Source organism: Streptomyces cinerochromogenes (assembly GCF_014648635.1).
GTDB classification, from domain to species: Bacteria; Actinomycetota; Actinomycetes; order Streptomycetales; family Streptomycetaceae; genus Streptomyces; species Streptomyces cinerochromogenes.
Genome location: NZ_BMRM01000004.1, coordinates 167,729 through 281,845 on the forward strand (window position 1 = coordinate 167,729; position 114,117 = coordinate 281,845).

General features: G+C 70.3%; 101 protein-coding genes and 3 tRNA genes (1 of these 104 running past the window's edge). 46 read left to right on the plus strand and 58 right to left on the minus strand.

Going from position 1 to position 114,117, the window contains the following annotated elements; genetic code table 11:
* Positions 1–166: 166 nt before the first annotated feature.
* Positions 167–868 carry a DUF5324 family protein gene (locus tag IEZ20_RS09810; protein WP_189296554.1) on the minus strand — a complete coding sequence of 234 codons (702 nt, stop codon included), beginning with the start codon at positions 866–868 and terminating at the stop codon, positions 167–169.
* A gap of 275 nt (positions 869–1,143) precedes the next feature.
* Here IEZ20_RS09810 and IEZ20_RS09815 point away from each other — a divergent pair, with 275 nt between their 5' ends.
* Both IEZ20_RS09815 and IEZ20_RS09820 read left to right on the plus strand, forming a co-directional pair.
* Positions 1,144–1,701 carry a peptidylprolyl isomerase gene (locus IEZ20_RS09815; RefSeq protein ID WP_189296556.1) on the plus strand — a complete coding sequence of 186 codons (558 nt, stop codon included), beginning with the start codon at positions 1,144–1,146 and terminating at the stop codon, positions 1,699–1,701.
* Between the two features lie 82 nt (positions 1,702–1,783).
* Entirely contained in the window at positions 1,784–2,674 is an 891-nt protein-coding gene (locus tag IEZ20_RS09820) for a rhomboid family intramembrane serine protease (protein WP_189296557.1), read from the plus strand.
* Between the two features lie 293 nt (positions 2,675–2,967).
* Here the strand turns inward: IEZ20_RS09820 and crgA are convergent, their stop codons facing one another.
* Positions 2,968–3,222, minus strand: a complete 255-nt coding sequence (gene crgA, locus IEZ20_RS09825) for a cell division protein CrgA (RefSeq protein ID WP_189296559.1) — start codon at positions 3,220–3,222, stop codon at positions 2,968–2,970.
* A 152-nt stretch (positions 3,223–3,374) separates the two neighbouring features.
* Here crgA and IEZ20_RS09830 point away from each other — a divergent pair, with 152 nt between their 5' ends.
* The 6 genes from IEZ20_RS09830 to IEZ20_RS09855 all read left to right on the plus strand — a co-directional run bounded on the left by IEZ20_RS09830 (position 3,375) and on the right by IEZ20_RS09855 (position 7,633).
* On the plus strand, positions 3,375–4,163 hold the full coding sequence (locus tag IEZ20_RS09830; RefSeq protein WP_189296561.1) for a DUF881 domain-containing protein: 789 nt from the start codon (positions 3,375–3,377) through the stop codon (positions 4,161–4,163).
* Positions 4,164–4,188: 25 nt separating this feature from the next.
* Complete coding sequence (locus IEZ20_RS09835; RefSeq protein ID WP_189296563.1) at positions 4,189–4,881, plus strand: class E sortase; 693 nt, start codon at positions 4,189–4,191, stop codon at positions 4,879–4,881.
* Positions 4,882–4,944: 63 nt separating this feature from the next.
* Positions 4,945–5,106 carry a hypothetical protein gene (locus tag IEZ20_RS09840; protein WP_189296565.1) on the plus strand — a complete coding sequence of 54 codons (162 nt, stop codon included), beginning with the start codon at positions 4,945–4,947 and terminating at the stop codon, positions 5,104–5,106.
* Positions 5,103–5,741 carry an aminodeoxychorismate/anthranilate synthase component II gene (locus IEZ20_RS09845; protein WP_189296567.1) on the plus strand — a complete coding sequence of 213 codons (639 nt, stop codon included), beginning with the start codon at positions 5,103–5,105 and terminating at the stop codon, positions 5,739–5,741. The genes IEZ20_RS09840 and IEZ20_RS09845 overlap by 4 nt, the downstream gene beginning before the upstream one ends.
* Entirely contained in the window at positions 5,738–6,844 is a 1,107-nt protein-coding gene (locus IEZ20_RS09850) for a class E sortase (RefSeq protein WP_189296569.1), read from the plus strand. The genes IEZ20_RS09845 and IEZ20_RS09850 overlap by 4 nt, the downstream gene beginning before the upstream one ends.
* A gap of 27 nt (positions 6,845–6,871) precedes the next feature.
* Positions 6,872–7,633 carry a class E sortase gene (locus tag IEZ20_RS09855; protein ID WP_189296571.1) on the plus strand — a complete coding sequence of 254 codons (762 nt, stop codon included), beginning with the start codon at positions 6,872–6,874 and terminating at the stop codon, positions 7,631–7,633.
* 96 nt (positions 7,634–7,729) lie between these two features.
* Here IEZ20_RS09855 and pknB read toward each other — a convergent pair whose 3' ends face one another.
* The 6 genes from pknB to IEZ20_RS09885 all read right to left on the minus strand — a co-directional run bounded on the left by pknB (position 7,730) and on the right by IEZ20_RS09885 (position 16,071).
* Positions 7,730–9,736: a Stk1 family PASTA domain-containing Ser/Thr kinase gene (pknB, locus tag IEZ20_RS09860; protein ID WP_189296572.1), complete on the minus strand. Its 2,007-nt coding sequence runs from the start codon at positions 9,734–9,736 to the stop codon at positions 7,730–7,732.
* A 195-nt stretch (positions 9,737–9,931) separates the two neighbouring features.
* Positions 9,932–11,416, minus strand: a complete 1,485-nt coding sequence (locus IEZ20_RS09865; protein ID WP_189296574.1) for a peptidoglycan D,D-transpeptidase FtsI family protein — start codon at positions 11,414–11,416, stop codon at positions 9,932–9,934.
* Entirely contained in the window at positions 11,413–12,855 is a 1,443-nt protein-coding gene (locus IEZ20_RS09870; protein WP_189296576.1) for an FtsW/RodA/SpoVE family cell cycle protein, read from the minus strand. Before IEZ20_RS09870 ends, IEZ20_RS09865 begins: the two co-directional genes overlap by 4 nt.
* Positions 12,856–12,882: 27 nt before the next feature.
* Complete coding sequence (locus IEZ20_RS09875; RefSeq protein ID WP_189297021.1) at positions 12,883–14,526, minus strand: Stp1/IreP family PP2C-type Ser/Thr phosphatase; 1,644 nt, start codon at positions 14,524–14,526, stop codon at positions 12,883–12,885.
* Positions 14,527–14,666: 140 nt separating this feature from the next.
* Positions 14,667–15,197, minus strand: a complete 531-nt coding sequence (locus IEZ20_RS09880) for an FHA domain-containing protein FhaB/FipA (RefSeq protein ID WP_189296578.1) — start codon at positions 15,195–15,197, stop codon at positions 14,667–14,669.
* Between the two features lie 10 nt (positions 15,198–15,207).
* A complete protein-coding gene (locus tag IEZ20_RS09885) occupies positions 15,208–16,071 on the minus strand; it encodes an FHA domain-containing protein (RefSeq protein WP_189296580.1) in 864 nt (287 codons plus the stop codon).
* A 494-nt stretch (positions 16,072–16,565) separates the two neighbouring features.
* Between IEZ20_RS09885 and IEZ20_RS09890 the strand changes: the two genes are divergently transcribed.
* A tRNA-Leu gene (locus IEZ20_RS09890) sits at positions 16,566–16,649 on the plus strand.
* A 442-nt stretch (positions 16,650–17,091) separates the two neighbouring features.
* Here IEZ20_RS09890 and IEZ20_RS09895 read toward each other — a convergent pair.
* Positions 17,092–18,540, minus strand: a complete 1,449-nt coding sequence (locus IEZ20_RS09895) for an MFS transporter (protein WP_189296582.1) — start codon at positions 18,538–18,540, stop codon at positions 17,092–17,094.
* Positions 18,541–18,779: 239 nt separating this feature from the next.
* Here IEZ20_RS09895 and IEZ20_RS09900 point away from each other — a divergent pair, with 239 nt between their 5' ends.
* Positions 18,780–19,688 (plus strand): helix-turn-helix transcriptional regulator, encoded by a 909-nt coding sequence (locus tag IEZ20_RS09900; protein ID WP_189296584.1) that lies wholly within the window; start codon positions 18,780–18,782, stop codon positions 19,686–19,688.
* 108 nt (positions 19,689–19,796) lie between these two features.
* On the opposite strand, the gene IEZ20_RS09905 is transcribed toward IEZ20_RS09900, so the two are convergent.
* Positions 19,797–19,869 (minus strand) — tRNA-Ala (locus tag IEZ20_RS09905).
* A 182-nt stretch (positions 19,870–20,051) separates the two neighbouring features.
* On the opposite strand from IEZ20_RS09905, the gene IEZ20_RS09910 reads away from it, so the two are divergent.
* Together IEZ20_RS09910 and IEZ20_RS09915 are read left to right on the plus strand one after the other, a co-directional pair.
* On the plus strand, positions 20,052–20,600 hold the full coding sequence (locus IEZ20_RS09910) for a helix-turn-helix domain-containing protein (RefSeq protein ID WP_189296586.1): 549 nt from the start codon (positions 20,052–20,054) through the stop codon (positions 20,598–20,600).
* A gap of 73 nt (positions 20,601–20,673) precedes the next feature.
* Entirely contained in the window at positions 20,674–22,083 is a 1,410-nt protein-coding gene (locus IEZ20_RS09915) for a serine/threonine-protein kinase (RefSeq protein WP_189296588.1), read from the plus strand.
* On the opposite strand, the gene IEZ20_RS09920 is transcribed toward IEZ20_RS09915, so the two are convergent.
* Positions 22,047–23,510, minus strand: coding sequence for a hypothetical protein (locus IEZ20_RS09920; protein ID WP_229895995.1), 1,464 nt, complete (start codon positions 23,508–23,510; stop codon positions 22,047–22,049). The genes IEZ20_RS09915 and IEZ20_RS09920 overlap by 37 nt on opposite strands.
* Positions 23,511–23,737: 227 nt before the next feature.
* Complete coding sequence (locus IEZ20_RS39590; RefSeq protein WP_003999697.1) at positions 23,738–23,866, minus strand: DLW-39 family protein; 129 nt, start codon at positions 23,864–23,866, stop codon at positions 23,738–23,740.
* 255 nt (positions 23,867–24,121) lie between these two features.
* Between IEZ20_RS39590 and IEZ20_RS09930 the strand changes: the two genes are divergently transcribed.
* Both IEZ20_RS09930 and IEZ20_RS09935 read left to right on the plus strand, forming a co-directional pair.
* Positions 24,122–24,496, plus strand: coding sequence for a DUF6344 domain-containing protein (locus IEZ20_RS09930; RefSeq protein WP_189296590.1), 375 nt, complete (start codon positions 24,122–24,124; stop codon positions 24,494–24,496).
* A 205-nt stretch (positions 24,497–24,701) separates the two neighbouring features.
* A complete protein-coding gene (locus IEZ20_RS09935) occupies positions 24,702–25,490 on the plus strand; it encodes a glycosyltransferase family 2 protein (protein WP_229895996.1) in 789 nt (262 codons plus the stop codon).
* 1 nt (position 25,491) lies between these two features.
* Here IEZ20_RS09935 and IEZ20_RS09940 read toward each other — a convergent pair whose 3' ends face one another.
* Positions 25,492–25,692, minus strand: coding sequence for a ferredoxin (locus IEZ20_RS09940; RefSeq protein ID WP_189296592.1), 201 nt, complete (start codon positions 25,690–25,692; stop codon positions 25,492–25,494).
* 85 nt (positions 25,693–25,777) lie between these two features.
* Positions 25,778–26,284: a hypothetical protein gene (locus IEZ20_RS09945; RefSeq protein WP_189297077.1), complete on the minus strand. Its 507-nt coding sequence runs from the start codon at positions 26,282–26,284 to the stop codon at positions 25,778–25,780.
* Positions 26,285–26,807: 523 nt separating this feature from the next.
* On the opposite strand from IEZ20_RS09945, the gene IEZ20_RS09950 reads away from it, so the two are divergent.
* Positions 26,808–30,989, plus strand: a complete 4,182-nt coding sequence (locus tag IEZ20_RS09950; protein ID WP_189296594.1) for a WD40 repeat domain-containing protein — start codon at positions 26,808–26,810, stop codon at positions 30,987–30,989.
* A gap of 126 nt (positions 30,990–31,115) precedes the next feature.
* Here IEZ20_RS09950 and IEZ20_RS09955 read toward each other — a convergent pair whose 3' ends face one another.
* The 3 genes from IEZ20_RS09955 to IEZ20_RS09965 form a co-directional block, all read right to left on the minus strand.
* A complete protein-coding gene (locus IEZ20_RS09955; RefSeq protein WP_189296596.1) occupies positions 31,116–31,481 on the minus strand; it encodes a VOC family protein in 366 nt (121 codons plus the stop codon).
* Between the two features lie 183 nt (positions 31,482–31,664).
* Positions 31,665–31,886 (minus strand): hypothetical protein, encoded by a 222-nt coding sequence (locus IEZ20_RS09960; protein ID WP_189296598.1) that lies wholly within the window; start codon positions 31,884–31,886, stop codon positions 31,665–31,667.
* A gap of 166 nt (positions 31,887–32,052) precedes the next feature.
* On the minus strand, positions 32,053–32,433 hold the full coding sequence (locus IEZ20_RS09965; RefSeq protein ID WP_229895997.1) for an STAS domain-containing protein: 381 nt from the start codon (positions 32,431–32,433) through the stop codon (positions 32,053–32,055).
* Positions 32,434–32,556: 123 nt separating this feature from the next.
* Here IEZ20_RS09965 and IEZ20_RS09970 point away from each other — a divergent pair, with 123 nt between their 5' ends.
* Positions 32,557–32,913, plus strand: a complete 357-nt coding sequence (locus IEZ20_RS09970) for a helix-turn-helix transcriptional regulator (RefSeq protein ID WP_189296600.1) — start codon at positions 32,557–32,559, stop codon at positions 32,911–32,913.
* 143 nt (positions 32,914–33,056) lie between these two features.
* Here IEZ20_RS09970 and IEZ20_RS09975 read toward each other — a convergent pair.
* The 9 genes from IEZ20_RS09975 to dnaA form a co-directional block, all read right to left on the minus strand.
* Positions 33,057–33,133, minus strand: a tRNA-Ile gene (locus IEZ20_RS09975).
* Positions 33,134–33,245: 112 nt separating this feature from the next.
* Positions 33,246–33,986, minus strand: coding sequence for a DUF3566 domain-containing protein (locus IEZ20_RS09980; RefSeq protein ID WP_189296602.1), 741 nt, complete (start codon positions 33,984–33,986; stop codon positions 33,246–33,248).
* Between the two features lie 18 nt (positions 33,987–34,004).
* Positions 34,005–36,599, minus strand: a complete 2,595-nt coding sequence (gene gyrA, locus IEZ20_RS09985) for a DNA gyrase subunit A (RefSeq protein ID WP_189296604.1) — start codon at positions 36,597–36,599, stop codon at positions 34,005–34,007.
* 42 nt (positions 36,600–36,641) lie between these two features.
* Positions 36,642–38,723: a DNA topoisomerase (ATP-hydrolyzing) subunit B gene (gene gyrB / locus IEZ20_RS09990; protein ID WP_189296606.1), complete on the minus strand. Its 2,082-nt coding sequence runs from the start codon at positions 38,721–38,723 to the stop codon at positions 36,642–36,644.
* A 396-nt stretch (positions 38,724–39,119) separates the two neighbouring features.
* On the minus strand, positions 39,120–39,653 hold the full coding sequence (locus IEZ20_RS09995; protein ID WP_189296608.1) for a DciA family protein: 534 nt from the start codon (positions 39,651–39,653) through the stop codon (positions 39,120–39,122).
* The gene (recF, locus tag IEZ20_RS10000; protein ID WP_189296609.1) at positions 39,650–40,771 is read right to left on the minus strand and encodes a DNA replication/repair protein RecF; all 1,122 of its coding nucleotides are present in this window, start codon (positions 40,769–40,771) and stop codon (positions 39,650–39,652) included. The genes IEZ20_RS09995 and recF overlap by 4 nt, the downstream gene beginning before the upstream one ends.
* A gap of 53 nt (positions 40,772–40,824) precedes the next feature.
* The gene (gene gnd, locus IEZ20_RS10005; protein ID WP_189296611.1) at positions 40,825–41,700 is read right to left on the minus strand and encodes a phosphogluconate dehydrogenase (NAD(+)-dependent, decarboxylating); all 876 of its coding nucleotides are present in this window, start codon (positions 41,698–41,700) and stop codon (positions 40,825–40,827) included.
* A 229-nt stretch (positions 41,701–41,929) separates the two neighbouring features.
* Positions 41,930–43,060 (minus strand): DNA polymerase III subunit beta, encoded by a 1,131-nt coding sequence (gene dnaN / locus IEZ20_RS10010; RefSeq protein ID WP_189296613.1) that lies wholly within the window; start codon positions 43,058–43,060, stop codon positions 41,930–41,932.
* A gap of 1,173 nt (positions 43,061–44,233) precedes the next feature.
* On the minus strand, positions 44,234–46,162 hold the full coding sequence (dnaA, locus tag IEZ20_RS10015; protein WP_189296615.1) for a chromosomal replication initiator protein DnaA: 1,929 nt from the start codon (positions 46,160–46,162) through the stop codon (positions 44,234–44,236).
* Between the two features lie 398 nt (positions 46,163–46,560).
* On the opposite strand from dnaA, the gene rpmH reads away from it, so the two are divergent.
* The 9 genes from rpmH (at position 46,561) to IEZ20_RS10060 (ending at position 53,396) form a co-directional block, all read left to right on the plus strand.
* Entirely contained in the window at positions 46,561–46,698 is a 138-nt protein-coding gene (gene rpmH, locus IEZ20_RS10020) for a 50S ribosomal protein L34 (protein WP_003956500.1), read from the plus strand.
* A gap of 21 nt (positions 46,699–46,719) precedes the next feature.
* On the plus strand, positions 46,720–47,091 hold the full coding sequence (gene rnpA, locus IEZ20_RS10025) for a ribonuclease P protein component (protein WP_079080991.1): 372 nt from the start codon (positions 46,720–46,722) through the stop codon (positions 47,089–47,091).
* On the plus strand, positions 47,088–47,453 hold the full coding sequence (gene yidD / locus IEZ20_RS10030; protein ID WP_189296617.1) for a membrane protein insertion efficiency factor YidD: 366 nt from the start codon (positions 47,088–47,090) through the stop codon (positions 47,451–47,453). Before rnpA ends, yidD begins: the two co-directional genes overlap by 4 nt.
* A 3-nt stretch (positions 47,454–47,456) precedes the next feature.
* Positions 47,457–48,737, plus strand: a complete 1,281-nt coding sequence (yidC, locus tag IEZ20_RS10035; protein ID WP_189296619.1) for a membrane protein insertase YidC — start codon at positions 47,457–47,459, stop codon at positions 48,735–48,737.
* 15 nt (positions 48,738–48,752) lie between these two features.
* On the plus strand, positions 48,753–49,265 hold the full coding sequence (locus tag IEZ20_RS10040) for a Jag family protein (RefSeq protein ID WP_189296621.1): 513 nt from the start codon (positions 48,753–48,755) through the stop codon (positions 49,263–49,265).
* 115 nt (positions 49,266–49,380) lie between these two features.
* The gene (gene rsmG / locus IEZ20_RS10045) at positions 49,381–50,097 is read left to right on the plus strand and encodes a 16S rRNA (guanine(527)-N(7))-methyltransferase RsmG (RefSeq protein ID WP_189296623.1); all 717 of its coding nucleotides are present in this window, start codon (positions 49,381–49,383) and stop codon (positions 50,095–50,097) included.
* A 301-nt stretch (positions 50,098–50,398) separates the two neighbouring features.
* Positions 50,399–51,472 (plus strand): ParA family protein, encoded by a 1,074-nt coding sequence (locus tag IEZ20_RS10050; protein ID WP_189297029.1) that lies wholly within the window; start codon positions 50,399–50,401, stop codon positions 51,470–51,472.
* Positions 51,469–52,569 carry a ParB/RepB/Spo0J family partition protein gene (locus IEZ20_RS10055; RefSeq protein WP_189296625.1) on the plus strand — a complete coding sequence of 367 codons (1,101 nt, stop codon included), beginning with the start codon at positions 51,469–51,471 and terminating at the stop codon, positions 52,567–52,569. The genes IEZ20_RS10050 and IEZ20_RS10055 overlap by 4 nt, the downstream gene beginning before the upstream one ends.
* 209 nt (positions 52,570–52,778) lie before the next feature.
* On the plus strand, positions 52,779–53,396 hold the full coding sequence (locus tag IEZ20_RS10060; protein WP_189296627.1) for a GNAT family N-acetyltransferase: 618 nt from the start codon (positions 52,779–52,781) through the stop codon (positions 53,394–53,396).
* Between the two features lie 62 nt (positions 53,397–53,458).
* Here the strand turns inward: IEZ20_RS10060 and trxA are convergent, their stop codons facing one another.
* The 7 genes from trxA to IEZ20_RS10095 all read right to left on the minus strand — a co-directional run bounded on the left by trxA (position 53,459) and on the right by IEZ20_RS10095 (position 63,436).
* Positions 53,459–53,791, minus strand: coding sequence for a thioredoxin (gene trxA / locus IEZ20_RS10065; RefSeq protein ID WP_189296629.1), 333 nt, complete (start codon positions 53,789–53,791; stop codon positions 53,459–53,461).
* A 50-nt stretch (positions 53,792–53,841) separates the two neighbouring features.
* Positions 53,842–54,810, minus strand: a complete 969-nt coding sequence (gene trxB / locus IEZ20_RS10070; protein WP_189296631.1) for a thioredoxin-disulfide reductase — start codon at positions 54,808–54,810, stop codon at positions 53,842–53,844.
* A 157-nt stretch (positions 54,811–54,967) separates the two neighbouring features.
* Complete coding sequence (locus IEZ20_RS10075; protein ID WP_189296633.1) at positions 54,968–55,930, minus strand: RsmA family anti-sigma factor; 963 nt, start codon at positions 55,928–55,930, stop codon at positions 54,968–54,970.
* Positions 55,927–56,694, minus strand: coding sequence for an RNA polymerase sigma factor SigM (gene sigM / locus IEZ20_RS10080; RefSeq protein WP_373303918.1), 768 nt, complete (start codon positions 56,692–56,694; stop codon positions 55,927–55,929). The genes IEZ20_RS10075 and sigM overlap by 4 nt, the downstream gene beginning before the upstream one ends.
* Before the next feature lie 129 nt (positions 56,695–56,823).
* Entirely contained in the window at positions 56,824–58,521 is a 1,698-nt protein-coding gene (locus tag IEZ20_RS10085) for a protein kinase family protein (RefSeq protein WP_189296635.1), read from the minus strand.
* Between the two features lie 118 nt (positions 58,522–58,639).
* Positions 58,640–61,018 carry a murein biosynthesis integral membrane protein MurJ gene (murJ, locus tag IEZ20_RS10090; RefSeq protein ID WP_189296637.1) on the minus strand — a complete coding sequence of 793 codons (2,379 nt, stop codon included), beginning with the start codon at positions 61,016–61,018 and terminating at the stop codon, positions 58,640–58,642.
* Between the two features lie 45 nt (positions 61,019–61,063).
* Complete coding sequence (locus IEZ20_RS10095) at positions 61,064–63,436, minus strand: DUF6049 family protein (protein WP_189296639.1); 2,373 nt, start codon at positions 63,434–63,436, stop codon at positions 61,064–61,066.
* Between the two features lie 257 nt (positions 63,437–63,693).
* Between IEZ20_RS10095 and IEZ20_RS10100 the strand changes: the two genes are divergently transcribed.
* Complete coding sequence (locus tag IEZ20_RS10100) at positions 63,694–65,136, plus strand: CCA tRNA nucleotidyltransferase (RefSeq protein WP_189296641.1); 1,443 nt, start codon at positions 63,694–63,696, stop codon at positions 65,134–65,136.
* 96 nt (positions 65,137–65,232) lie between these two features.
* Here IEZ20_RS10100 and IEZ20_RS10105 read toward each other — a convergent pair whose 3' ends face one another.
* The 3 genes from IEZ20_RS10105 to IEZ20_RS10115 form a co-directional block, all read right to left on the minus strand.
* Positions 65,233–66,495: an MFS transporter gene (locus tag IEZ20_RS10105; protein WP_189296643.1), complete on the minus strand. Its 1,263-nt coding sequence runs from the start codon at positions 66,493–66,495 to the stop codon at positions 65,233–65,235.
* 102 nt (positions 66,496–66,597) lie between these two features.
* On the minus strand, positions 66,598–67,680 hold the full coding sequence (locus IEZ20_RS10110) for an inositol-3-phosphate synthase (RefSeq protein WP_181792762.1): 1,083 nt from the start codon (positions 67,678–67,680) through the stop codon (positions 66,598–66,600).
* Between the two features lie 43 nt (positions 67,681–67,723).
* Positions 67,724–68,407 (minus strand): PadR family transcriptional regulator, encoded by a 684-nt coding sequence (locus tag IEZ20_RS10115; protein WP_189296645.1) that lies wholly within the window; start codon positions 68,405–68,407, stop codon positions 67,724–67,726.
* 396 nt (positions 68,408–68,803) lie between these two features.
* Here IEZ20_RS10115 and IEZ20_RS10120 point away from each other — a divergent pair, with 396 nt between their 5' ends.
* Positions 68,804–71,485, plus strand: coding sequence for a transglycosylase domain-containing protein (locus IEZ20_RS10120; protein ID WP_189296647.1), 2,682 nt, complete (start codon positions 68,804–68,806; stop codon positions 71,483–71,485).
* Between the two features lie 129 nt (positions 71,486–71,614).
* Complete coding sequence (locus IEZ20_RS10125) at positions 71,615–73,168, plus strand: glycosyltransferase family 87 protein (protein WP_373303919.1); 1,554 nt, start codon at positions 71,615–71,617, stop codon at positions 73,166–73,168.
* A gap of 81 nt (positions 73,169–73,249) precedes the next feature.
* On the opposite strand, the gene IEZ20_RS10130 is transcribed toward IEZ20_RS10125, so the two are convergent.
* From IEZ20_RS10130 to IEZ20_RS10140, 3 genes are all read right to left on the minus strand, one after another.
* Positions 73,250–74,281: an alanine racemase gene (locus IEZ20_RS10130; protein ID WP_189296650.1), complete on the minus strand. Its 1,032-nt coding sequence runs from the start codon at positions 74,279–74,281 to the stop codon at positions 73,250–73,252.
* A gap of 85 nt (positions 74,282–74,366) precedes the next feature.
* Complete coding sequence (locus IEZ20_RS10135) at positions 74,367–75,485, minus strand: lipid II:glycine glycyltransferase FemX (protein ID WP_189296659.1); 1,119 nt, start codon at positions 75,483–75,485, stop codon at positions 74,367–74,369.
* A gap of 118 nt (positions 75,486–75,603) precedes the next feature.
* A complete protein-coding gene (locus tag IEZ20_RS10140) occupies positions 75,604–75,918 on the minus strand; it encodes a hypothetical protein (protein WP_189296661.1) in 315 nt (104 codons plus the stop codon).
* Between the two features lie 273 nt (positions 75,919–76,191).
* On the opposite strand from IEZ20_RS10140, the gene rpsF reads away from it, so the two are divergent.
* The 4 genes from rpsF to rplI all read left to right on the plus strand — a co-directional run bounded on the left by rpsF (position 76,192) and on the right by rplI (position 77,924).
* Entirely contained in the window at positions 76,192–76,482 is a 291-nt protein-coding gene (gene rpsF, locus IEZ20_RS10145) for a 30S ribosomal protein S6 (RefSeq protein WP_014673750.1), read from the plus strand.
* Between the two features lie 81 nt (positions 76,483–76,563).
* Positions 76,564–77,142 carry a single-stranded DNA-binding protein gene (locus IEZ20_RS10150; RefSeq protein WP_189296663.1) on the plus strand — a complete coding sequence of 193 codons (579 nt, stop codon included), beginning with the start codon at positions 76,564–76,566 and terminating at the stop codon, positions 77,140–77,142.
* Between the two features lie 80 nt (positions 77,143–77,222).
* A complete protein-coding gene (rpsR, locus tag IEZ20_RS10155) occupies positions 77,223–77,459 on the plus strand; it encodes a 30S ribosomal protein S18 (protein ID WP_003949403.1) in 237 nt (78 codons plus the stop codon).
* Between the two features lie 18 nt (positions 77,460–77,477).
* Complete coding sequence (gene rplI, locus IEZ20_RS10160; RefSeq protein WP_189296665.1) at positions 77,478–77,924, plus strand: 50S ribosomal protein L9; 447 nt, start codon at positions 77,478–77,480, stop codon at positions 77,922–77,924.
* Positions 77,925–78,073: 149 nt separating this feature from the next.
* Here the strand turns inward: rplI and IEZ20_RS10165 are convergent, their stop codons facing one another.
* Positions 78,074–79,417, minus strand: a complete 1,344-nt coding sequence (locus IEZ20_RS10165) for an MATE family efflux transporter (protein ID WP_189296667.1) — start codon at positions 79,415–79,417, stop codon at positions 78,074–78,076.
* Between the two features lie 476 nt (positions 79,418–79,893).
* Here IEZ20_RS10165 and dnaB point away from each other — a divergent pair, with 476 nt between their 5' ends.
* Both dnaB and IEZ20_RS10175 read left to right on the plus strand, forming a co-directional pair.
* Positions 79,894–81,372 carry a replicative DNA helicase gene (dnaB, locus tag IEZ20_RS10170; protein WP_189296669.1) on the plus strand — a complete coding sequence of 493 codons (1,479 nt, stop codon included), beginning with the start codon at positions 79,894–79,896 and terminating at the stop codon, positions 81,370–81,372.
* Positions 81,373–81,445: 73 nt separating this feature from the next.
* Complete coding sequence (locus IEZ20_RS10175) at positions 81,446–82,831, plus strand: serine hydrolase domain-containing protein (RefSeq protein WP_189296671.1); 1,386 nt, start codon at positions 81,446–81,448, stop codon at positions 82,829–82,831.
* 106 nt (positions 82,832–82,937) lie between these two features.
* On the opposite strand, the gene IEZ20_RS10180 is transcribed toward IEZ20_RS10175, so the two are convergent.
* Both IEZ20_RS10180 and IEZ20_RS10185 read right to left on the minus strand, forming a co-directional pair.
* Positions 82,938–83,390, minus strand: coding sequence for a GNAT family N-acetyltransferase (locus IEZ20_RS10180; protein WP_189296673.1), 453 nt, complete (start codon positions 83,388–83,390; stop codon positions 82,938–82,940).
* A gap of 9 nt (positions 83,391–83,399) precedes the next feature.
* Entirely contained in the window at positions 83,400–83,858 is a 459-nt protein-coding gene (locus tag IEZ20_RS10185; protein ID WP_189296675.1) for a MarR family winged helix-turn-helix transcriptional regulator, read from the minus strand.
* 145 nt (positions 83,859–84,003) lie between these two features.
* Here IEZ20_RS10185 and IEZ20_RS10190 point away from each other — a divergent pair, with 145 nt between their 5' ends.
* Together IEZ20_RS10190 and IEZ20_RS10195 are read left to right on the plus strand one after the other, a co-directional pair.
* The gene (locus IEZ20_RS10190; RefSeq protein ID WP_189296677.1) at positions 84,004–85,212 is read left to right on the plus strand and encodes an MFS transporter; all 1,209 of its coding nucleotides are present in this window, start codon (positions 84,004–84,006) and stop codon (positions 85,210–85,212) included.
* Between the two features lie 107 nt (positions 85,213–85,319).
* Complete coding sequence (locus IEZ20_RS10195; protein ID WP_189296679.1) at positions 85,320–85,739, plus strand: GlcG/HbpS family heme-binding protein; 420 nt, start codon at positions 85,320–85,322, stop codon at positions 85,737–85,739.
* Positions 85,740–85,827: 88 nt separating this feature from the next.
* Here IEZ20_RS10195 and IEZ20_RS10200 read toward each other — a convergent pair whose 3' ends face one another.
* Positions 85,828–86,694 (minus strand): GNAT family N-acetyltransferase, encoded by an 867-nt coding sequence (locus tag IEZ20_RS10200; protein ID WP_189296682.1) that lies wholly within the window; start codon positions 86,692–86,694, stop codon positions 85,828–85,830.
* 149 nt (positions 86,695–86,843) lie between these two features.
* Here IEZ20_RS10200 and IEZ20_RS10205 point away from each other — a divergent pair, with 149 nt between their 5' ends.
* Positions 86,844–87,467 (plus strand): HAD family hydrolase, encoded by a 624-nt coding sequence (locus IEZ20_RS10205; protein WP_189296684.1) that lies wholly within the window; start codon positions 86,844–86,846, stop codon positions 87,465–87,467.
* Positions 87,468–87,511: 44 nt separating this feature from the next.
* On the opposite strand, the gene IEZ20_RS10210 is transcribed toward IEZ20_RS10205, so the two are convergent.
* The 5 genes from IEZ20_RS10210 to IEZ20_RS10230 form a co-directional block, all read right to left on the minus strand.
* Positions 87,512–87,994: an NUDIX domain-containing protein gene (locus tag IEZ20_RS10210; protein WP_189296686.1), complete on the minus strand. Its 483-nt coding sequence runs from the start codon at positions 87,992–87,994 to the stop codon at positions 87,512–87,514.
* A gap of 87 nt (positions 87,995–88,081) precedes the next feature.
* Positions 88,082–88,987 carry a LysR family transcriptional regulator gene (locus IEZ20_RS10215; protein WP_189296688.1) on the minus strand — a complete coding sequence of 302 codons (906 nt, stop codon included), beginning with the start codon at positions 88,985–88,987 and terminating at the stop codon, positions 88,082–88,084.
* Positions 88,988–89,205: 218 nt separating this feature from the next.
* The gene (locus IEZ20_RS10220; protein ID WP_189296690.1) at positions 89,206–90,354 is read right to left on the minus strand and encodes a cystathionine gamma-lyase; all 1,149 of its coding nucleotides are present in this window, start codon (positions 90,352–90,354) and stop codon (positions 89,206–89,208) included.
* On the minus strand, positions 90,351–90,842 hold the full coding sequence (locus tag IEZ20_RS10225; protein WP_189296692.1) for a low molecular weight protein-tyrosine-phosphatase: 492 nt from the start codon (positions 90,840–90,842) through the stop codon (positions 90,351–90,353). The genes IEZ20_RS10220 and IEZ20_RS10225 overlap by 4 nt, the downstream gene beginning before the upstream one ends.
* A gap of 7 nt (positions 90,843–90,849) precedes the next feature.
* A complete protein-coding gene (locus IEZ20_RS10230; protein WP_189296693.1) occupies positions 90,850–91,227 on the minus strand; it encodes a phage holin family protein in 378 nt (125 codons plus the stop codon).
* Positions 91,228–91,331: 104 nt separating this feature from the next.
* On the opposite strand from IEZ20_RS10230, the gene IEZ20_RS10235 reads away from it, so the two are divergent.
* The 4 genes from IEZ20_RS10235 (at position 91,332) to IEZ20_RS10250 (ending at position 93,679) form a co-directional block, all read left to right on the plus strand.
* Complete coding sequence (locus IEZ20_RS10235) at positions 91,332–91,649, plus strand: cupin domain-containing protein (protein ID WP_189297033.1); 318 nt, start codon at positions 91,332–91,334, stop codon at positions 91,647–91,649.
* Between the two features lie 132 nt (positions 91,650–91,781).
* Positions 91,782–91,994: a DUF5326 family protein gene (locus IEZ20_RS10240; protein ID WP_189296695.1), complete on the plus strand. Its 213-nt coding sequence runs from the start codon at positions 91,782–91,784 to the stop codon at positions 91,992–91,994.
* A gap of 422 nt (positions 91,995–92,416) precedes the next feature.
* Positions 92,417–93,142 (plus strand): IclR family transcriptional regulator, encoded by a 726-nt coding sequence (locus IEZ20_RS10245; protein WP_373303920.1) that lies wholly within the window; start codon positions 92,417–92,419, stop codon positions 93,140–93,142.
* Between the two features lie 99 nt (positions 93,143–93,241).
* On the plus strand, positions 93,242–93,679 hold the full coding sequence (locus tag IEZ20_RS10250; protein ID WP_189296697.1) for an SsgA family sporulation/cell division regulator: 438 nt from the start codon (positions 93,242–93,244) through the stop codon (positions 93,677–93,679).
* A gap of 147 nt (positions 93,680–93,826) precedes the next feature.
* On the opposite strand, the gene IEZ20_RS10255 is transcribed toward IEZ20_RS10250, so the two are convergent.
* Positions 93,827–95,326, minus strand: a complete 1,500-nt coding sequence (locus tag IEZ20_RS10255) for a YibE/F family protein (protein WP_189297037.1) — start codon at positions 95,324–95,326, stop codon at positions 93,827–93,829.
* A 250-nt stretch (positions 95,327–95,576) separates the two neighbouring features.
* Between IEZ20_RS10255 and thiC the strand changes: the two genes are divergently transcribed.
* Complete coding sequence (thiC, locus tag IEZ20_RS10260; protein WP_229896001.1) at positions 95,577–97,361, plus strand: phosphomethylpyrimidine synthase ThiC; 1,785 nt, start codon at positions 95,577–95,579, stop codon at positions 97,359–97,361.
* 130 nt (positions 97,362–97,491) lie between these two features.
* Here the strand turns inward: thiC and IEZ20_RS10265 are convergent, their stop codons facing one another.
* The 3 genes from IEZ20_RS10265 to IEZ20_RS10275 form a co-directional block, all read right to left on the minus strand.
* Positions 97,492–98,355: a hypothetical protein gene (locus IEZ20_RS10265; RefSeq protein WP_189296699.1), complete on the minus strand. Its 864-nt coding sequence runs from the start codon at positions 98,353–98,355 to the stop codon at positions 97,492–97,494.
* A gap of 181 nt (positions 98,356–98,536) precedes the next feature.
* Positions 98,537–99,616 carry a metallophosphoesterase gene (locus IEZ20_RS10270; RefSeq protein WP_189296701.1) on the minus strand — a complete coding sequence of 360 codons (1,080 nt, stop codon included), beginning with the start codon at positions 99,614–99,616 and terminating at the stop codon, positions 98,537–98,539.
* Between the two features lie 343 nt (positions 99,617–99,959).
* The gene (locus IEZ20_RS10275; protein ID WP_189296703.1) at positions 99,960–101,072 is read right to left on the minus strand and encodes a LacI family DNA-binding transcriptional regulator; all 1,113 of its coding nucleotides are present in this window, start codon (positions 101,070–101,072) and stop codon (positions 99,960–99,962) included.
* 453 nt (positions 101,073–101,525) lie between these two features.
* On the opposite strand from IEZ20_RS10275, the gene hisC reads away from it, so the two are divergent.
* A complete protein-coding gene (gene hisC, locus IEZ20_RS10280) occupies positions 101,526–102,605 on the plus strand; it encodes a histidinol-phosphate transaminase (RefSeq protein ID WP_189296705.1) in 1,080 nt (359 codons plus the stop codon).
* A 13-nt stretch (positions 102,606–102,618) separates the two neighbouring features.
* On the opposite strand, the gene IEZ20_RS10285 is transcribed toward hisC, so the two are convergent.
* The gene (locus IEZ20_RS10285) at positions 102,619–103,023 is read right to left on the minus strand and encodes a cyclophilin-like fold protein (RefSeq protein WP_189296707.1); all 405 of its coding nucleotides are present in this window, start codon (positions 103,021–103,023) and stop codon (positions 102,619–102,621) included.
* A 209-nt stretch (positions 103,024–103,232) separates the two neighbouring features.
* On the opposite strand from IEZ20_RS10285, the gene IEZ20_RS10290 reads away from it, so the two are divergent.
* From IEZ20_RS10290 to cydD, 3 genes are all read left to right on the plus strand, one after another.
* On the plus strand, positions 103,233–104,741 hold the full coding sequence (locus IEZ20_RS10290) for a cytochrome ubiquinol oxidase subunit I (RefSeq protein WP_189296709.1): 1,509 nt from the start codon (positions 103,233–103,235) through the stop codon (positions 104,739–104,741).
* 15 nt (positions 104,742–104,756) lie between these two features.
* Positions 104,757–105,776, plus strand: coding sequence for a cytochrome d ubiquinol oxidase subunit II (cydB, locus tag IEZ20_RS10295; RefSeq protein ID WP_189296711.1), 1,020 nt, complete (start codon positions 104,757–104,759; stop codon positions 105,774–105,776).
* 76 nt (positions 105,777–105,852) lie between these two features.
* Positions 105,853–109,470 (plus strand): thiol reductant ABC exporter subunit CydD, encoded by a 3,618-nt coding sequence (gene cydD, locus IEZ20_RS10300; RefSeq protein ID WP_189296713.1) that lies wholly within the window; start codon positions 105,853–105,855, stop codon positions 109,468–109,470.
* 143 nt (positions 109,471–109,613) lie between these two features.
* Here the strand turns inward: cydD and IEZ20_RS10305 are convergent, their stop codons facing one another.
* The 5 genes from IEZ20_RS10305 to IEZ20_RS10325 all read right to left on the minus strand — a co-directional run.
* The gene (locus IEZ20_RS10305) at positions 109,614–110,504 is read right to left on the minus strand and encodes a Cof-type HAD-IIB family hydrolase (protein ID WP_189296715.1); all 891 of its coding nucleotides are present in this window, start codon (positions 110,502–110,504) and stop codon (positions 109,614–109,616) included.
* Positions 110,505–110,619: 115 nt separating this feature from the next.
* Entirely contained in the window at positions 110,620–111,522 is a 903-nt protein-coding gene (locus tag IEZ20_RS10310; RefSeq protein ID WP_189296717.1) for an LLM class flavin-dependent oxidoreductase, read from the minus strand.
* A 111-nt stretch (positions 111,523–111,633) separates the two neighbouring features.
* On the minus strand, positions 111,634–112,182 hold the full coding sequence (locus IEZ20_RS10315; protein WP_189296719.1) for an RNA 2'-phosphotransferase: 549 nt from the start codon (positions 112,180–112,182) through the stop codon (positions 111,634–111,636).
* A 110-nt stretch (positions 112,183–112,292) separates the two neighbouring features.
* Positions 112,293–114,047: an SDR family oxidoreductase gene (locus IEZ20_RS10320; protein ID WP_189296721.1), complete on the minus strand. Its 1,755-nt coding sequence runs from the start codon at positions 114,045–114,047 to the stop codon at positions 112,293–112,295.
* On the minus strand, positions 114,044–114,117 hold the final stretch of the coding sequence (locus tag IEZ20_RS10325; RefSeq protein WP_189296723.1) for a M24 family metallopeptidase. It continues 769 nt past the right edge of the window; the window shows 74 of its 843 coding nt (coding positions 770–843); its start codon lies beyond the right edge, outside the window; the stop codon is at positions 114,044–114,046. The genes IEZ20_RS10320 and IEZ20_RS10325 overlap by 4 nt, the downstream gene beginning before the upstream one ends.

Here is a 114,117-nt window from a genome sequence, read left to right on the forward strand (position 1 = left end):
AGCTCCTCCCACTATGGGGTCGTTCCCCGCGGACGGATGCGAAGTTCACTCGTGTGAGTGCTCCGGGCAGGAAACAGGCGTGGCCGTGGGCACCAGGAGCCCCCTCCGCCCCGGACACACCGGCGGGAGGGGGCTCGTGGGCAGCGGCCGGAACAGCCGGGCGGGCCTACGGCTGGTCGTCGCGGCCGGCCTCGTCCTCCTCGGCCTGCTTCGCCTCCACCTCCGGGTCCAGCCCCGTGGCGCCGGTGCCGTCCACCGAGGTGAGGTGGCCCCCGCCGGGGACCTCCGTCGCGGCCGGCGGCTCGACCAGCCAGTCGGGGTTGGCCTGCTTGTCCCACCACTTCCAGGCCGCGAAGGCGCCGCCCGCCAGCACGGACAGCACCGCCAGCGTCTTCACGGCGCGGCCGGCCCGGCACCGGCGGGCCTTGCGCCGGGCCAGCTTCTGGATGTCCTGGGCCGAGACCTGGCCGCGCAGCGCGGCGAGGGCCGCGGCGCCGCGGGCGGCGGCCTCGTCACGGACGGGCGCGGTCGCGGCCACGGCCTGTTCGAGTTTGGGGCGCGAGTACTCGGCGGCCTGCCGGGCGGCCTTGCGGGTACGGGCGGCGGCCTCCTGCGCGGCCAGGTCCATCTTCGGCGGCACATGGGTGCGGGCCTGCTCCAGGCGCGGGGCGAGCCGGGCGTCGTACTGCACGCGGGCCTGTTCGGCGGCCTGCGACACCACGGGCGCCAGCCGTACGCGTGCCTCTTGCGCGTAGTACGCGGCACGCTCCTTGGCCGTGTCGGCGTAGGGCGCCACCACTTCCGCGGCGTGCAGCACGCTGTCCTTCGCCGAGCCGGTCGCGGCGCGCACGCTGTCGATGCGGGTCACGGGTTCCTCCTCCTCGGTGGCGTACGGTATTTCGACTTTCCACCCTTTTACGGATCATGCCTGTCCGAGGCCGGTGCGGCATGCGCGGACGGGCATATGGGTTCCGGTGTCCTTCTGCCCACATGATCAAGGGCAACAGGGGGTCTTCTGTCGACACTGCCACGAATCGCCGGGGCGCGCCGCCCGCCCGGCGGAAGTCGCGGGCGCCCGGCGACGCGCGGACCGGACCGTGGAAGGATCGAAGGGTCGCGGCGGACGACGACGGAAGGCGGACCGTGGCCGAGCAGCTCTATGCCACCCTCAGGACCACCCTCGGCGACATCGAGGTGCGGCTCTTCTCGCTCCACGCTCCCGTCACGGTCAGAAACTTCGTCGAGCTGGCCCGCGGTGAACGCGAGTGGGTCCACCCGGGCACCGGGGAGCGGAGCAGAAGACCGCTCTACGACGGCACGGTCTTCCACTCCGTCATCAGCGGCTTCATGATCCAGGGCGGCGACCCGCTGGGGAACGGCCTGGGCGGCCCCGGCTACGGGTTCGAGGACGAGTGCCATCCGGACCTCGCCTTCGACACCCCGTACCTGCTGGCCATGGCCAACGCCGGCCCGGGCACCAACGGCTCGCAGTTCTTCATCACGGTCACACCGAGCACCTGGCTGAACGGCAAGCGGACCATCTTCGGCGAGGTCAGCGACCCGGCCGGCCGGAAGGTGGTCGACGCCATCGCGAACGTGCCGACCGGCCGCAACGACCGGCCGCTCGTGGACGTCGTCCTCGAGACGGTGGTCGTGGAGACGCGTGAGAGCCGGGGAACCAATCACCCCGCTCGTCCGTAAGGATGAGCGGGGCAGGACAGTGCCGTCAGGGCCGGCGCGCGCCGGCCACGGGGCACACGGACACGACGACCAAGGGGATCTGATGGACCAGGCCGCAGGGAGCGCACAGGACGCCGCCCGCAGCGTGCCCGTGTGCTACCGGCACCCGGACCGCGAGACCGGCGTGCGCTGCACCCGCTGTGACCGGCCGATCTGCCCCGAGTGCATGGTCAGCGCCTCGGTCGGCTTCCAGTGCCCGGACTGCGTCCGCGGCGGCTCCGGCACGGGCCCCGCTCCCGCGGCGTCCCGGCCGCGCACGATCGCCGGCGGCACGGTCACGGCGGACCCCCGCCTGCTCACCAAGATCCTGATCGGGCTCAACCTCGCGCTGTTCGTCGCCATCAAGGCCGACAGCTCCCTGGTGGAGCACGTCGTGCTCTACGGCGCCTGGCCGCCGAAGCCGTACGCACCGACCTCCGGCGTCGCCGGCGGCGAGTGGTACCGGTTCGTGACGTCGATGTTCGCGCACCAGGAGTACTGGCACATCGGCTTCAACATGCTGAGCCTGTGGTGGATCGGCGGCCCGCTCGAAGCGGCCCTCGGCCGCGCCCGCTATCTGGCGGTCTACCTCGTCTCCGGGCTGGCCGGCGGCGCGCTGACCTACCTGCTCACCTCCCCGACGACCGCCTCGCTCGGCGCCTCGGGGGCGATCTTCGGTCTCTTCGGCGCCACCGCCGTGCTGATGCGCCGGCTCAACTACGACATGCGGCCGGTCATCGCCCTGCTGGTGATCAACCTGATCATCACCTTCAACCCGGCCATGAGCATCTCGTGGCAGGCGCACATCGGCGGCCTGGTCGCCGGCGTGGTGACCGGGTACGCGATGGTCCACGCCCCGCGCGAGAAGCGCTCCCTGGTGCAGTACGGCACCTGTGCCGTCGTGCTCGCCCTGTCGGTCGCCCTGGTGCTGGTCAGGACCGCCCAGCTCACCTGAGCGGGTGGGTCCGTCGGATGGGGAGCCCGGGGGAACACCCTGTCACCGAACCGTTGTCCACAGCGTGTGCCGGATCTTGTGCACACGGTGCGGACACAGCTGTGCCCCCTGTCGCTCGGATGTGTTTCCGCAGGTCGGACAGGGGGCGAACGGGTGTCCGGGGAACGCCTGGCCAGTCACACCGGCGTCAACACCCGATGGGTTATCCACAGATCGTCGTTCTTTTTCCCCACTGTGGAAAACAGCTGTGGATAACTCAGTGGATAGCCGTGGGCAGAGCTACGCCGGCCGCGCTACTTCCACTGCGTGGAGACACCGAACCCGGCGGCGATGAAGCCGAAACCGACCACGATGTTCCAGTTGTCCAGGCTGTCGATCGGCAGCGTGCCGTCGGTCACGTAGAAGACGACGATCCAGGCCAGGCCGATCAGGAACATGGCCAGCATGACCGGCGCGACCCAGGCGCGGTTGGTGAGCTTGATGGCCTGCGCCTGCTTCGCCGGCGGCGGCGTGTAGTCGGCCTTCTTGCGGATACGTGACTTCGGCACGAGGGTCTCTCCTGTCGATGCGCTGCGTGGCCGCGCAGGTAACTGGGTCGGGCTCGGGGCAGCGTACAAGGGGCCAACATGACGACTCTGTGTGCTCCCCCGGGCGTCCGTTAGCGTAGTGCTTCCGCGGCGCCGAAGGAGATAAGGGTACGTTGAGCAATTCTGCCGACTCCCCCGGGACGGGATCAACGGGTCCCGGCCCCCTGCGCAGGCTGCGTCTCCGCCCCGTGCGGATGCTCACGGCGGCCGTCTTCGCCCTCGCCGGGCTGATCTTCTTCACCAGCTTCGACACGGCCAAGGGCACCGACATCCGCCAGGACGGCTCCCTGCTGAAGCTGTCCGACCTGATCCAGCAGCGCAGCCGCAAGAACAAGGAGCTGGACGAGTCCAACGCCGCCCTGCGCGACGGGGTGGAGTCGCTCGCCGAGAGCGACGACGGCAGCACCCGGGCCGAGGACGAGAGGCTGGGCGGGCTGGAGAAGAGCGCGGGCACGCGGAAGCTGACGGGCAAGGCGATCACCGTCACGCTGAACGACGCCCCGCCGGGCGCCACCGCCAAGCTCCCCGGCTATCCGGAGCCGCAGCCCGACTACCTGGTCATCCACCAGCAGGACCTCCAGGCCGTGGTGAACGCGCTGTGGCAGGGCGGCGCCAAGGGCATCAAGGTCATGGACCAGCGGCTGATCTCCACCAGCGCGGTGCGCTGCGTCGGCAACACCCTGATCCTCCAGGGCCGCGTCTACTCACCGCCGTACAAGATCACGGCGGTGGGGGACCCGGACCGGCTGAAGCAGGCCCTCGCGGACAGCAAGGCGATCCAGACCTACATGGTCTACGTCAACGTCTACGGCCTCGGCTGGAAAGTCGCCGACGACGGGACGGTGACTCTTCCCGGCTACTCCGGCACAGTGGATCTGCACTACGCGAAGCCCGTGCAGTAGCCAGCCGTCCGTCCCGGAGGCGCCGGTGCGCGTGATCGTCCGGACCGTCAGCGAGCTGTGCATCACCGTCGGCGCCCTGATCGTGCTCTTCGTCGCCTATGTGCTGTTCTGGACAGGGGTGCGGGCCGACGGCGCGATGAACGACCAGATCGACCGGCTGCACCGGCAGTGGTCGCGGGGGCGTGCGCAGCCGACGGCCGCGGCGCCGGGCGAGCGGACCGTCACGGCGAGGCGGCCGGAGCCCTACCGACGCGGCGAGGCCTTCGCCATCATGTACATCCCCCGCCTCGGTGCCGGCTGGCACAAGCCGGTCCTGGAGGGCACCGGCACCGGTGTCCTGAAGAAGGGCCTGGGGCACTACGCGCGCACCGCCCGGCTCGGCGGGAGGGGCAACTTCTCGGTCGCCGGCCACCGGCGTACCTACGGCGACCCCTTCAAGGACTTCCCGAGGCTGCGTCCGGGCGACGCCGTGGTGCTGACCGACGGGAGCACCTGGTACACGTATCGGATCGACAAAGGGCCGTACAAAACCGTGCCGACGGACGTCGGGGTGATCGATCCTGTGCCCGGGAAGTCGGGGTACGCACGACCCGGCCGCTATCTGACCCTGACGACGTGCGATCCGGAGTGGGGCCACAGCCACCGGCTGATCGTGTGGGCGCACCTCGACGCCACCCAGCCTGTGGACACAGGCGAACCGGGGGCGCTGCGCCGTTAATCTGGTGACGTACGGCGTGGGTCTGGTGCCGTAGGGGACACGGAAGGGACGGCAAGGGACGGCATGTACGGCTGGATCTGGCGGCATCTGCCGGGGAACGCGTGGGTGAAGGCGCTCCTCTCGCTCGTACTGGTCCTGGCCGTGGTCTACGTCCTCTTCCAGTACGTCTTCCCCTGGGCCGAACCGCTGCTGCCCTTCAACGATGTGACGGTGGACAACCAGTGAGTGCGCGGATTCTCGTCGTCGACAACTACGACAGCTTCGTCTTCAACCTCGTCCAGTACCTGTACCAGCTGGGCGCCGAGTGCGAGGTGCTGCGCAACGACGAGGTGTCGACCGCGCACGCCCAGGACGGCTTCGACGGCGTGCTGCTCTCACCGGGGCCGGGGACGCCGGAGGAGGCGGGGGTGTGCGTGGACATGGTCCGGCACTGCGCCTCGACCGGGGTGCCGGTGTTCGGGGTGTGCCTCGGCATGCAGTCGATGCAGGTGGCGTACGGCGGTGTGGTCGACCGGGCGCCCGAGCTGCTGCACGGCAAGACCTCGCCGGTCGAGCACGAGGGCAAGGGCGTCTTCGCCGGCCTGCCCTCGCCCTTCACGGCGACCCGCTACCACTCCCTGGCCGCCGAGCCGGCGACGGTCCCGGCCGAGCTGGAAGTGACCGCCCGCACGCACGACGGCATCATCATGGGCCTGCGCCACCGGGAACTCCCCGTCGAGGGCGTGCAGTTCCACCCCGAGTCGGTGCTGACCGAGCACGGGCACCGGATGCTGGCCAACTGGCTGGCGGAGTGCGGCGACCACGGTGCCGTGGCGAGATCGGCGGGGCTCGCCCCGGTGGTGGGCAGGGCCACGGCGTGACCGCGCTGCGCCCCGAGCGCGAGGACTTGTACGGCGGCGAGAGCCCGTACGAGTCCTCCGCCGGTGCGCGGCCGTACGCGGACCGCCGGCCGGACCCGCCGACGGCCCCGATGCCCCCGGTGACCGCCGGGCCGGCCGAGGAGGCGCCGACGGCCCCGATGCCCCGGGTGGCTCCCCTCGACGACGAGACGATGGCGCTGCGGATCCCGGCCGGGGGCGGCCCCACAGAGGCCTCTGCGGCCTCATCCGCCTCTCCGGCCACCCCAGCCGCACCCGGAGGCCGTGCGGCCCGCAGAAAGGCCGCCAGACGGCGCGGCGGGCGGCGGCGCGGCGGCGGCACCCGGCAGACGGCACCGGCCTCCCCGGCGGAGCGGGACCCGCAGCGGCCCCTGACGCGGGTCGAGGCCCGGCGGCAGGCCCGGCGGCGCAGGCCCAGCCCGGCGACCCTGGTGAGCCGGGCGGTCGGCGAGGTGTTCATCACCACCGGCGTGCTGATGCTGCTGTTCGTCACCTACCAGCTGTGGTGGACCAACGTCCGCGCGCACGCGCAGGCCGGCAGCGAGGCGCACCAGCTCCAGGACGACTGGGCCCGGGGCAAGCGCAACCCGGGCGTCTTCGAGCCGGGCCAGGGCTTCGCCATCCTGCACATCCCGAAGCTGGACGTCGTGGCGCCCATCGCGGAGGGCGTCAGCAACAAGAGGGTGCTCGACAAGGGCATGGTCGGGCACTACGGCGAGGCCCCGCTGAAGACGGCGATGCCCGACGCGAAGACCGGCAACTTCGGTCTCGCGGCGCACCGCAACACCCACGGGGAGCCGTTCCGGTACATCAACCGGCTCACCCCCGGGGACGCGGTCGTGGTGGAAACGCAGGACACGTACTTCGTGTACAAGGTGACCTCGATGCTGCCGGTGACCCCGCCGAGCAACACCAGCGTGCTCGACCCGGTCCCGCCGGGTTCCGGCTTCACCGGGCCCGGGCGCTACATCACCCTCACCACCTGCACGCCGGAGTTCACCAGCAAGTACCGGCTGATCGTCTGGGGCAAGATGGTCCAGGAACGCCCGCGCAGCAAGGGCAAGCCGGACGCGCTCATCGAGTAGGGCTCAGCGAGTAAGGGCAGAGGAACTGTGGCAGCGACCGCCGACGAGACCGAAGAGACCACGGACGGGTCCGAGCCGGCTGCGGATCCCGCCCCGCGCCGCCGGCGTCCCGGCCGGATCGCGCTGGCGGTCAGCGTCTTCGGGGAACTCCTCATCACGGCGGGCGTGCTGCTCGGCCTGTTCGTCGTCTACTCGCTGTGGTGGACGAACGTGATAGCGGACCGCAAGGCGGACCGGCAGGCCGACAAGGTCCGCGAGCACTGGGCCGAGCAGAAGGAGTCCGGTCCCGGCGCGCTCGACACCAAGGACGGCATCGGCTTCCTGCACGTGCCGGCGATGCGCAACGGCGAGGTGCTGGTCGAGAAGGGCACGGGCACGGACGTCCTCGACGACGGCGTGGCCGGCTACTACACCGACCCGGTCAAGGCCACGCTCCCCACCACCGGCAAGGACGGCAACTTCTCCGTCGCCGCCCACCGGGACGGGCACGGCGCCAAGTTCCACAACATCGACAAGCTGGAGAAGGGCGACCCGATCGTCTTCGAGACCCGGGACGACTGGTACGTCTACAAGGTCTACTCGGTCCTCCCCGAGACCTCGAAGTACAACGTCGACGTCCTCTCCCCGGTCCCCAAGGAGTCCGGCCGGAAGAAGCCGGGCCACTACATCACCCTGACGACCTGCACCCCCGTCTACACCTCCCGCCACCGGTACGTGGTCTGGGGGGAACTGGTCCGGGTGGAGAAGGTGGACGCGGCCCGGACGCCGCCGAAGGAGCTGCGGGGCTGACCGTGGCCGAGTGAGACGGCGGACGCGCGTGGGCCCCGGCCGGGATGTTCCGGCCGGGGCCCACGCGTATCCGCCCTCGGTGCGTTCCTTCAGGCGTCAGCCGCCGACGCCGCCGAAGAGGCCGCCGCCGTTGCCGTTGCCGCCGCCGTTGTTGTTGTTCCCGCCCCCGAAGCCCACGGTCGTCAGCGTGATCGTGGTGCCCGCCGGGTCGTCGACCTTCTGGTTCTCCTTCGGGTCCTGGGAGGCGACGAACGCGGTGTCGCTGCCGTCGCTGCCCGGGGCGAACTGGATGTTCGTGAAGCCGGCGGCGTTCAGGATCTGCCGGGCCACCGCGACCGTGCGGCCCCGGACGTCCGGGACCTGGGTCTGCTGCTTCTGCGCCTTGCCGACGTTGATCACCACGTTGGTGTTCTTGACGACCTGCTGACCCGCGGCCGGGTTGGTGCTCTGCACCTTGCCGTCCTGGGCCGGGTCGGTGACCGGGGTGTCGTTGCAGCTGGGCGCCAGACCCTTGGCCTGGAGTTCGGCCTTCGCCTCGTCACAGGTCTTGCCGGTGACGTCGGGCACGGCCACCTTCTCCTCGGCCTTGGCGACCGTGAGGGTGATCGTGGTGCCCTTCTCCTTGCTGAGGCCGCCCCGCGGGTCCTGGGTGATGACGACGCCGGGTGTCTGGGTCGACACCTGGGTCTCCTTGTCGACCTGGAAGCCCTTCTCCTTGAGCTGGGCCTCCGCCTGGTCGAACTGGATGCCGCGGACGTCCGGCACGGTGACCTTCGGCGCGCCCGTGGAGACCACCAGGGTGACGGTGCTGTTCTTGTCGACCTTCTCCCCCTTGTCGGGGTTCTGGGTGCACACGTTGCCCGTGGCCTGGTCCTCGCAGGCCTTCTTGGTGACCGTCACCTTCAGGTCGACGTTGGCGGCCATCTTGCGGGCCGTCTTCTCCGGCTGGCCCACGAACGACGGCACGGGCACCTTGCCGTCGCCCCCGCCGTCGCCGGGGAACGCCCACTTGCCGATCAGGATCGCGCCGACCAGGACCAGCAGACCCGCGACGACCAGCAGGATCGTCGAGGTGTTGGACTTCTTCTTCTGCTGGCGGCGGCGGTCCGGGCGGTCGTCGTAGCCGTAACCGTCGTCGGCGTTCATCGGCGGGAGCATGGTGGTCGCTCCGGCGCCGGCCTCCGAACGCAGGGCGGTCGTCGGCTGCTCGTCGGGGTAGCCGCCGTAGCCCACCGCGCCCATCGCGGCCGTGGCCGCGACCGGCTGGCCGTCCAGGCACGCCTCGATGTCGGCGCGCATCTCGTCGGCCGACTGGTAGCGGTAGTTCGGGTCCTTGACCAGCGCCTTCAGGACGATCGCGTCCATCTCCGGAGTGATCTCCGGGTCGAAGACGCTCGGCGGCTGGGGCTCCTCGCGGACGTGCTGGTAGGCCACGGCCACCGGGGAGTCGCCCACGAAGGGGGGCCGTACCGTCAGCAGCTCGTAGAGGAGGCAGCCGGTCGAGTACAGGTCCGAGCGGGCGTCGACCTGCTCGCCCTTGGCCTGCTCCGGGGAGAGGTACTGGGCGGTGCCGATGACGGCCGCGGTCTGGGTCATGGTCATGCCGGCGTCGCCCATGGCACGGGCGATGCCGAAGTCCATCACCTTGACCTGGCCGTTGCGGGTCAGCATGACGTTGGCCGGCTTGATGTCCCGGTGGACGATGCCGTTGCGGTGCGCGTACTCCAGGCCCTGGAGGATGCCGATGGTCATCTCCATCGCGCGCTCGGGCAGCAGCTTGCGGCCGGAGTGCAGCAGCTCACGCAGCGTGGAACCGTCGACGTACTCCATCACGATGTACGGGATGGAGACCCCGTCGATGTAGTCCTCGCCCGTGTCGTAGACCGCGACGATCGCGGGATGGTTGAGCGAGGCGGCCGACTGGGCCTCCCGGCGGAACCGGGCCTGGAAGGACGGGTCGCGCGCGAGGTCCGCACGCAGCGTCTTCACCGCCACGGTGCGGCCGAGGCGGGTGTCATGCGCGAGATAGACCTCCGCCATGCCACCGCGGCCGAGCACCTGGCCCAGCTCGTACCGGCCGCCGAGGCGACGCGGCTCTTCCATAGCTACCTACCAGCCCTCTCCGTCGGTCTCGGCCGTGCACCCGTGTGCACGGCCGGAGGCTGCCGTCCGGGCCTACCGTACCCGGCTCGCTCTGTGTGACCTGGCCAAGCCCGTAACCCGATACAGGACCGGTATCGCAACGTGCGGCGATGTGAAGGTGATGTGAGCGGCGTCACTTCCGGTGATCGGCTGCGGTCACTTCTTGGAGTTGATGACCGCCTCCATGACGTTCTTCGCGATCGGCGCGGCCAGGCCGCCGCCGGAGATGTCGTCGCGGTTGGCGCTCTCGTCCTCGACCACCACGGCCACGGCGACCGGCGAGCTGCCGTCGGGCAGCTTGGCGTAGGAGATGAACCAGGCGTACGGGTTCTCGCTGTTCTCGACGCCGTGCTGGGCGGTACCGGTCTTGCCGCCGACGGTGACACCGCTGATCCGCGCGTTGGTGCCGGTGCCCTTCTCGACCACCGTCTTCATCATGTCCTGCAGGATCTGCGCGTTCTTCGGCGACAGCGGCCGGCTCAGCTCCTCCGGCTTGGTCGTGGCGACGGGGTCCAGGGTGGAGGACTCCAGCGAGTCGACCATGTACGGCTTCATCAGCTTGCCGTCGTTGGCGACCGCCGAGGCGACCATCGCCATCTGCAGCGGGGTGGCCGCGGTGTTGTACTGGCCGATGGAGGACAGCGCGGTCTGCGACTGGTTCATGTCGTCGGAGAACACCGAGGCGCTGGAGCGGATCGGGACGAACTGCTCGGAGTCGAAGCCGAACTTCTTCGCCTCGGCGAGCATCTTGTCGTTGCCGAGGTCGGAGCCGATCTTGCCGAAGACGGTGTTGCAGGACCAGCGCAGCGCCTCACGCATGGTGGCGTTCTCGCAGGGGATGTTGCCCTCGTTCTTCAGCTGGGTCGTGGTGCCCGGCATGGTCCACGGCAGCGGCGAGTCGGTCTTCTCGTCGGCCGAGGTGTACTTGCCGTTCTCCAGCGCCGCGGCGGCCGTGACCACCTTGAAGGTGGAGCCCGGCGGGTAGGTCTCGCGCAGCGCCCGGTTCAGCATCGGGTCGTTGGGGTTGTATTTCTTCTGGAGCTTCTTCCAGGCCGCGGCGTCGTCGTTGGTGTTGCCCGCGAAGGACGAGGGGTCGTACGACGGGTAGGAGGCCAGCGCCAGGATCTTGCCGGTGGAGGGCTCCAGGGCCACGACCGCGCCCTTGCCGCCCCGCTTCTTCAGACCCTCGAAGGCCGCCTTCTGCGCGTCGGCGTTGAGCGTGGTGACGACGTTGCCGCCCTGCTGCTCCTTGCCGGTGATCATGTCCAGCGTCTTGCGGAAGAACAGCCGGTCGTCGTTGCCGGTGAGGATGCCGTCCTCGATGGACTCCAGCTGGGTGGCGCCGAAGGCCTGCGAGGCGTAACCCGTGACCGGGGCCCACATGGGGCCGTTCTTGTAGGTGCGCTTGTACTTCAGGTCGTTCAGACCGGTCTTGCCGTTCTCGGCGGACCCGGTGATGGGGTCGCCGCCCACGATGATGTCGCCGCGCGGGGTGGAGTAGCGGGCGATGGTGACGCGGCGGTTGTTCGGGTCGTCCTTGAGCTGGTCGGCCTTGACGTACTGGAGCCAGTTGTCCCGCAGCAGCAGGGTCAGTACGAGGAGGCCGCAGAAGATCGCGATCCGGCGCAGGGGCTTGTTCATGACGGGCGGACCACCTGGGTCATCTCGGCGTCGGGGTTGCCGGCGGGGGTGGGTGCCGGGCGGCGGGCGGTGTCGCTGATGCGGATGAGGATGCCGATCAGGGCCCAGTTGGCCAGCACGGAGGAACCGCCGTACGCCACGAACGGCATGGTCATACCGGTCAGCGGGATGAGGCCCATGACACCGCCGGCCACCACGAAGACCTGGAGGGCGAAGGCGCCCGACAGGCCGACGGCGAGCAGCTTGCCGAAGGGGTCGCGGGCGGCGAGGGCGGTGCGCACGCCGCGTTCCACGATCAGGCCGTAGATCAGCAGGATCGCCATGATGCCGGCCAGGCCCAGCTCCTCGCCGAAGGTGGCGAGGATGAAGTCGGAGTTGGCGGCGAACCGGATCAGGTCCGAGTGGCCCTGGCCCCAGCCGCTGCCGAGGGTGCCGCCGGAGCCGAAGGCCCACAGCGCCTGCTGGAGCTGCTCGGAGTGGCCGAGCTGGCCCTGGCGGCTGAGGGTGTACTCGCGCATCGGGTCGAGCCAGGACTGGACACGGCTCTTCACGTGCGGCTCGATGCTGGCCACGCCGACCGCGCCGGCCGCGGACATCAGCAGACCGAACACGATCCAGCTGGTCCGCTCGGTGGCGACGTACAGCATGATCACGAACATGCCGAAGAACAGCAGCGAGGTGCCGAGGTCGGTCTCGAAGACGAGGATGAGGATCGAGATCGCCCAGACGACCAGGATCGGGCCGAGGTCACGGCCGCGCGGCAGGTAGAGGCCCATGAAGCGGCGGCTGGCGAGGGCCAGGGCGTCGCGCTTCACCATCAGGTAGCCGGCGAAGAAGACGGCCAGGACGATCTTCGCGAACTCGCCGGGCTGGAGGGAGCCGAGGCCGGGGATGTTGATCCAGATCTTCGCGCCGTAGATGTTGGCGCCCAGGCCCGGCACCAGCGGCAGGATCAGCAGGACCAGCGCGCTGAACATGGAGATGTACGTGTAGCGCTGGAGGACGCGGTGGTCCTTCAGGAAGATCAGGACCACGACGAACAGGGCGATGCCCAGCGCGGTGTACAGCAGCTGGCGCGGCGCGGCCGTGACGAAGTTCGGCAGCGACTGCAGCAGCTTGGACTGGTCCAGCCGCCAGATGCACACCAGGCCCAGCCCGTTGAGCAGGGTGGCCAGCGGCAGCAGCAGCGGGTCCGCGTACGGCGCGAACTTGCGCACGGCGAGGTGGGCGACGCCGGCCAGCAGGCCGAGGCCGAGGCCGTAGCTCAGCAGGCCCGCGGGGACCTGGTCGTCGAGGGCCAGGCCCACGTTGGCATAGGCGAACACCGGGATGACCACGGCGAAGACCAGCAGGGCCAGCTCGGTGTTGCGACGGCTCGGCGCGCCGATGGCGCCGATCGTGGACGTGTGATGCGTCGGCGAGTTCGTAGTACTGCTCATCGTGTGACAGGGCCTCTCACGGCTTGCCTACTGCTTACCGCACAGCGAGACGACCTTCTGCTCGTCCTCCGAGAGAGTCGGGCCGGGGCTGGGGGTCGCGGACGGGGTCGTGGACGGAGACTTCGAAGGGGACGCCGGGGAGGTCGGCGACGTCTTCGAGGCCGACGGGTTCGGGGTCGGGGAGGCCTTGACGAAGGCGGTCTGGGTGGTGGTGCCGGAGGTGCTGTTCGCGCCGGCGGTACCGGTGGTACCCCCGGTTCCGGTGGTACCGGCGGTGGTGCCACCGGTCTTCCCCTGACCGGTCTTGCCGGTCTTGTCCTGGTTCTTCCGGGCGTTGTTCAGCGCGTCCTCGGCGGCCTTGCGCTCGGCCTGCTTGCGGCAGGCGGAGGCCTGCACGGCCAGTTCCTCGACCTTGGTACGGGCCGCCTGCAGGCCGCCCTCCGGGATCGTGGCCTTCACCTGCTTCTGCTGGTACGGCGGCAGGTACTTGAGTTCGATCTCGGGGTGGTCGTTCTCCACCTTCGACAACGACACCCAGGCCAGGTCCTGGCTGATCCCGCGGTACAGCGCGATGTGCTCGTCCTTGGCGCCGACGTAGTACTGCGTCTGCGTCCAGCGGTAGCCGCCGTAGAGGCCGCCGCCGACGACGGCGAGCGCGAGGGCGCCGTAGAGCGAGGTCTTCAGCCATCTGCGCTGCTTGCGCGGCTTGGTGAGGTCGTTGTCGGCGTACTCGCCGAAGCCGCCGGCCGGGGCGTACCCGGCGGTGTCCCCGGAGCCGGGCGGGCCGAACTCGCCGCCGCCGTGCCCCTGGCCCTGGCGGCCCAGGTGGGAGGCGCGGCCGGCCGGGGTCTGCATGATCCCGTTGTCGTGCAGGTGGTGCTGGTTCTCGGCGACGGCGCCGACCACCACCGGCTGGTCGGAGAGCTGCCCGGCGAGGGTGTCCCCGGTGTCCAGGTCGAGCACGTCGGCGACGATGACCGTGATGTTGTCGGGGCCGCCGCCGCGCAGGGCGAGCTGGATCAGCTCCTGCACGGTCTCCTGCGGGCCCTGGTAGCTGGCGAGGGTCTCCTCCATCGTCTGGTGGGAGACCACGCCGGACAGGCCGTCGGAGCAGATCAGATAGCGGTCGCCGGCCCGGACCTCGCGGATCGACAGGTCGGGCTCGACGTGGTCGCCGCTGCCCAGGGCGCGCATCAGCAGCGAGCGCTGCGGGTGGGTGGTGGCTTCCTCTTCGGTGATCCGGCCCTCGTCCACGAGCCGCTGCACCCAGGTGTGGTCCTGGGTGATCTGGGTGAGCACACCGTCGCGGAGCAGGTACGCGCGCGAGTCGCCGACGTGGACGAGACCGAGCCGCTGGCCCGTCCACAGCAGGGCGGTGAGCGTCGTGCCCATGCCCTCCAGCTGGGGGTCCTCCTCGACCATGGAGCGCAGCTGGTCGTTGGCACGCTGCACGGCGGTGCCGAGCGAGGTGAGGATGTCGGAGCCGGGCACGTCGTCGTCGAGCGTGACCAGGGTGGAGATGACCTCGGAGGAGGCGACCTCGCCCGCGGCCTGGCCGCCCATGCCGTCGGCGATGGCGAGCAGGCGCGGACCGGCGTAACCGGAGTCCTCGTTGCCCTCCCGGATCATGCCCTTGTGCGATCCGGCGGCGAAGCGCAGTGACAGACTCATGCGCACCTCGCCCGTCGGCTCCGGGTACAGCCGGTCGTGTCGAGCCACACTGCCCACCCTCCGGTCGGGAGCGCGCCGGAGACCGGGTGGCGGCCTGCCGCTGCGTGCTCGCTCCGCTCGCGCTTATCCATGACGTAGCACTACTTCCGCAGCTCGATTGCGGTCTTGCCGATGCGGATCGGCGCGCCCAGCGGGATCGGTGTGGGGGCCGTCAGCCGGGACCGGTCCAGGTAGGTGCCGTTGGTGGAGCCGAGGTCCTCGACGATCCACTGGCCGCCCTGGTCCGGGTAGATCCGGGCGTGACGGCTGGAGGCGTAGTCGTCGTCCAGCACGATCGTGGAGTCGTGCGCCCGGCCCAGGGTGATGGTCTGGCCCTGGAGCGCGACCGTGGTGCCGGTCAGTGTGCCCTCGGTCACGACCAACTTGGTGGGGGCGTTGCGGCCGCGTCGGCCGCTACCGCCCTGCTGGCCGCGCTGCTGCGGCGGCGCGGCCTGCTGCCGGGCCTGCGGCCGGGCCGCCTGCTGCGGCCGGGCCGCCTCCCTACGCGATCCGCGCTGGGTGACGCGCGTACCGAACAGGTCGCTCCGGATGACCTGCACGGCCACGATCACGAACAGCCACAGTACGGCCAGGAAACCCAGCCGCATGACCGTGAGGGTCAGCTCTGACATTGCCCCCGCTTCACCCTTCGGCTTGCCTATAGATAACGGTGGTGCTGCCCACGACGATCCGCGAGCCGTCGCGGAGCGTAGCGCGGGTGGTGTGCTGCCCGTCCACCACGATGCCGTTGGTGGAGCCGAGATCCTGGATCGTCGAGGGCGTTCCGGTCCGGATCTCGCAGTGCCGGCGCGAGACACCGGGGTCGTCGATCCGCACGTCGGCGTCGGTGCTGCGACCCAGCACCAGCGTCGGGCGGGAGATCTGGTGGCGGGTGCCGTTGATCTCGATCCAGTAGCGGGTGCGCGCGCCGCTCATCGGGGCGGCGGCGGGCCGCTGGGTGGCCGGCTGCGGATAACCGTACCCGCCGGGGCGGGCGCCGGGCGGTGGTGCGGCGGGCATCGGGGGCGCGCCCGCGGGGGCGGCCGGCGGGTAGCCGTAGCCGCCCGGGGCGCCCTGTCCGGGGCGTCCGGCCGGTGCGGCGGGAGCCTGCGGTGCCGCCTGCTGGCTGCTGGAGGAGGCGAGGGTGCGCGAGCGCACCCGGTACAGGCCGGTGTCCAGGTCGTCGGCCTTCTCCAGATTGACCTTGATCGGGCCCATGAAGGTGTAGCGCTGCTGCTTGGCGTAGTCGCGCACCATGCCGGCCAGCTCGTCGCCGAGCTGCCCGGAGTAGGGGCTGAGCCGCTCGTAGTCCGGCGCGCTCAGCTCCACGATGAAGTCGTTGGGTACGACGGTGCGGTCCCGGTTCCAGATGGTGGCGTTGTTGTCGCACTCCCGCTGGAGCGCTCCGGCGATCTCCACGGGCTGGACCTCGGACTTGAAGACCTTGGCGAAGGTGCCGTTCACCAGACCTTCGAGACGCTGCTCGAACTTCTTCAGGACTCCCATGGGGCACCTCCTCCGTCCCTGCCGTCGTCTTGCCTGCTCTGTGCCGCTGCCTCGGCCGCCGTGTTGGGCGGCTGTCCTGCCGGGGTACTGCTGGTACTGCTCACTGATCGTATCTACGCGCCCGCCAATCAGCCGGTTCCCCCAGCGGCTCCCCTTCGAACTCCCGGGTGCGTGTCCTGCTGCCATGGATCGTAGAGGGGGGCGAAGACCAGTGTCCCGCACCCGGCTGTGGACCCGGGCCGCCTCCCGGTGAGATGTCCCGGACCGGTACGAGGTTGATACGAGACGAGCGCCTCCCTGATACGCGCCCCACGGCGGGCCCGTACGCGTCCCGCAGGGGGGCGGCGCGGGCCGTCGCCTCCCCGGCGGGGGCCGGGAGGGGGCGCCGGGGGGCGGGCGGGAAGGGATGTGAATCCACCCCGAACGACGTGCTAATGTTCTCGATGTCGGAAGGGGCCAGCCTGAAAGGGCCGGAAACGGAAGACACACCCAATGCGCGGGTGGCGGAATAGGCAGACGCGCTGGATTCAGGTTCCAGTGCCCGCAAGGGCGTGGGGGTTCAACTCCCCCCTCGCGCACAGAAGGCCGAGGGCCCATCGTGAAAACGATGGGCCCTCGGTCGTTTTCGGTACCGTCCGCGGCCGCTGCCGGATCGGGGTGTGAGCAAGCTCTCAGGCCGGAGTGATCCCGGCCGCCTTGAGGGTGCGGTGCCGCGACCGAGAAGGAGCCGCCCGCCGTCACGTACGGCGATGCCGCCCGCCCGGAGAACGCCGCCGCCCCCGATCGCGCCGACTCCACTCGCGCACCCTCCACTCGCGCACCCTCCATTCGCACCCCCTCCACTCGCGCACCTCTCCACTCGTGCCCCACTCCGCGGGCCGCCTGCCGGCTGTCGCCGTGGGCCCGGGCCATCGGGCCGTACGGGCCCGGGACAGCCGGTGGCCCCGTACCAGGGCGCTGAGCGTCTCGGTACGGGGCCACCGGGTGCTTCGGGGCGCGCAGGCTCGCAGCCGCCCGCCGTTACTGCGCGGGCGCCTTGTCGCTGCGCAGGAACACGGCGCTGGTGAGGACGCCGAGGAGGACGATGGCCGCGTTGACGGCGATCGCGACCTTGATGCCGCCGAGGATGGCGGTGGCTCCGGTGCCCGCCATGGCGGCGGTGACGACGGCGCTCATGATCGGCGTACCCATGGTGATACCGACCTGCTGGGTCATGGTGGCGAGGCCGGTGGCCAGACCCTGCTCGTGGTTGGGGAGACCCGTGGTGGCGGTGACCATGAAGCCCACGATGACCAGCATGTTGCCGACACCGCCGAGGAAGCTGGCGACCAGCATCAGCCACATCCACGAGCGGTCGTCGCCGAGGCCGACCAGCGCCGCGGTGAAGACGGTCTGCAGGATGCCGCCCACGATCAGGGTCTGCTTGCTGCCGAGCTTGCCGATGAACTTCGGGGCCGTGACACCACCGGTGACCGTGCCCAGGCCGAGGATGCCGAAGGACAGGCCGGCCGCGAGCGCGGAGAAGCCGAGGACGTCCTGCAGGTAGATGGTCAGCGGGAAGACCAGGGAGCACTCGGTGAGGAACGCGATCAGACCGGCGACGTTACCCCAGGCCACCGACCGCTTGCCGAGCACGCTGAGCGGGACCAGCGGGGCGGACACCTTGCGCTCGACGGCGTAGAACACCACCAGCAGCACCACGCCCGCCGCCAGCGACAGCAGGGCCTCCGCCGAGCCCCAGCCCTTCTCGCCCGCCTGGGTGAGCCCGAAGATGATGGCCAGCAGGCCGAGGGTCACGCTGATGGCACCGGGCAGGTCCAGCTTGGGACGGTCGTCGGGACGGGACTCCTTGATGACCGTCGGGGCGACGAACAGCACGACGAACGCGACGGGCACGTTGATGAAGAACGACCACCGCCACGACAGCAGGTCGGTCAGCACACCACCGAGGATGGCGCCGGTGGTGAAGCCGCTGGACATCAGCGCGCCGTTGAGGCCGAGCGCCTTCTGGCGCAGCGGGCCCTCCGGGAACGAGGTGGTCATCAGCGACAGCGCGGCAGGAGTCACGGCGGCGGTGGCCAGACCCTGGAAGACGCGGGCAATGATCAGCATCTCCGGGTTCTGCGCCAGCCCGCCCACGAGCGAGGCCGCACCCAGGACCACGAGGCCGCCGAGGAACAGCCGGCGACGGCCGAACAGGTCGGCGACCCGGCCGAAGAGCAGCGTGAAGCCCGCCGCGCACAGTGCGAACGAGGTACCGATCCACTGCAGGTGCGACAGCGAGAAGCCGAGGTCCTTGCCGATCACCGGCAGCGCCACGTTCAGGATGGCAAAGTCCACGGCCAGCATGAACTGCGTGGCGAGCAGCAGCACCAGCACCAGCTTGAGCCGGGGGGTGAGCACGGCGGGTGCCGCGTCGACGGCAGTGCCGGGCGCGGTACCGGCCGCCTCGGTATCAGTGACAGACATGACGTCGAGTCCTTTTCCTCGTGGTTCCTGACACGCGCCGCACTCGGTCGCGTCACGCGGTTACGGGGAAAAGGCTCGTGGGCGGCCGGATTCCAAGCCAGCACCCTGCATTGCACAGCCAGCACGAGGGTAGTCATTTCATGACCACCCTCACGGCTTTCAGCCTTCGGAACCGGCGGGCATCATGAGAGGTCAACAGTGGGCAGACCCTGCCGCACTCCGCCGACCTGGAGGCATGAATGGACGCCTCGTCCGAGCTGGGAGACTTCCTCAAGTCGCGCCGCGCCGCGCTGCGTCCCGAGGAGGTCGGCATCAACCCGCACCCGAGCCGCCGCCGCGTCACCGGGCTGCGCCGTGAGGAGCTGGCGATGCTCGCGGGCGTCAGCATCACCCACTACACCCGCATCGAACAGGGCCGCGCCACCAGTGTCTCCGACGGCGTGCTGGAGGCGATCGCACGCACCCTGCGCCTCACCGACGACGAGACGGCCCATCTGAAGGACCTCGCGCGCCCCGCGGCCTCCTCGTCCCGTCCCGCCCCGCCCCGCGTGGCGCACGCCAGCGCCTCGGCCCGGCAGTTGCTGGCGGCCATGACCGACGTACCGGCCGTCATCATGGACCGGCACAACGACGTCCTCGCGTGGAACCAGCTGGGCCACGCGCTGCTCGCCGGCCACCTGGCGCCCGACAGCCCCGACACACCCGCCACCCGCCCCAACCTGACCCGGATGCTGTTCCTGGACGAGCAGTACCGGGAGTTGTACGCGAACTGGAACGAGCAGGCCCAACTCGCCGTGGCGCACCTGCGCCTGGTCGCCGGCCGCCACCCCGACGACCGCGCCCTCGCCGAGCTCGTCGGGCAACTGACGATGAACAGCGACGAGTTCGCCGCCCTCTGGGCCCGGCACCCGGTGCGCACCTGCACCTCCGGGCTGAAGCACCTGCGCCACCCCCTGGTCGGTGCGCTGGAACTCAGCTTCGAGAACCTCATCCTCCCCGGCACCTCGGGCCAGCGCCTGATCGCCTACACCGCCGAGCCCGGCTCTCCCTCGGAGGCGGCACTGCGGCTCCTGGGCAGCGCGACGGCCCCGGTGGTGCAGGACACGACGGCGGCACGGCACTCGGTCACCACACCGGCGGCGCGGTGACCCCGGCGGGCACCGCCGCCGGTCGCCTGATCGGGCAGACCTAGCGGGACGACATCGCAAAGAGCCCCCCTGACCCGCGTTTTTGCAGGTCAGGGGGGCTCTTGGGTGTGGAGCCTAGGGGAGTCGAACCCCTGACATCCGCCATGCAAAGACGGCGCTCTACCAACTGAGCTAAGGCCCCGGGAAGGAGCGACCGGCCGGACGGATCACTCTCCGGCGGGTGCCGCAGACCAGAGTACCGGGTCACCCCCCATATCCCGCAAAAAGATTGGGGGTCCCCGTGGATGACCACTCTCCGTAAGATGCTCGACGTGGTTCGCTACAGCGAACCGCGGTTTTCAGGGGAAGCGATGGGGAGACGCAATGGACGCCGCACAGCAGGAAGCCACCGCCAGAGCGCGGGAGCTGCAGCGGAACTGGTACGGGGAGCCGCTGGGGGCGCTCTTCCGTAAGCTCATCGACGATCTCGGGCTGAACCAGGCCCGGCTCGCGGCGGTCCTGGGCCTGTCCGCTCCGATGCTCTCGCAGCTGATGAGCGGCCAGCGCGCGAAGATCGGCAATCCCGCGGTGGTCCAGCGGGTGCAGCTGCTGCAGGAGCTGGCGTCCCAGGTGGCCGACGGAAGCGTGAGCGCCGCCGAGGCCACCGAGCGCATGGACGAGATCAAGAAGTCGCAGGGGGGCTCCGTGCTCAGCAACACGACGCACACGACGAACAGTTCCGGTGCGCCGACCGTCAAGCGCGTGGTCCGCGAGATCCAGTCGCTGCTCCGCTCCGTGGCCGCCGCGGGCGACATCATCGAGGCCGCGGACGCCCTCACCCCCAGCCACCCCGAGCTGGCGGAGTTCCTCCGCGTCTACGGCGCCGGCCGCACCTCCGACGCCGTGGCGCACTACCAGTCCCACCAGAACTGATCCTGGGCGGTCGGTAGCGAGCGGCGCGGGGGACGCCGGGGTTCGTCGGACCAGGGGAGGAGCGGCGGCTGCCATGGGTGAGGTCTTCGCCGGCCGGTACGAGCTGGCCGACCCGATCGGACGGGGAGGTGTGGGTGCCGTCTGGCGTGCCTGGGACCACCGCCGACGACGCTATGTGGCCGCCAAGGTCCTCCAGCAGCGCGACGCCCACTCCCTGCTCCGCTTCGTCCGCGAGCAGGCCCTGCGCATCGACCACCCGCACGTCCTGGCCCCGGCCAGCTGGGCCGCCGACGACGACCAGGTGCTGTTCACCATGGACCTGGTCGCCGGCGGCTCCCTGGTCCACCTGGTCGGCGACTACGGCCCCCTGCCGCCGGCGTACGTGTGCACCCTGCTCGACCAGCTGCTGTCCGGGCTCGCCGCCGTCCACGCGGAGGACGTGGTCCACCGGGACATCAAGCCCGCCAACCTGCTCCTCGAAGCCACCGGCACCGGCCGGCCGCGGCTGAGGCTGTCCGACTTCGGCATCGCCATGCGGCTCGGCGAACCCCGGCTGACGGAGACCAACCTCGTGGTGGGCACGCCCGGTTACCTCGCCCCCGAGCAGGTCATGGGCGCCGACCCCGACTTCCCGGCCGACCTGTTCGCCGTCGGCCTGGTCGCCCTGTACCTCCTGGAGGGAGCCAAGCCCGACGCCAAGGCGATCGTGCGGTACTTCCTGGAACACGGGACGCCCGGCCCGCCCCAGGGCATCCCGGAACCCCTCTGGCAGGTCATCGCCTCGCTGCTCCAGCCGGACCCCGCGGACCGGTTCCGCACCGCCACCGGGGCGCGCAAGGCGCTGGCCGCCGCCGCGGAGCTGCTGCCCGAACCCGGCCCCGACGACGAACTCATCGAGATCTTCGACCAACTCGGCCCGCTTCCGCCCGGGTTCGGCCCCGGCGGCCCCCTCCGCCAGGCCTCCGGCGTGGCCCTGGAGCCGGTCCCGGACGGTACGCCGACCCCGGCCGCGGGCGGTACGCGTCCCCCGGCCGCCGAGGCGACCGGCACCGGCTCCCTCTCCGACACGGGCAGCTTCCGTCTGCTCCCTCCGCAGCAGACCCGGCAGAGCGAGCGGCTCCAGGAGGCGCCGCAGACCCGACAGCCCCACCAGCCCCTCCAGGCCCAGCAGACCGACCAGACCGAGCAGACCGAGCGACTCCGGCAGCCCCTGCCCTCGCCCTCGGCGCCGTACCCCCCTGCCGACCCCCGCGTCGACACCGGCACCGCCGCCTACACCGCCCGCGATCCCCAGGTGCCGCCGCCCCACACCCCTCCGCCGCCCCCGACCCCGACCGCATCACGCGCCGGCGCCCACGGCCGCGGCCGTCGGGCGCGGCGCGCGGCCCGCCGGCCAGGCCCCCCGGCCAGGGTCGCGATCCCGATCCTGCTGCTGGCGCTGGCCTGCTACGCGGTGGGCTTCTGGGCGCTGGCCCGGGTCTGAGCCCGCCGGGCCGCCACCGTCCACCCGCCGAGGAGCAGGAGCAGCGCGGTGCCCGTGCCGAGCCCGCCGACGGCGACCAGCAGCATCACCCGGTGACCGGCGCCGGCCCCGGTGTCCCCGGTGAGCGCGGCCTCCCGGTCCTCCTCGGTGACCGAGAAGACGCCGTCCGGTACGGGCCGCCCTGCGTACCCCGGCGCCGCCTGGGCCCGGCCGTCCACCCGGACCCGCAGGGTGACCTCGAACGGCCCCTGCCCGAACGCGCCGGTCAGCTGGGTGCCGAGGCTCACGGCCAGGTAGTAGTCGCCGGCGAAGCGGACGGAGGTGACCCCGGCCGCCACGGCGTACCGGTTGCCGTACTCCACCGGTGGCAGCGGTGCGAGGGCGGCGGACTTCGGGGTCCCGGTGTAGCCGAGGGAGGCGCCCTCGACGTAGCCGCGCACGGGGTTGTAGAGGGAGAGGTCGAGGGCGCCGCCGGCATAGCCGTGGCCCGGGGAGCCGGCCAGCTCGGCGGAGGCGTGCAGCCGTCGGCCCCAGTCCAGCGGCACCTTGTAGAACCGGGTCTCGCCCGGGGCCAGCGTGGTCCGCCAGACGCCCTGGCCCAGCGGGCGGGCGGTGGCGAACCCGGTGCCGCCGGAGCGGTCGCGGGGGGTGCCGGTGAGGGGTTCCGGCGTGGCGGAGTCCCAGGTCCGCGGCGCAGTGGTGGGGCCGGCCGCGGCGAGGCCCGGTTCCGTGGCGGGCGCGATCTCCAGGTCCCACCGCCCCGACGAGGCCGCCGTACCGGAGCCCTCGGCGTCGAGGCGTTCGACCAGCACGTAGTACGTGCCCCCGCCCTGGCAGAGGGCCTTGCCGGCCTCGCGCTGCCCCAGCGCCGTGACCGGGCGCGGACTGAGCCCGGCGCCGAAGCGGGCGGAGGAGTAGGAGCAGGAGGTGCCGTTCGCGTCACGGACCGAGACCCGGATGCCGTCGGTGGCGGAGACCGTGGCGTCCGCGGGCGGGACGGCGGTGACGGGGACGTACGCGGTGTCCGCGGCGGAGAGCCGGAGGCGGTAGAAGAGCCTGCCGCGCGGGGGCAGCGAGCTGCGGTAGGTGTGGCCGGGGTCCAGCGGGGCGGCGTCCGCGGTGCGCTCCGCACCCGCGGCGGTCCGGGCACCGGGCGCGAAGGCGTACGGCCCCGGACGCGCGCCGGCGCCGGCGTCGGCTGCCGCCGCGGCGGCCGGGGCACCGGCGGGGACACCGGTCGGCAGGACGAGCGTGGCGGTCAGCACCAGCAGCGCGACCACGGCACGTCGGCCGGTCAGGACGTACCGGGTGACCAGGGCGTACCGGGCGGTCGGGGCGTACCGGGCGGTCGGGCCGCAGGAGGCGGTGTCCGCGGCCCGCGCGGCTCGCCGTCCCGCCCACGTCGCCGTACCCCCTCGCGCCCGCACGCGCCACCACCCCCAGTCGTCGGACGGCCGCCCCGGACCGCAGGCCCCATCCTGCCCCGGGTGCCGCTCGGCCATCCGGGCAACGCGTACGCCCGTCCGAAACGCCCCGCACGACCCGGCACTCCGCACCGCCGCCTAACCCGGCCGCCGGGATCCCGCAACACGGGAGAACGCAAAACCCCGACCGCTCAGGCGGCCGGGGTCGGTTCAGCTCGGGTACAGGGGACTCACGAACCCGTGGGCACGGAGTCAGTCGCCTCCGTCCACAGGTCCTGCTCGGCGCGATCCGCCTGGATCTGGCGGTACACGAGGAGCCCGCCGATGGCGGCCAGTGCGACCAGGAGCAGCTTCTTCACCGCGCGACCTCGTCTTTCCTTGACGTAGGGGACCTCTGGCGCCCGACTATACACACCGACCGATATCGATCGGTGACCTGCGTCGGGCCCCAACTCCCGCCCCGGCGCGGCGCGGAACTTCTCCCGCCCTGTGCGTCCATACGAGTGGTGTTGATCTGAACATCGACGCGCCAGGGGCGTCGGTCCACCACTTCGCGGCGCTCATACACATCATGAGGAAAGTACGCAAATCGCCCGACCCGAAAGTGAGGGGCCATGGCCCGGAACAAGGTCATGAAGCTGTGGACCGCCATCGTCACCGCCTTCCTCGCGCTGTGCACGGCGCTCGGACTCGTCACCGCCGCCACGGCGCCCGCCGCCGCGGCCGGTCCCCGCACCGAGAGCCCCCACACCGGCACCGCGCAGCGCACGGCCCCCACGATCCCGGCGGCACGCCACTGGGCCTGGTCCCACGGCAAGGCCCTGCCCCCCACGATGAAGCAGCGGATCCGGGCCGAGGCCCACGGGAAGACGCCGGCCTGCCGCCACCGCCCGGTCGCCGAGAACCAGACCCCGTCCGAGACCACGGCCCACGAGGACGCCTCCGACCCCTCGGACCCGGCTGACCCCGCTCGCCGCCTCGACTGCTGAGCCTCCCCGTACCGCAGTACCGCAACGTCTCGACCCACGGCGACTTGCGTACGCACCAGTCGACACGAACAGACCCCCGGCCGGGCAGGCCGGGGGTCTCGCGCTGTTCCGGCTCCCGGTACGACATGCTCGTACCGCCTCCCTCGCTCCGCGCACGGAGCCTCGCGGACCATCGCTGAACAGAGACGTACGACCCGGAAAGGTGGTGAGCGCTGCCGTGAACCGGCGCGTCACCGTAGTCACCGCTGTCCACGGCCCCTCCGCCCGGTTCCTGCCGGACGCGTACGCGTCCCTGTGCGCGCAGCGGCTGCCCGCCGGCTGGGAGTGGGAGTGGGTCGTGCAGGAGGACGGCACGACGGACGCGATCCGGCCCTACGTCCCGGACGACGCCCGGGTGTCCTTCCGCCAGGGCCGGCCGGGCGGTCCCGGGGTCGCCCGGACCATCGCGCTGGCACGCGCCGAGGGCACGTACGTCAAGGTGCTGGACGCCGACGACCAGCTCACGCCGGGCGCGCTCGCCCGGGACCTCGCCGTGCTGGAGGCGGAGCCCACCGTCGGCTGGACCACGTCCCGCGTGCTCGACCTGCTGCCCGACGGCTCCACGGCCGGCTTCCCCGGGGACCCCGACGAGGGCCCGATCGAGCGCGGCACCGTCCTCGAACAGTGGAAGCGGAACGACTTCCTCGCCCCCGTGCACCCGGCGAGCCTGTGCGTACGGCGGGACCTGCTCACCGCCCTGGGCGGCTGGATGGCGCTGCCGGCCTCCGAGGACACCGGTCTGCTGCTGGCCCTGGACGCGGTGAGCCGCGGCTGGTTCTCGGCGGAGGCCGGGCTGCTGTACCGCAAGTGGGAAGGGCAGGTCACGGGTCAGGCCGCGCACGTCGACCCCGCCGAGCGCGCGGCCCGCACGGCGGTCGCCGAGACCCGGGCCCGCGCGCTCGCCGCCTTCGGCTGGAGCTACCCGCCGGCGGCTTCCCCCACCGGGACCGTGTGAGTCACTCGCCGAGGGCGATCGCCTGCGAGGGGCACTTCTCGACCGCCTCCCGGATCTCCTCCCGCACCCGCGGGTCCTCGGCCGACCGCGCCGCGCCGGGCCGGACGACGCCGTACCCGTCCTCGAACGCGAACACGGCCGGCACCCGGTGCGCGCACTCGGCGGAGCCGTAGCACAGGGAGCGGTCGACGGAGACCTTCATACGTCCTCCAGTCGTGCAGTCGCGGGCGGTGACCTCCAGGACGTCCCTGCCCGGCCGCACGCCCGCCGAACCGGCCCGCCGGTGACTAGGATCTCCGGCTTCCGGCCGCCGCGAGCCAGTGGGCCACCCGGCGGACCGTCGGTTCGTCGAGCCGGTCGGCCAGGACGCGGACCGCCTCGTCGTCCTCGGGGCCCAGGTCGTACAGGCCCGCCTTGCCCAGTCCGGCCATGAGCACCTGGTGCCGGCGGTCCGTCATGCGTTCCGCGAGCCGGGCCGGCTCCGGGGAACCGGACGCGGGTGACTGGGACGCGGGGGCCGCGGGTGTCACGGTGGCTACGGCGGGTGTCGTCGGTGTCGCGGGCGGAGTGTCGAAGAGGCGCCAGGCTCCGTCCTCGGGTCCCCAGAGGGCGACCGTCACCTCACCCCCGCGCGCCCGCACGGTCCGGGTCATGTCACCGACGGCGTACCGCACCGGCCCCGGGTACGGGGACTCCGCGCCCACCGTCCAGGTGTCCCGGGCGGGCTCGTGGAACATCGCGACCCAGCGCGGTTCACCGGGGGGCCGCGGGCACCGGGGACGCTGCTTCTCCATGTCACTCACCCCTTCGGGACACCCCTTCGGGAAGACCGGGGAGGCGACCGTAGCTGACGGTACGTCAGATTGCCAGCGTTGTCGGGGTGTGCGGGTTGCAGGAGGCGGGTTCCCGGCCCGTCCGGCACCGGTCCCTCCCCTCGTGGGGACCGGTGCCGGACGGTGCGGGGCGATCGACCCGCGCCATGTCGGCGCGGCACGGGTCGAGGACGAGGGCCGCCGAAGGGCGGAGGCCCGGTTCCCGGGACGTCCGGCGTACCCGCCGGCTCATCCGCCGGGCGCGGCGCGTGGTGACCGACGATGACCGAAAACGTACGGCGCCATGGGCTGTCTCTCCGAGCGCTGTGCCGGTGGCCTGTCCGGACGGTATGTGACGGGTCCGCTACTGGGTTCGGATCCTGCCATCTGTCGCCGCCGCCGAGGAGGTTCCGGTCTCCGGACCGGCCCTTCACCGCAGGTCAGCCGTATAAGGTGAGTTTTCCGGTCCGGACGTCCACACGCGCGGGAAGTAAGGGGTGGGACCTTGAGTTCCGACTCAGGGGCGCGCACAGCCTTCGCCGAACGCCTCGCGCTGCTGTACAAGGAGGCCGGAAATCCTCCCCTGAAGAGCGTCGCCGAGGCGGTCGTACGACTGCAGAGGGTGGACGAGCGCGGCCGGCCCGTGCGGGTGTCGGCACAGCGGATCAGCGACTGGCGGCGGGCCAGGAACGTACCGGCCCAGTTCGCCGCCCTCGCGGCCGTCCTGCAGATCCTGATCCCGGAGGCGCGGCGGCTGCGGCCCGCTCCGGTCTCCGCCGGCCTGTACGACCTCGCCCACTGGCAGCGGCTGTGGGAGCTGGCGCTGGCCGGCCCGGCCGCCGACCGGCCCGCGCCGCCCTCGGAGGAGAACCGGCGGCCACCGGCCCAGGCCCCGCCGGTCGCCGGCGGCGTGTGTCCCTACCGGGGCCTGGCCCCGTACCGGCGGGAGGACGCCCGCTGGTTCTTCGGCCGCGAACGCAGTACGAACGCCCTCGTCGCCCAGCTCCGCGCGGCCGAGCGGTCCGGCGGGCTGGTGATGCTGGTCGGTGCCTCCGGAGCGGGAAAGTCCTCCCTGCTGAACGCCGGCCTCGTGCCCGCGGTCCGCAGCGGTGCCCTCTCCTCCCCCTCTCCCCAGGGCCCCCAGGGCTCCTCTACCTCCCGGGCTTCCGTCTTTTCCCAGGCTTCCCCCTCACCCGATTCCCCGGACTCCCCGGACTCCCCGGACTCCCCGGACTCCCCGGACTCCCCGGGACCAGCGCCCGTCCCCGCGCCCGCCGCCGACCCGCCCGACCCCGTCCTTCAGCTCGTCCCGGGTGCCGATCCGCTCGGCGAGCTGGTGCGCCGGGTCCCGGAGCTGGCCGCCGTCGCCGCCGAGGCGCGCAGGGCCGAGCGGGAGGCCTCGCGGAACCCGGCGCTGCCGGGCGGCGACGCCCCTCACCTGGCCCGCGCCGTGCGCGAGGCGATCGCGGACTGGGCGGCCCGTACCGCCTGCCCCGACGTCCGGCCGGTCGTCATCGTGGACCAGTTCGAGGAGGCGTTCACCCTCTGCGCCGACGAGGCGGACCGCCGTGCCTTCATCCAGCTCCTGCACGCGGCCTGCACCCCGCCCGCCGGCTCCGCCGGAGCCGCCCCCGTGCAGGTCGTCCTCGGCATCCGCGCCGACTTCTACGAGCAGTGCCTCGGCTATCCGGAACTGGCCGACGCGCTCCAGCACCGGCACATGGTGCTCGGCCCGCTCACCGGCACCGAGCTGCGCGAGGCGGTGACCGGTCCGGCCAAGGCGGTGGGCCTGGAACTGGAGCCGGGGCTCGCCGAGTTGATCGTGCGGGAGGTCAGCGCCGACGGCCCGCGCGGCGCGCACGACGCGGGCGCGCTCCCGCTGCTGTCGCACGCGCTGCTGGCCACCTGGCAGCGCCGGAAGGCCGGGCGGCTGACGCTGGCCGGCTACCGCGCGGCCGGCGGGATCCAGGGCGCGGTCGCCGCGACCGCCGAGCGCGCCTGGTCCGGCCTGGACCCGGCGGCCCGTACCGCCGCGCGGCTGCTCCTGCTGCGACTGGTCCGGCTCGGCGAGGACACCCAGGCCACCCGCCGGCGCGGCACCCGGCGGCAGCTGGCGGAGGAGTCGGCCGACCCCGGCAAGACGGAGGAGTCGCTGGAGGCCCTGGTCCGGGCCCGGCTGGTGACGCTGGACGCGGACACCGTGGAGATCACCCACGAGGCACTGCTGCACGCCTGGCCCCGGTTGCGGCACTGGATCGACGAGGGCCGCGGCGACCATCTGCTGCGCCAGCGCCTCGAGGAGGACGGCCGGGCCTGGGAGGACTCCGGCCGGGACAGCTCGCTGCTGTACCGGGGGTCCCGGCTGGAACAGGCCCGCGGCTGGGCCCGGTCGGCCGGGGACACCTATCTGACCCGCAGCGCGGTGGAGTTCCTGGCCGCCTCGGTACGGCTGCGCAAGCGCACGGTGTGGCTGAGCCGGGCCGCGGTGGCCGCGCTGGTGGCGCTGGCCGTGCTCGCCGCCGGTTCCGCGGTGATCGCCTGGAAGCAGCGCGACGACGCCGTGTTCGAGCAGGTCCTCGCCGAGGCCGACCGGGTCCAGCACACGGATCCGTCGCTGGCCGCCCAGCTCGATCTGGTCGCGCACCGGCTGCGTCCCGGGGACGAGGGCACGTACAGCCGCCTGATCTCGATCGTGAACGCGCCGCTGGCCACCCCGCTGTCCGCCCACACCGGTGCCGTCTACCTCACGTCGTTCAGCCCGGACGGGCACACCCTGGCCACGGCCAGTTACGACCGCACGGTCCGGCTGTGGGACGTCACCGACCCGCACCGCCCGGCCCCGCTCGGCAAGCCGCTCACCGCCCACACCAGCTGGGTGAGCAGTGCGGTCTTCAGCCCGGACGGGCACACCCTGGCCAGCGCCGGGGACGACGGCACGATCCGGCTGTGGGACGTCACCGACCCGGCGCACCCGGTTCCGCTCGGCCGTCCCCTCACCGGTCACAAGGGCACGATCTACCTGGTCGCGTTCAGTCCGGACGGCCGCACCCTGGCCTCCGCCGGCGAGGACCACACCGTACGCCTGTGGGACGTGGCCGACCCGCGCCGGCCGAAGGCGGGCGGGACGCTGCGCGGACACGACGCCGCGGTGCGCTGCGTGGCGTTCAGCCCCGACGGGCGCACCCTCGCGGCGGGCGGTGACGACGAGAGGATCCTGCTGTGGGACACCTCCGATCCGGGCCGGCCCCGGCGGATCCCCACGGCCCTGACCGGCCACACGGACCTCGTGCACTCGGTGGCCTTCAGTCCCGACGGACGCACCCTCGCCAGCGGCAGCGCGGACGACACCATCCGGCTGTGGAACCTGCGGGACCCGGCGCACCCGTCCCCGCTCGGCTCACCGCTGACGGGGCACACCGGCCCCATCTGGTCCGTCGCCTTCAGCCCCGACGGCGGAAGACTCGCCGCCGCCAGCGCGGACAGCACGGCCAGCCTGTGGAACGTCAGCGACCCCGGCTCCCCCTCCCAGGTCGGCGAGCCGCTGGCGGGCAGCAGCGGCGAGATGTACGCGCTGGGTTTCAGCCCGGACGGCCGTACCCTCGCCACCGGCAGCGGTGACGGCAAGGCGCGGCTGTGGTCGATACCGACCTCGGACATGATCGGGCGCAGCGGGGCGTTCCGCCCGGACGGGAAGGTGCTCGCCACGGCCTCGCGCGACGGCAGGGTCCGGCTGTGGAACGTGGCCGCCCCCGGCCGGCCCGTGGCGCTGGGCGCGCCGTTCATGCGTGCCGACGGCGGCCACCGTTCCATGATGTTCTCCCCCGACGGCCGCACCCTCGCCGTACTGAACGGCATGAGCACGCTGTACCTGTGGAACGTCACCGACCCGTCCCACCCGGTCCGCGCCGCCTCGCTGGCCCTGCGGACCCGCTTCGCGGGCCCCCGCACGCTGGCGTACAGCCCGGACGGGAAGGTGCTCGCCACGGCCTACGACGACCGCACCATCCAGCTGTGGAACGTCACCGACCCCGCCCGTGCCACCGCGCTCGGGGAGCCGCTCACCGGCCACCGCGGCTACGTCAACGCCCTCGTCTTCAGCCCGGACGGGCACACCCTGGCCAGCGGCGGCGCGGACCGCACCATCCGCCTGTGGAACGTCACCGCGCCCGCCCGCGCCGTACCGCTCGGCCGGCCGCTCCCGGCCCACTCCGGCCCGGTCAACGCGCTCGCCTACAGCCCCGACGGGCACACCCTGGCCAGCGGCGGCGACGACGACACGGTCCGCCTGTGGGACGTCACCGACCCCGCCGCGGCGAGTGCCCTGGGCGACCCGCTCACCGGCCACACCGAGGCGGTCACCTCCCTGACGTTCAGCCCCGGGGGCCACACCCTGGCCAGCGGCGGCAACGACAACACGGTCCGCCTGTGGAACGTCACCGACCCCGCCGCGGCGTCCCCGATCGGCCAGTCGATGACCCCGAACGCGACGACGGGCACCTTCCTCGCCTTCAGCCCCACCCGCCATGTCCTCGGCGTCTCCAGCGGCACCGACACGGTCCGCCTGTGGAGCCTCGACGACGAAGCGGCGATCCGGCACATCTGCTCGGTGACCCGGGGCGTCCTGACCCCGCACCGCTGGCACGAGTACCTGTCCCGCCTCTCCTACGACCCCCCGTGCGGTCGATGATCGGCCAACATCCCTGATTCCCGCCGGACTTGGCCCCATACAACCGACAACCTTGTTACCCTTGGCCATAGCCCGATCGCTGGTGCATCCCCCGTCGCCAGCGGTCGGGCCTTTTTTCCGGCTTTCTCAGCCGTCACCGGCCTGGGCACGCCGGCCGAGGACACAGAACTCGTTGCCCTCGGGGTCCGCCATGACGACCCACGACTGCTCGCCCTGGCCGATGTCGACACGCTTCGCGCCCAGCGCCTCCAGGCGGGCCACCTCGGCGGCCTGGTCGTCCGGCCTGAAGTCGAGGTGCAGCCGGCTCTTGGCCTTCTTGGCCTCGTCGAGCCGGACGAAGTCCAGCCCCGGCAGGCGGTCGGGGGCCGGACGGATCTCGAACTCCTCGTCGGAGGAGTGGACGACGACCCAGCCAAGAGCCTCGGCCCACCACCGGCCCAGGGCGACCGGATCCGCCGAGTGAACGATTACCTGCTCCCATTCCAAGGTCATCCGCCGATCCTAGGCCGACCGCGGAGAAGCACAACCGGATTCCGCGGCACTCCACCGGCCCCGGCGCGCGGCCCGCACGGTTCCGCGTCAAAGGCCCCCACCATGACCGGTCGGGGGCCTTCGTGCCGGTGGCCGGGGCCGACAGGACGGGAACCTGCGGGCCCCTCCTTGTCAGCGGGGGGTCTAGTCGACCTTCTCCCCGTTGTGCGTGCCGCCCTTGCAGTAGTTGCCCTCCTCGTTGATCGCGGGCGTTCCGCCGCCCTGCCTGCACTCGGAAGGGGTGACGTAGGAGTGGCTGCCCTGTGCGGTGGCGGCGGTGGCGGTGGCGGTGGCGGCGCCTGTGAGGCCGAGCCCGGCGAGGGCTGCCGTGGCGATGACGGCGGCGAGGGTTCGTCGAGTGCGCATGTGGTTCCCCTTTCACGGATTGCCTCGGTCGGGGCACTAGCCAGCTTGATCTTCACCCATGTGGGTGGCACGTCGTAGTGCGCCGTTCGGGTGAAATGCCGTCGATGCCCGACTCACCCGGCGAACGGACGGGAACCCGTTGCGGCCGGGGGTTTTCGTGCGGGGCTCAGGAAGCGGCGGCGTCATGCACGGTCTCACGGACCTCCAGCACGGTGTCGGTTCCGGTGATCTCGAACAGTCGCCGAAGTTGCGCCGGCGGCGCGGCCACGCGCAGCGTTCCCGTGTGGTGGGCAACGATCAACAGGTTGAGGAACGACGAGTCCGCGAAGTCGATGCCGGAGGCGTCCAGGATCACCTTCGGATGCTTCCTGACAGCGGAGTCCAGCGCGTCCGCCAGAGGCGGGGTCGTGTGCATGTCGTAGGAGCCGTGAGCGGCGATGACCCAGGCGCCGCGCCATTCGCGCTGCTGCACCGCGGTCACCGGTCCGGAATCGCCGGCTTGGCCCGCCCGCTGGTTCCCACCGTCGCCACTCATGAGCATGGGCATGACGGCCTCACTCCAGGACACCTTCGCAGCTCCTTCCGCGACTCAGCACCGAGCCCGCCATAAGTTACCGGAAAAATATGTCATGCATTTTAGTTCGGCAATGGTGGCCCTAAAATGCGGGGCATGGTTGGAGTACCCGAACCTCACAGCGGATGGACGTTCATCACCAGCCACGCACGCGTACTGGCAGCCATCGCCGACAACCCGAACGTCCGGATCCGCGACATCGCTGCCCACTGCCGGCTCACGGAGCGCGCCGTCCAGCGCATCATCTCCGACCTTGAGCGGGACGGTTACCTCTCCCACACCCGGGACGGGCGCACGAACAGGTACCGCATCGAGCCGGACAAGGTGCTGCGCCATCCGGCGGAAGCCGGCCTCTCCGTCGCCGCCCTGCTGTCGCTGCTCGTGCAGGACGAGAGCGATCGGGGCAGCACATCCGAACCGGTCATGGCGCGCACCTCGCCGACGCAGCGCTGACCCCGGCTCCCATCCCCCCCGTGCCCGCAGTGGGCGACGGTGCCTCGTCACCTGCCCGCTGCGCCTGCGCAGGCACCGGCCGTGGGTGTCGATCGTGGGTGTCAAAAAGACCCCCGGCCCTAGTGGACCGGGGGTCTTCTCGCTGGTGGGGCTAACAGGATTTGAACCTGTGGCCTCATCCTTATCAGGGATGCGCTCTAACCAACTGAGCTATAGCCCCGCCGCGCTCTGCGGTGTGTGTCCCGCGCGCTGACTCCTGAAGATTAGCGCACGACCGGCTCAGTCCCAAAATCGGTTGTCGGGGGGCCGTCGGAACGCCGCTGGTCCGGGGGTCACTCGTCCTCGGCCAGGGTCAGTTCGATGCCGCCCACGAAGCCGGCGGAGAGGTTGTAGATGAACGCGCCGAGCGTCGCGAGCGCGGTGGCCAGCACCACGTCGATGACCGCGATGATCGTCGTGAACGTCAGGACGTGGGGGAGCGAGAGGAACGCCTGCAAGTCGAAGCCGTTCGCCTCGTTCGAGCCGGTCGCCTCCGAGATCGTGCCGCCGACCGTCGAGAACACGCCCATCGCGTCCAGGACCATCCACAGCACCGCCGAGGCGACGATCGTGCAGATGCCGAACGCGATCGACAGCAGGAAGCTGACCTTCATCACCGACCACGGGTCGGCCTTGGCCACCCGCAGCCGCGCCTTGCGGGTCCGCGGCGCCGTCGGCCGCACCCCCGTACGCGGCTTGCGCACCGCGCCGGCGGGCGCCTGCGCCGGATAGGCCTGCGGCGGGTGGTAGGGCTCGGCGGGCTCCTGCGGGCTCCGCTCGCCGGGAAGCGGCGACGACGGCCGCGTCTCACCGGCCGCGGCCGGGCCTCGGGTGTCCGTCACGGTTCCCCCCTGGGAGTCCTGCTGGGATTCCTTCGTGCCGGAGGACTCCGCCACGGAAGCCTTCACCGGCTTCAGGTTGGTCGTGTGCGGGTCGCTCGCGCTCCCCGCACGCGCGGCGGAGCCACGGCCGCCGCCGTCCGTTTCCGTACCCGTCGAGGTACCGGCCGATCCGGCGCCCGTGGCTCCGCTCACGATGACTCACTCCTCGTGCTACTCGGCCGAGGGTGCCTCACCCTCGTCCGTGCCGGTGGTCGCGGCGTCCTCGGCGGTCTCGTCCACGGCCACATCGCCGTCGACCTCCTCCGCCTCGCGCCCCGCCTCGGCGTTACGTGCGATACCGACCACGGCATCGCGCTTGCCCAGGTTGATCAGTTGGACGCCCATGGTGTCACGGCCCGTCTCCCTGACCTCGTTGACTCGCGTACGAATCACACCGCCGGAGAGGGTGATCGCGAGGATCTCGTCGTTCTCCTCGACAATCAGCGCGCCGACGAGCGAACCACGGTCCTCCACGATCTTGGCGGCCTTGATGCCGAGGCCGCCGCGGCCCTGGACGCGGTACTCGTCGACGGCGGTCCGCTTCGCGTACCCACCGTCGGTGGCAGTGAACACGAACGTACCGGGTCGCACCACATTCATCGAGAGAAGCTCGTCGCCCTCCCGGAAACTCATCCCCTTGACGCCGGAGGTGGCCCGGCCCATCGGGCGGAGCGAGTCGTCCGAGGCGGTGAACCGGATCGACTGTGCCTTCTTGCTGACCAGAAGGAGATCGTCCTCGGCCGACACCAGCTCGGCACCGATCAGTTCGTCGTCCGTGCCGTCCTCGCGCTCGCGCAGGTTGATGGCGATGACACCGCCGGAGCGGGGCGAGTCGTAATCCTTCAGAGGCGTCTTCTTGACCAGCCCGGACTTGGTGGCCAGCACCAGGTAGGGCGCCGCCTCGTAGTCACGGATCGCCAGGATCTCCGCGATCGCCTCGTCCGGCTGGAAGGCGAGGAGGTTCGCCACGTGCTGCCCGCGCGCGTCCCGGCCGGCCTCCGGCAGCTCGTACGCCTTCGCCCGGTACACCCGGCCCTTGTTGGTGAAGAACAGCAGCCAGTGGTGCGTGGTGGAGACGAAGAAGTGGTCGACGATGTCGTCTTCCTTCAGCTTCGTACCGCGCACGCCCTTGCCGCCGCGCTTCTGCGCCCGGTAGTCGTCCGTCTTCGTCCGCTTGACGTAACCGCCGCGCGTGACGGTGACGACGATGTCCTCCTCGGCGATCAGGTCCTCGATGGACATGTCGCCCTCGTACGGGATCAGCTTGGTCTGGCGGTCGTCGCCGTACTTCTCGACGATCGCCGCCAGCTCCTCGCTGACGATCCCGCGCTGGCGGACCGGCGAGGCAAGGATCTCGTTGTACTCGTTGATCTTCGCCTGGAGTTCGTCGTGCTCCTGGACGATCTTCTGCCGCTCCAGGGCCGCCAGGCGCCGCAGCTGCATCTCCAGGATGGCGTTGGCCTGGATCTCGTCGATCTCCAGCAGGTCCATCAGGCCGGTGCGCGCGACGTCGACGGTGTCACTGCGCCGGATCAGCGCGATGACCTCGTCGATGGCGTCCAGGGCCTTCAGCAGGCCGCGCAGGATGTGCGCCCGCTCCTCGGCCTTGCGCAGCCGGAACTTCGTCCGGCGGACGATGACCTCGATCTGGTGCGTCACCCAGTGGCGGATGAACGCGTCCAGGGAGAGCGTGCGCGGGACGCCGTCGACCAGCGCCAGCATGTTCGCGCCGAAGTTCGTCTGCAGGTCCGTGTGCTTGTACAGGTTGTTCAGCACGACCTTGGCGACCGCGTCCCGCTTCAGGACGATCACCAGGCGCTGGCCCGTGCGCGACGACGTCTCGTCGCGGACGTCCGCGATGCCGCCGATCTTGCCGTCCTTCACCAGGTCGGCGATCTTCTGCGCCAGGTTGTCCGGGTTCACCTGGTACGGCAGCTCCGTCACCACCAGGCACTGGCGGTTCTGGATCTCCTCGACCTCGACCACCGCACGCATCGTGATGGAGCCGCGGCCGGTGCGGTACGCCTCCTCGATGCCCTTGCGGCCCACCACCAGGGCGCCGGTCGGGAAGTCCGGTCCCTTGATGCGCTCCATGAGCGCGTCCAGCAGCTCCTCGTGGCTGACGTCCGGGTTCTCCAGGTACCACTGGGCGCCGGCCGCGACCTCGCGCAGGTTGTGCGGCGGGATGTTGGTCGCCATGCCGACCGCGATGCCGGCCGAGCCGTTGATCAGCAGGTTCGGGAAGCGGGCCGGCAGGACGGTCGGCTCCTGGGAGCGGCCGTCGTAGTTGTCCGTGAAGTCGACGGTCTCCTCGTCGATGTCGCGGACCATCTCCATCGACAGCGGCGCCATCTTGCACTCGGTGTAGCGCATCGCCGCCGCCGGGTCGTTGCCCGGGGAGCCGAAGTTGCCGTTGGAGTCCACCAGCGGCATCCGCATCGACCACGGCTGGGCGAGGCGCACCAGCGCGTCGTAGATCGAGGAGTCGCCGTGCGGGTGGTAGTTGCCCATGACGTCGCCGACGACGCGGGCGCACTTGTAGAAGCCGCGCTCGGGGCGGTAGCCGCCGTCGTACATCGCGTACAGCACGCGGCGGTGGACGGGCTTGAGACCGTCCCGGACATCGGGCAGCGCGCGGGACACGATGACGGACATCGCGTAGTCGAGGTACGAGCGCTGCATCTCCGTCTCGAGCCCGACGGGCTCGACACGCATCACGAGTTCGCCGCCCTCTTCAGGGGTGACGGGAGTGTTCTCGTCGGCCATTGCTGGTGAAGATCCTTCCTGGTGCGGTCAGCTGAGACCGACTCAGATGTCGAGGAAGCGGACGTCCTTGGCGTTGCGCTGGATGAACTGGCGCCGGGCCTCGACGTCCTCGCCCATCAGGACCGAGAACAGGTCGTCGGCCTGTGCGGCGTCGTCCAGGGTGACCTGGCCGAGAACGCGGTGCTCCTGGTCCATGGTGGTCACGCGCAGCTCCTCGGCGTTCATCTCGCCGAGGCCCTTGAAGCGCTGGATCGAGTCCTCGCGGACCCGCTTGCCGCGCTGGCGGCCCATCTCGATCAGCGCGTCGCGCTCGCGGTCCGAGTAGGCGTACTCCACGTCGTCCCGGCCCCACTTGATCTTGTACAGCGGGGGGCGGGACAGGTACACGTGCCCGGCCTCGACCAGCGGCCGCATGAAGCGGAACAGGAAGGTCAGCAGCAGGGTGCTGATGTGCTGGCCGTCGACGTCGGCGTCCGCCATCAGGATGATCTTGTGATAGCGGAGCTTCTCGATGTCGAAGTCCTCGTGCACACCCGTGCCGAAGGCCGAGATCAGCGCCTGGATCTCCTGGTTCTGCAGGATCTTGTCGATCCGCGCCTTCTCCACGTTCAGGATCTTGCCGCGGATCGGGAGGATCGCCTGGTACTGCGGGTTCCGGCCGGACTTGGCCGAGCCGCCGGCGGAGTCACCCTCGACGATGAAGATCTCGCACTTGGTGGGGTCGTTGGACTGGCAGTCCGACAGCTTGCCGGGCAGGGACGCCGACTCCAGCAGGCCCTTGCGGCGGGTGAGGTCGCGGGCCTTGCGGGCCGCCACGCGCGCGGTGGCCGCCTGGATGCCCTTGCGGACGATGTCCGCGGCCTCGACCGGGTTGCGGTCCAGCCAGTCGTTGAGGTGCTCGTAGACCGCCTTCTGCACGAAGGTCTTGGCCTCCGTGTTGCCCAGCTTGGTCTTCGTCTGGCCCTCGAACTGCGGCTCGCTCAGCTTGACCGAGATGATCGCCGTCAGACCCTCACGGATGTCGTCACCGGTGAGGTTGTCGTCCTTCTCGCGCAGCAGCTTCTTGTCGCGCGCGTACTTGTTGATCAGCGAGGTCAGCGCGGCCCGGAAGCCCTCCTCGTGCGTACCGCCCTCGTGGGTGTGGATGATGTTGGCGAAGGAGTACACACCCTCGCTGTAACCGCTGTTCCACTGCATGGCGACCTCGAGGGACAGGCTCTTGTCCCTGTCCTCGGCCTCCAGCGCGACGACCGTCGGGTGGACCGCCTCACCCTTGCGGGAGTTGAGGTACTTCACGAAGTCGACGATGCCGCCCTCGTAGTGGTACGTGACGGTCTTGACCTCGGCCTTCTCGTCCGCACCCGCCTCGTCCGCGCCGGCGACCGCCTTCGCCGACTCCCGCTCGTCGGTGAGCCGGATCGTCAGGCCCTTGTTGAGGAACGCCATCTCCTGGAAACGCCTCGACAGCGTCTCGAAGGAGTACTCGGTGGTCTCGAAGATCTCCGGGTCGGCCCAGAAGGTGACCGACGTACCGGTCTCCTCGATCGCCTCGTGCTTGGCGAGGGGCGCCGTCGGCACGCCCATCTTGTAGTCCTGCGTCCAGCGGTGCCCGTCGGTCTTCACCTCGACGGCGACCTTGGTCGACAGCGCGTTCACGACGGACACACCGACACCGTGCAGACCACCGGAGACGGCGTACCCGCCGCCGCCGAACTTGCCGCCCGCGTGCAGGACGGTCAGCACGACCTCGAGGGCCGGCTTTCCTTCGGAGGGCACGATGCCCACCGGGATGCCACGGCCGTTGTCGACGACGCGCACGCCGCCGTCGGCGAGGATCGTCACGTCGATGGTGTCGGCGTAACCGGCCAGCGCCTCGTCGACCGAGTTGTCGACGACCTCGTACACCAGGTGGTGCAGACCGCGCTCGCCCGTGGAGCCGATGTACATGCCGGGCCGCTTGCGGACCGCGTCCAGCCCTTCGAGCACGGTGATGGCGCTGGCGTCGTAGGACGCGGAGGCCGCGGCGGGCTCCGGGGCCTCGGCGTTCACGCCGGCGTCGGTGGACGGGATGTTCTCGTTGGGGTTGCCGGAATCGGCCACGAAGCGCCCTTTCTGGCACAGCACGAGCCGGGCTCGGCGGCAGGTTGCCGGAGCGGCTGCGGCATGTTGCGTTGGTAAGCCTTGATCAGCGTTGCTCAGCTTTTCCCGGGCGGTCCCCACGTTGGGGCGGGATTGTCTTCCAGTCTACCGGTAGCACTGACATCGATGGGGGTTTGCCGGTACCTGAGCCCGCATGTGCCGCCCTCAACCGGTCTCGGCCGGGTCCCGATATACGGAAGGGGGCTCCGAGGGGCTCACAGCGGCACTCAGCGCTTCGAGCCGTCAACCCTTTGCTACTCCCCGGTCAGATGGCGATCCGCGCCGGGATCCGGGCATGCCGGGACGCCCGTACGACGCCCGTACGAAGGCGCGAAAGGAGCTGCGGCGGCACCGCCCGCCGACGTCAGGACGTGAGGTACGTCACCCGTACGTATCGCCGGGACCCGTGCTGCCCGGAGCCCGGAGCGGGCCGTAGCGGCGGGCCGGGCCACCGGGGTTGAGCACCTTGATCATCCGAACGGTGCCGTGCCCCAGGTCCTCGTTGAGGCGGGCGACCAACGCGGGCGCCAGGTGGCGCAGCTGGGTGGCCCAGGCCGTCGAGTCGCACTGCACGACCAGCACGCGCTCGTCCTCGTCGTACCGCTGCGGCACACAGTGCTTGGCCAGGTCCTCGCCGACGATCTGCGGCCAGCGGCCCATCACCCCGCCCACCGCGGCCGGCGCCTCCCAGCCGCGCTCGGTGATCAGCCGGTTGATCGCCGCCCCGAGCGCCATCGGGTCCCGGCCGTCGGCCCCCGCGCCGGAGCGCAGCCCGCCGCCCCTGCGCGCCTGCTTCTTCTGCCGCGCCGCGTCCCCCCGCGCGCGTGCCTGCTCCCGCGCCGCGCGCAACGCCACGCGCGCGAGGTCGACACCGGAGGGGTCCTTCCTGTCCGGGCCGGGCTTGTCGGTGCTCATACGCGCTCCACCGCCCCGTCCGCCACCGAGTACCGGGCACCGGCCAGCACGTGCGGCACGTCGTCGTCCACAGCCGCCGTGACCAGCACCTGCTCGCCGGGCGCGACCAGCTCCGCCAGCCGCTCGCGGCGGCGGGCGTCCAGCTCGGCGAAGACGTCGTCCAGGATCAGCACCGGCTCGTTGCCCTCGGCACGCAGCAGGTCGTACGAGGCCAGCCGCAGCGCGAGCGCGTAGGACCAGGACTCGCCGTGCGAGGCGTACCCCTTCGCGGGCAGCTGACCGAGCTTGAGCACCAGGTCGTCCCGGTGCGGACCGACGAGGGTGACACCCCGCTCGATCTCCTGCTTCCGCGCCTCTGCCAGGGCCGCCGTCAACTGGGCGTACAGCTCCTCGCGCGTGTGCGCCTCGCCCGGCGCCGACGGCTTGTACTCCAGCGCCACCGGACCGCCCCCGGGAGCCAGCTGCTCGTACGCCTTGTCGGCCAGCGGCTGCAGCGCGGCGATCAGGTCCATCCGCTGCGCGAGCAGCTCCGCACCCGCGCGCGCGAGGTGCTGGTCCCAGACGTCGAGCGTGGACAGATCCATGGAGCGCCCGCCGTGCCGCCGCGCGAGAGCGGCCGTCTTCAGCAGGGTGTTGCGCTGCTTGAGCACCCGCTCGTAGTCGGAGCGGACCCCCGCCATCCGCGGCGACCGCGCGGTGATCAGCTCGTCCAGGAACCGCCGCCGCTCACCCGGGTCCCCCTTCACGAGGGCCAGGTCCTCGGGCGCGAACAGCACGGTCCGTACGATCCCCAGCACGTCCCGCGGTCTGACCTGCGAGGACCGGTTGATGCGGGCGCGGTTGGCCTTCCCCGGGTTCAGCTCCAGCTCGATCAGCTGCTGCCGCTCGCCCTGCCGGACCTGCGCCCGGATCACCGCCCGCTCGGCGCCCATGCGCACCAGGGGCGCGTCGGAGGCGACCCGGTGGCTGCCGAGCGTCGCCAGATACCCGACCGCCTCCACCAGGTTGGTCTTCCCCTGCCCGTTGGGGCCGACGAAAGCGGTGACGCCCGGGTCGAGCGGAACCTCGGCCCGGGCGTACGAGCGGAAGTCGGCCAGCGAGAGATGCGTGACGTGCATGGTCGTGCGCCGACCTCCCCCAGGGTTGTGGATCGCGGGGGCGACCCTGTGGATTACTTCTTCTCTACGGCGTGACCACCGAACTGGTTGCGCAGCGCGGCGATCATCTTCATCTGCGGCGAGTCCTCCTGGCGGGAGGCGAACCGCGCGAACAGCGACGCGGTGATCGCCGGCAGCGGCACCGCGTTGTCGATGGCGGCCTCCACAGTCCAGCGTCCCTCACCGGAGTCCTGTGCATAACCGCGCAGGCCGTCCAGGTGCTCGTCCTCGTCGAGGGCGTTGACCGCCAGGTCCAGCAGCCAGGACCGGATGACGGTGCCCTCCTGCCACGACCGGAACACCTCGCGGACGTCCGTGACGGAGTCGACCTTCTCCAGCAGCTCCCAGCCCTCGGCGTAGGCCTGCATCATGGCGTACTCGATGCCGTTGTGGACCATCTTCGCGAAGTGGCCCGCGCCGACCTTGCCCGCGTGCACCGAGCCGAAGTCGCCCTCCGGCTTCAGCGCGTCGAAGACCGGCTGCGCCTTGGCGACGTGCTCGGCGTCGCCGCCGTACATCAGCGCGTACCCGTTCTCCAGGCCCCAGACGCCGCCGGAGACGCCGCAGTCCACGAAGCCTATGCCCTTGGCGGCCAGCTGCTCGGCGTGCTTCTCGTCGTCCGTCCAGCGGGAGTTGCCGCCGTCCACGACCACGTCGCCGGGCTGCAGCAGCTCGGCGAGCTGGTCGATGGTCGACTGGGTGGGCTCGCCGGCCGGGACCATCACCCAGACCACGCGCGGGCCGCTGAGCTTGCCCACAAGCTCTTCCAGGCTGTGGACATCCGCGAGGTCCGCGTTGCGGTCGTATCCGATGACGGTGTGGCCCGCGCGGCGGATCCGCTCGCGCATGTTGCCGCCCATCTTGCCGAGGCCGACGAGACCGAGCTCCATCAGTTGTGTCCTTAGGTCGCTGTGTGGCGTGACAGGCACCGCAGTGCCGAGCCGAGCCTAAACCCGACCATGCCTGCACAGCTGTGGGCATACGCGCTCATGCGAGACCCGCTGACCTGCGAAGACGTAGCTGTGGCGCGCCGCGCCGACGGGCGTCCGCGCCACCGGCCGGCCACAGTGCCGGGTATCCACACCGGACGTCCGGCACTGTGCACAGCTGTGGAGAACGTCAGCCGCTGAGCCGCACCGGCATGATCAGGTACTTGTACGCGTCGTCGGCCTCCGCGTCCACCGCCGGCTTGCCGCTGAGGAGCGCCGGCTTGGTGGACGTGGTGAACGACAGCTGCGCCACCGGCGAGTCGATCGCGCTCAGACCGTCCAGCAGGAACGTGGGGTTGAAGGCGATCGAGATGTCGTCGCCCTCCAGCTGCGCGTCGACCCTTTCCACAGCCTGTGCGTCGTCGCTCGACCCGGCCTCCAGGATCAGCACGCCCTGCTCGAAGCTCAGGCGCACCGGCGTGTTCCGCTCGGCCACCAGCGCCACGCGCTTCACGGCCTCCACGAACGGCGCGGTCTCGATCACGGCGACGGAGTTGAACTCGGTCGGGAACAGCGTCCGGTACTTCGGCAGGTCACCCTCGAGCAGGCGCGTCGTCGTACGCCGCCCGGCGCCCTCGAAGCCGATCAGGCCCTCACCGGCGCCGGAGCCGGACAGCGCCAGCGTGACGCTGTCCCCGGCGCCCAGCGACTTCGCGGTGTCCAGCAGCGTCTTGGCCGGGACCAGGGCGACGGCGGAGGCGTCCGGGTTCTCCGGCTTCCACAGGAACTCGCGGACCGCGAAGCGGTAGCGGTCGGTGGAGGCCAGGGTGACCGTGTCGCCCTCGATCTCGATGCGCACACCGGTGAGCACCGGCAGCGTGTCGTCACGGCCGGCCGCGATGGCCACCTGGGAGACGGCGGCGGCGAAGACCTCGCCGGGCACCGTGCCGGTCGCGTTCGGCATCTGCGGCAGCGACGGGTACTCCTCCACGGGCAGGGTGTGGAGGGTGAACCGCGAGGATCCGCACACCACGGTCGCCCGTACACCGTCTGTGGAAATCTCCACCGGGCGGTTGGGGAGGGCGCGGGAGATGTCGGCGAGCAGCCGGCCGGAGACGAGGACGGTGCCCTCCTCCTCGACCTCCGCCTCGACGTTCACACGCGCGGAGACCTCGTAGTCGAAGCTCGACAGGCTCAGCTGGCCGTCCTCCGCCTTCAGCAGCAGGCCGGCGAGGACAGGCGCCGGCGGACGGGCCGGGAGGCTGCGTGCCGCCCAGGCCACTGCCTCCGCGAGTACGTCGCGTTCCACCCGGATCTTCACCGTAAGCCGCCTCCTGCTGTTGCTACTGAGTCCTCCGACTCGGTGTCACCGCCCACTGCGACGGGAAGGACACCGGGGACCAGTCTGACGCACGGCACTGACAGTAGGTGCCCGTCGGGGTCAAGTCGGTCCGAGGGGCAGTCGGCCGCGAAGCAGCGAGTTGTGCACAGGCCCCGCTTCAAAGCGATTGCCGAGCTCTCTCTAGTCGGGAGTAGTAGTAGGGCCTGTGGATACCGTGGATAACCACGTTTGCCCAGCTCAGCGCGGGTTTTTTATCCACCGGCCCTGTGGGTGGAGCCAGTGGACAACCGGGGCCTTCTGTGGAGAACGGAAAGTTCTGCACACAGCGCCCACAGGCTGAGGGCAGTTCTCCCCAGCTGTGTCCCCAGGAATACCCCGGTTTCCCACACCCCAACCCGGCAACTTCCTGTGACGCCTTTCACTCGAAGCCGTGAGCAGGGGCGCCGGGTTGCCGAACAGTGGACAGCGCTGTGGAGAAGGGGCCGATCGCTGGGGACAACCGCCCCGAACCTGTGGGGTGTCGGTGGACAACCGCCCGGCCCCGTTGTTGATCTTGGCGTTGTCCACAGCCTGTGGAGACCGCTCGTCCACGATTCCACAGGCCCCTGAGCTGGGCAGAAGCCGCGGAGCCAGCTTCCCTGTGGACACAGCTCGGGACAACTCCGCAGTCCCCAGGATGTGGACGGAAGAAAGTCACCGAATCTGTGGAGAGCGGCCGTAACCCGGCAAGTAATCGAACACCGGATGACGACGGAGGAACACCGCACAGCCCGCCCGGGGTGTCCTTCGGGGGTGCTGGAGGTCCCGCGGGGCCGCTGCGGGGGCGCTGGGAGTGACTGTGAGGGCCGCTGCGGGGCGGCTGGAGGTGGTTCCGAGGCCGTCGCAGGCGGCTGGGCGTGGCTGCGGGGCCCGTTGAGTGGTGGCCTGGGCGTGGCTCTGGGGCCGTTGCGGAGCGGCCTGGGCGTGGTCCGGGGGCCGTTGAGGGCGGCTGAGGGCGGCTGAGGGCGGCTGAGCGTGATCTGGGATCGGCCGGGGACGGCTGAGCGTGGCCCTGGCGGCCGTTGCGGGTCCGCTCGGAGGGGTCCAGGGGATACGGAAGGGCGCCCTGGGAGCATGTCCCCGGGCGCCCTCGGCGTCGCCGTACGGCCGGCCTCAGCCGTTCTTGATGCGGTTGGTCAGCTCGGTGACCTGGTTGTAGATCGAGCGCCGCTCGGCCATCAGCGCCCGGATCTTCCGGTCGGCGTGCATGACCGTCGTGTGGTCCCGCCCGCCGAACTGCGCCCCGATCTTCGGCAGCGACAGGTCCGTCAGCTCCCGGCACAGGTACATGGCGATCTGCCGGGCCGTGACCAGCTGCCGGCCCCGCGAGCTGCCGCACAGGTCCTCGACCGTGAGCCCGAAGTAGTCCGCGGTCGCCGCCATGATGGCCGTCGCGGTGATCTCCGGCGTCGAGTCCTCGCCCCCGGGGATCAGGTCCTTCAGGACGATCTCGGTCAGGCCCAGGTCCACCGGCTGCCGGTTGAGCGAGGCGAACGCCGTCACCCGGATCAGCGCGCCCTCCAGCTCACGGATGTTGCGCGAGATGCGGGAGGCGATGAACTCCAGCACCTCCGGCGGGGCGTTGAGCTGCTCCTGCACCGCCTTCTTGCGCAGGATCGCGATACGCGTCTCCAGCTCCGGCGGCTGGACGTCGGTGATCAGGCCCCACTCGAAACGGTTCCGCAGCCGGTCCTCCAGCGTGACCAGCTGCTTGGGCGGCCGGTCGCTGGAGAGCACGATCTGCTTGTTGGCGTTGTGGAGGGTGTTGAAGGTGTGGAAGAACTCCTCCTGCGTCGACTCCTTGTCCGCGAGGAACTGGATGTCGTCGACGAGCAGGATGTCCATCTCGCGGTAGCGCTTGCGGAAGCTGTCGCCCTTGCCGTCGCGGATGGAGTTGATGAACTCGTTGGTGAACTCCTCCGAGCTGACGTACCGCACGCGCGTGCCCGGGTAGAGGCTGCGCGCGTAGTGCCCGATCGCGTGCAGCAGGTGCGTCTTGCCGAGCCCGGACTCCCCGTAGATGAACAGGGGGTTGTACGCCTTCGCCGGTGCCTCGGCGACCGCGACCGCCGCCGCGTGCGCGAAGCGGTTGGAGGCACCGATGACGAACGTGTCGAACAGGTACTTCGGGTTCAGACGCGCGGTCGGCTCACCGGGGCCGCTCGACGACGCCGGCTGCGCGGCCGGCGAGCCGGGGGCGCCGGCCGAGGGCATGTCCGGACGGCCGGGGCCGCCCCGGTGCGACGGCGGCTCGGACAACTCACGGCGCACCGGGTCACGCTGGTCGTACTCGGTGCGGGCAGGCTCGTAGTCGGAGCGCGCGGAGTCGTAGTCCGGGCGGGAGGGTTCGTACTCGCCGCGCTGCTGCTCGTACGGCGGCCGCTCCATGCCCTGCGGGCGGTAGTCCTGCCGCGAGCCGCCGTAGGCGTCCGCACCGGAGCCGTAGGGGTCCTGGGAGGACGGCGAGGCGTACGGGTCCCGCTCGGGAAAGCCGAGCCGGGGCTGCTGCCAGCCGTACTCGTCCTGGCCGGGGCGCGGCCAGGCGCCGGGCTCCGGACGGTGGTACTCGGAGGGGTAGGCCGGGCGGACGGTGGGGAGCTGGTCCGGCCGGCCGGACGGGTGCTCCGTGCGCGGCTCGGCGCCCGGGAGCTGGTCGCCGCGGTGGCGGCCGTAGCCCTCGTACGGTCCGGAGGGCAGCTCCGGCTCCTCGTAGCGCGGCTTCGGGGGCTGCTGGGCGGGCGGCGTCGCGGGGGCCGGCGGTTCACCCGCCGAGTCGTCCACGGTGATCGCGATCCGGATGGGGCGGCCGCACTCACGGCTCAGGGTCTCGCTGACGATGGGCGCGAGACGGCCCTCCAGTACGCCCTTCGCGAATTCGTTCGGCACGGCGAGCAGAGCGGTGTCCGCGACCAGCGCGAGCGGCTGGCAGCGCCGGATCCAGTGCTCGTCCTTCGCCTCCACACCCTGTCCGCGGCCCTCACCCAGGAGCTGCTCCAGTACGCGTGGCCACACTGCGGCAAGATCGGCAGGTACGTCAGCCACAGGGCACGCTCTCTCACAGGTCCCACGAACGTGTGGTTCGCGGACGGGTCGGGACGGAATCCGGGGTGGATGGGCGGGGGGCAATCCCGCTCGGGTGGGGACAAGGGAACGAATCGGAGTCCAGCCACGGTAGTCAGCGCGGCGGGTAGGGTTCAAGTTGTTGTCCCCAGCCTGTGGACAGTGTCTCCCGGCGCCCCCCGGTTTGACCGGATGGCGTAGCCCCGCGTACCGTAACCAGGTCGAGTTGTCGATGGCTGCTGCCGCCTGCCTCCGATGGGCACAGGTCACGTCAGGTGATCGGGAAGCGGTGCACTCGGGCGTGACGCGAGCTACTCGTGGGCGCACGGTGACAGCCAGGACGGCACCCCGCCACTACTGATTCTTTCTGGAGCCCCCGAGTGAGCAAGCGCACCTTCCAGCCGAACAACCGTCGTCGCGCGAAGACCCACGGCTTCCGGCTGCGTATGCGCACCCGTGCCGGCCGCGCGATTCTCGCGTCCCGCCGTAGCAAGGGTCGCGCCCGTCTGTCCGCCTGATCCCGGTCAGGTCATGACATCGTGCTGCCCACCGAGAACCGGCTGAGGCGGCGCGAGGACTTCGCGACCGCGGTACGACGGGGTCGTCGGGCCGGACGCCCGACTCTCGTCGTCCACCTTCGTAGCGGTGCCACGGACCCGCACGCGCCTGGGGAGAGCGCTCCCCCGACGCGTGCGGGTTTCGTCGTGAGCAAGGCCGTGGGTGGCGCGGTCGTGCGCAACACAGTGAAGCGCAGACTGCGCCACCTGATGCGTGACCGAGTCGCCCTGTTTCCCCCCGGTAGCCTGGTAGTCGTACGAGCGCTGCCCGGAGCGGGCGACGCAGACCACGCACAGCTGGCCCGAGACCTGGACGCCGCTCTTGAGCGGCTGCTGGGAGGGGGCGCGCGATGAAGTACCCACTACTGGCTCTGATCAAGCTGTACCAGTGGACGATCAGTCCGCTGCTGGGGCCGGTGTGCAAGTACTACCCGTCGTGCTCCCACTACGGCTACACGGCCATCGACCGGCACGGTGCGATCAAGGGCACGGCACTCACCGCCTGGCGCATCCTCCGGTGCAATCCGTGGTCGCTCGGCGGTGTGGACCATGTTCCACCGCGTAAGCGCCCGCGGTGGCACGAAATACTGCGCAACGCGTGGCGCGCACGCAGGGGCGGGCCCTCCGCCGCCGAACCGGCCACCGAAGCGAATCTTGCTTCCGAGTCTCCTTCGAGCCCGGCCGCAGAGACCTCGTCCCATGCCCAAGGAGCATGATTAGTGGACACGATTGCCAGCCTTTTCAGTTTCATCACCTGGCCCGTCTCCTGGGTCATCGTCCAGTTCCACAAGGTGTACGGGGCGATCTTCGGCCCTGACACCGGATGGGCCTGGGGCCTGTCCATCGTGTCCCTGGTGATCCTGATCCGCATCTGCCTGATCCCGCTCTTCGTGAAGCAGATCAAGTCGACTCGCGCGATGCAGACGCTCCAGCCGGAGATGAAGAAGATCCAGGAGCGCTACAAGAACGACCGGCAGCGCCAGTCCGAAGAGATGATGAAGCTGTACAAGGAGACGGGCACCAACCCGCTCTCCTCGTGCCTTCCCATCCTGGCGCAGTCCCCGTTCTTCTTCGCCCTGTACCACGTGCTCAACGGCATCGCGACGGGCAAGACGATCGGCGTCATCAACGAGCCGCTGCTCGCCAGCGCCCGTCACGCCCACATCTTCGGTGCCCCGCTGGCCGCCAAGTTCTTCAGCAGCGAGAGCCAGATCACCGCTCTCGGCGCCTCGCTGACCGACGTCCGTGTCGTCACCGCGATCATGATCGTGCTGATGTCGGCGTCGCAGTTCTACACGCAGCGCCAGCTGATGACGAAGAACGTCGACACCACGGTGAAGACGCCGTTCATGCAGCAGCAGAAGATGCTGATGTACGTCTTCCCGGTCATGTTCGCCGTCTTCGGTGTGAACTTCCCGGTCGGTGTCCTCGTCTACTGGCTGACCACCAACGTGTGGACCATGGGCCAGCAGATGTACGTCATCCACAACAACCCGACCCCGGGTTCCAAGGCCCAGGCCGCCTACCTGGAGCGCCTGACCAAGCACGTCACGCAGCACGGCAAGATCCGCCGGCGCAGCGAGAAGGTCATCATCAAGGCGATCGTCGCCAAGGGCCGCGACCGCAACGAGTTCGAGCGCAAGTTCATCAACGCGCTGAACAAGGCCGGCCTCGTCGCCCAGACCGACGGCACCGTGACGAAGAGCGCGGTCCAGGCCGCGGCGCAGACCGAGGAAGGCGCGGTCACCGACACCGCCACGGCCACGGCCACGGCCGCCCGGCGTCAGCAGCCCAAGCGCCAGAGCAAGTCCCAGCGTCAGTCCGGCGGTCCCAAGCAGGCGGGCGACACCCCGTCGCTGGAGAAGTCCGACGAGCCGCAGGACGCCCGGCCCGCCGCTGCCAAGCAGCCTCAGAAGCCCGGCTCCGGCACCCGCAGCAAGGCCCAGTCCGGCCAGCGCAAGGGTGGCCCGCAGCGGCCCAAGTCCCCGTCCAAGAAGTAAGAAGGAGCCCATCCCGTGACGGAAGGCACCACCCCCGCCGCTGCCGAGGGTGCAGACACCCTCACCCGCCTGGAGCAGGAGGGTGAGATCGCGGCGGACTACCTGGAGGGTCTGCTGGACATCGCCGACCTCGACGGCGACATCGACATGGACGTCGAGGCCGACCGCGCCTCCGTGTCGATCATCAGCGACACCGGCAGCCGCGACCTGCAGAAGCTGGTCGGCCGGGACGGCGAGGTGCTGGAGGCGCTGCAGGAGCTGACGCGCCTGGCGGTGCACCGGGAGACCGGCGACCGCAGCCGGCTGATGCTGGACATCGCGGGGTACCGGGCCAAGAAGCGGTCCGAGCTGTCCGAGCTGGGCGCCAAGGCCGCCGCCGAGGCGAAGAGCACCGGCGAGCCCGTGAAGCTCAAGCCGATGACGCCGTTCGAGCGCAAGGTCGTGCACGACGCGGTCAAGGCTGCGGGACTGAGCAGCGAGTCCGAGGGCGAGGAGCCGCAGCGCTTCGTCGTCGTACTGCCCGCCTGATCGGCCCCTCGTTTCACCGGCCCCGTCTGCCCGCAGGCGGGGCCGAACTTTGTCAGCCTGGTAGTTCTGGTGGCCGGTGCGCGAAGCGCCGGCGCTGTACGGAAGGACGGTCCCCGTGACGGAGGCAGCGGAGCTTCCCCCCGCGCCCGAGCAGGCGCGGGAAGTTTTTGGCGATCGCTTCGCCGATGCGGTGCGCTATGCGGAGCTGCTCGCCGAGGCGGGCGTGCAGCGGGGCCTGATCGGCCCGCGGGAAGTGCCCCGCCTGTGGGAGCGGCACCTGTTGAACTGTGCTGTGCTCTCCGAGGCCGTTCCGGAGGGGGTGACGGTCTGCGACGTCGGCTCCGGTGCCGGGCTGCCGGGCATCCCGCTGGCCCTGGTCCGCGACGACCTGAACATCACCCTGCTGGAGCCCCTGCTGCGGCGTACCAACTTCCTCAACGAGGTCGTGGAGCTGTTGGGCCTGGACCATGTGACCGTCGTGCGCGGCCGCGCCGAGGAGGTCATGGGCAAGCTGCCGCCGGTCCATGTGGTGACCGCCCGGGCCGTGGCCCCCCTGGACCGCCTGGCCACCTGGGGCATCCCGCTGCTGCGTCCGTACGGCGAGATGCTCGCGCTCAAGGGCGACACCGCCGAGGAGGAGCTGAAGGCCGCGGCCACCGCCCTCACCAAGCTGGGTGCCGTGGAGACGTCCATCCTGCATGTGGGTGAAGGCGTGGTGGACCCGCCGTCCACGGTCGTACGAGTCGAGGTCGGGGAGAGCCCGGGTGGTGTGCGCTTCGCCGCGAAGCGTGCCAAGGCCGCGCGGACAGGACGGGCACGTCGGCGTCGCTGATCCGTCCTGACGACGAGACGTACTCCACACAAGCTGCCAAACCTGTGCGAGCCGGAGTGTCGCGAAGGCCCGGCCACAGCCGCTGTGCATCGTGTTTCACGTGAAACGTCGCTCACTGCTGCACGGCATCATCAGTCGTGGCCGCGCTGCGGCCGAACCTCGCGACCGGAAGCCTCTCGGATCACTCCGAGAGGACTCCGTCTCCCCGGAGACCCCGTCCCTCTCAAGGGGCACGGAGTTGTCCACAGAGGTGGATTTCTCCACAGAAGACCAGGCCTCACTGGTTCACGACCCCGAAGACATGGGAGGCTCTGTTCATTGCGAGCCTGAAGTCGAGGAGAGTGAATCCTTGCGGTCCGACGCCAACATCGCGGGACCGATGACCGATCCGGTCCCCGGTCCCCGTACCGAGTCGATGGGGGCGGATGTTTCACGTGAAACACCGCCTCCGATGGACGACACTCCCATCGGTCGTGCGGCCCAACTGGCGGTAGAGGCTCTCGGCCGCGCCGGCGAAGGCCTGCCACGTCCGGAGCAGACCCGAATCATCGTGGTCGCCAACCAGAAGGGCGGCGTGGGCAAGACGACGACGACCGTCAACCTTGCCGCTTCGCTCGCTCTGCACGGTGGCCGGGTCCTGGTGATCGACCTCGACCCCCAGGGCAACGCATCCACGGCCCTCGGGATCGACCACCACGCGGAAGTGCCTTCCATCTATGACGTGTTGGTCGAGAGCAGGCCGCTCGCCGAGGTCGTCCAGCCGGTTCCTGATGTGGAAGGCCTCTTCTGCGCCCCTGCGACCATCGATCTCGCCGGTGCGGAGATCGAGCTGGTGTCCCTGGTGGCCCGGGAGAGCCGGCTGCAGCGCGCCATCCAGGCGTACGAGCAGCCGTTGGACTACATCCTCATCGACTGCCCGCCCTCGCTCGGCCTGCTGACGGTCAACGCGCTCGTCGCGGGCGCCGAAGTCCTCATCCCGATCCAGTGCGAGTACTACGCACTGGAGGGCTTGGGGCAGCTCCTGCGTAACGTCGACTTGGTACGGGGGCACCTCAACCCCACCCTGCATGTGTCGACCATCCTGCTCACCATGTACGACGGCCGGACGCGTCTTGCTTCCCAGGTCGCGGAAGAGGTGCGCACCCACTTCGGTGACGAGGTGCTGCGGACGAGCATTCCCCGCTCCGTCCGTATCTCCGAGGCGCCGAGTTACGGGCAGACGGTGCTGACTTACGATCCAGGATCGAGCGGCGCCCTCTCGTATCTTGAGGCGGCCCGAGAAATCGCGCTGAAGGGCATCGGCATCAGCTACGACGCGAGCCAGGCCCACATCGGCGCCCAGAAAGACCCGAGCATGGTGGAGGGGATCCAGTGAGCGATCGACGGAGGGGGCTGGGTCGTGGTCTCGGCGCACTGATCCCTGCTGCCCCGACCGAGAAGACCCCGGCTCCGGCGGCGATGGGGGGCGGAGCGTCCGCCTCCCCCGCGGCCGTGCCAGTGCTGACGACCGACCGTGGAGTGGCCGCGGCGAAGGTGGCCACCCTGCCGCCGGTGGCACAGGAGACCGAGGCGATCCAGGCAAGCCCGGCCGCCGAGGTGCCCGCGCCTCCCGTGGGGGCCCACTTCGCCGAGATCCCCCTCGACGCCATCACGCCGAACCCTCGCCAGCCGCGCGAGATCTTCGACGAGGACGCGCTGCAGGAACTGGTCACCTCCATCAAGGAGGTCGGTCTCCTGCAGCCCGTCGTGGTGCGGCAGCTGGGACCCGGCCGCTATGAGCTGATCATGGGCGAGCGCCGCTGGCGCGCCTGCCGCGAGGCCGGGCTGGAGGCCATCCCGGCCATCGTCCGGGCCACGGACGACGAGAAGCTCCTCCTGGACGCGTTGCTGGAGAACCTGCACCGCGCGCAGCTGAACCCGATCGAAGAGGCCGCTGCCTACGATCAGCTGCTGAAGGACTTCAACTGCACCCATGACCAGCTGGCCGACCGGATCGGGCGTTCCCGTCCGCAGGTCTCCAACACCCTGCGGCTGCTGAAGCTCTCGCCGACCGTCCAGAAGCGGGTGGCCGCCGGGGTGCTCTCGGCCGGCCATGCCCGGGCGCTGCTGGCCGTCGAGGACTCCGAGGAGCAGGACCGGCTGGCGCACCGGATCGTGGCCGAGGGGCTGTCGGTGCGGTCCGTGGAAGAGATCGTGACGCTGATGGGGTCGCGCCCCCAGAAGGCCTCGCGTTCCCGGGGTCCCCGGGCCGGTTCCGTGCCCTCTCCCGCGCTGAGCGAGCTGGCCACACGGCTCTCGGACCGCTTCGAGACGCGGGTGAAGGTCGAGCTGGGTCAGAAGAAGGGCAAGATCACCGTCGAGTTCGCCTCCGCGGACGATCTCGAGAGGATCCTCAGCACGCTCGCCCCGGGCGAGAAGCTGGCCCTCCAGAAGAGCCTCCAGGAGAGCGCCGGCGAGGAGCCGCAGGACTGACCCTCGGCCGGTGCCGCCCAGCCAGTCGGCGAGAGCGGACCGTGTCCGGTGTGTACCGGAACACGGTCCGCTCTTTGCTTTGAGGCGGTATCGAGTGAATCGCATCGTGGATACGATGCGATCAGATAGGGCACATCCATCGGACACCGTCTGCCCACTCGGACAGCCGTTCGCGATACGACGGGCGAAGGAAGCGAGGATCAGCCTTCATGGGGCGTCGGCTCGTGCCGCTCACGCTGGACAACCTTCAGGACCTTCCCCATCGCTGCCGCTCATGTGTCTTCTGGGAACTGGACCCGGTCAGCGGCGAAGCAGCGGTGAAGGCGGGCACCTCCGCGCTGGAGAAGGAAGGCTGGATCTCCGCCGTCCTTCTGGACTGGGGATCGTGCGGCCGCGTGGTGTACGTCGATGACGTACCGGTGGGCTTCGTCCTCTACGCTCCGCCGGCCTACGTCCCTCGCTCCACGGCGTTTCCCACGAGCCCGGTGTCGCCGGACGCCGTCCAGCTGATCACGGCCTTCATCATGCCGGGGTATCAGGGGCAGGGGCTGGGCCGGGTGCTGGTGCAGACGGTGGCCAAGGATCTGCTGCGCCGGGGCTTCAAGGCGATCGAGGCGTTCGGAGACGCCCGCTGGAAGGAGCCCGCCTGCGTGTTGCCCGCCGATCATCTGCTGGCCGTGGGCTTCAAGACGGTCCGCCAGCATCCGGCGCATCCCCGGATGCGGCTGGAGCTGCGATCCACGCTCTCCTGGAAGGAAGACGTGGAGATGGCGCTCGACCGGCTCCTGGGGGCGGTCCAGAAGGAGCCGGCGCTGAGACCGCTGTAGTCCGTTCTATGCGAATGGGCCAACCCCGTCGGGGTTGGCCCATTCGTGTTTCACGTGAAACGTCACTGCGTGATGAACTCTTCAAGGTCACGGAGAAGCGCGGCCTTCGGCTTGGCGCCGACGATGGTCTTGGTGACCTCGCCACCCTGGTAGACGTTCAGGGTCGGGATGGACATGACGCCGTACTTCGCGGCCGTGCCCGGGTTCTCGTCGATGTTCAGCTTGACGATCTCGATCTTGTCGCCGTGCTCGGCAGCGATCGCCTCCAGGGACGGAGCGATCTGGCGGCACGGGCCGCACCACTCCGCCCAGAAGTCCACGAGGACGGGCTTGTCGTTCTTGAGGACTTCCTGATCGAAGGAGTCGTCGGTCACAATCTTCAGGTTGCCGGCCACGGGTGGCTCCTTACCTTGGTCGTGCGGTGGGGCGGAGGGGAAGTGGAAGGTCAGACGGCGGTCTTCTCGGGTTCCGCCTGGTCCTCGTCGGCGAGGGCGGCGAGGAAGCGCTCGGCGTCCAGAGCGGCGGAACAGCCGGTACCGGCCGCCGTGATCGCCTGACGGTAGGTGTGGTCGACCACGTCACCGGCGGCGAAGACACCGGCCACGTTGGTGCGGGTGGACGGGGAGTCGACCTTCAGGTAGCCCTCCTCGTCCAGGTCCAGCTGGCCCTTGAACAGCTCGGTGCGCGGGTCGTGGCCGATCGCGATGAACAGACCCGTCACAGGCAGTTCGGACAGCTCGCCGGTCTTGACGTTGCGCAGCTTCAGGCCGGAGAGCTTCTGGTCGCCCTGGACCTCGGCGACCTCGCTGTCCCAGATGAACTTGATCTTCGGGTCGGCGAAGGCCCGCTCCTGCATCGCCTTGGAGGCGCGCAGGGTGTCCCGGCGGTGGACGATCGTCACGGACTTGGCGAACCGCGAGAGGAAGGTGGCCTCCTCCATCGCGGTGTCACCGCCGCCGATCACGGCGATGTCGTGCTCCTTGAAGAAGAACCCGTCACAGGTGGCGCACCAGGAGACGCCACGGCCGGAGAGCGCGTCCTCGTTGGGCAGGCCCAGCTTGCGGTGCTGGGAGCCGGTGGTGACGATGACCGCCTTCGCCCGGTGGACCGTGCCGGCGGTGTCGGTGACGGTCTTGATCTCACCGGTCAGGTCGACGGAGACGATGTCGTCCGGAACCAGCTCGGCACCGAAGCGTTCGGCCTGGGCACGCATGTTGTCCATGAGCTCGGGGCCCATGATGCCGTCGCGGAAGCCCGGGAAGTTCTCGACCTCGGTGGTGTTCATCAGCGCACCACCCGCGGTGACGGCGCCTTCGAACACCAGGGGCTTCAGCGACGCACGGGCGGTGTAGAGCGCCGCCGTGTAGCCTGCGGGCCCGGAGCCGATGATGATCACGTTACGGACGTCGCTCACGGCTTGATTCCTCGTCTCTGGTCTGCGTCAGTCGACCGGTGGGAGCCCCTTTCGGGACTCTCACCCCACCCAACGGATCCTACGGGGCGCGCATTCCCGGTGTGTCCGGGCACACGCGTGCCTGGGGGCGACCGACCGAAGAAGTGTTCCAGCGGCCTCAGGGACGTGCGACGGACTGCTTCAGAAGAACCTTGCCGGCGGAGGCGTTCTCCTGGCGTACGCAGGCCGCGTCGACCACATAGGCGGTGACCCGCTTGCTGTCCTGGGTGTCGGCCACGACGACGAGGTAGGCGGCCTTGCCCCCGTACGTTCCCGTCTTGGCGCCCAGGACGTCAGCGCTCTGGTGGAGCGCTTGCCGGACGCAGTCGGGGACAGGGACCGCGGTCTGGATCAACGTGTTCGGACCCTCGGTCGAGGGCGTCTCCGATGCGCCGCCGGCGTTGAGGCGGGGCTTCTCGCTGCCCTGCGGCAATTCCTTCTTGGTGGCGAGGAGTACCTGCGCCTGGTGCTGCACGCTGTCGCCGGAGAAGGTCTCGGCGGAAGGGGTCGGGGTCCCGTGGGCCGTCGTGTGGTCGCCGTTGCCGCCCAGGGAGGTCAGAACCAGGCTTCCGGTGCCGAGCACTGCCGCGGTGAGGACCGCACCCAGGACGAACCGGCCGCGGCGCCGTCCTCGCTTGGCTTCTTTGCGTCCGGGCCCGGTCGCCGCGCGTGGACGGCCTGCCGGGCGGTCAGCGGCGGGCTCGATGGTGTGCTCGACCGCGTGTTCAGTGGCGCGTCCAGCGGCGGGTTCAGTGGCGCGCCCAGCGGTGGGCTCAGTGTGGGGCGATGTTTCACGTGAAACACGGTCTGAGGCGTCCTCGTCGGCGAACGCCGGCAGCGCTTCAGCGGCGAGCGCGGCGTCGATGCGCGCGGCCACATCGGCCGGCATGGTTTCCAGCTGCGGCACGGAGCCCAGCAGGTCCCGGATCTCCTCCAGCGAGGCATACACGTCCGCGCACGGCTCGCACGCGTGCAGATGTCGCTGTATGTCCGTGCTGCGGTCCGGCGCCAGCAGGCCCTCGGTGAGGTCGGAGATCTCCGCGACGTCCGGGTGCCCGGCCGTGTCTGTCGTGGAAGTCACGCTCGCCCACCTCCGCCCTTCACTACCGCTGAATCGCTCGGTCCCGCTTCTTCGGGGCGCCCGCTGGGTGACCCCGTTGCCGGTGGGACGGGTGACCCCCGTCTGCGGTTCCGTCCCGGCCCGGTTTCTTTCCCGGCCCCGTTCCCGTCCGATCGCGGGCTCGCGGCGCCTTCGGGCCGTAGATGCGTGAGCAGGGGAAGCAGCTTGGCCCGGCCCCGGGCGCACCGGCTCTTCACGGTCCCCGTCGGCACGTCCAGGATCCGCGCGGCCTCCGCCACGGGATAGCCCTGCATGTCGACCAGGATCAGAGCGGCTCGCTGCTCCGGCGGGAGCGTGCCGAGTGCTTCCAGGAGCTGGCGGTGCACGTCGTTCCGTTCGGCCGGCTCCGAGGCGGACTCGTACGGCTCCAGGAGTTGCTCCAGCCGCTCGGTGTCGTCGACCGGAGCCGTCTTGCGGGAGGCTGCCTTCCGTGCCCGGTCCAGGCAGGCGTTCACCGTGATCCGGTGCAGCCAGGTCGTGACAGCCGACTGGCCTCGGAAGGTGTGGGCGGCTCGGTAGGCCGAGACCAGGGCGTCCTGGACGGCGTCAGCGGCCTCCTCCCGGTCTCCCAGCGTCCGCAGGGCGACCGCCCAGAGCCGGTCCCGGTGCCGCCTGACGATCTCGCCGAAGGCTTCGGGGTCACCTTTCACGTGGCGGGCGAGCAGGTCCGCGTCCGTCACCTCGGTGTCGATGTGATCACCTCTCGCGCCCGGCCCTTCCCGCAACGGCAACAGTTTTTGCCGTCTCGTGAGGGCAGTCAAGGGCCTCTGATTCAACCGCTGGTCATATGACCCCTGATGAAAAGGGTGGGTTCCCTCTCCGTCCTGGAGAGGGAACCCACCCTTTTCGGCGTCTCAGCTGGTCACCTTGATGTCCGCCACTCGGCCCCGCCACTGGCCTGCGCTGTCCGCCGGCAGCTTGGTCAGCCAGACGAGGAGGTACTGGCTCTTGAGGGCCTTGCCGGGCTGGAGCGTCACGGTCGTGCCCGTACCGTCGGCAACTTTGCTGTAGGCGTCGAACGACGTCGGCTCCGCCCCCGCGTCGGCGGACGCGGCTCGCAGCTCGACCGAGGTCTGGCCCACGAAAGTGACCGTGACCTTGCCGACCCGCTGCACCTTGCCGAGGTCGAGGATGATGCCGACGCCCGACTTCAGGTTGCCGAACTCCGGACTCCGGTAGAAGTCCGTCTGCCAGTACGTAGCCGTGCTGTTGTCGTACGTCTTGCCTATGTCGCCCGGCTTTTCGGAACCGTCCTGGCCGAACGGGTCGAAGTCGCGGGCGCTCTGGATGGCGATCGGCTTGCCGGACACCGGCTTCTTGTGGTTCTTGTCGCCGCTGTCCGTCGTCTGGCTCTTGTGGGTGTCGTCCGACTTGTCGCTCTGGCCCATCAGAGCGTCCGCCAGTTGCCAGCTGCCCAGTCCGAGAGCGGCGATGAGCAGGGCCGACACCGCCCATTTCAGGGCTTTGCCGGTGCGGCTCTGGAGCGGGGGCGGCGGGGCCGCGATCGGCTGGGTGGCACCGGCGTGCGGCGCGGAGCGGCCGTAGGTGCCCTGCTGGTAGGTGGTGCGCTGGTACTCCGGCGGAGCCGTGAACGCCGGCTCCGGCGGACGGATGCGCGGCATCTCGCCGATCGCCTTCACCAGCTCCTCCGGAGTGGTGCACGGCGCCTCGTGCCGGGACGCCGTGGCCCCGTCGTTGACCAGGGCCCGCATGGTGAGTTCGGACAGGCCGCGGTGCACACCGGCCCGCACCTGGTCCGGGGCGATGAGCCCGATGTCCTTGGGCAGGCCGGACAGGCCGTAGGCGTCGTTCTCGTACGGCCAGCGCTGGGTCAGCGCCGCGTACAGCAGGGCACCGATCGCCTCCGTGTCGGTGCGCTGCGGGGTGTCGGAGCTGACGCCCCGCAGGGCCGCGTTCACGGCGAGGCCGCGGATGCGCCACTGACCGGTGGAGGCGCGCAGCACGGCGTTCGGGTTCAGCCGCAGGTGGGCGAGGCCCTCCCGGTGCGCGGCCGCCATGGCCGAGGCGACCTGGCTGACCATCTGGTACGCGTCGTGCGGCTCCAGCGGGCCGCCGGCGAGGAGCGTGGACAGCTCGGTGGCGTCGGGCAGCCACTCGTGGACGACGTAGACCAGGTCGTTCTCCTCGACGGCGTCGAGGACCTGGACGAAGCGCGGATCGCCGAGCAGGGCGGAGGACCGGGCGGCGGCGAGGACGGACCGGGCCCGGGCGTGGTCCGCGGGCAGTACGTGGACGCCGACGGCACGACGGAGTTTCTCGTCGACCGCACGCCAACTGCTGAATCCGTCCAGACGGGTGACGCACTCCTCCAGCCGGTAGCGTCTGGCGAGCTTGTGACCGCTGTGCAGCTCCGGAGGAGAGGCCTTCCGGCCGGGACCCTCGGCTCCACCGCCCTGTGCCTCGTCGCTGTCCGTGTCCCGCTCCGGGTTCTTGGCCACCCCGTCGGCCGTGGACTGGTCCGCCTTGGCGGTCAGCGGTTGCTCACCGCTGTTGTCTGCCACGTCGACGGCAGCTGTGCTCCGTTCCGCCACCGTCGTCCCTGCCTCCCCATCCGTTGCACGCTGTCCGACGCCGAAACCAATTGTGCCCACAGTCCGCCGCTATGCACGACACACGGCGGCGGACGATGGTTGTGCGCCTACCCCCGCCTCACCGCCCCAGACGCCCGCGCACCATTCCGACGAGCGAGTTGAGCTCCTCGATCCGCATCCGCCGGGCGGCGACGAAGAAGACGCCGAACAACACGGCACCGCCGGCGATCAGCGCCGCGAAGGAGCCGACGACGCCCAGGCCGAGGGTGTGCCCGACGCCGTAGCAGGCGGCGCCGCTGAGCAGCGCCGCCGGCACCGAGGCGATGCCCAGCCGCGCGTACGTGCGGAGCACCCTGGAGCCGTCCAGGTCCCCGCCCAGCCGCTTGCGCAGCCGGCGCCAGGCCACGCCGACACCGATGGCGTAGGCGAGGCCGTAGGCGGCGGCCATACCGGCGACCGCCCAGCGTGGCGGCAGCAGGAAGTAACAGAGCAACGCGGCGCCGGCATTGACCGCGGCCACGATGACCGTGTTGTAGAAGGGGGTGCGGGTGTCTTCGTACGCGTAGAAGGCGCGGAGGACGACGTACTGCACGGAGTAGGGGATCAGGCCGAGGCCGAAGGCCATCAGCATGTAGCCCATGTTGGTGGCCGCGCCGGTGCCGGCGGAGCCGAAGATCAGCGTGCACATCGGGATGCCCAGCGAGAGGAACCCGAAGGCGATCGGCACGATCGCGACCGCCGTGGTGCGCAGGCCCTGGGAGATGTCGTCGCGGACGGCGCCCGCGTCGCCCTCGGCGGCCGAGCGCGAGATGCGCGGCAGCAGGGCGGCCATCAGGGACACCGTGATGATGGCCTGCGGCAGGCCCCAGATCAGCTGGGCGTTGGCGTAGGCGGCGAAGCCGGTGCCCTTGACCCCCGAGTCGTCGCCGGCGGCGGTGGACAGCTGGGTGACGACCATGGCGCCCACCTGGTTGGCGAGGACGAACAGGACCGTCCACTTGGCGAGCATCGCGGCCTTGCCCAGGCCGTGGCCCCTCCAGTCGAACCGTGGCCGGATCCGGAAGCCGGTCTCGCGCAGGTAGGGGATCATCGCCAGTGCCTGGACGACCAGGCCGAGCAGCACACCGACACCGAGCAGCCGCTGGCCCTCCGGCGGGATGCTGTCGACGGTCAGGTGGGAGTTGGCGGCGCTGCCGTACACCCAGATGAACGCACCGAGCGAGACGATGATGACGATGTTGTTCAGGACCGGCGTCCACATCATCGCGCCGAATTTGCCGCGCGCGTTGAGGATCTGGCCCATCACCACATGGACGCCCATGAAGAAGATCGAGGGCAGGAAGTAGCGGGTGAAGGTCACCGCGACGTCGTTGGCGGCCGGGTTGTCGGCGATGGTGGGCGACAGCGCCCGCACCAGCAGCGGCGCCGCGAACATCGCGAGTCCGGTCAGCACGGCCAGGGCCACCATCACCAGGGTCAGCAGCCGGTTGGCGAAGGCCTCACCGCCGTCCTCGTCCTCCTTCATGGAGCGCACCAGCTGCGGCACGAACACGGAGTTCAGGCCGCCGCCGACGGTGAGGATGTAGATCATCGTCGGCAGCTGGTAGGCCACCTGGAAGGAGTCGGCGAGGAAGCCGAGGCCCAGCGCGGCGGCGATCAGCGCGGAGCGGATGAAACCGGTGAGACGGGAGACCATCGTGCCCGCCGCCATGACCGCGCTGGACTTCAGCAGCCCGGCGGCCCGCCCGCCCTTCTTGGCGGGCGCTGCGGAAGCGGCCTCGGCCGCGACGGCCTCCGGCTCGACGGCCACGGAGGGACCGCCGGGATCCGGAGCGGCGGCCGGGGCGGGCACCGGGGACTGCGACGGGTACGCGGCGGCGGTGGGACCGGCCGGGTAGCCGGCGCCGGTGTACGGGTGGCCCTGCTGCGGGCTCCGGCCGTGCGGCGCCTGGTACTGGCCGGCGGGGCCGGTCCCGTCGGCCGACGCCGCGGCCGGGCCCGGGACGCCCGGGGAGTCCACGGGTGCGTGCCCGCCGCCCTGCTGCTGGTCCTTGAAGAGGTGCGCGAAGGCGTCCGGCTCGTGGTACTCCTCGCCGGAGTGCGTGACGAGGTCGTCCACGCCGACGAACTGGGTCGTGCGCGGGTCCTCGCCGTACGGCAGGTACTGGGTCGCGGCCCCCGGCTCCGGCGCCGGGGTCTGCGCCCACACGTTCGGGTCGGGGGCGTAGGGCGACTGGGCGGGCGGGGCGTACAGCGGCTGCTGCTGGTCGTACGGGCCCGGCGGTGGCGGGGGGTGCGCGGCGCGGTCGTACAGCGCCTCGGCGACCGGGTCCTGGGCGGCCAGGTCGTGCGCCCGGTAGGGGTCCTGCTCGTAGGCGTCCTGGAGATACATGTCCGCCGCGTGCTGCGGCGGCACCTGGCCGGACTCGGGCGGTGGCTCGGGGTAGCCCGAGCCGGCCGCGCCCTGGCCGCGGTCACCGTCGTACGGCGCGTTCATGCTTACCCCACCTCATCGTCCCGGGCCCACCGGCCACGACATCGCTCAACGGTCCACTCTCTCACCCGTCCCGGACGGGTCGGCGCTTTCCGGTGCGGTGTCCGGCGCAGGGTCACTCGGCTGCTCCGGGCCGTCTGCCCCGGGGGCGGAGTCGGTTTCCTTCGTGAGACGGTCCCCGGGCCCTGCGGGGTTCCCCGGGTCGTCCGGGTTCTCCCCCGCCGCGTCGGGGCCGTCGTCCTCGGCCTGCCGGGCGGCGGCACGCTTGCGCTGGGTGTACATCCTGAAGCCGGCGAGCACAAGGAGCAGCACGCCGCCGCCGATGACCAGCATCACGGTGGGCGTGACCTCGGTGACCTTCACGTCGAAGCTGACGGGGTCGCCGTACTCCAGGCCGTCCTCGGTGTACAGCTGGGCGATCACCGTGACCCGGCCGTTGGCGTTGGCGGAGGTGGTGAACTTCACCGACTGGCTGTGCCCGCCGGAGACCTCGACGCGCTGCTCCGAGTAGGCCTTGCCGCCGATCTTCAGACGGGTTGGCATGGTCGAGGTCAGGCGCAGTACCAGGTGGCCGACGGGCTGGACCAGGTTGTTCTGGACGGTCACCGGGATGGTGGCGCTCCGGCCCGAGAGCTTGGTCTCGGACTTGTCGATCAGCTTGACCTGGTCGGCCAGCTCGTCGAGCCATGCCTCGACGCCGCCGCGGTAGCCGTCCGCCGCGTCGCTCCGGCCGCGCCAGGACGTGGACATCTCGCGGTTCACGGCCCGCCCGAACGGGGTGACCACGCGGGACTGGTCGGAGAGGATCACCTGGAACTTGTCGAGCTTGTCCTGGGTCCGGGCGATCTGCTCGAAGGCCGTCCTCGGCAGTTCCTGCCGGCGCAGCGATTTCGGATAGGCGGACCTCGACGGGATGCGCGTGGTGGCGCCCGGGTCGGGCCTGTCCTTGGCCGCCGCGGTGAGGTCCTGGGACTGGGACCAGGTGCCGCCCTGGAGCGCCTTCAGTGCCGCGGCCATCGCCTGCGCCTGGCTCGCCGTGGGCATGCGCTGCGGGGCGACGACGATGCTGCGCTGCTTGTCCGTCTGCGCGTTCAGCTCCAGGCTCTGGGCCAGGAACCGCTGGACGGCGAGGGTGGCCGAGCCGGCCTTCGACAGGTCGTCCTCGAAGGCCGTGGACAGCCGGGCGTCGGCGACCACCGCCGTGGTGCCCCCGCCGACCGGGCGGGGAGCGGACGGCGTGTACGACAGCCCGGCGGTCTCCTGGAGGCTGTCGCTGCGGGCGATCACCCGGTCGGCTCCGGCGGAGGTCGCGACCTTCATGATCGACGGGTCCACCGCGCCGTTCACCGGCCAGGCGAAGTCGGTGCTCGGGGTGACGTGCAGCACCGTCTTGACGGTGGTCGCGGCGACGTCGGTGGCGTCCTTGAGGTGGCTGAGCGAGCCGGTGACGCTGGTGCCGTTGTGCGCCAGGGAGGCGAGATCCGGGTCGGCGAACGGCAGCGCGACGACCTCCTTGCCGGCCACCGCCTTCTGCAGACCGGCCAGCCACTGCTTGGCGACCGTCTGGTGCTCCCGTGAGCCGGCTGTGCTGGTGCCGTCGGCGCCCTGGATCCGGTAGTTGCCCGCGGCCATCGCATCGACCGAGGCCAGCAGGTCCGGGTCGATCACCCAGGTGACGTCGAGGTCCTTGCCCAGGTCCACCATCTGGGCCAGCCGGCCACCGGGGGCCAGCTCCTTGGCGAGATCGTCGTCGAGGAACTCCGGCGTCTGCAGTTCACCCGCGCCCGTCTTGGCCGTCATGCGGACCGTGGAGATCAGCGGCCACAGGAACGTGGTCTTCGTCTTGGTGTCGGCCTCCGAGGACTGCCACGGCAGGAACGTCCGCTGAACCCCGAGCACCTGGTCCCAGCTCTGCGAGGAGGTCTCGCCGGAAAGGGTGACCCCCAGCTCGTAGACCCCGTCCTCACCGAGGTCGAGCTTGTCCACGGGGACGGAGACGCTGAAGTGCTGGGCGACGCCCGGGGCCAGCGTGTCGAACTTGTCCTCGTACTTGTCGTCGACCTCGGATCCCGTGCTGCCCTGCAGTTCGTCCGAGTGCCGGGCGACGGAGTCGATCTCCGACCGGGTGGTCAGCTGGGAGCCCACCCGGAGGCCCACATGGGCGTCGGTGACGGCCTGCTTGCCGTTGTTGGTCACTGTGCCCGACACGGTCAGCGTGTCGCCGTCCGTGGGGGCGCTGGGGCTGAGGGAGTCCAGGGAGACCGACACCGTGTCGGAGGAGGCGGCCTGCGCGGGCCCGGCGGCGGGCAGCTGGAGCAGGCCGGCCAGCAGTGGCGCCCCGGTGAGCAGTGCTCCGGCGCGCCGCAGCCACCGGCGGGCAGGTGAGGCACTGGTCCCCTGGAAGTCAGCCGCCTCGGCCACGCGCTCGCCCGTCCCTCGTCGTCGTCAGTGGTCGTCGGAATGTGCGTCCACGCATGGTAACGATGCGCGCTGAACGGAAGTGCCGCGGTGTCCTCCGCAAGATCGAAAAACAGCCGCGGCCCGTCCTCTATATCCAGTATCAAGGGGAGAGCGGCCGTACGCCGCAAGCGCAGTGCTTACGGAGGGTATGCCGGGAGGTGTCCGGCCCCCTTAATGGGGGCGCCCCTGGTCGCGCGGGGCACGTACCCTCTTCTGTTGTGCCGAACCCCAACGAAGACACTCCCTCTGCCCTGAGCCAGGCGCAGCAGCGCGCGGTCGCCGAGCTGCTGCGGGTGGCCCCTGTCGCCGACGACCTCGCCCGCCGATTCCAGGAGGCCGGGTTCTCGCTCGCCCTCGTCGGCGGATCGGTCCGCGATGCGCTGCTCGGCCGGCTCGGCAACGACCTGGACTTCACCACCGACGCCCGCCCCGAGGACGTACTGAAGATCGTCCGGCCGTGGGCGGACGCCGTCTGGGAGGTGGGAATCGCCTTCGGCACGGTCGGCGCGCACAAGGGCGGCTACCAGATCGAGATCACCACCTACCGCTCGGAGGCCTACGACCGCTCCTCGCGCAAGCCGGAGGTGTCGTACGGCGACTCCATCGAGGAGGACCTGGTCCGCCGCGACTTCACGGTCAACGCCATGGCCGTGGCGCTGCCGGAGAAGGAGTTCATCGACCCCCACGGCGGCCTGGAGGATCTCGCGGCGCGCGTGCTGCGGACGCCGGGCACCCCTGAAGATTCGTTCTCGGACGATCCCCTGCGCATGATGCGGGCCGCTCGGTTCGCGGCCCAGCTGGACTTCGCGGTCGCCCCCGAGGTCGTCACCGCGATGACGGACATGGCCGGGCGCATCGAGATCGTGTCGGCGGAACGGGTTCGGGACGAGCTGAACAAGCTCATCCTCTCCACGCACCCCCGCAAGGGGCTGACGCTGCTCGTCGACACCGGGATCGCCGGGCATGTGCTGCCCGAGCTGCCGGCGCTGCGCCTGGAGCGGGACGAGCACCACCGGCACAAGGACGTCTACGAGCACACGCTGATCGTCCTCGAGCAGGCGATCGCGCTGGAGCAGGACGGCCCGGACCTCACGCTCCGCCTGGCCGCGCTGCTGCACGACATCGGCAAGCCGCGCACCCGCCGCTTCGAGCAGGACGGCCGGGTCTCCTTCCACCACCACGAGGTGGTCGGCGCCAAGATGACCAAGAAGCGCATGACCGCCCTGAAGTACTCCAACGAACTGGTGAAGGACGTCTCACGCCTGGTCGAGCTTCATCTGCGCTTCCATGGCTACGGCACCGGGGAGTGGACGGACTCGGCGGTCCGCCGGTACGTCCGTGACGCGGGCCCGCTGCTGGACCGCCTGCACAAGCTGACCCGCTCCGACTGCACCACGCGCAACAAGCGGAAGGCGGTGGCGCTGTCCCGGGCCTATGACGGCCTGGAGGAGCGCATCGCCCAGTTGCAGGAGCAGGAGGAGCTGGACGCGATCCGGCCCGACCTGGACGGCAACCAGATCATGGAGATCCTGGGGATCGGTCCCGGCCCGGCCGTCGGCAAGGCGTACAAGCACATGCTGGAGCTGCGCCTGGAGAACGGCCCGATGGAGCACGATGCTGCGGTGGCGGCGCTCAAGGAGTGGTGGGCCGCGCAGGACTGAGGGAGGCCCGGACGATGTTTCACGTGAAACATCCGTCCGGGACCGTCAGCATCGAGGGGCGATGTTTCACGTGAAACATCGCCCCTCGATGCTGTCCTACCGTCGCTCGAAGCGGGCCAGCGTGGCGGCGACCACTCCGTAGAGCGCGGCGACCAGAATCACCAGCGTCGCTGAGCGGCCGTCCGGCGGCAGCATCAGAGCCGCTGCCCCCGCCGCGCCGACGAAGGCGATGTTGAAGAGCACGTCGTACACGGAGAAGACGCGACCGCGGAAACCGTCCTCGACGCAGGCCTGCACGATCGTGTCCGTGGCGATCTTGGCGCCCTGGGTGGTCAGGCCCAGAACGAAGGCCGCGACCATGAGCGGCCCGGTGGCGAACGGGAGACCCAGGGCGGGTTCCAGTACCGCGGCCGCCCCGGAGCACACCACGATCCAGCGGCCGGGACCGAGCCGTCCCGCCGTCCAGGGCGTCACCACCGCCGCTGCGAAGAATCCCGCGCCGGACAGCGCCAGTGCCAGCCCGAGCAGTCGCAGTCCCTCTTCGGGGCTGTCGGCGAGGGCGTAGCGGCAGAGCATGAGCAGCAGGACGAGGAGTGCGCCGTAGCAGAAGCGCATCACGGTCATCGCGGTCAGGGCCCAGGCCGCTTCCCTGCGCCGGGGTGCTGTCAGGTGCCGGACGGCCGCCAGCAGCTCCTGTGCCGTCTCGGCGAGTGCCGCGGCCAGGCGGGGGCGTGCCGGATGCCGGTCGGGGCCGAGGAGGCCGGGCGCCAGTCGCAGGGCAGCGAGGCTCGCGCACAGATAGAGGAAGGAGCCGAACAGGACCACGGCCGCGTCCGAGCCCGAGGACAGGATCCGTACGGCGAAGGCGAGGCCTCCGCCCGTGGCCGCCGCGAGGGTGCCGGCGGTCGGGGAGAGCGAGTTGGCCAGCACCAGACGCTGGGCGTCGACGACCCGGGGCAGAGCGGCGGACAGCCCGGCGAGGACGAAGCGGTTCACGGCGGTCACGCACAGCGCCGAGGCGTAGAAGAGCCAGTCGGGGGCGTGGCCGAGCATCAGTACCGCGGTGGCTGCGGCCAGCAGGGCGCGTAGCAGGTTGCCGTACACGAACACCTGCCGGCGGCGCCATCGGTCCAGCAGGACACCGGCGAAGGGGCCGACCAGCGAGTAGGGGAGCAGCAGGACCGCCATCGCCGAGGCGATCGCGGTGGCCGAGGTCTGCTTCTCCGGGGAGAACACGACGTACGCGGCGAGTGCGACCTGGTAGACGCCGTCGGCGCCCTGGGACAGGAGGCGGACGTGGAGCAGGCGCCGGAAGTTCCGCAGGCACAGCAGGACGCGCAGGTCACGGACGACGGGCATGGATCACACCCTCACACATGCGGAAGGTCCCCGGGTCGCGGAACCCGGGGACCTTCACAGCCCTGGCAGGAGCGTTCTCGTGCGAGCGGGGCGCTGGGCGCCTTAGCGCTCGACCTCGCCGCGGATGAACTTCTCGACGTTCTCGCGGGCCTCGTCGTCGAAGTACTGGACCGGCGGGGACTTCATGAAGTACGAGGACGCCGACAGGATCGGGCCGCCGATGCCGCGGTCCTTGGCGATCTTCGCGGCGCGCAGGGCGTCGATGATGACACCCGCGGAGTTCGGGGAGTCCCAGACCTCCAGCTTGTACTCCAGGTTCAGCGGAACGTCACCGAAGGCGCGGCCCTCCAGGCGGACGTACGCCCACTTGCGGTCGTCCAGCCAGGCGACGTAGTCGGACGGGCCGATGTGGACGTTCTTCTCGCCGAGGTCCCGGTCGGGGATCTGGGAGGTGACGGCCTGCGTCTTGGAGATCTTCTTGGACTCCAGGCGCTCGCGCTCGAGCATGTTCTTGAAGTCCATGTTGCCGCCGACGTTCAGCTGCATGGTGCGGTCGAGGATGACACCGCGGTCCTCGAACAGCTTCGCCATGACGCGGTGCGTGATGGTGGCGCCGACCTGGGACTTGATGTCGTCACCGACGATCGGGACACCGGCCTCGGTGAACTTGTCCGCCCACTCCTTGGTGCCGGCGATGAAGACCGGGAGGGCGTTGACGAAGGCGACCTTGGCGTCGATGGCGCACTGGGCGTAGAACTTCGCCGCGTCCTCGGAGCCGACGGGCAGGTAGCAGACCAGGACGTCGACCTGCTTGTCCTTGAGGACCTGGACGACGTCGACCGGCTCCTCGGCGGACTCCTCGATGGTGGCGCGGTAGTACTTGCCGAGGCCGTCGAGGGTGTGGCCGCGCTGGACGGTGACACCGGTGCTGGGCACGTCGCAGATCTTGATGGTGTTGTTCTCGGAGGCGCCGATGGCGTCCGCCAGGTCGAGACCGACCTTCTTGGCGTCGACGTCGAACGCCGCGACGAACTCGACGTCGCGGACGTGGTAGTCACCGAACTGCACGTGCATCAGGCCGGGGACCTTGGACGCCGGGTCGGCGTCCTTGTAGTACTCGACTCCCTGCACCAGCGACGCGGCGCAGTTGCCCACGCCGACGATGGCTACGCGAACCGAACCCATTCCGGTTGCTCCCTGTGTGTACGAGTGAGGCCCTGAGTGGGACTCACGTGGCGGTGTCGTCGGGCGTATCCGTCCGGGAGGTGTCCCCGGGACGGGGCAGGCCGCCCGTCGATCCATTGGTGGTGTCCTGCTGAGCGGACCCCCCGGTCGCGGAACCCCTCAGGTCCCGCCCGGCCCGCTCGCTCTCGATGAGCTCGTTCAGCCAGCGCACTTCGCGCTCCACGGACTCCATCCCGTGGCGCTGGAGCTCAAGCGTGTAGTCGTCGAGGCGCTCCCGGGTGCGCGCGAGGGAGGCGCGCATCTTCTCCAGGCGCTCCTCCAGTCGGCTGCGCCGGCCCTCCAGGACGCGCATGCGCACATCGCGCGAGGTCTGCCCGAAGAAGGCGAACCGCGCGGCGAAGTGTTCGTCCTCGTACGCGTCGGGGCCGGTCTGCGAGAGCAGCTCCTCGAAGTGCTCCTTGCCTTCCGCGGTCAGCCGGTAAACGATCTTGGCGCGACGTCCGGTGAGGGGAGCGGCGAGTGCGTCGTCGTGGGTGTTTCCGGGTTCCTCGATCAGCCAGCCGTTGGCGACCAGGGCCTTGAGACAGGGGTAGAGCGTCCCGTAGCTGAACGCGCGGAACACACCCAGTGACGTGTTGAGTCGTTTACGCAGCTCGTAACCGTGCATAGGGGACTCGCGGAGCAGGCCGAGTACGGCGAACTCAAGGATGCCGGAGCGCCGGCTCATCGTCGCCTCCTCTCGGTCCCGCAGGTCTTTCCCGCAGGTCTCGCGGTGCCTCTCAGCGTCTTTATCTCACACTGATGTATCGACTCGATACATCACGACGATAGAACGGCCTCTCGCGGGCGACAAGAGGGGCGGTGGTGAACGGGATCACATCACCGATTCGTAGGAGGCAACTTGCCTGTTTTGGGGTGAACTTCGGGGCTCGGGGGGTTTTGGTGGTGCGTAGTCTGTGCGGCATGCACACCACCGGGAACCGCGAGATGCCTGGGGAGCGTCGTTGTCCCTGGTGCAGTACGGGTGAATGCAGTACCGACCACATCCGTACTTCGGGGGGACCGGAAACCAGCCGCCGTTCCAGGCGCGCACGGGTGCGCCTGCCCGAGGAGTAATCGTTCGATGAGCGAGCACCGTCGCAAACCGCCGCAGCCGCAGGAAGGCGGACGTGCCGCGGCCCGACGCGGCCAGTCCGGCTCGTCCTCCGGCCGCCGTGCGGCACCGCGAGGCGCCACCGGGTCCCCTGCCGACTCCTATGGGTCCCGTTCCTATGGGCCGGAGTCCGCTGGCTCGGAAGGTGAGGAGCGTCCCTACAGCGGCAGGGCCGAGGCCCGCCGTGCCGCCCAGAAGGGCGGCCGACGCAGAGCCGCCGACAACACCTCTCCCGGCGGCCGGCGCGGCGGCCCGGGCGGGCCGACCGGTCCCGGCCGCGGCAAGGGCCGCGCGACGACGGCGCCCGGCAAGAAGCGGTTCATCGACTATCCCCGGGCCGACAAGTTCGGCTGGCGGCGCTGGGTACCGTCCTGGAAGCTGGTCAGCGGGCTGTTCATCGGCTTCGTCGGCAGCCTGGTGGTGATGGTCGGCGTCGGCTACGCGATGGTCTCGATCCCCAACGAGAACGATGCCGCCAAGTCCCAGAACAACGTCTACTACTGGGCTGACGGCAGCCAGATGGTGGCCACCGGCACAGGCGTGAACCGGCAGAACGTCACCATCGACAAGATCCCCGAGGCCATGCAGTGGGCCGTGATCTCGGCGGAGAACAAGAGCTTCTACCAGGACTCGGGTGTCGACCCCATGGGTATCGCCCGGGCCCTGGCCAACATGGCGCGGGGCGGCCAGACGCAGGGTGGTTCGACGATCACCCAGCAGTTCGTCAAGAACACGTACCTGAGCCAGGAGCAGACGGTCACCCGTAAGTTCAAGGAGATGTTCATCTCCATAAAGGTGGGGACGAAGCTCGACAAGAAGCAGATTCTGCAGGGCTATCTGAACACCTCGTACTACGGCCGTGGTGCCTACGGCATCCAGGCGGCCGCCCAGACCTACTACGGCGTGGACGCGGTCGACCTCAAGCCGAGCCAGTGCGCCTTCCTCGCGGCGCTGCTGAAGGGCCCGACGTACTACGACCCGGCCGGCAACGCCGATCTCGACAAGTCGGCGACCGCCAAGGCGAACGAGAAGCGGTCCAGGGAGCGCTGGTCCTGGATCCTCAACGAGATGCACAAGGACAAGCACCTCAGCGACACCCAGTACCAGGACGCGATCAAGGCGTACCCCAAGCCCCAGGGCCGCAAGGCGACGAAGGGCATGACCGGCCAGATCAGCTACCTGGTCGACACGGCCAAGAAGTACGTCCTGAACCACTCCGACATCACCGAGGCGCAGTTCGACCAGGGCGGCTACCAGATCTACACGACCTTCGACAAGAAGAGCGTCAACGCCCTGAGCGCCGCCGTGAAGAAGGTCCAGAAGGAAAATCTCGACCCGAAGCACCGCGAGAAGGACAAGTACGTCCAGTTCGGTGCGGCGTCGGTGCAGCCCGCGGACGGGAAGATCGTCGCGCTCTACGGCGGTGACGGATACGAGAACGGTCACTTCACCAACAACGCCGACACCTCCGGTGTGCCCGTCGGCTCGACGTGGAAGCCCTTCGTGCTGGCCGCGGCCATGCAGTACGGCACCTACCGGTCCGACGGCGAGGGCATCTCCCCGCTGAGCAAGTACAACGGCAACGACAAGCTCAAGGTCCTCAACCAGGACGGCACCCCCGTCCTGAAGAAGGACGGCTCCGTCTTCTACCAGCGCAACGAGGGCCCCAAGCCCTGGGGCTACATCACCCTGCGCAAGGCCATGGAGCAGTCCGTCAACACGCCGTTCGTGCAGCTCGGCATGGACGTGGGGATGTCGAAGGTCCGGGACGTCGCGAAGGCGTCCGGCATCCTCGACGCCAGTTTCGCCTCGCTCAACCCGTCCTTCGCCATCGGCACCTCGACGCCGAGCGCGATCCGCATGGCCGACGCCTACGCGACCTTCGCAGCCTCCGGCAAGCACGCGGATCCGTACTCCGTGCTGAGCGTCAAGAAGGACGGCGAGGAACTGCCGGGCTTCACCAAGCCCAAGGTGACGCAGGCGATGCCGGAGAACGTGGCCAACAACGTGACGGACACGCTGGAGAACGTGATCCAGAACGGTACGGGTCAGAACGCCAAGGCCCTGGGCCGTACCGCCGCCGGCAAGACCGGTACGACCGACAGCAACAAGTCGGCATGGTTCGTCGGCTACACCCAGCAGCTGTCGACCTCGGTCGCGATGTTCCGTGAGAACCCCAAGGACCACGAGCTGCTGTCCATGAACGGTACGGCGGGTGTGGACTCCATCCACGGTGGTGACATCCCGACGCAGGTGTGGACCGAGTACATGAAGGACGCGCTCAAGGGCAAGAACGACCTCGGCTTCCCGGACGCCACCGAGATCGGCACGGTCCAGAACGAGGCGGGGGCCCCCACCCCGACCCCGAGCGCCACCATCACGCCGAGCCCGACGCCCAGCGACACGCCGAGCCCGACGCCCAGCCAGACGACCACCACGCCGTCCCCGTCGCCGAGCGAGTCCTGCCAGTTCGGCGCCTGGGACCCGAACTGCAACGGGAACGGCAACGGCAACGGCAACGGAGGCGTGGACACCGGCGGCACCGATGGAGGCGGAGGGACGACACCGACGCCCACCGCCACGGACACCACTGGAACCGGCAACACCCGTGGAAACGGCAACGGAGGCATCTTCGGTGGTCAGACGGGTTAACCCGGTGATCCGGCCGATGGGCGACCATATCGCCCACCAGGGGTGTTTCACGTGAAACATGGGCCGCCGCACCTGATCGGTGCGGCGGCCCTCGGTGTTTTCCCAGACAGGTACGGCAGGATGTGCCCCATGCCCAGTGCAGAGATGACGCCCGCGAGCAGGCACGAGCCCGAGCCCGTGGGGCCCGCCGTGGCAGAGACGGTGCAGCCGACCAGGGAGGACGAGGTCGCCGCCGCCGGCAGTGAGCTGATCGGCGGCCCCCTGGGGCGGCACGCCCTGCTCGGGAACTCCTGGTGGACCCCGGTACGGGTCGTGGCGCTCGTGGCGATCGGCATGTTCGCCCTCGGCCTGGTCCAGAAGGCACCCTGCTACAACAGCGCCTGGTTCTTCGGCGCGAGCAGCCAGTACACACACGCCTGCTATTCGGACATTCCGCACCTTTACCAGGGACGCGGGTTCGCCGACCATCTCGTGCCGTACTTCGACAAGCTCCCGGGCGACATGGACTACCTCGAATACCCGGTGTTGACCGGCGTGTTCATGGAGGTGGCGTCCTGGCTGACACCGCACAGCGGCAGCATCCAGCACCAGGAGCAGTGGTACTGGTTCGTCAACGCCGGGATGCTGATGGCGTGCGCCGCCGTCATCGCCGTATGCGTGGCCCGCACCCACCGCCGACGCCCCTGGGACGGCCTGCTGGTCGCCCTCGCCCCCGCCTTCGCGCTCACCGCGACCATCAACTGGGACCTGCTGGCGGTGGCGCTGACGGCCGCCGCGATGCTGATGTGGGCGCGGGGCCGGGCCGTCGCCTTCGGCGTCCTCCTGGGGCTCGCCACGGCCGCCAAGCTGTATCCCGTCGTACTGCTCGGGCCCCTGCTGGTCCTGTGCTGGCGGGCCGGCAAGTGGCGCGAGTTCTTCCAGGCCCTGGCCGGCGCGGTGGTCGCCTGGCTCCTGGTGAACCTGCCCGTGATGCTCACGCACGACGCGACGGGCTTCCACATCCGCGAGGGGTGGGCCAAGTTCTACACCTTCAGCAAGGAGCGCGGAGTCGACTTCGGCTCCTTCTGGCTGATCTGGGCGCAGAACACCAGCACCCCGCCCACCACCGACTTCGTCAACAACGCGGCCATGGTGCTGGTCGTGCTGTGCTTCCTCGGCATCGCGGCGCTGGCTTTCGCCGCTCCGCGCCGCCCGCGCTTCGCCCAGCTGGCCTTCCTGATGGTGGCCGCCTTCGTGCTCACCAACAAGGTGTACTCCCCGCAGTACGTCCTGTGGCTGGTGCCGCTCGCGGTCCTCGCCCGGCCCAAGTGGCGGGACTTCCTGATCTGGCAGGCCTGCGAGGTGGCGTACTTCCTCGGTATCTGGCTGTACCTCGCCTACACGACCAGCGGAGACGCCCACAAGGGCCTGCCGACGCAGGGCTACCACTGGGTGATCGTGGTGCACCTGGCGGGCACGCTGTACCTGTGCGCCGTCGTCGTACGGGACATCCTCATGCCGGAGCGGGACGTGGTGCGCCGGTCCGGTGACGACGATCCCTCGGGCGGAGTGCTCGACGGAGCGGAGGACGCGTTCGTGCTCGGCGCGGCGACCCATCCGCCGCAGCACGCCGCCCACTTCGAGGCGTCCCAGGTCGACTGGGGGCGGCCCGAGACCCTGTCGCACCAGGACAGTTCACCCTGAGCGAACACCTCATCGGTGAGGTCATGCAGAAGGCCGTATCCGGGCGTTCCGGATACGGCCTTCACGTTGTCCCGGACGGACTCAGCGGTCCACGAGACGGTCGAACTGGGTCGTGGTGTGCCGCAGATGGGCCACCAGCTCGTCACCCACCTGGGGCTCGGGGGCGTCCGCGGGCACGAACAGGATCGAGACCTGCATGTGCGGCGGCTCGGCGAACCAGCGCTGCTTGCCGCCCCAGACGAACGGAGAAAGGTTCCGGTTCACTGTGGCGAGCCCGGCGCGTGCGACGCCCTTGGCGCGCGGCATGACGCCGTGCAGGGCCTTCGGAGCCTCCAGGCCCACCCCGTGCGACGTACCGCCCGCCACGACCACCAGGAAGCCGTCCGAGGCCGCCTTCTGCTGCCGGTAGCCGAACCGGTCGCCCTTCGCCACGCGCGTGACGTCCAGGACGGCACCGCGGTACTCGGTGGCCTCGTGGTCCCCCAGCCACAGCCGCGTGCCGATGCGCGCGCGGAACCGGGTCTGCGGGAACTGCTGCTGGAGCCGGGCCAGCTCGTCCGCCTTGAGGTGGCTGACGAACATCGTGTGCAGCGGCAGCCGTGCCGCGCGCAGCCGGTCCATCCAGCCGATGACCTCCTCGACGGCGTCCGAGCCGTCGGTGCGGTCCAGCGGCAGATGGATGGCGAAGCCCTCCAGGCGGACGTTCTCTATGGCCTGGTGCAGCTGGGGCAGATCCTGCTCACTGATGCCGTGCCGCTTCATCGAGGACATCACCTCGATGACCACACGGGCACCCACGAGGCCGTACACACCGTCGATCGACGACACCGAGCGGACCACCCGGTCGGGCAGCGGCACCGGCTCCTCGCCGCGCCGGTACGGGGTGAGCACGAGCAGGTCACCGCCGAACCAGTCCTTGATGCGCGCGGCCTCGTAGGTGGTGCCGACAGCGAGCATGTCCGCACCGAGCCGTGTGGCCTCCTCCGACAGCCGCTCGTGCCCGAAGCCGTAACCGTTGCCCTTGCAGACCGGGACGAGCCCGGGGAACTGCTCCTGCACGTGCTTGTGGTGCGCCCGCCAGCGCGCGGTGTCGACGTAGAGCGTGAGCGCCATGGCCGGACCCGGAACCTTTCTCGTGGCTGGGGTGGATCGAAGGTGTGTGAGCTGTGAAGGCTATGGAATCAAACGCCCGCGCGGCTCAGCGGCGCGACATGTAGATGTCGAGCGCCTTGTGGAGCAGCTTGTTCAGCGGGAAGTCCCACTCGCCGAGGTACTCCGCGGCCTGGCCGCCCGTGCCGACCTTGAACTGGATCAGGCCGAAGAGGTGGTCGGTCTCGTCCAGCGAGTCGGAGATACCGCGCAGGTCGTAGACGGTCGCGCCCATCGCGTAGGCGTCGCGCAGCATCCGCCACTGCATGGCGTTCGACGGCCGGACCTCACGCCCGATGTTGTCGGAGGCGCCGTAGGAGTACCAGACGTGCCCGCCGACGATCAGCATCGTCGCCGCGGACAGGTTCACGCCGTTGTGGCGGGCGAAGTACAGCCGCATGCGGTTGGGGTCCTCGGTGTTGAGGGCCGTCCACATGCGCTGGAAGTACGACAGCGGCCGGGGCCGGAAGTGGTCACGGACGGCCGTGATCTCGTACAGCCGCTGCCACTCGGCCAGGTCCTGGTAGCCGCCCTGGACGACCTCGACGCCGGCCTTCTCGGCCTTCTTGATGTTGCGGCGCCACAGCTGGTTGAAGTTCTTGTGGACCTCTTCCAGGGAGCGGTTCGCCAGCGGCACCTGGTAGACGTAACGGGGCTGCACGTCGCCGAAGCCGGCGCCGCCGTCCTCGCCCTGCTGCCAGCCCATGCGGCGCAGCTTGTCGGCCACCTCGAAGGCGCGCGGCTCGATGAAGTCGGCCTCCAGGTCGCGCAACCGCTTGACGTCCGGGTCCTGGATGCCCCTCTTGATGGTGTCCGCGTTCCAGCGGCGGATGATCACCGGCGGGCCCATCTTCACGGAGAAGGCACCCTGCTGCTTCAGGTGCGCCAACATCGGCTGGATCCAGTCGTCCAGGTTCGGCGCGTACCAGTTGATGACCGGGCCCTCGGGCAGGTAGGCGAGGTAGCGCTTGATCTTGGGCAGCTGGCGGTAGAGGACCAGGCCCGCGCCGACCAGCTGGCCGCTCCGGTCGAACCAGCCGAGGTTCTCCGAGCGCCACTCCGCCTTCACATCTGCCCAGGCCGGGACCTGCATGTGGCTCGCCGCCGGCAGGCTCTGGATGAATGCCAGATGCTGCTCGCGACTGATGGTCCTCAGGGTCAGGCTCATTCGGGGCGCTCCTCGGGCTGGTGTGTCCCCATGGGTACAGGGGCTCCGGCTCTCGCGCCGAAGCCTACTGCGCCGTGCGAGCGCCCCGACTGGGCGTACGGCCCTTTGTCCCGGCGGGTCAGCCGATCAGCCCGCCGAACAGGCCGCCGTGCGCCATGCCGATCAGGAAGCCGACTCCCGCGGCACCGAGACCCAGGATCAGGAAGAACCGCTCCCTCGTGGTCTCCGAGACCCACTGCCCGTACACGCCGGTGGCCAGTGCCACCAGGCCCGCCCAGGAGCTCAGCAGGTGGAGGCTGTGGAAGAAGGATGTGATGAAGGACAGCAGGCCCAGGGCGAATGTGATCGCCATCAGGGCGTCCTGCAGCGGATGGGGCTTGCCGTCCGTGGCGAAGAGGGAACCGGCGGTGTTGGGTCGCAATGCCTGTGCCATGGGCACCTCCTGCGGAAGCGGCGCATCGTAGCGCCGTACACACCCGATGTGTACAGATTGTGGGCCTCGACGGCCGGATTTCAACCGGAAGCGGGTGTGCGGGTAGTCTGTACCGTCTGCACTGGTGTCTGCCCAGACCTGTCCAGGTCACACTGCCCGGCTCCCCTGAGGGGACCCCGATTGTCAGTGGCGGCCGATACCGTTGCGTACGCATCACAACCCTCCTGCCACGGAACGACCGTGGCCGCTGAGTCCAAAGGAGGTGGGTTCCACATGCGTCACTACGAGGTGATGGTCATCCTCGACCCCGATCTCGAGGAGCGCGCTGTCTCCCCGCTGATCGAGAACTTCCTGTCCGTCGTCCGTGACGGCGGCGGCAAGGTTGAGAAGGTCGACACCTGGGGCCGTCGTCGTCTCGCCTACGAGATCAAGAAGAAGCCCGAGGGCATCTACTCGGTCATCGACCTGCAGGCCGAGCCTGCGGTCGTCAAGGAGCTCGACCGCCAGATGAACCTGAACGAGTCGGTCCTCCGGACCAAGGTCCTCCGCCCCGAGACCCACTGAGCGCCCGCGCTCAGCTGATCTCGGGATTCGAGTAGCAGCAACCAAGCAGCCAGAGCAGCAAACCCGCCGAGAGGTTCCCCCATGGCAGGCGAGACCGTCATCACGGTCATCGGCAATCTTGTCGACGACCCCGAGCTGCGCTTCACCCCGTCCGGTGCGGCGGTCGCGAAGTTCCGCGTCGCGTCCACCCCCCGCACCTTCGACCGCCAGACGAACGAGTGGAAGGACGGCGAGAGCCTCTTCCTGACCTGCTCGGTCTGGCGCCAGGCGGCGGAGAACGTCGCCGAGTCGCTCCAGCGAGGCATGCGCGTCATCGTGCAGGGCCGGCTGAAGCAGCGGTCCTACGAGGACCGCGAGGGCGTCAAGCGCACGGTCTACGAGCTGGACGTCGAGGAAGTCGGCCCCAGCCTGCGCAACGCCACGGCCAAGGTCACCAAGACCGCCGGTGGCGCTCGCGGTGGCCAGGGTGGTTACGGCGGCGGTGGCGGCCAGGGTGGCGGCGGCTGGGGCGGAGGCTCCGGTGGCGGCCAGCAGGGCGGCGGCGCTCCGGCCGACGACCCGTGGGCGACCGGCGCTCCCGCCGGTGGCAACCAGGGTGGCGGCGGCTGGGGCGGAGGCTCCGGCGGCGGTGGCGGCTACTCGGACGAACCCCCCTTCTAAGCCTTCGGGCCAGGCCTTCGGGCCGGTCCGGGTCGAGGGCGGGTCGTACCCCAACTTCTTGATCACACAGGAGAAACACCATGGCGAAGCCGCCTGTGCGCAAGCCTAAGAAGAAGGTCTGCGCTTTCTGCAAGGACAAGGTCACGTACGTGGACTACAAGGACACGAACATGCTGCGGAAGTTCATTTCCGACCGCGGCAAGATCCGTGCCCGCCGCGTGACCGGCAACTGCACGCAGCACCAGCGTGACGTCGCCACGGCCGTCAAGAACAGCCGTGAGATGGCGCTGCTGCCCTACACGTCCACCGCGCGCTAAGGGAAGGGTGACCGACTCATGAAGATCATCCTCACCCACGAGGTCTCCGGCCTCGGTGCCGCCGGCGACGTCGTCGACGTCAAGGACGGCTACGCTCGCAACTACCTGATCCCGCGGAAGTTCGCTATCCGCTGGACCAAGGGTGGCGAGAAGGACGTCGAGCAGATCCGTCGTGCTCGCAAGATCCACGAGATCCAGACCATCGAGCAGGCCAACCAGGTGAAGGCCCAGCTCGAGGGCGTCAAGGTCCGCCTGGCCGTCCGCTCCGGCGACTCCGGCCGTCTCTTCGGTTCCGTCACCCCGGCCGACATCGCTTCCGCGATCAAGGCTTCCGGTGGCCCCGAGGTGGACAAGCGCCGCATCGAGCTGTCCGCTCCGATCAAGACCCTGGGCGCCCACGAGACGTCCGTGCGTCTGCACCCCGAGGTTGCCGCCAAGGTCAACATCGAGGTCGTCGCGGCCTGATCGCCGCGTGATCGCTGCGCTCGCTTGAGCCAGTGAAAGGGGCCGCACCCTTCAGGGTGCGGCCCCTTTTCCATGCGCGTTTCCTGTTGAAGCAGCCGCTCCCCTGAAGACGTGTTTCACGTGAAACGGTCAGCGAACTCGTGAAACGGTCAGCGGGTCGCGCCTGTCACGATCCAACGGCCCGAGCGGGCCCGCAGCCACAGGGTCAGCAGCCGGACCGTCATCATCAGCGTCATCGCCGCCCAGAGCGCGGTGAGTCCGCCGCCGAGCGTGGGGACGAGCAGGGCCACCGGAGCGAACACGGCCAGGGTGAGGACCATGGCCCAGGCCAGGTAGGGGCCGTCGCCGGCGCCCATCAGGACCCCGTCCAGGACGAAGACGATCCCGCAGACGGGTTGCGAGAGTGCCACGAGCAGCAGGGCCGGCAGTGCGGCGTCCTTCACCCCGGAGTCACTGGTGAACAGCGGCAGGAAGAGCGGCCGTGCGGCCACCACGATCAGGCCCAGTACGACGCCGGTCGCGATGCCCCACTGGATCATGCGACGGCAGGCGAGGCGTGCCCCCTCGGCATCGTCCGCGCCGAGGTAGCGGCCGATGATGGCCTGCCCCGCGATCGCTATCGCGTCGAGTGCGAAGGCGAGAAGGCTCCACAGGGAGAGGACGATCTGGTGCGCGGCGATGTCGGCGTCACCGAGATGCGCGGCTACCGCTGTGGCGATCATGAGGATCGCTCGTAGGGAGAGCGTCCGGACCAGGAGAGGGACGCCGGCCTGGGCCGAGGCCCGGATGCCGACGGCGTCGGGCCGGAGGGAGGCACCGTGCCGACGGGCCCCGCGTACGACGACGGTGAGATAGACGGCTGCCATGCCGCACTGCGCGATGACCGTGCCCCATGCGGAGCCGGCGATGCCGAGCCCGGCGCCGTAGACGAGTCCCGCGTTGAGGGCGGCGTTGGCGATGAAGCCGGCGACAGCGACGGTGAGCGGGGTCCTGGTGTTCTGCAGTCCGCGCAGTACTCCGGTTGCGGCCAGGACGATGAGCATGGCGGGGATGCCCAGCGCGGAGATCCGCAGATACGTCGTGGCGTAGGGGCTCGCGGTCGTGGAGGCGCCGAAGAGGTTCACGATGCCGGGGGCCAGGGGCAGGACGACGGCGATCACGGCGAGGCCGAGCAGCAGTGCCAGCCAGATGCCGTCCATGCCCTGGCGGATGGCCGCCGGGAGATCACCGGCTCCGACTCTGCGGGCGACGGCGGCCGTGGTGGCGTAGGCGAGGAAGACGAAGACGCTGACGGCGGTGGTGAGGAGCGCCGAGGCGACGCCGAGACCGGCGAGCTGAGCGGTGCCGAGATGGCCGACGATGGCACTGTCCGCCATGACGAAGAGAGGCTCGGCGACGAGCGCGCCGAAGGCCGGGACGGCCAGCGCGACGATTTCTCGGTCGTGCTGCCGCCGAGTGGCCTGGGGGATCTCCGGAGCCTGTGTCATGAGCATCAATCTAATCGTCCACAGGTAAGTGATGCAACTGGGAAGTGCTCCTTACTTCCCTTCTCGGCTCGTGTCCTTTCGGGCACCGTTCGAGGCGATCTTGGCCCGACTGGGGAAGTTTTTTCTCTGCACAGCCGGTGGATCATAAAAGTGCAGGTCAGGGGCTTGTCGGTGGGGAGATCGAGGGCTTGTTCACAGGGCTTTCCACCGGGTCGTGCACAGGTTTCGCCGAGTTCTCCACAGCATCGGGCCAGTCGTCCACATGGCCTGTGGATAACCAGATTGGCTGACGGTGCCGACGGGCCTACGGTTGTCCGGCGCCCGCTCCTTCTCCCGGCCCGGCAAGCATCCATCGTCCGGCCGGGGAATCGTCACAAATCCGACGTCGCAGGAACCGGAGTTGGGCCTCTTAGTTGTCAGTGTCGTGCCGTACAAAAGAGGACACGGCGAGGTCCGCCGTGCGGACGGGAGGAGGTGGCTCGGTGAGCATTTCCGAGCCCTTGGACGATCCGTGGGCCGACAGCGGACCCAGTGATCGTCTGCCGGCCTCCCGTCGGCGCGGTGACGGCGGCCGGGGTCGTGACGAGCAGCACGACCGGGGCCGGGACAACAGCGGCTGGGACGGCGGAGGTTCCGCCTTCGAGCGGGTGCCGCCCCAGGACCTGGACGCCGAGCAGTCGGTCCTCGGCGGCATGCTGCTGTCGAAGGACGCCATCGCCGACGTCGTGGAGATCCTCAAGGGCCACGACTTCTACAAGCCCGCGCACGAGACGATCTACCAGGCCATCCTGGACGTCTATGCCAAGGGCGAGCCGGCCGACCCGATCACCATCGCCGCCGAACTCACCAAGCGCGGCGAGATCAACAAGGTCGGCGGCGCCGCGTATCTGCACACCCTCGTCCAGACTGTGCCGACGGCGGCCAACGCCGAGTACTACGCGGAGATCGTCCACGAGCGGGCCGTCCTGCGCCGCCTGGTCGAAGCAGGCACGCGCATCACGCAGATGGGATACGCGGCCGACGGGGACGTGGACGAGATCGTCAACCGCGCCCAGGCCGAGATCTACGCCGTCACCGAGCAGCGCACCAGCGAGGACTACCTCCCGCTCGGCGACATCATGGAAGGCGCCCTGGACGAGATCGAGGCGATCGGCTCGCGCAGCGGCGAGATGACGGGCGTGCCCACCGGGTTCACCGACTTCGACTCGCTGACGAACGGCCTCCACCCGGGCCAGATGGTCGTCATCGCGGCCCGTCCCGCCATGGGTAAGTCCACCCTCGCCCTGGACTTCGCGCGGGCGGCCTCCATCAAGCACAACCTGCCGAGCGTCATCTTCTCGCTCGAAATGGGCCGCAACGAGATCGCGATGCGTCTGCTGTCCGCGGAGGCCCGGGTCGCCCTGCACCACATGCGGTCCGGCACGATGACCGACGAGGACTGGACGCGGCTCGCCCGCCGGATGCCGGACGTGTCGGCCGCGCCGCTGTACATCGACGACTCCCCGAACCTGTCGATGATGGAGATCCGTGCCAAGTGCCGGCGCCTCAAGCAGCGCAACGACCTCAAGCTGGTCGTCATCGACTACCTCCAGCTGATGCAGTCCGGTGGCTCCAAGCGTGCCGAGAGCCGTCAGCAGGAGGTCTCGGACATGTCCCGTAACCTCAAGCTGCTCGCGAAGGAGCTGGAGATCCCGGTCATCGCGCTCTCCCAGCTCAACCGTGGCCCCGAGCAGCGCACCGACAAGAAGCCGATGGTCTCCGACCTGCGTGAGTCCGGCTCCATCGAGCAGGACGCCGACATGGTCATCCTGCTGCACCGCGAGGACGCCTACGAGAAGGAGTCCCCCCGCGCGGGTGAGGCCGACCTGATCGTCGCCAAGCACCGAAACGGTCCGACGGCCACCATCACGGTGGCGTTCCAGGGTCACTACTCCCGCTTCGTGGACATGGCCCAGACCTGATCCCCCGGGCTCGTCCGCCTGTGCGGGGCAAATGGATTCGACGCCCGCCTCCGCACCGGGTGGACTGGGGGCCATGACGACAACTCAGGAAGCGCTGCTGCCCGGCACCCGCCGTGCCCTGCTGCACCGCATCGCCGTCGCACAGGCCGAAGGACGGGCTCCGTCTTTGGTGGCCGCCGTCGTACGGGACGGGCAGGCGGTCTGGCACGGGGCGCGGACCTCGGTGGACGGACACGGACCGGACGAGACCGTGCAGTACCGGATCGGATCCATCACCAAGACCTTCACCGCCGTCCTGGTGATGCGGCTGCGTGACGAGGGTCTGCTCGATCTCGGTGATCCGCTGGAGAAGCATCTGCCGGGTACCGGCGTGGGGGAGGCGACGATCGCGGAACTCCTCGCCCACACCGCGGGGCTGGCGGCCGAAACGCCCGCGCCCTGGTGGGAGCGGACGCCCGGTTCCCTGCGGCCGGAGTTGAGCGATGTGCTCGGGGAGCAGCCCGTGGTGCATCCCGTCGGCCGACGGCACCACTACTCCAATCCCGGTTACACCCTGCTCGGCGCCCTGGTGGAGGAGGTACGCGGCGCTCCCTGGGAAGAGGTGCTGCGCGGCGAGATCCTCGAACCCCTGGGACTGCACCGGACGAGTGCACAGCCGGTTCCCCCGCACGCGGGCGGTTGGGCCGTTCACCCGTGGGCCGACGCGCTGCTGCCCGAGCCGCTGGAGGACCTGGGCCGGATGGCGTCGGCCGGCCAGCTCTGGTCGACTACCGGCGACCTGGCGCGGTTCGCCGTGTTTCTGGCCCGTGGGGACGACCGTGTCCTGAGCGCGGAGTCGGTACGGGAGATGCGCACCCCGGCGGCGCCTGCCGAGGCCGCGGACGTGCTGGACGGAGCCACGTACGGGCTGGGCATGCAGATCCAGCGCCGGGACGGCCGACTGCTCGTCGGGCACTCCGGGTCCCTGCCGGGCTTTCTGGCGAACGTCACCATCAGCGTGGACGACGATGTGGCCGCGGTGGTGCTCGCCAACTGCACCAGCGGCCTGCTGGTGGCGGCCGTCGGAGCGGACCTCGTCCGGATCGTCGCGGAGGCGGAGCCACGGATCCCCGAGCCCTGGCGGCCGCTGCGCGAGGTCGATCCGGCGGTACTGGAGCTGGTGGGGCAGTGGTACTGGGGGACCTATGCCTTCGGTCTGCGCGCGACCGCCGACGGCCTTCTCGCGCTGGCACCCCTGGCCGGCGGCGGTCGCCGGGCCCGGTTCCGGGCGAACGGCGACGGCACCTGGACGGGGCTGGAGGGCTATTACGCCGGTGAGCTGCTGCGGCCCGTACGGCGCCCGGACGGGTCCCTGAGCCATCTCGATCTTGGCTCGTTCGTGTTCACCCGACAGCCGTACGAGCCCGGCTCGTCGGTGCCCGGCGGTGTGGACTCGGAGGGGTGGCGGGGCATCGGCTAACCCGCCGGTCACAGGGGGTGTTTCACGTGAAACACCCCCTGCCCGGAAAACACCCCCTGCCTCATTCCAGTGCGCGGAAGGGGGTGGCGAAGATGCAGCCTGGGGGTCAAAGGGGCAGCTTGAAACCCTCGTGCGAGGCGGAGAAGCCCAGCCGCTCGTAGAAGCGGTGGGCGTCGGTGCGCGTCTTGTCCGACGTCAGCTGCACCATCCGGCAACCGAGCCGCCGGGCGGTGTCGACCGCCCACTCGATCAGCCGGCTGCCCAGCCCACTGCCCCGCTCGTCGGCGTGGATGCGCACCGCCTCGATCAGCGCTCGGGTGGCCCCCTTGTGCGAGAGTCCCGGGATGATCGTGAGCTGGAGGGTCCCGATCACGCGGCCCGCGCGCACGGCGACGACGACATGCTGGTTCGGGTCGGCGGCGAGGCGTTCCAGCGCGGTCCGGTACGGCGTCAGGTCGTCGGGGGACTCGCGCTGGGCACCGAGCGGATCATCGGCGAGCATCGCGACGATCGCCGGCAGGTCGTCGGCGGTCGCGGCACGTATTTCAAGATCTCCCATGCGCGCACCCTATGCGGGCACGTTCAGCGACTCCACCACACGGACCAGCGGGGCGAGTTCGGGGTTCCTGGCAGCGTCGTCCAAGGCCTCGCGCAGAGCGGCGTCGTTGGTGGGCCGGGCCTCCTCCAGCAGGCGCAGGCCCGCCGAGGTGACGTTGGTGTAGATGCCGCGTCGGTCGGTGGGGCACAGATAGCGCTCCAGCAGGCCGCGATCCTCCAGTCGGGTCACCAGGCGCGTGGTGGCGCTCTGGCTGAGCACGACCGCGTCGGCGACCTGCTTCATCTGCAGGTGCCCGCCCTCACCGTCGTGCTGCCTGCTGAGCACATCCAGCAGTGAGTACTCGCGCACGCTCAGATCGTGCTTGGCCTGCAGGGCGCGCTCGATGTGCGCCTCGATCCTCCCGTGCAGCGCAGAGAGGGCGCACCAGCCCTGGGCGAGGGCAGTGAGCGCGGGGTCCGTCGCTGTCATTGGCGTTCTCCTCCGTCCCGGAGCGGCTGCATCACAAGGGTAGAGCACCACCGCAATAGTCGTCGCTTGCGTTTATCCCGCGTCTGCAACTATTGTGAACGAACGCAAAGCGCTCCTGCAATCGTTTGGGAAGGTGTACCCCTTCATGCCTCTCGCGCTTCTGGCCCTCGCGATCGGGGCCTTCGGAATCGGAACGACCGAGTTCGTGATCATGGGCTTGCTGCCCGAGGTCGCGGGTGACTTCGGGGTCTCCATCCCCACGGCGGGCCTGCTCGTGACCGGCTACGCGCTCGGCGTGGTCATCGGTGCCCCGCTGATGACCGCGCTCGGCACCAAGGTCCCGCGCAAGCGGATGCTGATGCTGCTGATGGGCTTCTTCATCGCCGGAAACCTGCTCTCCGCCGTGGCCCCGGTATTCGCGATCATGCTGGTCGGACGGGTGATCGCCTCGCTCGCCCACGGTGCCTTCTTCGGCATCGGATCCGTCGTCGCGGCCGAGCTGGTCGCACCCGACAAGAAGGCCGGCGCCATCGCCATGATGTTCACCGGCCTGACCGTCGCCAACGTCGTCGGCGTCCCGCTGGGCACGTTCATCGGACAGAGCGTCGGCTGGCGCGTCACCTTCGCCGTCGTCGCCGGCCTCGGCGTGCTCGGCCTGATCGGCATCGCCAAGCTCGTCCCCGAGCTGCCGCGCCCGGAGGGTGTCCACCTGCGCCACGAGCTGGCCGCCTTCAAGAACGCCCAGGTCCTGCTCGCCATGGCGATGACCGTCCTCGGCTTCGGCGGTGTCTTCGCGGCCATCACCTACATCGCGCCGATGATGACCCACATCGCCGGTTTCGCCGACGGCTCGGTCACCTGGCTGCTGGTCCTGTTCGGCCTCGGCATGGTCGGCGGCAACCTCGTCGGCGGCAAGTTCGCCGACCGCGCCCTGATGCCGATGCTGTACGTGTCCCTGGGAGCCCTGGCCGTCGTCCTGGCGCTCTTCACGCTGACCGCCCACAACAAGATCGCCGCAGCGGTGACCATCGCCCTGATCGGCGCGCTGGGCTTCGCCACCGTGCCGCCGCTGCAGAAGCGCGTCCTCGACCAGGCGCACGGAGCCCCGACGCTCGCCTCGGCGGTGAACATCGGCGCCTTCAACCTGGGCAACGCCCTGTCCGCCTGGCTCGGCGGCCTGGTGATCGCGGCCGGCCTCGGCTACACGTCCCCCAACTGGGTCGGCGCCGCCCTCGCCGCCGCCGCTCTGGTCCTCGCCGTCCTCTCGGCCGCCCTGGAGCGCCGCGACCGTGCGCACGGTGCCGTCGTCGCCTCCGGGACGCCGGCCGGGCAGCGGACCCCCGTCCACCACTGAGCCGCCCACACCGCAGGCGCCGCGCCGTCCGCCCATCCACAGACGTCCGTACCGGGCGCCCTCCGGTACGGCAGCATCCACACAGCACCATCCAAGGAGACAGCTCCATGAGCACCACCGCCGTCACCCCGCTCACCACCGAGGACGCCGAGCTGCTCGTCGCCACGGCCCGCCGGGCGGCCGAAGACGCCGGAGTCACCGTCAGCGTCACCGTCCTGGACGCCGGCGGCCATCTGCTCGCCTTCCGCCGGGACGACCGGGCCGTACTGATCTCCGGTGAGACCAGCACGCGCAAGGCCTACACGGCCCTCCAGCTCAACGCGCCCACCGCCGACCTCGTGGACGCCGTCCAGCCCGGCGGCCTCTTCCACACGCTGCCCACGGCCCTCGACCGCCCCCTGCTGTTCATCGCGGGCGGCATCCCCGTCCACCGTGACGGCCGGCTGATCGGTGCGATCGGTGTCGGCGGCGGTGCGCCGGAGCAGGACCACGGGTTCGCCACCGCGGCCGTGCAGGCGCTCGCCTGAGTCACAGCTCGTCCGGGCGTACCTCGGCCTCATGACGCCGGCCCCCGCCGCTTCCGAGCGGCGGGGGCCGGCCTGTGTCGTCCGCGGGTCAGCCCGCGGCGACCGTCAGGGGCGCGAACCGCCGGGTCCAGTCCCCCGGCAGCTCCGTGATGCCGTAGGTCATCACCGCGTTGAAGGCGATGGAGGCCAGCCCCCGCTCCTTCGCCCAGGTCAGCAGCTCCTCATGGCGCACGTCGATGTCGGTGCGCAGGGGGCGCTCGGTACGGGCCGCCAGCGAGGCGATCAGCGCCTTGGCGGTCTCCGTGTCCCGGGCGATCAGCGGGCCGACGACATGGGTGTCCATATTGGGCCACGCGGCTGTGTAGCCGATGAGCTGTCCGTCCTCCTCGGCCACCCGCAGCTGATCGGCGAAGGCGGGCAGCCGGGTGATGAGAGGTGTGCGGTCGCTGCCGAACACCTCCTCGTCCAGACGCAGGATCGCGGGCAGGTCGTCCGCGGTGGCGGCACGCGTGACGACCGCCGATTCCGGGCCGCTGGGCGTGAAGCGGCCCTTCAGCATCTCCGCCCGGCCCGTCACCTTGAAACCCAGTTCCTCGTAGAGGGGACGGCCGTACGGTGTGGCGTGCAGGGTCAGCGGCGTGGTTGCCATGAGTGACACGACGTGCCGCATCAAGCGGCGCCCGATGCCCTGACGGGCGTGGCGCCCGGCCACCAGGACCATGCCGATGGCGCCGAGATCCGGCCGCTCCCACGCGCCGTACTCCGTGACCACGCATGCGGCGACGAGGCCGCCCTCGGGATCATCGATGCCGTAGCCCTTCCCGGCCGAGAGCAGAAGGCCCCACTTGTGTTCCTCGCGTGGCCACCCCCGGTCCTCGGACAGATCGGCGCAGGCAGTCAGATCGCGAAGCGTCAGGCGGCGGATGGGCAGAGCAGCGAGGGGAGGAGTTGGCACGCAGGTCAGGCTGTCCGACCGGCACCCTTGCCGTCCACCGGTTTCGATGCAGACGCACGTGCTTTTGGCCAACTCGTGGCCATGCGTACAGCCGATCGACAGCTGTGATGTTTCACGTGAAACATCGGCGGCCCACTAGCCTCTGGGCCATGGCGAGACTTCACCTCTTCGATCTGGACGGCACGCTGTTGCACGGCACCACCGCACCGGTGGAGATCTCCCGTCAACTGGGGCTGGAGGCCGAGACCGTGGCATTGGATCGGGCGATCGCGCAGGGGCGGATCGGCCCCCCGGAGTACGCGGCTCAGGTCCACGCTCTCTGGGCGGATCTGACCGAGGCCCACGTACGGGCCGCGTTCGAGGCGGCTCCCTGGCTGGCCCGGATCCGCGAGGTCTGGGCGCAGATCAGAAGCGTGGGTGAATACTGCGCCGTGGTATCGCTCTCGCCCTCCTTCTTCGTGGAACTCCTGCTCGACTGGGGCGCCCATGCGGCGCATGGATCGCGTTTCCCGGCCGTACCGTTCACCGAGCCTGTCGACCCGTCCGGGGTGCTCAGCGCCGTGGCCAAGGTGACCGTCGCGGACCGCCTCTGCGCGGAGTTCGGTCTGACCCGGGCCGACTGTGTGGCCTACGGCGACTCGTCGTCGGACACGGAGCTGTTCGCCGCCGTACCGGTGTCCGTGGCTGTCAATGCCGATGCCCACCTGACCGGGCTCGCGACCCACTCCTACACCGGCCGGGACCTGTGGGATGCCTATGAGCTGGTCGGATAGCACCGACGCGGTGGAAGCACTGCGCGTCGCTGCCGGGTGACCGCTTATCCGAGATCAGGGGCGTGCATGGCGCGGACCCCCTCGATGTTTCCGTCCAGATAGTGGCGCAGGGACAGCGGGACGAGGTGGACGGAGGCGATGCCGACACGGGTGAACGGGATGCGGACGATCTCGTACTCACCGGCCGGCTCGTCCACCTCGGGGCCATGGCGCAGGGCCGGGTCCATGGACTCCAGCCGACAGACGAAGAAGTGCTGCACCTTCACCCCGGTGGCGCCCCCGTCTTCACCGATGTGTTCCACCGTGTCCACGAAGCACGGCACCACATCGGTGATCTTGGCGCCGAGTTCCTCGTACACCTCCCGGTGCAGGGCGTCCACGACGGTTGAGTCCCCAGGTTCGACTCCGCCACCGGGGGTGACCCAGTAGGGATCAACACCGGGCTTGGTGCGCTTGATCAGGATCAGGTCGTCACCGTCCAGCAGAACGGCACGGGCGGTGCGCTTGACCACGGGTCGGACGGTCATGGGAGAAATGTGGCCCGGCTGGTTCCACGTGAAACATCGCAAAGCGCCACGACACGACCGCAGCGCGTACGCTCCCGGCCGGTGGTCTCAGCACCAGGCCGTAGCAGCACGCTGAAGCCACTCATGGGCCTGCGCGACGGGAGGCAGAGCCAGTGTTCCGTTCCGCACCACCAGGAAATACGTGCGCAGCGGCGGTACCGCCGGTTCGTGCAGGGCGACGATCGTGCCTCGCGCCAGGGCCGGACCGCACAGATAGCGGGGCAGGACCGCGAGTCCGGCCCCGGCTGTCGCACAGGAGAGCACGGCCCGTAGATCGGGAACGATGACCGCTCCGGTGGCGGCCGGGTGGCAGTCGAAGACGGAGGCCCAGTAGCGCGAGACGAACGGCAGCGACTCGTGGACCTCCACGACGGGCAGGTGCTCCAGGACGGACGCGCCCTTCCGGAGCAGGGCGTACGGGCCGATCCGCTCAGCCCAGCGGGGAGCCGCGACGAGGACATGCTCCTCGTCGCAGAGCGGACTCGCGGTGAGCAGGGCCCCGCGCGGCCGGTCCGTGCTGATGGCGAGGTCGTGGTGACCACAGGCCAGTCCTTCGAGCACCTCCTCGGCCGTTCCGAACGAGACGCGCAGGGCGAAGCCCTGGCTGTCGTCGCCGGTCAGCTCCGTGAGCGCGGGCAGGACACGCTCGGCGGTGAACTCCGGAGGTCCGGCCAGATGCAGCGTCCGTGACGAGGACTCGTCGTCCAGCCCGTTGCCGGCTATCTCCACCAGGGCGTCGAGATGCGGGGCGGCCTTGTGTGCGAGTTCGTCACCGATGGTCGTCGGGGTCACTCCACGCGCCTGACGGAGAAAGAGTGGCCTGCCCAGCTGGCGCTCCAGCGTACGGATCTGCGAGGTGACGGCGGGCTGGGAGAGGCCGAGCAGCGCGGCGGCGCGGGTGAAGGAGCCGGCCCTGTGGACGGTGACGAAGGTCCGCAGCAAGGCCAGATCCATGGCGTGCCTCCCCTGGCGCTGCCCTGCTCCGGCCCCAGGCAGGCGCCAACCATAAATAAGTAGATAGGCCTCTGGAGCTAGCGTGATTGGACACTGACGCTGAGTCAACTAGCCTTGTCCGCACGTTCTTTCTCCCAGGAAAGCCGCGGACGGTCCGAGCCACGAGGGGGGGGGAGGCTCGGACCGTCCTGACGGCTCGGCGCGCGGGCGCCTCGTGCTCACTCGGCGGACTCGTCCAGGGCGCGCAGTACGTCGGTCACCAGGTCCTCGGGGTCCTCCGCGCCGACGGACATGCGGATGAAACCCTCCGGGACGTCGTCCCCGCCCCAGCGGCGACGACGCTCGGCGGTGGACCGTACCCCGCCGAAGCTCGTCGCGTCCTCCACCAGCCGCAGGGCCGCGAGGAAGCGCTCGGCACGCGCGCGTGTGGGCAGCGTGAAGGAGACGACACAGCCGTAGCGACGCATCTGCTGCGCCGCGATCTTGTGCGAAGGGTCGTCGGGCAGACCCGGGTAACGCAGGCCGGAGACCTCCGGCCGCTGTCGCAGCGCCTCCGCGACCGCGAGGGCCGTGGCGTTCTGCCGGTCCACGCGCAGCTGGAGCGTGGCGATGGACCGGTGCGCGAGCCAGGCCTCCATGGGCCCGGAGATCGCACCGACGATCTTGCGCCAGCGGCGTACGGCGGCCATCGCCTCCGCGTCGCGGCCGGTGACGTAGCCCAGCAGGACATCACCGTGCCCGGTGAGCTGCTTGGTGCCGCTGGCCACGGAGAAGTCGGCGCCCAGCTCCAGCGGACGCTGCCCGAGCGGGGTGGCGAGGGTGTTGTCGACGGCCACCAGGGCGCCCCGCGCGTGTGCCGCCTCGGCCAGCCGCCGGATGTCGCACACGTCGAGCCCGGGGTTCGACGGTGACTCGATCCACAGCAGCCGCGCCCCGTCGAGCACCTCCAGCTGGGCGTCCCCGCCGGTCGGCGCGGTGCGCACCTCGATGCCGTACGCCTCCAGCTGGGCGCCGACCATCGGCAGCACCTGGTAGCCGTCGGACGGCAGCACGACCGCGTCCCCGGCGCGCAGCTGCGAGAACAGCACGGCGGAGATCGCCGCCATGCCGGAGGCGAAGACCAGCGTCTCGGCGTCCTCCCGCCCGGGCGCCTCCAGCTCGCTGACCGCCCGCTCCAGCAGCGTCCAGGTCGGATTGTCGTCCCGGCCGTACAGATACGAGCCCGTCGCCTCGCCGGGCAGGTGGAAGTGTGCCGCGAACACCGGTCCGGGCAGGGTCGGCTCGTGCTTGACCGGCTCGGGCAGCCCCGCCCGTACCGCGCGCGTGCCGTCGCCGGCGCGGCCCTCGTCCTTGGTGGCGTCGCTCATGCGGCCCGTCCTTCCAGTTCTTCCCGTACGGCGGCGAGCAGGCCGGTGCTCGCCGCCTCCACCATCTCAAGGCACTCCTCGAAGCCGTCCCGCCCCCCGTAGTACGGGTCCGGCACGTCGAGGTCGTCACCGGCGGACGGGTCGAAGGAACGGAGCAGACGGACCTTGCCCGCGTCCTCCTCGGTGGGTGCCAGGCGGCGCAGGGCCTTGAGATGGCCGGTGTCGAGGGCGATCACGAGGTCGAGGCGGGCGAACCACGACGGCAGGAACTGGCGGGCCGTGTGCTCGCTGTCGTAGCCGTGCTCCTCCAGGACCGAGACCGTGCGCGGGTCGGCGGGCTCGCCCTCGTGCCAGCCGCCGGTACCGGCGCTGTCGGCCGCCACCAGGTCATCGAGCCCGGCCTCCGCCACGCGCGCGCGGAAGACGGACTCGGCCATCGGGGAGCGGCAGATGTTGCCGGTGCACACGAAACAGACGCGGTAAGTCATGAGGCGGTCAGTCCTCGTCGGGCAGGACGACGTGCAGCGCCCAGGAGACGACAGAGATGATCAGGCCGCCGAGAACGGCCGTCCAGAACCCCTCCACATGGAAACTCAGATCGAGCTTGCCGCACACCCAGGAGGTCAGCAGCAGCATCAGGGCGTTCACCACCAGGGTGATCAGACCCAGCGTCAGGATGAAGAGCGGGAAGGTGAGCAGCTTCACGATCGGCTTGACCAGCCAGTTGACCAAGCCGAAGATCAACGCGACGGCGATCAGCGTGCCGGCCTTCTTGGCGGTGCTGTCACCGGTGAGCGTGATCTTGTCGAGCAGCCATACCGCGACCGCCAGAGCGCCCGCGTTGGCGATCGTCTTGACTACGAAATTCTTCATGTGTCTGATCGTGGCAGACCGGGCGGGCCCTGGCTGTACGGGCGGCGAGGGGTACTGCGGTGAGCAGCGGGACAGCGAGCAGCGAGGCGAGGGCGGCAGCGGCGATGAAGGCATTCCGGCTGGACGAACTGGAGGCGGAACGCGCCGCCAACGATGGCGCCTACCTTCAGTTCCTGCGCGAGCGGAACATGTCGGTCGGCCTGTACGCCGTGAACGCGGGCGAGCACGACCCGCAGAAGCCGCACGGCCAGGACGAGGTGTACTTCGTGGTCAGCGGCCGGGCCTCGATCACGGTCGGCCTGGAGACGACCCAGGTGGCGCGGGGCAGCATCGTGTACGTCCCCGCCGGAGTCGCCCACAAGTTCCACCACGTCAGCGAGGACCTCAGGGTGCTCGTGGTGTTCTCTCCGCCCGAGGCGTGAGCCGGCACCCTGGGGTTCCCTAGGGGACGGGTCAGGGGGAGACAAGGGATGCGAGGCCCCCGTCCGGGCCCTGCGCGGCCCTAGCATCGAGTGCGGAACACCGACAACGCACGAGACGCAAAGGACGAGGGCATGCGAGAGATCTTCGCGGGGCTGCCGTGGTGGGTGAAGTGGGTCGCGGTGCCGGTCATCGCCCTGGTCGTGTTCGGCGGCCTGATAGCGAGCGTGGTCGGCTTCGTGATCGGCTTGTTGTTCAAGGTGCTGGTCTTCGTCGCCCTGGTCGGCGGACTGATCTACGTCGTGCGCAAGTTCCTGGGGAACTCCTCCTCCCGAAGCGACTGGTGAGGCCTTCGGGAGCCGGTCACCCGTGACGGAGTGCCGGTTCCCTCGCGGGAGGGAAGTTTCGCCGGGACCGCATCTGTGCGCGGTGGCGGGCGGTTAGAGTCCGGAACCCCCCGCGGGGCCCGGCCCCGTGGGTGACGCAGACCCCGCCGTGCTCTTCTCCGCACGGGCTCCCCCTCGCGCTTCGGGAGTGACCCTTGGCCACGGTTGACACCGCCCCGGCAGTACCCCACGCACCGCTCGCCCCACCACGCCCCTGTCCGCCCCCCGTCCAGCGCCCGGCCCCGCCGGCCGTTCCCGGCCAGCCGCACGCGGCGGACGTCACCGGGGTCCCACGCGCCGCGGGCCTCTCCGCACCGCCGTCCGGCGCCGCCCGGTCGGGGCCGCCGGCCACCGGCACACCCACCTCCACACTCATCGGATCCGTGCAGCGCGCCATGCGCCTGCTGGAGAGCGTCGCCTCCCACGCGTACGGCGCTCCCGCCAAACAACTCGCCCGTGAGACCGGGCTCGCGCTGCCCACGGCGTACCACCTGCTGCGCACCCTGGTGCACGAGGGCTATCTGCGCCGGGAGAAGGGGCTGTTCTTCCTCGGGGAGGCCGCGGAGCGGCTGGGCCGCAGCGGGGCGCAGCAGAAACGTCGCAGCACAGTGACGGACATGCTCGCGCACTGGCGCGATTCCATCGGTGTGCCGGTGTACTACGCGATGTACCGGGGCGGCGAGATCGAGGTCATGTGCGTCTCCGGGTCCCGTCAGGCGCCCGCGGTGGAGGAGTGGGCCGACTTCCGCGAGACCGGCCACGCGCACGCCATCGGGCAGTGCCTGCTCTCCCAGCTGGACGAGGACGCGCGGCGCGACCATCTCGCGCGCTATCCCGTGCGGCCCCTCACGCCGTACACCGTGCGGGACAACGACGCGCTGCTGCGGCGGCTGGCCCGCACGCGGCGCATGGAACCGGTGGTGGAGCGTCAGGAGTACGCGGTCGGGACGGTCTGCGCGGCGGTCCCGATCACGGTCGGCCCCACCGCGGCCACCATCGCCCTCTCCCTCCCCGCCCACCAGGCGGACCGGCTGCTGCCCGCGGCACACCAGCTGCAGACGGAGATCGGGCGGCACCTGGGGTCGCTCACCCTCTCTATCAGTATCTGAAAACTTACTCCTTGTGATCTGTCGTGTACTTTCAGCAAGATTTGTCCACGGTCAGAGGGATCATTCCCGGCCAGTCGATGTCATATGACGGGGTAGGCGATGCGCGAGTCCGTACAGGCAGAAGTCATGATGAGCTTTCTCGTGTCGGAGGAGCTGTCCTTCCGCATTCCCGTGGAGTTGCGTTACGAGACCTGTGATCCCTACGCCGTTCGGCTCACTTTTCATCTGCCCGGTGATGCGCCGGTGACCTGGGCCTTCGGGCGGGAACTGCTGATCGACGGGGTCGGCCACCCGTGCGGGGAGGGGGATGTGCACATCGCCCCTGCCGACGCCGACGTACTGGGTGAGGTTCTGATCCGGCTTCAGGTCGGTGGTGACCAGGCCTTGTTCCGTTCGTCGGCGCCGCCGCTCGTGGCCTTCCTCGACCGCACGGACAAGCTCGTCCCGCTCGGACAGGAGGGGGCGCTGGCCGACTTCGACGCTCATCTGGACGAGGCGCTGGACCGCATCCTGGCCGAGGAGCAGAGCGCCGGCTGAAGCGTCACGGCACGGGGTGGCGGACGTTGTGCCATGCCGGACGCAGCGGTGCAGGAACGCTTCTGCAGGGGGCTCCGGGACCCGGCGTACCGGAGGCCTCCCCGCTGCGCCCTCGCCCCTCACTCCTCGCCTTGAGTCCCTCGCCGCTCACCGCTTTCGGCGTCGGCCCCGGCCCCCACGGGCCGGGGCGGGCTGCGCCCCCATGGGGGCCGGGACGCCCGGGCCGGGCCGGTCGGCCGACACCACCAGTGCGGCCAGTGCCGTGGTGACCGGGACCGAGGCGACCAGACCGATCGAGCCCACCAGCGTGCGCACGATCTCCTCCGCCACCAGCTCGCTGTTGGCCACGGTCCCCACACTGCTCTGCGCGATCGAGAACAGCAGCAGCAACGGCAGTGCGGCACCGGCGTAGGCGAGTACGAGAGTGTTGACCACGGACGCGATGTGGTCGCGGCCGATGCGGATGCCCGCCCGGTACAGGCCGCGCCAGCCCATCGACGGGTTGGCCTCGTGCAGCTCCCAGACGGCCGACGTCTGTGTCACCGTCACGTCGTCCAGGACGCCGAGCGAACCGATGATGACGCCGGCCAGCAGCAGACCGCTCATGTCGATCGACGGATACAGGCCGTGGATCAGGCCGGTGTTGTCGTCCGTGTTGCCGGTCAGCGCGGCCCAGCCGATGAACAGCGAACCGAGCACGCCGATCAGCGAGAGGGAGATCAGTGTGCCGAGCACGGCCACCGAGGTGCGGGCCGACAGGCCGTGGCACATGTAGAGGGCGATCAGCATGATGGCGCTCGAGCCGACCACGGCCACCACCAACGGGTTCGATCCCTCCAGGATCGCGGGCAGGATGAACATCGTCAGCACCAGGAAGCTCACGGCCAGGGCGACCAGTGCCATGACGCCGCGCAGCCGGCCCACCACGACGACCGCCACCGCGAAGATGCCCGCGAGCAGTGCCATGGGGAACTTCCGGTTCACATCGGTCACCGCGTACTGCAGTTCCTTGGGGGCCGAGGGCTCGTAGGCGACCACGACCTTCTCGCCCTGGCGCAGCTGCCGCGACTGGTCCGGCTGCACGATCTCCGTGAACGTACGGCCCTTGTCCTTGCCGGTGTCGACCCGGACGGTCGCCTTCTTGCAGGTGCCGTCGGCCTGTTGCTGCGCCGAAGAGCCCTCGGCGGTGGAGGTGTCGCCCGTCGGGGTGCCGCCGGAAGCGTTCACCGACTTGCAGCTGACCTCGACGACCTGGGTGACAGTGGCCTGCTGGGTCTGCCGGTCGAAGCCGACGCCCGTGCGCTTGTGCGACGGGGCCTGCCCGGGCCAGAGCACCACGAGGCCGACCAGGACCGCCGCGGTGAAGGGGACCAGGACCGCCGCGATGACCTTGCGCAGGTGCTTGGACACGGGGGCGGCAGGGCCGTGGCTGTGGCTGTGGCCGTGCGAGTGACCAGGTTCGTTCGACTGACCAGGTCCGTTCGAGGGGCCGTGGCCACCTGGATGACCGTGATCAGGGCCGTGCGAACGACCCGGGGCGGGAGCGGCCGCACGGCTGCCTTCATGGGCGTCGTGGCCGTGTCCGGCACCGTGTGCCGGCTCGTCCCGGCGGCGCGGTTCGGGCGGCTGGTAGGGGTACTGCTCCATCCTGGTCACCGCCCGATCATCGCAAGAACGGTGGGGGCCCACTGTTCGCCGCGCCACACATGGCGCTAGCGTGGAGGCACCTTTGCACACGCGGGAGCTCGGAGCACCGGGCTGAGAGGGCGCTGACCTCCGTACACGCGATGTTTCACGTGGAACAACCGATGTTCCACACGAAGCCTCGGCAGACGGAAACCGCTGCGTCGACCGCCGAACCTGTTACCGGGTAATGCCGGCGTAGGGAGTAGGTCTCATGACCAACAAGGACGCACGCACGCCTGCCTCCGTTCAGAGCGAGACGTCGCAGGAGGCCGGGAAGTCCATCGGCTGGCACAAGGCGTACGTCGAGGGTTCGCGCCCCGACCTGCGCGTGCCGGTCCGTCAGGTGCACCTCACCAACGGGCAGTCGGTCACCCTGTACGACACGTCGGGCCCGTACACCGATCCACTCGTCGACACGGATGTCCGCCGGGGTCTGCCGCCGCTGCGGGAGAACTGGATCATCGCCCGCGGCGACACCGAGGAGTACGCGGGCCGCCCGGTCCGTCCGGAGGACGACGGGATCAAGCACACCTCGCCGCGCGGCGGACTGCGCAACCTGGACGCGGTCTTCCCTGGACGTCCGCGTCAGCCGCGGCGGGGCCGGAACGGCCAGGCGGTGACGCAGCTCGCGTACGCCCGCCGGGGTGAGATCACGCCGGAGATGGAGTACGTGGCCCTTCGCGAGAACGTCTCGCCCGAAGTGGTCCGCGAGGAGATCGCGGCGGGCCGGGCCGTGCTGCCGGCCAACGTCAACCACCCGGAGATCGAGCCGATGATCATCGGCAAGCGATTCCTGGTGAAGGTCAACGCCAACATCGGCAACTCCGCGGTGACGTCCTCCATCGAGGAGGAGGTCGAGAAGATGACCTGGGCGACCCGCTGGGGCGCCGACACGGTCATGGACCTGTCCACCGGCCGCAACATCCACACCACCCGCGAATGGGTCCTGCGCAACTCCCCTGTCCCCATCGGCACCGTGCCGCTCTACCAGGCCCTGGAGAAGGTCGACGGCAAGGCCGAGGAACTGACCTGGGAGATCTACAAGGACACCGTCATCGAGCAGGCCGAGCAGGGCGTGGACTACATGACTGTCCACGCGGGCGTGCGGCTGCCGTACGTCCCGCTCACCGCCAACCGCAAGACCGGCATCGTCTCGCGCGGTGGCTCCATCATGGCCGCGTGGTGCCTGGCCCACCACAAGGAATCGTTCCTGTACGAGAACTTCGAGGAACTGTGCGAGATCCTCGCCGCCTACGACGTCACCTACTCGCTGGGTGACGGTCTGCGGCCGGGGTCGATCGCGGACGCCAACGACGAGGCGCAGTTCGCGGAGTTGCGGACGCTCGGGGAACTCAACAGGATCGCCAAGCGTTTCAACGTACAGACGATGATCGAGGGCCCCGGTCACGTCCCGATGCACAAGATCAAGGAGAACATCGACCTTCAGCAGGAGATCTGTGATGAAGCTCCGTTCTATACGCTCGGCCCGCTGACCACGGACATCGCGCCGGCGTACGACCACATCACCTCCGGCATCGGTGCCGCGATGATCGCCTGGTGGGGCACGGCGATGCTCTGCTACGTCACGCCCAAGGAACACCTGGGCCTGCCCAACCGGGACGACGTCAAGACGGGCGTCATCACCTACAAGATCGCGGCGCACGCGGCGGACCTCGCCAAGGGGCACCCCGGTGCGCAGGAGTGGGACGACGCACTGTCCGACGCCCGCTTCGAGTTCCGGTGGGAGGACCAGTTCAACCTCGCACTGGACCCGGAGACGGCACGGGAGTTCCACGACGAGACCCTGCCGGCCGAGCCCGCCAAGACGGCCCACTTCTGCTCCATGTGCGGTCCGAAGTTCTGCAGCATGAAGATCTCGCAGGACATCCGGCGTGAACACGGTGGCAGCCGGTCCGAGATCGAGGACGGCATGGCCCAGAAGTCGAAGGAGTTCGCGGCGGCCGGGAACCGCGTCTACCTCCCGATCGCCGACTGAACGACCCGCGGTGAACACACCGCGCCGGCTGACGCGTCGTCGGCGGCCGGCGCGGTTCCGGGGCGGACGGGCCGGCGGCTGACCGGGTGGGGGCACCACACCGGTTGGCCGCTCGTTCCCGGCGCCGGGGTTATTCGGGCTGGTGCTCAGGACCGCCGAAGTCCGGGCTCGTGTAGTCGGGGCTGGTGTAGCTCGGGCGGCCGGACTCGGTGCCGTCGTCGGGACTGCTGAAGCCGGGACGGTCATAGCCCAGTCGCGGGATGCGGCCGGTCGGTGCGGGCGGGGCCGGGTGGCGGGCGGCGGTCGGGCCGGGCTCGGCGAGTGCCTCCCTGAGGAAGGGCAGGATGCCGCGCTCCAGCAGGGCCTCTCGCCATGCCTCGCGGGCTCTGGCCAGCTCCTCGTGGGCCGCGTCCTGTGTCCGGGCCTCCGTCGCCGTGCTGTTGCGCAGGGCGGTGAGCAGCAGGCCGACGGCGGCGATGAGGATCGCTGCGGCGGTGATGGCGCCGAACACCCAGCCCGTGGTCAGCAGGGTCCGGGCGAGGGTGTGGCCGGGGTCCAGCATCCGCAGGATGTAGCCGACGAGCAGGAAGATCGCCGCTGCGGTTCCGGAGAGGACAGGAGCCAGGACGGCGACGACCGCGATGGCGCCCGCTCCGGCGCTCTCCGTGGTGTCCCCGAGGGGCTCTGCGGGGTCTTCGGCGGTCGAACCGGGGTCTAGCGGACCGGAGTTGCCGGAGGGACGCGGTGCGGACAGCGCCGGGTGACGCAGTTCGTCACGGAGTTCGACGTAGTGCTGGTACTCGGCCGCCGCGGCTGCCGTGATCAGGGCGGAGGCGTTGAGTGCCATGGTGCGCAGTTGTTCGAGGTTGAGCCGCTCGCCGACAGCGGCCAGTTCCGGTCGGTGCGGTGCGGAGCGCAGCGCCTCATCGAGGAGCCGCTCGAATTCCTGGCGGTCCTCGCTCTGCAGGTGCTGCGGAACGCTGTTCATGTGCATCCCCCGATGCTCCGTAGGGCTTGGGGCTCGCATGGCGACGAGCCGTCGGGCAGAAACGGAGGGGAGCCTGCTACGGATAAGCCGATGGTAGAGCCGTGACGGCGCGCGGTGACAGGGGATTGCCGGAAATTGCGTCCCTGCCTGCGCGGACGCGGTGGAGGAACGCCTGCCGGACGAACGGTCAGGTGTTCAGGGGAAGTTGCTGGACCAGCAGCTTTCCGGCCATGGTCACTCCGCCGTCCATGGCGATGGCGAGTCCGTCGGCGTAGACGTGCGGTCCCTCGACGACCGGGCCGGTGCTCTCCTCGCCGTCCTCGGAGCCGACCTCGCCGAGGAGGTAGGGAATGGGGCTGTGCCCGTGAACGACCCGGGTGCCGCCGTACGTATCGAGGAGGGAGCGCACGGCATCGGCGCCGCCCTCGTCGCGGAAGGAGAAGCGCTTGGTGAACTTGCGGAACAGGTCCCAGACCTCGTCGGCGTCGTTGCGCGTCAGGGTCTCCCGGACGGTGTCGTTGACCGCCTCGATGGAGTCGCCGTAGTCGAGGTAGGCGGTGGTGTCGGAGTGGACGAGCAGATAGCCGTCGACCTCCTCGACGGCGTCGAGCCGGGCCATCCACTGCAGGTGGTGGTCCTGGAGGCGGTCCATGTCGGTCTTCTGCCCGCCGTTGAGCAGCCAGGCCGCCTGGAAGGTGGCGGTGCCCGCGCCGGAGTTGACGGGCGTGTCGCCGAACCGCTTGGCGCCGAGGAGCAGCAGCTCGTGGTTGCCCATGAGGGCCTTGCAGTAGCCGCCGGCCGCGGCGGCCTCGGCGGACAGCCGCATGACCAGGTCGATGACGCCGATGCCGTCCGGGCCGCGGTCGGTGAAGTCACCGAGGAACCACAGCCGGGTGGTGCCGGCGCACCACTGGCCCGAGGCGTCGATCAGCCCCTGCTCCTGCAGGGCGGCGACCAGCTCGTCGAGGTAGCCGTGCACGTCACCGACGACGTAGAGGGGGCCGGGACCGGCCGTGGGCTGCGGGGCCGGGGCGGCCGGGGCGGGCTCGACGGGGACCTGGAGGGTGTCACCGCGGTTGATGACGGGCAGGTCGCGCTGGGTGGGGGTGTAGCCCTCCGGGTACGCCTCGTCGGAGGGCGGTACGACGTCGCCGGGGTGGATGCTGCGGATGTACGGACCGGTCTCATGGACGTACGCGGGTACCCGGAAGTCGCGCAGAGTCGCCGTCCGCTCCGCCTCGGGTCCCTGACCGGCCCCCTGAGTCATCAGACCCCTCCACCATCGCGCCGCATCTGCACCGCTTCGGACTGCCTGGTCGCAGCGGTCCGCGGTGTCGTGGGCCCATCATAGGAATGCGCGTCGCGCCGTGTGATGACCCAGGGGTGGTGAATCGGAACAAGACTCCGGTTCCCCGCGGCTTTCGCCCCGTTTGGGCAGATGTTCGACTGGCTGGCGGCCGATCGGGGCCTCGGCCGACCGGTTTCCCGGCCCGCCGTTGCCCGACCGGCCGGGGCCGCCCCGGGCCCCGGGTCCTCCCCGTGGCGCACCGGCCGGTGCCGCACCGCACCGGCCGGGCCGGGCCCTGAGCCGGCCGGCGCGGGGGACCGCGCTACTTGTCGTCCGGTGTCCGCGGCGGGCTGACCGTCGTGCGCGGGGGCCGCCGCTGTGAGGAGGTGCGCACGATCAGCTCGGTCGGTATCACCTGCTCGACCGGGTGGTCGGACTCGACGCCCTCGATGGCGTCGATGAGGAGCTGGACGACCGCGGTGCCGATACGGCGTGGCTTCAGGGACAGTGTGGTGATGGGCGGCTCGGTGCTGGCGTACATGGTGGACTCGCTGCAGCAGACCAGCAGCAGGTCGTCGGGGACGCGCAGACCGTAGCGCCGGGCGGCGGCGAGCAGGTCGGTGCCGTTGGGGTCGAACAGGCCGTAGACCGCGTCGGGGCGGTCGGGGCGGGCGAGCAGCCGGTCGGCGGCGACGGCGCCGGCACACGGGTCGTGCGCCGGGTAGGCCTCGTAGACCGGATCCTGGCCGACCCGTTCGCACCAGCGCAGGTAGGCGGTGGTCGACAGGTGGGTGTAGGTGTCCGTGGAGGTGCCGGTGAGCAGGCCGATGCGGCGGGCGCCGGCGTCGGCGAGATGGTCGAGGATGCCGAGTACGGCGGCCTCGTGGTCGTTGTCGACCCAGGCGGTGACCGGGAGCGAGCCGGCCGGGCGGCCGTCGGAGACGACCGGAAGTCCCTGCCGGACCAGCTCGCTGACGACCGGGTCCTGGTCGGAGGGGTCGATGACGACCGTGCCGTCCAGGGCGACGTTGGACCAGACGTCATGGCGGGAGGTCGCGGGCAGGATGACCAGGGCGTAGCCGCGGGCGAGCGCGGCGGAGGTGGCGGCCCGGGCCATCTCGGCGAAGTACGCGAACTCCGTGAAGGTGAAAGGTTCATCCCCGTACGTCGTCACGGTCAGGCCGATCAGGCCCGACTTGCCGGTACGGAGGGTGCGGGCGGCGGCCGAGGGGCGGTATCCGAGCCGGTCGGCGACCTCGCGGACATGGCGCCGGGTGGCATCCGGGAGCCGGCCCTTGCCGTTCAGGGCGTCGGACACGGTCGTGATGGAGACCCCGGCGGCGGCGGCTACGTCTCTGATGCCCGCCCGGCCCGGCCGGCTGCCTCGCCGTGAGGTTTCCGCGCGGCTCACCTGGTGCTTCCCTGCTGCTGTCATGGCGAGCCGATAGTAGGGCTCATGGGGTGGGGTAGTGCGGACGCATATGCACGCGTTGACAGGCACGTTTCTGCATGGGCATAGGTAGTCAACTGCCTTGGAAAGCAAGGCAGTTGAGTGATCCAATAGTAAGACGTGACCTGTCGACGCGGATGGGCCTGCCATGCGCCCGATGTCTCGAAGAGGTCTCAACTCACCTTCACGAGGGACGCGCGCCACGGCGCAAGCCACCGGCGCATAGATATATGTACGGCGCGCCCCCCGAAACGTACGCCTTCGTGCGGTGATGCCCCTGATGCCGGTGGGCGTCGTGAGACCCACCGCTCCCCAAGACGGCGTCCGCGCTTTCAGGCGCTCCGCATCTGTACGCAGCGGGGCCGAATCCTCTTAAGGTGAGGAGTATTGGAAGCCGGTGGTGTCGACGGGCCGCCGGTGGTCGCGAGGAGGACTGCGGTGAGCGAGACGAGCCCCAAGCTGCGCGCCGAGCTGGAGGGGATCCCCACCTACAAGCCGGGCAAGCCGGCGGCGGCCGGCGGACCGGTCGCCTACAAGCTGTCCTCCAACGAGAACCCGTACCCGCCGCTGCCCGGCGTGCTGGAGAGCGTGACCGCGGCGGCCTGCGACTTCAACCGCTACCCGGACATGGCCTGCACCGGGCTGATGAACGAGCTGTCCGAGCGCTTCGGTGTGCCGCTCTCCCACCTGGCCACCGGCACCGGCTCCGTGGGTGTCGCCCAGCAGCTGATCCAGGCCACCAGCGGCCCCGGCGACGAGGTGATCTACGCCTGGCGGTCGTTCGAGGCGTACCCGATTATCACGCAGATCAGCGGCGCCACGTCGGTGCGCGTGCCGCTGACGCCGGGGGACGTGCACGACCTGGACGCGATGGCCGAAGCGATCACCGACCGGACGCGGCTGATCTTCGTGTGCAACCCCAACAACCCGACCGGCACGGTGGTACGGCGGGCCGAGCTGGAACGGTTCCTCGACCGGGTGCCCGGCAATGTGCTGGTGGTGCTGGACGAGGCCTACCGGGAGTTCATCCGCGACCCCGAGGTGCCCGACGGTGTCGAGCTGTACCGCCAGCGGCCCAACGTCTGTGTGCTGCGGACCTTCTCCAAGGCGTACGGGCTGGCCGGGCTGCGTGTCGGTTTCGCGATCGCCCACGAGCCGGTGGCGGCGGCGCTGCGCAAGACGGCGGTGCCGTTCGGGGTGAGCCAGCTCGCGCAGGAAGCGGCGGTCGCCTCGCTGCGTGCCGAGGACGAGCTGCTGGGCCGGGTCGGCTCGCTGGTGTGCGAGCGGACGCGCGTGGTCGACGCGCTGCGGGCCCAGGGCTGGACGGTGCCGGAGACGCAGGCCAACTTCGTGTGGCTGCGACTGGGGGAGCGTACGGTCCCGTTCGCACAGGCCTGTGAGGAGCACGGTGTGGTGGTCCGGCCGTTCCCTGGCGAGGGTGTGCGGGTGACGGTCGGCGAGACCGAGGCGAACGACATCTTCCTGAAGGTGGCGGAGGCCTTCCGCAAGGAGATCTAGCGCAGAGGTGGCTCTACTCCTCGATCAGTTCCACCCGGATGGGGTCGCCGGCCCGCACGGTCGCCAGGAGGCGGGCGTCCCCGTCCACGCTGCCGAGGATGTTGCACGGGCTCGCGAGGCGGCACTGCCCCTCGAACTCCGTTCGGGGGGACCCCCAGCCTTGCGAGATCGGTGTCGGGCCATAGGGCAGGGCGAGCGCGTCGCCGTCCGTCCAGAAGGCCACCGTCCCCGGTTCCACCACCTGCCGGGCGTCCGTTTCACGTGAAACAGAGATGCCTGTGTCGAAATACACCTCCTCGCCCCATGTCTGCGCGGTCGAAGCGAGGGGCAGCGCCTTGGCGAGGGCCTGAGTCGTCGGGGTGCTTGGGTCGAGGCTCGCGGTGATGTTGCCCGCGGGCCAGGAGATGCGTATCTGCATGGCGCGCAATTCAACAAGATGTTGAAGTCGCTGCCAAGGTCTTGACGGAGAGGCGAAGGGGGGACCCCCCTTCCACGGCCGAAAATCAGTGCGTCATAATGGCTTGTGAATGTGAACGCGTTCACAAGCGCGTCCCGTTTGCTCCTGTATGCGTGCAACAAAGGGGGCAAACCGCCGCTGTACCACGGCGTAGTAAGGAGAGTGACGACGTGGACCTGGCTTTGGCGCCGGAGACACTGGCGCGCTGGCAGTTCGGCATCACCACCGTCTACCACTTCCTGTTCGTCCCTCTGACGATCTCCCTGGCCGCTCTCACGGCCGGGCTGCAGACGGCCTGGGTGCGCACGGAGAAGGAGAAGTACCTCAGGGCGACGAAGTTCTGGGGCAAGCTCTTCCTGATCAACATCGCGATGGGCGTGGTCACCGGCATCGTGCAGGAGTTCCAGTTCGGCATGAACTGGTCGGACTACTCGCGCTTCGTCGGGGACATCTTCGGCGCCCCCCTGGCCTTCGAGGCGCTGATCGCGTTCTTCTTCGAGTCCACCTTCATCGGTCTGTGGATCTTCGGCTGGGACAAGCTGCCCAAGAAGATCCATCTGGCCTGCATCTGGATGGTCTCGATCGGCACGATCCTGTCGGCGTACTTCATCCTCGCGGCCAACTCCTGGATGCAGCACCCGGTCGGCTACCGGATCGACAAGGCGAAGGGGCGGGCCGAGCTGACCGACTTCTGGGCCGTACTGACCCAGAACACCGCTCTGACCCAGGCCTTCCACACCCTCTCCGCGGCCTTCCTGACCGGCGGCGCGTTCATGGTGGGCATCGCCGCCTACCACCTGGCCCGCAAGAAGCACATCCGTGAGATGAAGACCTCGCTGCGGCTCGGTCTGGTCACCGTGGTCATCGCCGGCCTGCTCACCGCGGTCAGCGGTGACGTGCTCGGCAAGGTGATGTTCAAGCAGCAGCCGATGAAGATGGCCGCTGCCGAGGCACTGTGGGACGGCCAGAAGCCGGCCCCGTTCTCGATCTTCGCCTACGGCGACGTGGAGAAGGGCCACAACACCGTGGCCGTCGAGATACCGGGTCTGCTGTCCTTCCTCGCCGACGACAGCTTCACCTCGTACGTGCCGGGCATCAACGACGTGAACAAGGCCGAGCAGGAGAAGTTCGGGCCCGGAGACTACCGGCCCAACATCCCGGTCACCTTCTGGGGCTTCCGCTGGATGATCGGCTTCGGTATGGCCTCCTTCGCCATCGGGCTGGCCGGCCTCTGGCTGACCCGGAAGAAGTTCATGCTGCCGCAGCACCTGAGGGTCGGCGACGACGAGGTGCCGCGCCTGGTGCTGTTCAAGAACAAGGCACTCAGCCCGCAGCTCACCCCCTGGTACTGGCGCATCGCCACCTGGACCCTGGCCTTCCCGTTGATCGCCAACTCCTGGGGCTGGATCTTCACCGAGATGGGCCGCCAGCCATGGGTCGTCTACGGCGTGCTGCAGACCCGGGACGCGGTCTCCCCCGGTGTCTCCCAGGGCGAGGTGCTCACCTCGATGGCCGTCTTCACCGCGCTGTACGCGGTCCTCGCCGTGGTCGAGGTCAAGCTGCTCGTGAAGTACGTCAAGGCCGGCCCGCCCGAGCTGACCGAGGCCGACCTCAACCCGCCCACGAAGATCGGCGGCGACACCCGTGACGCCGACAAGCCGATGGCCTTCTCCTACTAGGCCGAGGGAACAGCCATGGAACTTCACGACGTCTGGTTCGTCCTGATCGCCGTCCTGTGGACCGGCTACTTCTTCCTGGAGGGCTTCGACTTCGGGGTCGGCATCCTCACCAAGCTGCTGGCCCGCGACCGGCCCGAGCGCCGGGTGCTGATCAACACCATCGGCCCGGTCTGGGACGGCAACGAGGTGTGGCTGCTCACTGCGGGCGGCGCGACCTTCGCCGCGTTCCCGGAGTGGTACGCCACCCTCTTCTCCGGCTTCTACCTGCCCCTGCTGGTCGTCCTGGTCTGCCTGATCATCCGGGGCGTCGCCTTCGAGTACCGGGCCAAGCGGCCCGAGGAGGCCTGGCAGCGCAACTGGGAGACGGCGATCTTCTGGACCTCGCTGCTCCCGGCGTTCCTGTGGGGTGTGGCCTTCGGGAACATCGTGCGGGGAGTGAAGATCGACCAGCACTTCGAGTACGTCGGCGGCGTCGGAGACCTCTTCAACCCCTACGCCCTGCTCGGCGGTCTGGTGACGCTCACGCTGTTCACCTTCCACGGTGCGGTGTTCACCGCGCTCAAGACCGTCGGGGACATCCGGATACGGGCACGGAAGCTGGCCCGGTGGGTCGGCCTGGTCACGGCCGTCGTGGCGCTCGCCTTCCTGCTGTGGACGCAGGCCGACAGCGGTGACGGCAAGAGCCTGGCCGCCTTGATCGTGGCCGTCGTCGCCCTGGTGGCCGCTCTCGTGGCCAACCAGGTCGGGCGCGAGGGCTGGGCGTTCGCGCTGTCCGGGCTCACCATCGTGGCCGCCGTCGCGATGCTCTTCCTGTCGCTCTTCCCGAACGTCATGCCGTCCACCCTGAACGGGGACTGGAGCCTGACGGTCACCAACGCCTCGTCGAGTCCGTACACCCTGAAGATCATGACGTGGTTGGCGGCGATCGCCACACCGCTCGTCCTGCTCTACCAGGGCTGGACCTACTGGGTGTTCCGCAAGCGCATCGGCACGCAACACCTCGCTCCTGACGCTGCTGCCGGCGCCGCGCACTGAGTCCGCGGAGGGTGTGTTTCACGTGAAACGCACCCTCCGGGCCCAAGGGCATGTTTGACCGAAGGGCGTGTTTCACGTGAAACCAATCGATCCACGGCTTCTGCGGTACGCCCGCGCCACCCGCCTCTTCCTTGGGGCGGTCGTCGGGCTGGGTGCTGTCGGTGCGGGGCTGGTCATCGCTCAGGCGATGCTCGTCGCCGAGGTCGTTGTCGGAGCCTTCCAGCACGGGCAGTCCGCCGGTGAACTGCGCATGCCTCTGCTGCTGTTGGCCGGCGTGGCGGTGGGGCGGTCCGTAGTCGCGTGGCTCACCGAACTCGCGGCCCATCGCGCGAGTGCGGCGGTTAAGTCGGAACTGCGCGGGCGGCTCCTCGACCGGGCGGGGGCGCTCGGTCCGGGGTGGCTGAGCGGGCAGCGGACCGGCTCGCTGGTCACCCTGGCCACGCGCGGGGTCGACGCCCTGGACGACTACTTCTCGCGCTATCTGCCGCAGTTGGGTCTTGCCATGGTCGTGCCGGTGGCGGTGCTGGCGCGGATCGTCACCGAGGACTGGGTGTCGGCGGCGATCATCGTCGGCACGCTGCCGCTGATTCCGCTCTTCATGATGCTGATCGGGTGGGCGACCCAGTCCCGGATGGACCGTCAGTGGCGGCTGCTGTCGCGGCTGTCGGGGCACTTCCTGGACGTGGTCGCGGGGTTGCCCACGCTGAAGGTGTTCGGCCGGGCCAAGGCGCAGGCCGCGTCCATCCGGCGGATCACCGGCGAGTACCGGCAGGCCACTCTGCGGACGCTGCGGATCGCCTTTCTCTCCTCCTTCGCGCTGGAGCTGCTGGCCACGCTGTCCGTGGCGTTGGTCGCCGTGACGATCGGGATGCGGCTCGTGCACGGGGAGATGGACCTGTACACCGGCTTGGTGATCCTCGTGCTGGCGCCCGAGGCGTATCTGCCGTTGCGGCAGGTGGGGGCGCAGTACCACGCGGCGGCGGAGGGGCTGGCGGCGGCGGAGGAGATCTTCACCGTGCTGGAGACGCCGGTACCGGTGTCGGGGAGCGGTGCCGTTCCGACGGGGGCTGTGGCGTTCGAGGGGGTCGGTGTCCGGTATCCGGGGCGCTCTTCGGATGCGGTGTCGGGTGTGTCGTTCACCGTGGAGCCCGGGGAGACCGTGGCGCTGGTGGGGCCGAGCGGGGCGGGCAAGTCGACCCTGCTCGGCGTGCTGCTGGGGTTCGTCCGGCCCAGTGAGGGGCGGGTGCGGATCGGGGGTGCCGATCTCGCCGGGCTCGATCTGGAGGAGTGGCGGTCGCGGATCGCGTGGGTGCCGCAGAGGCCGCATCTGTACGCCGGGACGATTGCCGAGAACGTGCGGCTGGCCCGGCCGGAGGCCGACGACGATGCGGTACGCCGGGCTCTGCGGGACGCCGGGGCGTGGGAGTTCGTGGAGGCGTTGCCGGAAGGTGTCGACACCGTGCTCGGGGAGGACGGGGCGGGGCTGTCGGCGGGGCAGCGGCAGCGGCTGGCGTTGGCTCGGGCGTTTCTCGCGGACCGGCCTGTGCTGGTGCTGGATGAGCCGACGGCTGCGTTGGACGGGGCGACGGAGGGGGACGTCGTGGCTGCGGTGCGGAGGCTTGTGGTGGGGCGGACCGTGGTGCTCGTGGTGCATCGGCCGGCGTTGCTGGGGGTGGCGGACAGGGTGGTACGGCTCGGAGGGGCCGAGTTGGGCGACACCGAGTCGGGTGGGACCGAGTTGGTGGGGCGCCCGGTGTGCAGTGGGCCGCCCAGGGGGCTCCGCCCCCTGGACCCCCGACCTCGCCCATCCGCCACCGGACTCGGTCGGCTGGAAGGCGAGCCGACGGGGGCGCGGCGCGGTGCGGAGGATGGCGAGTCGGCGGGGGCCCGGCTCGGTGGGGTGGAAGAGGGGCCGGGGCGGGGGGAGCTGTGGGCCGGGCGGGGTGTGTTGGGCCGGGTTCGGGGGGACGGTGGGCGATGGTGGGGGCGGCTTGGCGGGGCCTTGGGGCTCGGGAGTCTGGCGCTCGGCTGTGCTGTCGGGTTGATGGCGACCTCCGGGTGGCTCATCTCGCGCGCCTCGCAGCAGCCGCCGGTGCTGTACCTGATGGTCGCCGTGACCGCGACCCGGGCCTTCGGGATCGGGCGCGCCGTGTTCCGGTATGCCGAGCGGCTGGTGTCGCACGACGCTGTGCTGCGCATGCTGGCCGACACACGGGTGGCGGTGTACCGGCGCTTGGAGCGTCTGGCTCCCGCGGGGCTGCGCGACGCCCGGCGCGGTGATCTGCTGACCCGGCTGGTCGCGGACGTGGACGCGTTCCAGGACTACTGGCTGCGCTGGCTGCTGCCCGCCGGTGTCGCCCTCACCGTCTCCGTCGCCTCCGTCGGCTTCACGGCCTGGCTGCTGCCCGGGGCAGGCGCCGCCCTCGCGGTGGGCCTGCTCGCGGCCGGCATCGGTGTCCCCGCGCTGACCGCGGCCGTGGCCCGGCGGACCGAGCGGCGGCTGGCGCCCGCCCGGGGAGTGCTCGCGACCCGGGTGACCGACCTGCTCACCGGCACCGCCGAGCTGACCGTCGCCGGTGCGCTGCCGGCCCGTACGGACGCGGCCAGGCGGGCCGACGGCACCCTCACCCGGATCGCCGCACGGGCCGCCGCCGTCACCGGGCTCGGTGACGGGCTGACCGCGCTGATCTCCGGGCTGACCGTCACGGCCACCGCGGCGTGCGGCGCCCAGGCGGTGGCGGCCGGCCGGCTGGGCGGCGTGGCGATGGCCGTGGTCGTCCTCACCCCGCTGGCCGCTTTCGAGGCCGTACTGGGGCTGCCGCTCGCCGTGCGGTACCGGCAGCGGGTGCGGCGTAGCGCGGAGCGCGTGTACGAGGTCCTGGACGCCCCGGAGCCCGTACGCGAGTCGGCCTCGCCCCGTAAGGCGCCCGCCTCGCCGTTCCCGTTGGTCGTCAGGGACCTGGTGGCGCGGTACCCGGGGCAGCGGCAGGACGCGCTCGCCGGTGTGGACCTGACGCTGGAGCGGGGCCGCCGGGTCGCGGTGGTGGGGGCGTCCGGTTCCGGTAAGACGACCCTCGCGCAGGTGCTGTTGCGGTTCCTCGACGCGGAGGCGGGCTCGTACACGCTCGCCGGTGTGGCCGCGGGCGCGCTGGCCGGTGACGACGTACGGCGGTCGGTCGGGCTGTGCGCTCAGGACGCGCATCTCTTCGACAGCTCGGTGCGCGAGAACCTGCTGCTGGCCAGGAAGGACGCCACCGAGGCGGAGTTGCGTGGTGCGCTGGCCGAGGCGCGGCTGCTGGACTGGGTGGACTCGCTGCCCGACGGCCTGGACACGCTCGTCGGCGAGCACGGGGCGCGGCTGTCCGGCGGGCAGCGGCAGCGGCTGGCGCTGGCCCGCGCCCTGCTGGCCGGTTTCCCCGTACTGGTTCTGGACGAGCCCGCCGAGCACCTGGACCTGGCGACGGCCGACGCGCTGACGGCCGATCTGCTGGCCGCCACTCAGGGCCGTACGACGCTGCTGATCACGCACCGGATGGCGGGGCTGGACGCGGTGGACGAGGTCGTCGTCCTCGACGCGGGCCGGGTGGTCCAGCGGGGGCCGTACGAGCGGCTGATCGCCGAGGACGGGCCGTTGCGGGAGATGGCCCGCCGGGAGGCCGAGGCGGACAAGGAGGCGCCGGTGGCGGTCGGCTGAAGCCGCCCGCCGCCCGCCGCCCGCCGTGCGCGGTGCCTGAAGTGCGCGAGGCGCCCGCGGTGCGCGACCGTGCGCGACCGTGTGCGAGTCCCGTCGTGTGCGACTGACGCCGTGCGGGACTCCCGCCGGGCCGGATGGCGGTGCTACCCCGCGCGCTGGGCGAGCAGGTGCTCGATCACCACCGCGACGCCGTCGTCGTTGTTGGCGACCGTGCGGCCCGAGGCGGCGGCGACGACGTCCGGGTGGGCGTTGCCCATCGCGTAGGACCGGCCGGCCCAGGTCAGCATCTCGACGTCGTTGGGCATGTCCCCGAAGGCCACGACCTCCTCGTTCGAGATGCCGCGCTCGGCGCAGCACAGGGCCAGGGTGCTGGCCTTGGAGACGCCGGGGCCGCTGAGTTCCAGCAGGGCGCTGGGGCTGGAGCGGGTGACGTTGGCGTGCTCGCCGACGGCCAGCCGGGCGAGGGCGAGGAAGGCGTCGGGGTCGAGGGAGGGGTGGTAGGCGAGGATCTTCAGCACGGGCTGGTCGGCGTCCGGGCCGTCGGGCGCGAGCAGTTCCTCGGCGGGCAGGAGGTGGTCGGGTATCTCCATGTGCAGCTTGGGATACTCCGGCTCCTGGTGGAAGCCGTACGTCTGCTCGACCGCGTACACCGTGCCGGGGACCGCTTCGCGCAGCAGCCGTACGGCGTTCAGCGCGTTCTCCCGGGCCAGGTCGCGGACCTTGACGAACCGGTGGGCGCCCGGACCGCCGTGCAGGTCGACCACGGCGGCGCCGTTGCCGCAGATCGCCAGGCCGTGGCCGTGGACGTGGTCGCTGACCACGTCCATCCAGCGGGCCGGCCGGCCGGTGACGAAGAAGACCTCGATCCCGGCCTCCTCGGCGGCGGCCAGGGCGGCGACGGTCCGTGGGGAGACCGACTTGTCGTCGCGCAGGAGAGTTCCGTCGAGGTCGGTGGCGATCAGCCGCGCGGGTGTGGCGGCGGCAGGGGTCCCGGGCTGTCTGGTCGCTGAGGTCACCCGGTCATTCTCGCGCATATGCCCGCACGGCCGTGCGGGACTCCGCACGGATGAGACGCAGATGACGCCGACGCCCCGCGCCGACCGACGCCGACGCCCCGCGCCGGCCGTAGACCGCTGGTGTTCGGGACGGTCAGTCCAGCTGGGCGAGGGCCTCCATGGCGATCCGCTCGAAGACCTTCTCGTCCGCGGCGAAGTCGGAGTCCGGGATGGGCCAGTGGATCACGATCTCGGTGAAGCCCAGCTCCCGGTGCCGTCCGGCGAAGTCCACGAAGGCGTCCAGGGAGGCGAGCGGCCGGCCGCGGTCCGGGGTGAAGCCGGTGAGCAGGATCTTGTCCAGCTCGGCCACGTCCCGCCCGGCGGCCTCGCACGCCTCGGACAGCTTGCCGAACTGCCCGCGCAGGGCCGCGACGGACTGCTCGGGCGTGCCGGTCTCGTAGAGCTTCGGGTCGCCGGTGGTCACCCAGGCCTGCCCGTACCGCGCGGCGAGCTTCAGGCCGCGCGGACCGGTGGCCGCCACCGCGAACGGCAGCCGGGGGCGCTGCACACAGCCCGGTATGTTCCGGGCCTCGTGGGCCGAGTAGAAGCGGCCCTCGTGGGACACCGCGTCCTCGGTGAGCAGCCGGTCGAGCAGGGGCACGAACTCGGCGAACCGGTCGGCGCGCTCGCGCGGGGTCCAGGGCTCCTGGCCGAGGGCGGTCGCGTCGAAACCGGTGCCGCCGGCGCCGATGCCGAGGGTGATGCGGCCGCCGGAGATGTCGTCCAGGGAGATCAGTTCCTTGGCGAGGGTCACCGGGTGGCGGAAGTTCGGGGAGGTGACCAGCGTGCCGAGGCGCAGCCGGTCGGTGGCCGCCGCGGCCGCCGTCAGTGTGGGGACCGCGCCGAACCAGGGGCCGTCACGGAAGCTGCGCCAGGACAGGTGGTCGTAGGTGTACGCCGTGTGGAAGCCGAGCTGCTCGGCGCGCACCCAGGCAGCACGGCCGCCCTCGTGCCAGCGGCGGTACGGCAGGATCACGGTGCTCAGACGCAGACTCATGGATCCGAGCGTAAGCGGCTCCGCCGACAACGGACGAAACGGTCACCGTCCGCGCCCCTCCGGGCACCGAGCGCTCCCGCCGCACGGAACGTCCGGTGCCGCCCGGGCCGCTCAGTGCGGCCCGGGAAAGCGCAGGTAGCGCGGGGGCACGGCCGGGGTCAGCCAGACGCCGTTGGCGCTGACGCGGAAGACGTGGCCGTCACGGTGCATCGCGCCGGAGTCCACGGACAGCACCACGGGCCGGCCCCGGCGGGCGCCGACCCGGGTGGCGGTCTCCCGGTCGGCGGAGAGGTGGACGTCGTGGCGGTTCATGGGCCGCAGGCCCTCCGCGCGGATGGCGTCCAGGTGCCGTGCCACCGTGCCGTGGTAGAGGTACGGCGGCGGGGTCGCCGGGGGCAGGCCGAGGTCGACCTCGATGGTGTGCCCCTGGCTGGCGCGGATCCTGCCGTTCTCGACGGCGAAGCGCTGCTTGTCGTTCGCGGCGACCACGTGGTCCAGTTCCTCGCGCGTGAGCCGGAACCCATGGGCGGTGGCCGCGGCGATCAGCGTGTCGATCTCCACCCAGCCGCCCGGGTCCGGCGCGAGCCCGATCCTCTCGGGCTGGTGGCGCAGGTGTCGGGAGAGGTACTTCGACACCTTCACGGTGCGGCGTTCGTCCATGGGTCCAGCGTGCGGGAGAGACACGGATCACGCAGGTTGTTTTCTTCCCGAGGTTTGATCCACAACCAAGTGCGGTTATCCACAGCGGAATTGGCGAAGTTGTGGACAACTCACAGCCTGGGCTCGACCCGTGCGATCCTCCTGAGCAGTCCCGGTGCGAGACGGGACAGCAGATGCGCGCCCTTCGCCTCCGGAGTCACCGGCACCACCGCCCTGTTGCGGGCCACCGCGTCCAGGACGGCGTCGGCCACCTTCTCCGGCGGGAAGTTGCGCAGGCCGTACAGGCGGGCGGAGCGCTGCCGGCGGCGGCGTTGCTCCGCCTCGTCGACGCCGGTGAAGCGGGCCGTGGAGGTGATGTTGGTGTTGACGAACCCCGGACAGACGGCCGTGACGCCGATGCCCTGGGCGGCCAGTTCGGCGCGCAGGCACTCGGAGAGCATCAGCACGGCCGCCTTGGAGGTGCTGTACGCGGGCAGCGCGCGCGAGGGCTGGTACGCGGCGGCGGAGGCGATGTTGACGATGTGGCCGCCCTGGCCGCGCTCGGCCATGCGCGCCCCGAAGAGCCGGCAGCCGTGGATGACCCCCCACAGGTTGACGTCCAGCACCGTGCGCCAGTCGTCGGTCGTCGTGGCGAAGAAGGAACCCGACAGACCGATGCCGGCGTTGTTGACCAGCACGTCCAGTACGCCGTACTCGCGGTGGACCTTCTCCGCGAGCTTCTCCATGGCCTGCTCGTCGGAGACGTCGGCCGGCTCGGCCCAGGCCTCGGCCGCGCCGGTCAGCCGGGACAGCTCGGCGGTGCGGGCGGCCGCCTCGGCGTCGCGGTCGACGGCGATGACCCGCGCGCCGGCCTCCGCGAAGGCGAACGCCGTGGCCCGGCCGATGCCGCTGCCCGCGCCGGTGACCAGCACCAGCTGCCCGCCGAACCGCTCGGCGTGGCGCCCGGTGGCGGCCGGTTCCGGGCGGCCGCCCGCCACGGAGGTCACGAACTCCTCGATCCAGGCGGCGACCTGGTCGGGCCGGGTGCGCGGGACCCAGTGCTTCGCCGGGAGGGTGCGCCGGGTCAGCTGGGGCACCCAGCGGTCCAGGTCGTCGTAGAGCCGCTCGGAGAGGAACGCGTCGCCCTGGGGCGTGATGAGCTGCACGGGCGCGTGTGCGTACGCGTCCGGGCGCGGCCTGCGCAGCCGGGCGCGGACGTTGTCCCGGTACAGCCAGGCGCCGTGGGCCGCGTCGGAGGGGAGCGAGGCGGTCGGGTAGTCGCCGGCCGGGACCCGTTCGGCCCGCTCCAGGATCGTCGGCCAGCGCCTGCCGAGCGGCCCGCGCCAGGCCAGCTCGGGCAGGAGCGGGGTGTGCAGCAGGTAGACGTACCAGGACTTGGCGCCCTGCCCGAGGAGCTGGCCCACCCGGCGGGGTGTCGGACGCTTCACGCGCGCGTCGATCCAGTGCCCGAAGTGGTCGAGGGACGGGCCGGAGATCGAGGTGAAGGAGGCGATACGGCCCTCCGTGCGGGCCACGGTGACGAACTCCCAGGACTGCACCGAGCCCCAGTCGTGCCCGACGAGGTGTACCGGCCGGTCCGGGCTGACCGCGTCCGCCACGGCCAGGAAGTCGTCCGTGAGCTTGGCCAGGGTGAAGCCGCCGCGCAGCGGCCGGGGTGCCGTGGAGCGGCCGTGGCCCCGGACGTCGTAGAGGACGACGTGGAAGCGGTCGGCGAGCCGGACGGCCACCTCGGACCAGACCTCCTTGCTGTCCGGGTAGCCGTGCACCAGCACCACCGTCGGCTGCTGCGGGTCGCCCAGCTCGGCCACGCACAGTTCGACCCCGCCCGTGCGCACCCAGCGCTCGCGTGCACCCTTCAAGGTCACTTCTCCTCCGCCCAGCGCCGCACGTGCGGCAGATCGTCGTCCAGCCAGAACGCGCTCTCCTCGGGGTCCC

Bases quoted from the DNA above. Each gene is read 5' to 3' on its own strand.
- IEZ20_RS09820 (WP_189296557.1), top strand. From the start codon at position 1,784: ATGGACCAGGCCGCAGGGAGCGCACAGGACGCCGCCCGCAGCGTGCCC.
- IEZ20_RS09840 (WP_189296565.1), top strand. From the start codon at position 4,945: ATGTACGGCTGGATCTGGCGGCATCTGCCGGGGAACGCGTGGGTGAAG.
- pknB (WP_189296572.1), bottom strand. From the start codon at position 9,736: ATGGAAGAGCCGCGTCGCCTCGGCGGCCGGTACGAGCTGGGCCAGGTG.
- IEZ20_RS09865 (WP_189296574.1), bottom strand. From the start codon at position 11,416: ATGAACAAGCCCCTGCGCCGGATCGCGATCTTCTGCGGCCTCCTCGTA.
- IEZ20_RS09870 (WP_189296576.1), bottom strand. From the start codon at position 12,855: ATGAGCAGTACTACGAACTCGCCGACGCATCACACGTCCACGATCGGC.
- IEZ20_RS09875 (WP_189297021.1), bottom strand. From the start codon at position 14,526: ATGAGTCTGTCACTGCGCTTCGCCGCCGGATCGCACAAGGGCATGATC.
- IEZ20_RS09880 (WP_189296578.1), bottom strand. From the start codon at position 15,197: ATGTCAGAGCTGACCCTCACGGTCATGCGGCTGGGTTTCCTGGCCGTA.
- IEZ20_RS09885 (WP_189296580.1), bottom strand. From the start codon at position 16,071: ATGGGAGTCCTGAAGAAGTTCGAGCAGCGTCTCGAAGGTCTGGTGAAC.
- IEZ20_RS09895 (WP_189296582.1), bottom strand. From the start codon at position 18,540: ATGTCTGTCACTGATACCGAGGCGGCCGGTACCGCGCCCGGCACTGCC.
- IEZ20_RS09900 (WP_189296584.1), top strand. From the start codon at position 18,780: ATGGACGCCTCGTCCGAGCTGGGAGACTTCCTCAAGTCGCGCCGCGCC.
- IEZ20_RS09910 (WP_189296586.1), top strand. From the start codon at position 20,052: ATGGACGCCGCACAGCAGGAAGCCACCGCCAGAGCGCGGGAGCTGCAG.
- IEZ20_RS09915 (WP_189296588.1), top strand. From the start codon at position 20,674: ATGGGTGAGGTCTTCGCCGGCCGGTACGAGCTGGCCGACCCGATCGGA.
- IEZ20_RS09930 (WP_189296590.1), top strand. From the start codon at position 24,122: ATGGCCCGGAACAAGGTCATGAAGCTGTGGACCGCCATCGTCACCGCC.
- IEZ20_RS09940 (WP_189296592.1), bottom strand. From the start codon at position 25,692: ATGAAGGTCTCCGTCGACCGCTCCCTGTGCTACGGCTCCGCCGAGTGC.
- IEZ20_RS09945 (WP_189297077.1), bottom strand. From the start codon at position 26,284: ATGGAGAAGCAGCGTCCCCGGTGCCCGCGGCCCCCCGGTGAACCGCGC.
- IEZ20_RS09955 (WP_189296596.1), bottom strand. From the start codon at position 31,481: ATGACCTTGGAATGGGAGCAGGTAATCGTTCACTCGGCGGATCCGGTC.
- IEZ20_RS09960 (WP_189296598.1), bottom strand. From the start codon at position 31,886: ATGCGCACTCGACGAACCCTCGCCGCCGTCATCGCCACGGCAGCCCTC.
- IEZ20_RS09965 (WP_229895997.1), bottom strand. From the start codon at position 32,433: ATGCCCATGCTCATGAGTGGCGACGGTGGGAACCAGCGGGCGGGCCAA.
- IEZ20_RS09970 (WP_189296600.1), top strand. From the start codon at position 32,557: ATGGTTGGAGTACCCGAACCTCACAGCGGATGGACGTTCATCACCAGC.
- gyrA (WP_189296604.1), bottom strand. From the start codon at position 36,599: ATGGCCGACGAGAACACTCCCGTCACCCCTGAAGAGGGCGGCGAACTC.
- IEZ20_RS09995 (WP_189296608.1), bottom strand. From the start codon at position 39,653: ATGAGCACCGACAAGCCCGGCCCGGACAGGAAGGACCCCTCCGGTGTC.
- recF (WP_189296609.1), bottom strand. From the start codon at position 40,771: ATGCACGTCACGCATCTCTCGCTGGCCGACTTCCGCTCGTACGCCCGG.
- gnd (WP_189296611.1), bottom strand. From the start codon at position 41,700: ATGGAGCTCGGTCTCGTCGGCCTCGGCAAGATGGGCGGCAACATGCGC.
- yidD (WP_189296617.1), top strand. From the start codon at position 47,088: ATGAAGTACCCACTACTGGCTCTGATCAAGCTGTACCAGTGGACGATC.
- IEZ20_RS10050 (WP_189297029.1), top strand. From the start codon at position 50,399: ATGGGAGGCTCTGTTCATTGCGAGCCTGAAGTCGAGGAGAGTGAATCC.
- IEZ20_RS10060 (WP_189296627.1), top strand. From the start codon at position 52,779: ATGGGGCGTCGGCTCGTGCCGCTCACGCTGGACAACCTTCAGGACCTT.
- murJ (WP_189296637.1), bottom strand. From the start codon at position 61,018: ATGAACGCGCCGTACGACGGTGACCGCGGCCAGGGCGCGGCCGGCTCG.
- IEZ20_RS10105 (WP_189296643.1), bottom strand. From the start codon at position 66,495: ATGCCCGTCGTCCGTGACCTGCGCGTCCTGCTGTGCCTGCGGAACTTC.
- IEZ20_RS10110 (WP_181792762.1), bottom strand. From the start codon at position 67,680: ATGGGTTCGGTTCGCGTAGCCATCGTCGGCGTGGGCAACTGCGCCGCG.
- IEZ20_RS10115 (WP_189296645.1), bottom strand. From the start codon at position 68,407: ATGAGCCGGCGCTCCGGCATCCTTGAGTTCGCCGTACTCGGCCTGCTC.
- IEZ20_RS10120 (WP_189296647.1), top strand. From the start codon at position 68,804: ATGAGCGAGCACCGTCGCAAACCGCCGCAGCCGCAGGAAGGCGGACGT.
- IEZ20_RS10125 (WP_373303919.1), top strand. From the start codon at position 71,615: ATGCCCAGTGCAGAGATGACGCCCGCGAGCAGGCACGAGCCCGAGCCC.
- IEZ20_RS10130 (WP_189296650.1), bottom strand. From the start codon at position 74,281: ATGGCGCTCACGCTCTACGTCGACACCGCGCGCTGGCGGGCGCACCAC.
- IEZ20_RS10135 (WP_189296659.1), bottom strand. From the start codon at position 75,485: ATGAGCCTGACCCTGAGGACCATCAGTCGCGAGCAGCATCTGGCATTC.
- IEZ20_RS10140 (WP_189296661.1), bottom strand. From the start codon at position 75,918: ATGGCACAGGCATTGCGACCCAACACCGCCGGTTCCCTCTTCGCCACG.
- rpsF (WP_014673750.1), top strand. From the start codon at position 76,192: ATGCGTCACTACGAGGTGATGGTCATCCTCGACCCCGATCTCGAGGAG.
- IEZ20_RS10150 (WP_189296663.1), top strand. From the start codon at position 76,564: ATGGCAGGCGAGACCGTCATCACGGTCATCGGCAATCTTGTCGACGAC.
- rpsR (WP_003949403.1), top strand. From the start codon at position 77,223: ATGGCGAAGCCGCCTGTGCGCAAGCCTAAGAAGAAGGTCTGCGCTTTC.
- rplI (WP_189296665.1), top strand. From the start codon at position 77,478: ATGAAGATCATCCTCACCCACGAGGTCTCCGGCCTCGGTGCCGCCGGC.
- IEZ20_RS10165 (WP_189296667.1), bottom strand. From the start codon at position 79,417: ATGCTCATGACACAGGCTCCGGAGATCCCCCAGGCCACTCGGCGGCAG.
- IEZ20_RS10175 (WP_189296671.1), top strand. From the start codon at position 81,446: ATGACGACAACTCAGGAAGCGCTGCTGCCCGGCACCCGCCGTGCCCTG.
- IEZ20_RS10180 (WP_189296673.1), bottom strand. From the start codon at position 83,390: ATGGGAGATCTTGAAATACGTGCCGCGACCGCCGACGACCTGCCGGCG.
- IEZ20_RS10185 (WP_189296675.1), bottom strand. From the start codon at position 83,858: ATGACAGCGACGGACCCCGCGCTCACTGCCCTCGCCCAGGGCTGGTGC.
- IEZ20_RS10190 (WP_189296677.1), top strand. From the start codon at position 84,004: ATGCCTCTCGCGCTTCTGGCCCTCGCGATCGGGGCCTTCGGAATCGGA.
- IEZ20_RS10195 (WP_189296679.1), top strand. From the start codon at position 85,320: ATGAGCACCACCGCCGTCACCCCGCTCACCACCGAGGACGCCGAGCTG.
- IEZ20_RS10205 (WP_189296684.1), top strand. From the start codon at position 86,844: ATGGCGAGACTTCACCTCTTCGATCTGGACGGCACGCTGTTGCACGGC.
- IEZ20_RS10210 (WP_189296686.1), bottom strand. From the start codon at position 87,994: ATGACCGTCCGACCCGTGGTCAAGCGCACCGCCCGTGCCGTTCTGCTG.
- IEZ20_RS10215 (WP_189296688.1), bottom strand. From the start codon at position 88,987: ATGGATCTGGCCTTGCTGCGGACCTTCGTCACCGTCCACAGGGCCGGC.
- IEZ20_RS10220 (WP_189296690.1), bottom strand. From the start codon at position 90,354: ATGAGCGACGCCACCAAGGACGAGGGCCGCGCCGGCGACGGCACGCGC.
- IEZ20_RS10225 (WP_189296692.1), bottom strand. From the start codon at position 90,842: ATGACTTACCGCGTCTGTTTCGTGTGCACCGGCAACATCTGCCGCTCC.
- IEZ20_RS10230 (WP_189296693.1), bottom strand. From the start codon at position 91,227: ATGAAGAATTTCGTAGTCAAGACGATCGCCAACGCGGGCGCTCTGGCG.
- IEZ20_RS10235 (WP_189297033.1), top strand. From the start codon at position 91,332: ATGAAGGCATTCCGGCTGGACGAACTGGAGGCGGAACGCGCCGCCAAC.
- IEZ20_RS10240 (WP_189296695.1), top strand. From the start codon at position 91,782: ATGCGAGAGATCTTCGCGGGGCTGCCGTGGTGGGTGAAGTGGGTCGCG.
- IEZ20_RS10250 (WP_189296697.1), top strand. From the start codon at position 93,242: ATGCGCGAGTCCGTACAGGCAGAAGTCATGATGAGCTTTCTCGTGTCG.
- IEZ20_RS10255 (WP_189297037.1), bottom strand. From the start codon at position 95,326: ATGGAGCAGTACCCCTACCAGCCGCCCGAACCGCGCCGCCGGGACGAG.
- thiC (WP_229896001.1), top strand. From the start codon at position 95,577: ATGACCAACAAGGACGCACGCACGCCTGCCTCCGTTCAGAGCGAGACG.
- IEZ20_RS10265 (WP_189296699.1), bottom strand. From the start codon at position 98,355: ATGCACATGAACAGCGTTCCGCAGCACCTGCAGAGCGAGGACCGCCAG.
- IEZ20_RS10270 (WP_189296701.1), bottom strand. From the start codon at position 99,616: ATGACTCAGGGGGCCGGTCAGGGACCCGAGGCGGAGCGGACGGCGACT.
- IEZ20_RS10275 (WP_189296703.1), bottom strand. From the start codon at position 101,072: ATGACAGCAGCAGGGAAGCACCAGGTGAGCCGCGCGGAAACCTCACGG.
- IEZ20_RS10285 (WP_189296707.1), bottom strand. From the start codon at position 103,023: ATGCAGATACGCATCTCCTGGCCCGCGGGCAACATCACCGCGAGCCTC.
- cydB (WP_189296711.1), top strand. From the start codon at position 104,757: ATGGAACTTCACGACGTCTGGTTCGTCCTGATCGCCGTCCTGTGGACC.
- IEZ20_RS10305 (WP_189296715.1), bottom strand. From the start codon at position 110,504: ATGCGCGAGAATGACCGGGTGACCTCAGCGACCAGACAGCCCGGGACC.
- IEZ20_RS10310 (WP_189296717.1), bottom strand. From the start codon at position 111,522: ATGAGTCTGCGTCTGAGCACCGTGATCCTGCCGTACCGCCGCTGGCAC.
- IEZ20_RS10315 (WP_189296719.1), bottom strand. From the start codon at position 112,182: ATGGACGAACGCCGCACCGTGAAGGTGTCGAAGTACCTCTCCCGACAC.